The organism is Comamonas humi (assembly GCF_054782535.1).
Map to the genome: position 1 here is coordinate 335,600 of NZ_BAAGSH010000002.1, position 90,472 is coordinate 426,071.

Genomic DNA, 90,472 nt, shown 5'->3' on the forward strand with positions numbered 1-90,472 from the left:
AAGTACGCAGCCTCGAAGGCCACGAAGGTGATGATGGCCGAGGCCTCCGCGCCGATGGGCTTGCCGATCAACAGCGGCACCAGCAGGAAGAACCACAGGATCACCATGACCAGCGGAACCGAGCGCATGCCGTTCACGTAGATGGTCGCGGGCACCACAAGCGCCTTCTTGCCCGACAGGCGCATCAGCGCCAGCAGGGTACCGAAGAAGACACCGCCCAGCGTCGCGATCACCGTCAGCATCAGGCTGAAGCCCAGGCCCTTGATGATGAAGTTCTGGATCAGGTCCCAGTTGTAGAACGAGAAATCAAGATTGAGGTTCATCTCAGTGGCCTCCCGTTCCGCCCGAGGCGATGAAGCCCGGCACGCGGCTCTTCTTCTCGATGAAGGCCATGATGCGGTTGATCGCGAAGGCCGAGATCACGTACAGCCCCGTCACCGCCAGATAGACCTCGATGCCGCGCGAGGTTTCCTCCTGCGCCTGCATGGCGAACAGCGTCAGCTCGGCCACCGACACGGCGAACGCCACCGACGAGTTCTTGAAGATGTTCATCGCCTCGCTGGTCAGCGGCGGAATGATGATGCGGTAGGCCATGGGCAGCAGCACATAGCGGTAGTACTGGAAGGTCGTGAAGCCCAGTGCCATGCCGGCATAGCGCTGGCCGCGCGGCAGCGCCTGGATGCCCGAGCGCAGCTGCTCGGCGATACGCGCCGACGTGAAGAAGCCCAGCGCCAGCACCACCAGCACGAAGCCGGGCACGGACTTCATCGCCGGGAAGATCGCCGGCACCACGTGGTACCACAGGAAGATCTGCACCAGCAGCGGAATATTGCGGAACAGCTCCACCCAGGCATTGCCGAAGCGCACCACCCACGGCCGGTCCGGCAGGGTGCGCAGGGTACCGATGAAAGAGCCCACGATCAGCGCGATGAGCAGCGCCAACAGCGATACGGAAACCGTCCAGCCCCAGGCGGACAGGAGCCAGTCCAGGTAGGTGACGTCGCCGTTCTTGCCGAAACAGCCCTGTACCACCTGGCGCTCGATGGTGTCCTCGCAGAACACCTGCCAATCCCAACTCATAGGATTACCTCATTATTGTTGTCTTGGTCCCAGGCACTCTACACGACAACGCGTGAGAGCACCAACGAAAACGCCTCTTCAAACGCCGTTTGAAGAGGCGCCGCAACCCGGTCGATTACTTCTGTGCGTAATCTTCCATGGGCTTGTCGTTGGGGTGTGCCCAGGCTTCCTTGGTGGCTTCGGACAGCGGCAGGCCCACCTTCACGTTGTTCGGCGGAATGGGCTGCATGAACCACTTGTCGTACAGCTTGGCCAGCGAGCCGTCCTTGATCTGGCGCACGATGCTCTCATCCACGGCCTTCTTGAAGGCGGCGTCGTCCTTGCGCAGCATGCAGGCGATGGGCTCGACCGACAGCACTTCGCCGACGATCTTGAAGTCCTGCGGGCTCTTGGCCTTGGAGATGTTGGCGGCCAGGATGGAGCCGTCCATGATGAAGGCGTCGGCACGGCCGGACTCCAGCATCAGGAAGCTGTCGGCGTGGTCCTTGCCCATGACTTCCTTGAAGGTCAGGCCATCGGCGCGCTTGTTGCGGCGCAGCGTCTGCACCGAGGTGGTGCCGGTCGTGGTCACGATGCTCTTGCCGTTCAGGTCCTTGATGCCGGTGATGCCCGAGTTGGCCTTCACGGCGATGCGCACTTCTTCCACGTAGGTGGTGAAGGCAAAGGCTGCATCCTTGGCGCGCGCCTGGTTGTTGGTGGTGGAGCCGCACTCCAGGTCCACCGTGCCGTTCTGCACCAGCGGCACGCGGTTCTGCGAGGTCACCGGCTGGTAGTTGACGTTCAGCTTGGCCAGGCCCAGCTTCTTCTGCAGGTCACCGACGATGTTCTCGGCCATCTCGGTGTGGAAGCCCACGTACTTGCCGTTGCCCAGGGTGTAGCCCAGGCCGGAGGACTCGCGCACGCCCAGGGTGATGGAGCCTGAAGACTTGATCTTCGCCAAGGTATCGCCGGCCTGCGCCATGGCGCTGCCTGCGGCCAAAACGGTAACGGCCAGAGCAAGCAAGTGTTTCTTCATCTTCAGTTCCTCCTGTGCAAAAAAAGTGCATGACACCAAGGGTCCATGGCATCGCCACGGGGTCATGCAGGCTGTAAGCAAGTTTGACACCAAACCGCATGGGTGTGCGGTAATTGTCCGATCTTTTCACCGCAAACCATCAAAAAACGCAGCCAGGGATAGTGGTTGCGCCCTGCGGTGGGCCGCGAGCATCGCATATCTTTGCGGCCGCATCATTAGAAATTACCCTGCAAACCCCTCGGGTGGATAGCCTGCGCCCAGCGCGTCGTCAGGCGCGGTCGGGGTTGCGCGCCAGCAGGTATTCCCACAGGGCCTGCGCCGTGCGCTTGACCGCGTCCTTGGATGCCGGCTTCTCGCGGTAGGCACGCACATCCATCTCCACTTCCCAGGCGCTGGAGACGGGCTCGTCGGCGCGCACCAGCTTCTTGGCCTTGAACTCCTTGCGGATCGCGCTCTGCGGCAGGAAGGCCAGGCCATGCCCCTCCATCGCCATGGCCTTCAGGCCCTCGGCCATGTCGGTCTCGTAGACCCGGTCGAGGTGGGCGGGCTCGTCGGCTTGTTTCAGCGCCAGGTCGGTGACGCGGCTGAGGTAGGCACCCGGCGCATAGCCCAGGAAGGGCAGCGGCACCTCGGCCGTGCCCGGCAGCGGGAACAGCGGCTGCCCGTCCAGCCCCGGCTTGCAGTAGGGCGCCAGGACCTCACGTCCCAGGCTCACCATCTCGTAGCGCGCGGGATCGAGCTGTATGGGCTGCGAGGCATGGTGGTAGGCGATCAGCAGGTCGCAGCCGCCCTCCACCAGGCGGATCACCGCGTCATGCACGTTCAGCGCCATCAGCCGGCTCTTGAACAGGCCGAAGTCGTTGCGCAGGCCGGAAACCCAGGTCGGGAAGAACGTGAACGCCAGCGTGTGCGGCACGGCGAAGTCCACCAGGTCCTTGCCGGACGAGGCATGCACCCGCAGCATGGCGCGCGTGCTCTGCACCGCCTGCAGGATCTCGATGGCCTGGGTGTACAAGGTCTTGCCCGCGGGTGTGAGCCGCGTGGGGTAGGAGCTGCGGTCCACCAGGTCGGCGCCGGCCCACGACTCCAGCGCCTGGATGCGGCGCGAGAAGGCAGGCTGCGTCACATGGCGCAGCTGCGCCGAGCGGCTAAAGCTGCGCGTCTCCGCCAAGCTCACAAAATCTTCAAGCCATTTGGTTTCCATCCGAGCATTATCGGCAAAGCTAGAGTGCTCGACAGCGATAATGCACGGGCGCTATCGATTACCAATCCGATAGCCGCTGCGCAGGCGCCCACAAGGCAGCCCTTCCCTTGCCACTTCGCTGAGATTCCGTGGACACGCACCGGCGCCGGTGGCGTGTTCGTTTTTCGTCCGGTGCCTGCCATGCCATCACAACAAGACCTACCTGCGGCCAACACGCCCTCCACCCCCCCGCCCGCGCGCGGCCTCTGGCTCGAAGACTGGCTCACCGTCGTCGTCATGGCGCTGCTGGCCCTGATTACCTTTGCCAACGTGCTGGTGCGCTACTTCACCAACAGCTCGTTCGCCTGGACGGAGGAGATCTCGGTCTTCCTGATGATCGTGCTCGCGCTGGTGGCCGGCTCGGGTGCCGTGGCGCGCGACCTGCACATCCGCATCGAATACTTCGCTCAGGGCGGCGATGCGCGCCGGCGCAAGGCCCTGGCCCGCTTCGGCTCGCTGATGGTGGCGCTGCTGTTCGGTGTGATCGCGGTGCTCAGCGTGCGCGTGGTCTACGACGACTTCCGCTTCGAGGAGACCTCGCCCGGCATCGGCGTGCCGCAGTGGTGGTATTCGGTGTGGCTGCCGGTGTTCTCGGCGCTGATCACGCTGCGCGCGCTGGGCCTGTACCTGCGCCAGGGCCAGGCCAGCTATGCCGCCGTCGATGAAGGGGAGGCCGCATGATCGCCACGCTGCTCTTCGTCGTCTTCCTGCTCATGATGTTCGTGGGCGTGCCCATTGGCGCCGCGCTGGGCCTGGCCGGGGCCGCCGCCATCGCGCTGGCCAATGCCGATGCGCAGTGGTTCGGCCTGCTGGCCGTGCCGCAGAACTTCTATGCCGGCCTGGGCAAGTACCCGCTGCTGGCCATCCCCATGTTCGTGCTCGTGGGATCGATCTTCGACCGCTCGGGCGTGGCGCTGCGCCTGGTCAACTTCGCCATCGCCATCGTGGGCCGCGGCCCGGGCATGCTGCCGCTGGTGGCCATCGTCGTGGCCATGTTCCTCGGCGGCATCTCGGGCTCGGGCCCGGCCAACGCGGCCGCCGTGGGCGGCGTGATGATCGCGGCCATGAGCCGCGCCGGCTACCCCGGCAGCTTCTCGGCCAGCGTGGTCGGGGCCGCCGCGGCCACCGACATCCTGATCCCGCCGTCGGTGGCCTTCATCATCTACTCGGTGCTGGTGCCGGGCGCCTCGGTGCCGGCGCTGTTCGCCGCCGGCATGGTGCCGGGCGTGCTGGCCGGCATCGCGCTGATCGTGCCCGCCGTGTGGATGGCGCGCAAGCACAAGATGGGCGCGCTCGAGGCCACGCTGCCGCGCCCGCCGTTCTGGCAGAGCCTGCGCGAGGCCGCCTGGGGCCTGGCGGCGCCGGTGGTGATCCTCGGCGGCATGCGCGCCGGCTGGTTCACGCCCACCGAGGCCGCCGTGGTGGCGGTGTTCTACGGCCTCTTCGTGGGCATGTTCGTGCACCGCACCATCACGCTGCGCGACCTGTTTCCCATCCTGCGCGAGGCGGGCGAGCTGTCGGCAGTGATCCTGATCGTGGTGTCGCTGGCCGGCATCTTCGCGTTCTCGCTGTCCACGCTGGGCGTGATCGATCCGGTCACCAATGCCATCGTGAACTCGGGCCTGGGCGAATACGGCGTGCTGGCGCTGCTGATCCTGCTGCTGATCACCGTGGGCATGTTCCTCGATGGCGTGTCGATCTTCCTGATCTTCGTGCCGCTGCTCGCGCCCATCATGAACCACTACCACTGGAACCCCGTGTGGTTCGGCGTCATCCTCACGCTCAAGGTGGCGCTGGGCCAGTTCACGCCGCCGCTGGCGGTGAACCTGATGGTGTCGTGCCGCATCGCCGGCGTGCGCATGGAGTCCACCGTGCGCTGGGTCGGCCCCATGCTGCTGGCCATGTTCCTGGTGATGGTGGCGGTGATCGCCTGGCCCCAGCTGGCGCTGTGGCTGCCTGAGTACCTGGGTTATTAACTAACATTGATCTTTTTATAAGGAGACACTATCCATGAAACTTCGCAGCTTCCTCGCCTCGTCCCTCGCGGCCGCGCTGGCCTTCAGCGCCACGCCGGCCCTGGCCCAGGGCAACTACAAGAGCGAATACCGCATGTCGCTGGTGCTGGGCACGGCCTTCCCCTGGGGCAAGGGCGGCGAGATCTGGGCCAACAAGGTGCGCGAGCGCACCCAGGGCCGCATCAACATCAAGCTGTACCCCGGCGTGTCGCTGATCCAGGGCGACCAGACGCGTGAGTTCAGCGCGCTGCGCCAGGGCGTGATCGACATGGCCATCGGCTCGACGCTGAACTGGTCGCCGCAGATCAAGGAGCTGAACCTGTTCGCGCTGCCCTTCCTGATGCCCGACTACGCCGCCGCCGACGCGCTCACCCAGGGCGAGCCCGGCAAGCGCCTGTTCGCGCGCCTGGAGAAGGCCGGCGTGGTGCCGCTGGCCTGGGGCGAGAACGGCTACCGCGAGATCTCGAACTCCAAGCACGCCATCAAGAGCCCGGCGGATCTGAAGGGCCTGAAGATCCGCGTCGTGGGCTCGCCGCTGTTCGTCGACACCTTCACCGCACTGGGCGCCAACCCCACGCAGATGAGCTGGGCCGATGCCCAGCCCGCCATGGCCAGCGGCGCCGTGGATGGCCAGGAAAACCCCGTGGCCGTCTACCAGGCCGCCAAGCTGCAGACCGTGGGCCAGAAGCACCTGACGCTGTGGGGCTACATCAACGATCCGCTGATCTTCGTGGTCAACAAGGACATCTGGAACAGCTGGACCAAGGCCGACCAGGACATCGTGCGCCAGGCCGCCATCGAGGCCGGCAAGGAAGAGATCGCCATCGCCCGCAAGGGCATGATCGAGGCCGACAAGCCGCTGGCCAAGGAATTGGCGGCCGGCGGCGTCACCGTCACCCAGCTCAGTCCGACCGAGCGCGAAGCCTTCGTGAAGGCCACCCGCCCGGTGTACGACAAGTGGAAACAGCAGGTCGGCACCGACCTGGTAGACATTGCAGAAAAAGCGATTGCAGCCCGCAAGCAGTAAGCGCTAATAGCTATTGTTTTTGAAAGCCACCGCGCCCTCGGGCCGGTGGCTTTTTTACTGCGTCCTACAAGCGCAATGGACGTTGTCCTACAGGCAACTCCCCCGCGGCCGGCGCCCCGAGTTTGGTGGCCGGGTCGGCTGCCCGTATCATCAAGTCACATCGCGTTGAGAATCTGTTAACGATTTGCGCCGGCTTTCCCGCGGAAAGCCACTCCCTCCGTCGGACGGCTCGCCCCCTGCGCCGCTCCCGTCCCCTCCCCCCACAACCAGAACGGCACCAGCCGTCATCCTTTGGAGATCTGCATGAGCACAGCCACCGCGCCTCCCGCTCTATCCTCCCTCTGGGCCAGCCTGGCCGACAGCCCCGCCCTGCTGAACTGGGCCATGCTGGTGGCCAGCGCCGCGCTGGTGGGCCATGCCGTGCACCGCTACACCGGCCTGCCGCGCATGCTGGGCTACACCGTGGTGGGCCTGGCGGCCGGCTGGATCGGCTTCGGCGACCTGCCCTGGCCCGTGCAGGGCCTGGGCATGCTGCTGCTGCAGATGGCGCTGGCCGCCACCTTGCTGATGGCGGGCACCCAGCTCTCGCTGCGCTGGCTGCTGCGCCAGCCGGGCGTGCTGGTGCAGAGCCTGCTCGAATCGCTGCTGGGCTTTGCCGCCGTGGCGGCGCTGCTGTGGTGGATCGGCCAGCCCCTGCCCGTGGCGCTGGGCCTGGGCGTGGTGGCCATGGCGGCCTCGCCGTCGGTGGTGCTGCGCGTCGCGCTCGACCTGCAGGCCAAGGGCCCGATCACCGACCGCAGCCTGACGCTGGCGACGCTCTCGGCCTTCTACGCGCTGCTGATGGGCGGGCTGCTCGCCGCCGTGGGCCACCTGGCGCCGGCCGAGGCCCACTGGCTGGCCGCGATCGCCCAGCTCGGCGGCGACCTGCTGCTCACGCTGCTGTGGACGGCGCTGGCCGCCGGCCTGCTGTGGCCCGTGCTGCGCTGGCGCCCCTCGGGCAGCGACAACACGGCGCTGTACATGCTGGCCGTGCTGGCCGCCGTGGCCACCATGTCGCAGCGCTGGGGCGGCTCGGCGGCGCTGGCGCTGCTGCTGGCCGGCGTGCTGCTGCGCAACCTGAGCCCGCGCCCGCTGGTGTGGCCGCCGGCCTTCGTGTCGGCCAATTCCATGCTCAACCTGCTGATGTTCGTGCTGATCGCCAGCATGGTGGCGCGCGTGGGCGTCACGCCGCACCTGCTGGCCTGGGCGCTGGCGGCGGCGCTGGCGCGCGGCGTGGCCAAGTGGCTGGGCGTGGCGCTGGGCGGCTGGGCCAGCGGCCTCAAATGGCGCCGGCAGTGGGCCGTGGGCTGCGCGCAGCTGCCGCAGTCGGGCGTGGCGCTGCTGCTGGCCTCCACCCTGGCGGCGCAGTGGGCCGCCACGCCGGGCGCCGATGGCAGCTACGCCGCCACCTTCGCCGCGCTGGCACTGCCGATGGTGGTGGCCAGCGAGCTGGTCGGCGCGCTGCTGATGTCGCTGGCCTGGTGGCAATCGGGCGAGGCGCATCGCGGCATCGGCCCCTCCGCCCTGCTGCGCAAAGGACAACGCCATGACGCTTGAAGCCTTCCACCATTCCGATCCGCTGACGCTGGGCGTGGAGCTGGAGCTGCAGCTCGTGAGCACGCACGACTACGACCTCGCGCCCTACGCGCAGGACATGCTGGCGCTGCTGGCCAAGGCCAAGGTGCCGGGCAGCATCGTGCCCGAGGTCACGTCCAGCATGATCGAGATATCCACCGGCATCTGCACCGACGCCGAGGACGCCCTGAACCAGCTGCGCGTGACCCGCGACGTGCTGGTCAAGGCGGCCGACCGGCTGAACATCGCGCTGGTGGGCGGCGGCACGCACCCGTTCCAGCAGTGGCACCAGCAGCGCATCTACGACAAGCCGCGCTTCAAGGAGCTGACGGCGCTGTATGGCTACCTGACCAAGCAGTTCACCATCTTCGGCCAGCACGTGCACGTGGGCTGCCCCGACGCCGATGCGGCGCTCTTGATGCTGCACCGGCTGTCGCGCTACATCCCGCACTTCATCGCGCTGTCGTCGTCCAGCCCCTTCGTGCAGGGGCAGGACACGGCCTTCGACTCGGCGCGGCTGAACTCGGTGTTCGCCTTCCCGCTGTCGGGCCGCGCGCCGTTCGCGCTGCACTGGGAGGATTTCGAGCGCTACTTCGACAAGATGACCGCCACCGGCGTCATCACCAGCATGAAGGACTTCTACTGGGACATCCGCCCCAAGCCCGAGTTCGGCACCGTCGAGGTGCGGGTGTTCGACACGCCGCTGTCTATCGAGCGCGCGGCGTCGCTGGCGGCCTACGTGCAGGCGCTGGGCGCGTGGTTCCTGGCGGACAACCCGTTCACGCCGCAGGAGGACGACTACCTCGTCTACACCTACAACCGCTTCCAGGCCTGCCGCTTCGGGCTGGAGGGCGTGTACGTCGACCCGGTCAGCGGCGAGCACATGGCGCTGCGCGAGCACATCCTGCACACGCTGCAGCGCATCACCGCGCACGCGCCGCCGTCCAGCCAGGAGGCGCTGAAGGCGCTGCGCCAGGACGTGAACGCCGGCCAGAACGACGCCCGCTGGCTGCGCGAGGTGCTGGCGCGCGAGCACCTGCTGCCCGAGGTGGTGCGCCAGGCGGCGCTGCGCTTCCGCGGTTAAGGCTTACTCGCAAAAAAAGAGCTGCCAGTGCTTACCATCATTTGGTTTCAGGTATTTTTCGACCTGAAATCCAATAGTGGCGAGCGCTGGCAGCTCTTTTTTTTGAGTTGCTTACTCGATCTTGAAGCCCGTGTCCTTCACCACCTGCTTCCAGCGGTCGTTCTCGGCCTGGAGCTGCTTGCCGAAGGCCTCGGGCGTGATGCGCGTGGGCACGTAGTCGTAGGTCTTGAGCTTGGCCAGCACGTCGGGCATCTGCATGACCTGGTCCACGCCCTTGGCCAGCGCCTGCACGATCTCCTTGGGCGTGCCCTTGGGCGCCAGCATGCCGGCCCACGAGCTGAAGTCCATGTCCTTGATGCCCAGCTCCTTGAACGTGGGCACCTGCGGGAAGCTCTCGGCGCGGTGCGGCAGCATCACGCCCAGCGCCTTGACGCGGCCGGCGCGGATCATCTCCACCGACGCGAACGAGTCGAACGAGAAATCCACCTCGCCCGCCACCACCGCCTGCATCTGCGGGCTGGTGCCCTTGTACTGCGCGTTGATCAGGTGCGGCGCGCCGATCACGCGCTTGAACTGCTCGGTGATCAGCGTGATCATGCTGCTGCCCGACGAGATGGTCAGCGGCTTGTCGGTGGACTTCTTGGCCAGCGCGATCAGCTCCTGCATCGAGTTCACCGGCAGATCCTTGCGGGCGATCACCACGAAGCCCACGTCGCACACCTTGGCGATGGGCTCGAAGCTGGCCGCCGCCTCGTAGCCCGCCTTGTAGATCACCGGGCTCAGCGTCTGCGCGCCGCCGGTGTTGAACAGCAGCGTGTAGCCGTCGGCCGGCGCGCGCGCCACCTGCTCGGTGCCGATGATGCCGTTGGCGCCGCCCTTGTTCTCGACCACGAACGAAGCCTTCATCAGCTCGCCGAGCTTTTGCAGCACCAGGCGCGCCACCACGTCGGTCGTGCCGCCCGCCGGGAAGGGCACGATCACCCGCACCGGCTTGTTCGGGTAGGCCGACTGCGCCAGCGCCCAGTGCGGCGCGCCGAAAGCGGCAGCCGCCGTGGCCGTGGTGCTCAGAAAATGGCGACGGGTGCTGCCCGCCCGGATGGTTCCAGCCATGGATCTTGTCTCCTTGTATGAATGCGTCCTGGACCGGCCATTCTGAAAGCCCGGCTCCCTGCTGTCCACTATTGATCAACTATGGGTTGATATTTTTTGCGAATTAACAATCGACCGTGTATCCGCATAATGGCGGCCGCGGGGAACCTTCGCGCGCCCACCGGACTCCCACCGAGGCCACCCGGTCACACCTATGCAGACAACCACCACACGCCGCACCCGCTGGGCGCTTTTTTTTGCTTCGCTTTTCATAGCTATCAGCGCTTGGTCCAACAGCGCTGAAGCGCAAATCAAGCTCGGCATCGGCGGCGCAAGCCCAGCCGCCGCTAGTCCTGCCAGCCCGGTGGTCACCACGCCGCGCGTGCGCGCCGAGCTGGTCGCCCAGGCGCCCGACGGCATCGCGCCCGGCAAGCCGCTGCAGCTCGGCCTGCTGCTGGAGCACCAGCCCGAGTGGCACACCTACTGGAAGAACCCCGGCGACTCGGGCCTGCCCACGCAGCTCGACTGGCAGCTGCCCGCCGGCTGGGACGCCGGCGAGATCGCCTGGCCCACGCCCCACCCGATCCGCATCGGCAGCTTGGTCAACTACGGCTACGAAGGCAAGGTGCTGCTGCCCGTGCCCGTGCAGGTCTCGACCATGTTCGCGCCGGCCGCCGGCCAGCGCGAGGTGACCGTGCAGCTGCACGCGCAATGGCTGGTCTGCCGCGTCGAATGCATTCCCGAGCAGGGCGACTTCAGCCTGACGCTGCCGCTGGCCGGCACCACCGCCCTGTTCGCAGCCGATTTTGCCGCCGCCGCCAAGCAGGCACCGGTGGCGCTCAAAGGCGAAAGCCGCGCCACGGTGGACGGCGACTTCCTGCAGCTCAGCGCCAGCGGCCTGCCCGCGGCCTTGCAGGGCCAGCCCCTGACCATATTGCCCGAGCAAGGCGAGGCCCTGCACCACGCCATGCAGGACGGCAAGGACCTGCAGCAATCCTGGAGCGGCGCCACCTGGCAGGCCCGCGTGCCGCTGTCGGCCTCGCGCGGCCCGGCGCCCGAGGCGCTGCCGCTGGTGCTGACCACGGCCGACCACCGCAACGCCGACGGCGCCATCGCCTGGCGCACCGAGGCCGCGCTCGACCAGCCCTGGACCGCCGCCGCGCGCGCCGAGGTCTCGCCCGCGCTGCAGGCGGCGCTGGCGGCCAATGCGGCGGGCGCCGCGCCTGCCGCGCCCGCCGGCTCCTCCCCCTCGCTGTGGCTGGCCCTGCTGGGCGGGCTGCTCGGCGGCCTGATCCTGAACCTGATGCCCTGCGTCTTCCCCATCCTGGCGATCAAGGTGCTGGGCTTTGCCTCGCACGGCAGCGACCTGGGCCGCCAGCGCGCCAGCGGCCTGGCCTACACCGCCGGCGTGGTGCTGTCCTTCCTGGCGCTGGGCGCGCTGCTGCTGGCGCTGCGCGCCGCGGGGCAGCAGCTGGGCTGGGGCTTCCAGCTGCAGTCGCCGCTGACGGTGGCGGTGCTGGCGGCGCTGTTCACGGTGATCGGCCTCAACCTCGCGGGCGTCTTCGAGTTCGGCCATTTCCTGCCCAGCAGCCTGGCCGGCCACCAGGCCCGGCACCCAGTGGTCAACGCCTTCCTGTCGGGCGTGCTGGCCGTGGCCGTGGCCTCGCCCTGCACCGCGCCCTTCATGGGCGCCTCGATGGGCCTGGCGGTGAGCCTGCCCACCGCGCAGGCGCTGCTGGTCTTTGCCGCGCTGGGCGTAGGCATGGCCCTGCCCTACCTGCTGGCCAGCTGGGTGCCGGCCGTGGCGCGCTGGCTGCCGCGCCCCGGCGCGTGGATGGACACCTTCCGCCGCGCCATGGCCTTCCCCATGTTCGCCACCGTGGTCTGGCTGGTGTGGGTGCTGGGCCAGCAATCGGGCATCGACGGCGCGGCTACGCTGCTGGCCCTGCTGGTGGCGCTGGCCGCCGTGGTCTGGGCGCTGACGCTGGCCGGGCGCACGCGCTGGGTGCTTGCTACCGCATTCATAGCTGTCAGCGCAGCCCTGGTGGGCGCCAGTGGCAAAAACATCCTGCAAGCCGCCGTGGCGCCCGCACAGGCCCAGGCCGGCGGCGATGCCGCGCAGCCGTGGCAGCCCTGGTCCGCCGACCGCGTGGCCCAGGCGCTGGCCCAGCAGCAACCGGTGTTCGTGGACTTCACCGCCGCCTGGTGCGTGACCTGCCAGTACAACAAGCGCACCACGCTCTCCCATCCGGACGTGCTGGCCGGCTTCGCCGAGCGCAAGGTCGAGCTGCTGCGCGCCGACTGGACGCGCCAGGACCCGGCCATCACCGCCGCGCTGAGCCAGCTGGGCCGCAGCGGTGTGCCGGTCTATGTGCTGTACGCCCCCGGCAAGCCGCCGGTGGTGCTGTCCGAGATCCTCAGCACTGGCGAGGTGCTGGAGGCGCTGCGGACGCTCTAGTTCACTCGGGGCCGCTCAGGCCACCGCCCGGACCCTGTCCCAGACGCGGCCGGGCTCGGGAACGTCGAGCTGGAAAACCGTCTGGAGCGTGTCCGCGAAATGGTCCGCGCCCGTGATGCGCTGTTCGCTCACGCCGTCCGCCGTCACACGGCACAGGCCGTCGTTTTTCAGGGCGACATAGCCATCCGCGGTATGCCGCAGGATCGCCAGCGCATGGGTGAACGGCGAGCCCGGGTCCTGCGTCAGCCAGCATCGGGTGGCCTCCATGGCGGTTTCGTCGCTGTGGTCGGGCCGGAAGTCGAAGCTGGGCGCCATGCCGCGCGCATGGTTCCTGAAGCGCAGCCAGCCGCCGTCCGCCGGCACGATCGAAAAGTCAAAACCGCGCTGGCGGATCGGCCCCACGGCCAGCGGCACCGGCTCGACGATGGCGTCCGCCAGGCCGACCTCGGCCAGGTACGGCCGGTCGAGATCGACCCGCAGCGTCAGATGGTTGCCGACGACGTTGTTGCCCAGCGTTTCGCGGTGGACGCCGCCGCACAGGCGCGTCACGCGGAAGCCGAGCGCGGCGAGCGCCGCGCCGAACAGGCCGTTCATCTCGTAGCACCAGCCGCCGCGCCGGCCTTCCACCATCTTGGCGTAGGCCGCAGCCGGAGCGATCGAGGTCGGCCATCCCATGAAGGCATCCAGCGCCTCCCAGGTGAAGGCCATGAGGTGGGCCCGGTGCAGCGTCGACAGGCTGGCTGCGTCCAGAGCCGTTGGCCGAGCAGCACCGATCCTCGCGAGATAGGCATCCAGCTGGCCGGGCGCCAGGGCCATTCCACTGGGGCTTGCAGCAAGGTTCGTCATGATCCGGTTTCCTTTCGATGGACGGTTGTCTATTCCAGGGCGAATTCCTCGATGGCGGCGACGAGCCGCGCAGGCCCCGGGCCTTCCGCGGCGATGGCACGCCCCAGTGCCCTCGCCCGCTGGGCGAAGCCCGGCTCGGACAGCACGCGCCGCACGGCCTCGCCGAGCAGGAGCGGGGATGCGGAAGGATCGAGGCGCAGGCCCGCGCCGTGGTAGGCGACGCGCGCGGCGTTGTCGTTCTGGTCGCGCCCCATCGGGAGTACGACCAGCGGGACGCCATGGCGCAGCGCGCGCAGGACCGTGCCATGTCCGCCGTGGGTGACGACCACGCGGGCCTGGCCCAGCAGATCGTCATGCGCGGCATGGGCCAGAACGGTGGCGTTTGCCGACGCCTCGAGGCGTAGCCCCTCAAGCGCCTTGCCGAGCGTGACGACCACCTCGACCGGCTCGCCGGCCAAGCCCGACACCACCCGCTGGAGCACATCGGCCTGCCCCTGGTTGGTGGTGCTGAACGACACGAGCACGAGGGGCCGCATTCCGCGCTCGGGCAGGCCAGCCCAGCGTTCGCTGGCCCAGCTCGGCAGCTCCAGCAGCGGCCCCACGTAGCGCACCTGCCGGGGCAGGCGCTCGGTCGGAAAATCGAAGCTGCGGCAGGTGGCCAGCAATTGGCGCCCGGCGCGCAAGGGCTGTTCGTGGACATGGGCCAGCGGCGCAAGGCCGAAATGGGCACGGGCGGCGTTGAGACCGGGCAGGAAACTATCCCAGAGCTGCTCGATGCTCACCGACACCTCGGCGTCGCGCACCCGCTCCGCCGCCGACCGGGCCGGCAGCAGGCCCGGGCCGAACGGCGGATGCCCGGGCAGGGGCCAGAGCGAGATATTGCTGGCGAGCAGAGCCGTGGGAATCCTCGCCACTTCGCCCGCGAGCATGCTGCCGAACAGCAGGTCGGTGCCGAGCAGCAGGTCGGCCGGCTCCTCGGCCAGCGCTTCGAGAATGTCCTCGGCGTAGGCCTGCGCGGGGCCGACGAAGATGCACTCGCACCCTCGCCGGAAACCCGCCAGGCCATCGGCGGCCTCCCAATCGCGCACGAAGCAGCTGTCGGGTGAGCGGTCCGGGCGGTTCGGCGCGCGCTTCCAGGGCAGGAAGCGGGCTCCAGCCTCGACCGCCTCCACGCGCATCGTGTCGTCGGCGATAAGGCGCACCTGGTGGCCCCGCGCGGCGAGGGCGCGCACGGCCGCCAGCGTCGGCGGCACATTGCCGCCGCCTTCCCAGCAGACCGCCAGGATGCGCAGCTGCGGCCCTGCCGCTGTCGTCTTGGTCATCGCCTTGGTCCTTGGGTCAGCGTTGTCCATCCTCGCGCAGCAGGCGCTCTATCGCCTGCGTCATGAGCCGGCCGGTCTGCGCCGCCGAATGCCCCTGCGCCCGGCGCAGCAGGTGCCAGACCCAGACATCGGTCTGGACCAGCAACTGCGCATGCCTGTCTTTGCGGGCCTGGCCGTCGAGCTTGCCTAGCCAGGCGCCGAACATGTCCCCGATCCATTCGCGATGGCCCTGGCGCCCCCGGTCGAGGACGGCGGCGAATTCGGGAATGCGGGCTTCCTGCCCCAGCGTCCGCACGAGGATGTCGCCGGTGCGCTCGTAGTCGTCCATCAGCAGCGCGACGATGTCGGCCACGCTTTCGGGGGGAGCACTCCAGCGCTGCTCCCGGATCGCGGCATCCATCCGCATCGCCATGGCGCTGAGCACGCCGGCCTTGCTGCCGAAGCGGCGGATCACGGTCTGGCGGGTGGTGCCGGCGGCAGCAGCAATGTCGTCGAGCGTGATTTCATCGAACCAGCGCGCCTCAAGCAGCGCGAACAGCGAGTCAACGATCTGCCGCTCGGTATCCTGAACCGCGTCGGCACGCGCCGACTGGCGATAGGCTCGCGGAGACATGGGGGCACCTCTTATTTCGGATTACTCAATGTAATCCCAAATAGAGAAGGTGTCCATGGGGATGGGCCCACCGGCCCCGGCGCCACAGGGGCCAGCAGGCCCCAAGCCACCACCCCAGTCGCATGCATGCCTGGCCCGGCTAGCCAGGGGCTGGCCATCGGCCTATAGTGGGAGCCATGGTGCCGTGGCGGTCTGGCTGCGAATCCGTCTCCCGCCCGCCATGGCTGTATGAACCGCGCCGCCGGTTTGCCCCTTGGCGGCGCTCACCCAGGAGATGCACCATGGCCTCGACTGTTCATACCCCGCCGCCCGTCGGCGTCCACCGGCACCACTCGCCGAAGCTGGTGTGCTTCGGCATCCTGCTGGCCAGCCTGGCCATTGCCGGGATCGTCGTCCCCATGGAGTGGAATCTGCTGGCGGTGCTGTCCGATCTGCCCAAATGGAGCGGGCTGCAGCAACTGCTCGCCGTCGTGCCGCTGGCCAGTTGGCTGCTGATGCTGGTCTGGGGTACGGCCGTGCCGGTCTCGCTGCTGCTGGCGCTGCGCTACCACCGCAATGCCACCGGCGCCGCCCTGGCCCTGGGCTTTGCCGCGCTCGCGCTGCTGTGGTACGTGCACATGCCCGCGCTCAACCAGTGCGACAACCTCTACCCGAATCCCTCGCTGTGCACCGGGCTGCAGTGGAGCTACAGCCTGAGCCTGGCCGTGGCCAACGCGGTCTACCTGTTCGCGATCATCGTCGGCCTGCTGTCGGGCATCGGGCTGATCGCCACCAAGGTGGACGACGGCGAAAAGCCGGGCCTCTGGCGCTGACCGCCGCTCAGCGCTGCGGCATGTCCTGCTCGGTGTAGCACAGGCTCACCGTCGCATCGCCGGGGATGGCGGGCATGCTGGCGTTCCAGGCCTCCCAGGCGGCGACCATGGCCTGCAGCCGCTCGGGCTGCACCGGCGCGAGGTTGGCGCGCTCACGTTCGTCGGCAGCCAGGTTGAAGAGGTAGTCGATACCGTCCACGCGCAGGTATTTCCAGTCGCCGTCGCGCATGGCGCGCTGGCCGCGGTGGTTCATGCGCCAGAACAGCGGCCGGTCCTGCAGCGTGCGCGCATTGCGCAGCAGCGGCTGCAGCGAGGCGCCGTCCCACGGGTAGCCTTCGGCGGCCGTGGCGCCGCCCAGCTCCAGCATGGTGGCGGACCAGTCCATGGTCAGGCAGGTCTGCCGGCTGACGCCGCCGGGCGCGATGCCCGCCGGCCAGTGCGCGATCCATGGCACGCGGATGCCGCCCTCGGTCAGGTCCATCTTGCCGCCGACCAGCGGCCAGCTGTCCGAGAAGCGCTCACCGCCGTTGTCGCTGGTGAAGACCACCAGCGTGTTGTGCGCCAGGCCATGCATGTCCAGCGCCTGCATGATGCGGCCTATGCCCTCGTCCATGTGGTGGACCATGCGGCGGTAGCTTTCCACGTTGCCGCCATGCAGATGGTAGATGGCCTGCTGGCTGTCCCGCAGCTCGCGCGACAGGGCCTCGTCGTCGCGCGTCTCCCACGGCCAGTGCGGCGCGGTGTAGTGCACGCTCAAAAAGAATGGCGTGCCGGCCAGCGCCTCGTCGGCGCGGCGGTGGATGTAGTCCACCGAATAGTCGGTGATCAGGTCGGTGAGGTAGCCCTCCTCGGCCTTCTCGGCATCGCCGAACCACAGGTCGTGCTGGCCGTTGGCACCGCAGTGGCTGAAGTAGTCCACCCCGCCCGACATGGGGCCGAAGAACTCCTCGTAGCCCGAGCGCAGCGGACCGAAATGCGGCGGGTAGCCCAGGTGCCACTTGCCCATCAGCGCGGTGCGGTAGCCCGCGTCCTTGAGCAGCGAGGGCAGCGTGGGATGGCTGGGCGGCAGGCCGAGCTGGTCGTTGCCGCGCGTGGCGGTGCGGATGGGCTCCTCGGCCGCGCCGCGCAGGCGGTACTGGTAGCGCGCCGTCATCAGCGCAAAGCGCGTGGGCGAGCACACGGGCGAGTTCGAGTAGCCCTGCGTGAGCCTGAGGCCGTTGGCCGCCAGGCCGTCGAGCACCGGCGAGACGGGGCCAAAGCCCGCGTCGCGCCCGCCGTAGCAGCCCAGGTCGGCATAGCCCAGGTCGTCGGCGACGATGAAGATGATATTGGGGCGTGTCATGAAAATTCAGGCCAAATTGGCATCCAGGGCTTTACCATCAAGCGCAAACAGCTATTAAATAAATAGCAATCAAGGGCGATAGTCCGAGGCGCGGATCACCGGCTCCCACTGCTGGCGGTAGGCGGCCAGGCGCTGGCGCGTCTGCGCGGCCGTGGCCACCACCGGGTCAAGGTTGGACGACTTGAACTGCCGCGCCGTTTCCGGGTCCTGCATGACGCGGTGGATGGCCTCCTCGTAGCGCGCCAGCTGGGCTGCCGGCATGCTGCGCGGCGCAAAGAAGGTGTTCCAGCCCGCGGCGGCCAGGTTCACGCCAGCCTCCTTCAGCGTGGGCACCTGCGGCGCGAGCGGGTGGCGCTGCTCGCTCGACACGGCCAGCAGCCGCAGCTTGCCGGCCTCGTGCTGGGGCAGCAGCACGTCCAGCGTGTCCACCGCCGCCGGGATCTGCCCGCCGATCAGGTCGGTGACCAGCGGCGCCGAGCCCTTGTAGCCCACGGCCTCGGCCGCTACCTGGGCCTGCTGGCCCAGCATCAGCGCAAAGAAATGCGGCAAGCTGCCGGTGGCGGGCACGCCGATGTTGGCCTGGCTGGGGTTGGCCTTGAGCCAGGCCAGCAGGTGCTTCAATTCCTTGACCGGCACGGCCGACGACACGGCCACGCCGAAGACATAGCTGTTGACCTCGCTGACCGGCACGAAATCCTTGGCCGCGTCGTAGCCCACGTCGCTCATCACCTGCGGCGCCACCACCATCACGGCGGGGTTGGCCAGCATCAGCATGGGCTGCGAGGCAGGGGCGTTCTTCACGTACTGCGCGGCCACGCGGCCGCCGGCGCCCACCTTGTTCTCGACGATCACCGTCTGGCGCAGCGCGGCCTGCAGCTTGTCGGCCACGATGCGCGCGACCCGGTCGCTGGAGCCGCCGGCGGGGTAGCCCACGACCACGCGCAGGGTCTGCTCCTGCGCCCAGGCGGGCAGCGCGGCGGTGCCGGCAAGCAGGGCGGAATGGGTCAGGAACTGGCGGCGCTGGATCATGCTGTTGCTCTCCACAAATCAAAAACCGGACATGGTGCCCCATGGCTTCATCGCCCAGGCCATAAGCTATGCACCCGATGATCTATCTGGCCATCGGCCCGGCTGTGGCCACAATGGTGCCAGCGCCAAAACGATTGTTGAAATCAACTGTTGTGAGGAATTTCCCGCATGCCCGCCCCCGCAGCCACCCATCCGCTCACCGATCCGCAGCAGGCCTCGGACCTGCTGCTGTACCGGCTGGCCAAGCTCACGGCGGTGTCGGCGCGGCTGGTCACGCGGCTGTGCGAGGGGCAGTACGGCATCACCCGCCGCGAATGGGGCGTGCTGATGTGGCTGGCGCAGCAGCCAGGCCTGCCTCCGTCGGCGCTGGCCGAGCGGCTGGAGCTGGACCGCGCCCGCACCTCGCGCGCCATCGCCTCGCTGCTGGCCAAGGGGCTGGTGCAGCGCCATGCCCAGCCCGGCAACCGCCGCCAGGCCGTGCTGCAACTCACCGAGGCCGGCCAGCAACTGCACCAGACGCTGTTCCCGCAGATCCGCGAGATCAACCTGCGCATGCTCGCGCCGCTGGCGCCCGCGGACGCCGCCCAGCTCGACGCCACGCTGGCCCAGCTGCAGCAGCAGGCCGAGCATTGGCTGCAGCAGCCGGCCGAGCCGCGCGTCTACCCGCCGCGCAGCGCCCGCCCGAACTATCAAAACAAGAGCAGCTCACGCTCACCCTGATTGGGCCGGACCCGATTCATGCCCATAAAGGGTGGCTGCTGCTCCTTTTTTGGGCCATGGGCGGTGTGGCGGTGAACGACAATGCGGGGATGAGCACGACTTTCGCCCCGCTTTCGAACGACACCTTTCTGCGCGCCTGCCGCCGCCAGGCCACCGACTACACCCCGCTGTGGCTGATGCGCCAGGCCGGCCGCTACCTGCCCGAGTACAAGGCCACGCGCGCCCAGGCCGGCAGCTTCATGGGCCTGGCCACCAATGTGGACTACGCCACCGAGGTCACGCTGCAGCCCTTGGAGCGCTTCCCGCTCGACGCGGCCATCCTGTTCTCCGACATCCTGACCGTGCCCGACGCCATGGGCCTGGGCCTGTCGTTCGCCGAGGGCGAAGGCCCGCGCTTTGCCAAGGTGGTGCGCGACGAGGCCGCCGTGGCGGAACTCGCCGTGCCCGACCTGGACAAGCTGCGCTATGTGTTCGACGCCGTCACCAGCATCCGCAAGGCTCTCAACGGCCGCGTGCCGCTGATCGGCTTCTCGGGCAGCCCCTGGACGCTCGCCTGCTACATGGTCGAGGGCAAGGGCAGCGACGACTACCGCCTGGTCAAGAGCCTGATGTATGGCCGCCCCGACCTGATGCACCGCATCCTCGCCATCAACGCCGACAGCGTGGCCGCGTACCTGAATGCGCAGATCGACGCCGGCGCCCAGGCGGTCATGGTCTTCGACAGCTGGGGCGGCGTGCTGGCCGACGGCGCCTTCCAACAGTTCAGCCTGGCCTACACCAAGCGCGTGCTGGCGCAGCTCAAGCGCACCGGCGTGGATGGCACCGATGTGCCGCGCATCGTCTTCACCAAGGGCGGCGGCATCTGGCTGCCCGACATGAAGGAGCTGGACTGCGAGGTGCTGGGCCTGGACTGGACGGCCAACCTGGGCCACGCCCGCGCCATCGTCGGCGGCACGGCCGGCGGCCCCGGCAAGGCGCTGCAGGGCAATATCGACCCGAACGTGCTGTTCGCGCCGCCCGAGCGCATCGCCGAACAGGTGCGCTCGGTGCTGGAGAGCTTTGGCACGCCACACACCGACAAGACCACCACCGGCCCCACGCACATCTTCAACCTGGGCCACGGCATCAGCCAGTTCACGCCGCCCGAGCACGTGGCGGCGCTGGTCGAGGCGGTGCACTCGCAGTCGCGGGCGATGCGCCGCTAGGCGCTAGGCCGCGGCCGGCGCGGCGCAATCGTGCGTCTCGTCCACCAGGGCGGTCACGCAGTCCAACAAGGTAGGAAAGGCCGGTATCCCGGCCTGCGGCAGATCGGGCAGTTCCACGCCGGTCAGCGCGGCGGCCCCCACCCGGTACAGGCGGGCACCCACGGCCGCGCCGGCCTGCAGGTGATCGCCGCGGCTGCCGATGACGGCGACCTTCGAGGCCTCGACGCCAAAGCGCTCCAGCACCTGGCGCAGCAGCTGGGCCTGGGGGGCCAGGCAGTCGCACTGCTCCTCGCGGGCGTGCGGGCAGAAGAACACCGCATCCAGCTTGGCGCCGGCGGCGGCCATCTGCTTGTACATCTGGCGGTTGTATTCGTTGAGCGCGGCGCAGTCGTAAAGCCCGCGGCCCAGGCCAGGCTGCGCGGTCATCAGCACCGCATGCCAGCCCGCCTGGTTGAGCCGGGCCACGGCCTCCAGCGCGCCTGGCAGGGCATTCCATTCACCCAGGCGCGGGGTGTGGGGTGGAGGCTCGGCGCACAGCGTGCCGTAGCGGTCCAGGACTGCCAATTTCATTGCTGCTCCCTCTTCGCTGCATACATGGGGGCAGCATATCGGCGGGCGGTGATCCGCGCCACGGGGCAAGCCCCGAGGCGCGGTGTTTTCGTCAAGCCGCGGCCAGGCGCGAGAGGTCGGCCACGCGGTTCATGGCCTCGTGCAGCGTGGCCAGCAGGCCCAGGCGGTTGGCCTTGAGCGCCGGGTCGTCGGCATTGACCATCACGTGCTCGAAGAAGGCGTCCACCGGCGCGCGCAGCGCGGCCAGGGTCTGCAGGCTGGCGGTGTAGTCGCCGGCGGCGAACTGCTGCTGGGCCTGCGGCGCCACCGATTGCAGCGCGGCGTACAGGTCTTTCTCGGCGGCCTCGGCCAGCACGGCGGCATCCACCTTCGGCGCCACCGCGCCGTCGGCCTTCTTGAGGATGTTGCCCACGCGCTTGTTGGCGGCAGCCAAAGCTTGCGCCTCGGGCAGCGCGGCGAAGGCGCGCACGGCGTCGAGGCGCTTTTGCACGTCCGACAGGCGCTGCGGGCGCAGTGCCAGCACGGCGTCCACTTCCTGGGCGCTGAAGCCCTGCTCGCGCAGGCTGCCGGCCAGGCGGTCGTAGATGAAGTCGAGCAGCTGCGCGGTGGCGTCCTGCACCTTGTCGCCGAAGGCGGGCAGGCTGCCGGCCAGCAGCGGCTGCAGGTCGAGCGGCAGGTCTTTCTCGACCAGCATGCGGATCACGCCCAGCGCATGGCGGCGCAGCGCGAACGGGTCGCGGTCGCCCGTGGGCAGGTTGCCGATGCCGAACATGCCCACCAGGGTTTCGAGCTTGTCGGCCAGCGCCACGGCCACGCCGACGTCGCCGCGCGGCAGCTCGTCGCCGGCAAAGCGGGGCTTGTAGTGGTCTTCGATGGCGTCGGCCACGGCCACGTCCAGGCCATCGTTCAGCGCGTAGTAGCGGCCCATGGTGCCCTGCAACTCGGGGAACTCGCCCACCATGTCGGTCACCAGGTCGGTCTTGGCCAGCATCGCGGCCTGGTCGACCTGGGCGGCGTTCGCACCCATCTGGCCGGCGATCAGCCTGGCGATGGCGCGCACGCGCTCGACGCGCTCGCCCTGGGTGCCGAGCTTGTTGTGGTAGACCACCTTGCCGAGCGAATCGACGCGCGAGGCCAGGGTCTTCTTGCGGTCCTGGTCGAAGAAGAACTTGGCATCGGCCAGGCGCGGGCGCACCACGCGCTCGTTGCCACCGGTGACGGCGCTCGCGTCCTGCGGGCTGATGTTGCTGACCACCAGGAAGCGGTTGGTCAGCTTGCCGGCGGCGTCGAGCAGCGGGAAGTACTTCTGGTTGGCCTTCATGGTCAGGATCAGGCATTCCTGCGGTACGCCAAGGAATTCCTTCTCGAACTCGCAGACCAGCACGTTCGGGCGCTCGACCAGGGCCGTCACCTCATCCAGCAGAGCGTCATCTTTGATAGCTGTCAGCGATTGACCAGCTTGGTCTGCAGCCGTTTTCAGCTGTGAAGCAATGGCCGCACGGCGCTCGTCGAAGCTGGCGATCACCGCGCCCTGCTCCGCCAGCACGGCGGCGTAGCGGTCGGCATCGGGGATCTGCACCGGATCGACCAGGGCCTCGAAGCGGTGGCCGTGCGTGGTGCTGCCGGCCGTGAGGCCCAGTGCCGTCACCGGCACCACGGTGCTGCCGTGCAGCGCCACCAGGCCGTGGGCCGGGCGCACGAACTGCACGCTGTCCCAGCCCGGCAGCGGCGTGCCGCTTTCGAGCTGGTAGGTCATGACCTTGGGGATGGGCAGCTTGGCGATAGCTTCGGCCAGCGCCTTCTGCAGGCCGTCGGAAAGCAGGGCGCCGGGCGCGGTGCTGTCGTAGAACAGCGCCTCGGCCTTGCCGTCGGGGGCACGCTTGAGACTGGCGACCGCCGAGGAATCGGCACCCAACGCGGCCAGCTTCTTGAGCAGGGCCGGCGTGGGCTGGCCGTCGGCGGAAAGGCCCACGCTCACCGGCATGAGCTTTTGCGATACCTGCTTGTCGGCGGCCTTGGACAGCACGGCCGTGATGTGCGCGGCCAGGCGGCGCGGCGATGCGTAGGCGGTGAGCTGCGAGGCCTCCGACGCCAGACCCTGTGCGCGCAGCTGCGCCAGCAGCACCTGCGCAAAGGCATCGCCGAGCTTTTTCAGCGCCTTGGGCGGCAGCTCTTCAACGAACAGTTCAACGAGTAGATTCTGGGAGGAAGTCATCAGGATTTCCGGGTATGGCGCAGCGCGAAGATCGACAGGCCGATGGTCAGCAAGGGAAACCATACGGTGAACAGCTCATTGCTCACCACCTGCAGGCCGCGCTGCGAGAAAAAGCGGGATGCCGCGATCGGCGATACCTCGATCGGCCGCCAGGGACTGAAAAAACGCTCGGACGCGAAGGGCCACAGCGCCGCGATGCCGCTGCCGCCGCTGGTCAGCATGTCCAGCAGCGGGTGCGAGAAGCAGCACAGCGCCATCCAGGCATAGCCGGCCAGGCGCGGCACGCCCCAGCGCCGCGCCAGCAGCAGGCCGACCAGCCCGAAGGCCAGCGCAAAGCCCAGCGTGTGCGTGTAGCCGCGGTGGCCCCACATGCCGCCCAGGTTCACACCGAGGTTGATGCCGAACTGGTGCGGGATGCCGTCGAAATCGGGCACGATCGCCGCCAGCATGCCGGCGAGCAGCATGCTGGTTGGCACGCGGCCGCTGCCCAGCGCGAGCGCGGCAGCCACGGGCACGGCGACATGCGAGAAGATCGTGGGCATGGACGGAAGGCGTGCGGAGGGTCAGGCGGCCTTGGGGGCCATCTGCGCCACCCACTCACGCGGCGCCATCGGGAAGCCCAGGCGCTCGCGGCTCTCGTAGTAGCTCTGCGCCACGGCGCGGGCCAGGTTGCGGATGCGGCCGATGTAGGCCGCGCGCTCGGTCACGCTGATCGCACCGCGCGCATCCAGCAGGTTGAAGGTGTGCGCGGCCTTGAGCACCTGCTCGTAGGCCGGCAGCGCCAGCTGCTGCTCCATCAGGTACTTGGCCTGCTTTTCGTGCGCGTTGAACGCCGTAAAGAGGAAATCGGTATCCGAATGCTCGAAGTTGTAGGTGGACTGCTCCACCTCGTTCTGGTGGTAGACGTCGCCATAGCTCAGCGTGTCGGTCCACTTCAGGTTGTAGACATTGTCCACGCCCTGCAGGTACATGGCCAGGCGCTCCAGGCCGTAGGTGATCTCGCCGGTGGCGGGCTTGCAGTCGATGCCGCCCACCTGCTGGAAGTAGGTGAACTGCGTCACCTCCATGCCGTTGAGCCAGACTTCCCAGCCCAGGCCCCAGGCGCCCAGCGTGGGATTCTCCCAGTCGTCCTCGACGAAGCGGATGTCGTTCTTCTTCAGATCGAAGCCCAGGGCCTCCAGCGAACCTAGGTACAACTCCAGGATGTTGGCCGGCGCGGGCTTGAGCACCACCTGGTACTGGTAGTAGTGCTGCAGGCGGTTGGGATTCTCGCCGTAGCGACCGTCCTTGGGCCGGCGGCTCGGCTGCACGTAGGCGGCCTTCCAGGGCTCGGGGCCGATAGCTCTCAAAAACGTAGCGGTATGCGACGTACCGGCGCCCACTTCCATGTCATAGGGTTGCAACAGCGCACAGCCCTGGGCGTCCCAGTATTGCTGCAGCGTGAGGATGATTTGTTGGAAGGTGCGCATGTTCTCAAAGACCGTCGGCGCAGGCACGGTGCCTGCTTGATCGAAGCAGCTGATTTTAGGGGCTTGGCACCGCATGCCAAGCACAGCCGCAAAAAAGCGCCCGAAGGCGCTTTGTTTTTAGGGGAAAGGCCCTTTTACTGCCCTTCCCAGCGCCGCAGCACCAGGCAGGCATTGGTGCCGCCGAAGCCGAAGCTGTTGGACATCACCTGGCGCAGGTCGGCGTCGCGCGACTCGGTGGCCAGCGGCATGCCGCCCAGCGCCGGATCGGGCGTCTCCACATTGACGGAACCGGCGATGAAGCCCTTGTTCAGCATGATCAGGCAGTAGATGGCCTCTTGCGCGCCGGTGGCGCCCTGCGAGTGGCCGGTCAGCGACTTGGTGGACGAGAATGGCGGCACCTTGTCGCCAAAAACCGCCTTCAGGGCGCCAACTTCCTGCATGTCGCCGACAGGCGTCGAAGTGCCGTGGGTATTGACGTAGTCGATGGCGCCATCGAGCCCGTCAATGGCCTGCCGCATGGCAGCCGCGGCGCCTTCGCCGGAGGGGGCCACCATGTCCTCGCCGTCCGACGAGATGCCGAAGCCCACGATCTCGGCCAGGATGGTCGCGCCGCGGGCCTGGGCGTGCTCCAGGCTCTCGAGCACCACCGCGCCGCCGCCGCCGGCGATCACGAAACCGTCGCGGCCCGCATCGTAGGCGCGCGAGGCCTTCTCGGGCTGCTCGTTGTACTTGCTGGACATGGCACCCATGCCGTCGAACAGCATGGCCAGGCCCCAGGACAGCTCCTCGCCGCCGCCGGCGAACATCACGTCCTGCGTGCCCCAGGCGATCTGCTGTGCGGCCGCGCCGATGCAGTGTGCCGACGTGGAGCAGGCCGAGGTGATGGAGTAGTTGATGCCCTTGATCTTGAAATTGGTGGCCAAGTTGGCCGACACGGTCGAGCCCATGCAGCGCGTGACCTGGTAGGGGCCGACGCGGCGGATGCCCTTGCTGCGCAGCGTGTCGGCAGCCTCAATCTGGTTGGCCGGCGAGCCGCCGCCCGAACCCATGATGAGGCCGGTGCGCGGATGGCTGATGTGCTCGGGCGCCAGGCCCGCCTGCTGGATCGCGTCTTCGAGCGCAATCTGGGCGTAAGCCGCGGCATCGCCCATGAAGCGCAGCTGCCGGCGGTCGATGCGGGCCTCGAGGTCGATCTCGGGCTTGCCGGCCACCTGGCTGCGCAGGCCCAGCTCCTTGAATTCAGGCATGGCGCGAATGCCCGAACGGCCTTCGCGCAGCGAGGCCTCGACCGAGGCCCAATCGTTACCGATACAGGAGACGATGCCCGCCCCCGTGATAACTACCCGACGCTTCATGCGGCTTCCTTCGCATCGCCCTCACGCAGGAACAGTCCCACACGCAGATCGCTGGCGACGTAGATTTCCTTGCCATCGGCCAGCAGGCGCGCATCGCCGATGGCCATGTTCAGTTTGCGCTTGATCACGCGCTTGATGTCGATTTCGTAGGTTACCAGCTTCACGTCCGGGCCGACCTCGCCGGTGAATTTCACCTCGCCGGCACCCAGGGCACGGCCCCGGCCGGGTAGGCGCAGCCACGTCAGGTAGAAGCCGATCAGCTGCCACATGGCGTCCAGGCCCAGGCAGCCGGGCATGACCGGATCTCCCTGGAAATGGCACGCAAAAAACCACAAATCAGGGCGAACATCGAGTTCCGCGACGATCTTGCCCAGACCGAACTCCCCACCCTTCTCGTCGATATGGGTGATGCGATCGAACATCAGCATCGGCGGCAGCGGCAGGCGGCCGCTATCGGGACCAAACAGCTTGCCCTCTCCCGAGGCTATCAGTTGTTCGTAGGAAAAAGAATCGGCCATTATGGTTCGTGCTCCAGGGGGCAGGCAGCGCCGCCACTTCTTATCTTGCAGGGCGAAGCTCTATAGATATACCCCACCATTATCCAGCCTAACCAATGCCGTATCACATGACAAAGCCATGAATTTCACTGTGCTTTGCGCAAAAAACGTAGCTTTGGTCAGATTCTGCAAATGGGCAGAGGCCGCAGGGCAATCGCGCAAAAAGCATGCATTACCCGCCAAATAGAGCAATATTCCGCCGATCCAGTCGGCATCTACTTTATGGCGCTGGCGAGCCCTGGCGCCGCCGGCCCCAGGCGAGAACCGCCGCCAGGCCGAATCCCAGCAGCCACAGCGGCCACAACCCCAGGCGGGCGGCCCACCAGGCGTAGGGTGTCACGGTGGCGTCGCGGCCCTCGACCTGTGCGGTGAGCACGCCGCGGCTCTGGTGCGGCAGCTGCTGCTGCACCTCGCCCTGGTAGTCGATGACGGCCGTGGCCCCGGTGTTGGTGGCGCGCAGCATGGGGCGCTCCAGCTCCAGCGCACGCATGCGGCTGATCGCCAGGTGCTGGTCGATGGCGATGGAGTCGCCGAACCAGGCGATGTTGCTGGCGTTCACCAGCACGGTCGGCGCCTGCGCCGGATCGACGAAGCGGGCCGCCAGCTCTTCGCCGAACAGATCCTCGTAGCAGATGTTGGGCGCCCAGCGCTCGCCCGCCCAGGCGAACGATGCCTGGCCCACGCCGCCGCGGTTGAAGTCGCCCAGCGGGATGTTCATCAGGTCGGTGAACCAGCGGAACATCGGCGGGATGAACTCGCCGAAAGGCACCAGATGGTGCTTGTCGTAGCGGTAGCCTCCGCCGGCCGGCGACAGCGCCACCATGGAATTGGTGTAGCCCTCGGTGAAGTTGCCCAGCGGCACGCCTATCAGGGCCGCCTGCTCCCCACTGGCAAACCGCTGCTCCAACGCCTGCCAGTAGTTGGGCGGCACATCCTTGAGCAGCACCGGGATCGCCGTCTCGGGCGCCACCACCAGGCGGGCCTGCGTGGATGCCAACTGCTGTCCGTACCACTCCAGCGCCAGGGGCACGCCCGAGCCGGGTTGGAACTTCTCATCCTGCGGGATATTGCCCTGCAGCAGCGCCACCTCTACGGTCTTGCGCACCGAGGTGCCGCCGCCAGCCTGCAGCAAGGCAAGGTCGCGCTGCCAGCTCAGCGTGAGCAACACGGCGCCGGCCACCGCCAGCGCCAGGTACAGCGCCGAGCGCTTGAACCACTCGCCGCGCCACAGCGCCAGCAGCATGGCCCCGGCCGCCGCCACAGCGCCCATGCCGTACACGCCTACCCAGCGCGCCAGCGGCACCAGCGGCCCCTCGACGTGAGCGTAGCCGCCCGCACCCCAGGGGAAACCGGTCCACAGCACGCCCCGGGCCAGCTCCGCCAGCAGCCAGAGCGCAGCAAAGAGCAGCACGCGGCCCACGGTGCCCTGCGGCAGCCAGCGGCGGTACAGGCCGCAGGCCAGGGCGTAGTAGAGGGCGAGGAAGGCGGCCAGCGCCAGCACCGCCAGCGCGGCCAGCGGCGCGGGCAGGCCGCCGTAGGTGTGCATGCTGATGTACAGCCACCAGAAGGTGGCGCTCAGCCAGGCGGTGCCGAAGATCCAGCCCAACCCGGCCGCGGGACGCGCGCCCGGGGCGCGCTGCACCTGCGCCGCCAGCACCGCCAGCGACAGCAGCTGCAGCCACCACAGCGGCTGTCCGTAGGGCAGCGGGCTCTCGGCGGCATGCCAGGGCCAGGCCAGCGACCAGGCCTGCAGCACGCCGGCCAGCGCGCAAAGCATGGCGGGCACAAGCCAGCGCCAGCGGGATTCAGCAGCCACGCCCATCAGAACCGCTTAGGCGCCGGCACCGTTGATCGCCACGGCGGCGCTGCGCTGCACGCGGAACCAGCGCACCGCGCCGCCCTTGGTGAGCAGCACCTCGAAATGCAGCCCGCCCAGCATGATCTGCTCGCCGCGCTTGGGCACGTGGCCCAGCTCGTGCGAGATCAGGCCGCCGATGGTCTCGAAGGATTCGTCCGGGTCGCTGCTCTCAAGCTGCACGCCGAAGCTCTCGGCCACCCGCTCGACCGGGGTGTCGCCCGAGATGCGGTAGGTGTCGTCGGCCAGCGCGAAGATGTCGCCCTCTTCTTCGGGGATGTCGAATTCGTCCTCGATCTCGCCGACGATCTGCTCGAGCACGTCCTCGATGGTGATCAGCCCCGCCACACGGCCGAACTCATCAATCACGATGGCCAGGTGGTTGCGGTTGCCGCGGAATTCGCGCAGCAGGTCGTTCAGGCCCTTGCTCTCGGGAACGAAGACCGCCGGGCGCAGCAGCGCACGGATGTTCAGCTGCGGCGAGCGCTGCAGCTTGAGCAAGTCCTTGGCGAGCAGGATGCCGATGATGTTCTCGCGCTCGCCCTGGTAGACCGGGAAGCGCGAATGCGCCGTGCTGATCACGCTGCGCAGCACGTCGTCGTAGTCGGCGTCGATATTGACCAGGTCCATGCGCGGCGCGGCCACCATGGCGTCGCCGGCCGTCATGCCCTCCATCCGGATCACCCGCTCCAGCATGACGCGGGAGTCGGCATTGATCACATCGTTGTCCTCGGCCTCGGCCAGTGTCTCGATCAGCTCGTCGGGAGAGTCGGGGCCGGGGTGGATGAATTCAACAACCTTTTGCAGGAAGCTGCGCTTGTCTTCTTTTTCGGGAAAGCGCGAAGGATGGGGGTCGGACACTGTCTTGGAATGCAGGACGTGCGGTAGTGAAAGAGGCCCCTAGGATAGCGGATTCTGCGAGACCCGCGCAGAGCATTCCCCCTTGGGGCCGTGCCGGCCTCACTGGCCGGAGCGGTGGCGCCCTTCCTGCACGCTGCGGCGCACTTCCTGCACCGCGGCCAGGAAGTCCCAGAACTGGCGCGCCTGCTTCTTGAACTGGTAGTCCATCTCGCCCATCTGGTTCTCCACAAGGTCGGCCACGCGCGTGTCGAAACCGGCCTTCGGCAGCGTCAGGTAGGCCTCGGACTCGGAGCCGTCGCGCTCCACCTTGGCGCCGGCATTGCGGGCGATGCGCAGCATGGCGGTGTTTTCCGACAGCGCGTGGATGAAAAGCATGCGCACGCCGTGGGCACGCGCATCCATCACCGCGCGGTCGAACAGGCGCGCGCCCAGCCCCTTGCCGCGGGCCGTCTTCAGCACCGAGACGCCGAACTCGGCGCAGCTTTCCATGCCCGGCGCATCGGCAAAGGCCACGTGCGCCATGGCGATCAGCTTGAGGCGGCGGTTGTAGATGCCATAGATATCGTCACGCTTGAAGTCGAGCTGCTCCACATAGCGCTCGATCTGCGTGTCGCTGGCGCTGTAGCCGAAGCGCAGGTAGCGATCGGTCTCGTCCAGGCTGAGCAGGTGGGCCGCGATGCGCGGGCGGTGGCGCTCGCTCAGGGCGCGGATGGGCACCAGCGATGCGCTGCCGCGCCGCTTCTTGCCGCCCTCGGGGGCTCCGCCGGGTTGTCCGCCGGAGCGTCCCAAGAACGGGCCGAGTGCCTGCAGGCCGGCGCCCATCGTGTCTTGAAACCATTCCTTCGTCATCATCATGCCCTCAATATAAGGGTTTTCCCCAGGCAACACAAGAATGCTGCAATGCAACATTGTGAACGACTATGCTATTCCCTGCTGGCACGATGCCCTTCGCGGCGCCAGTGGGCGCTCACCACTCCAGCGGCAGCGCGGTGGTGTTCTTCACGCGTTCGAGCACGAAGCTGGTCTTGCAATCCTGCACGCTGGGGTGGCGCAGCAGAGTGTCCATCACGAAGCGGCTGTAGTGCGCCATGTCGGCCACCACCACGCGCAGCAGGTAGTCCATCTCGCCGGTCAGTGCCACGCATTCCACCACCTCGGGCCAGGCCGCCACGCTGGTGCGGAACAGGTCCATGGGGCTGCGCTTGTGCGCGTCGGTGAACTTCTCGAGCCGCACGTTCAGGTAGGCCGTCATGCCCAGGCCCACCGCCTCGGGGCGCACCAGGGCGACGTAGTGGTCGATGACGCCGGCTTCCTCCAGTCGCTTGACGCGGCGCAGCACCGCGCTGGGCGACAGGCCCACCTGCTCGCCGATCACGTCGTAGGTTTCGCGGCCGTTGCCTTGCAGGCAGTGGAGGATGGCGCGGTCAAGCTTGTCGAGTGCGTGGGCAGGGCTGGTGGTCATGCAGTGATTGTAGAAGCGATGCTTCTCCGCCCGGCACGGCCATGCACGTTTGCTGCGCTGCAATAACCACTCGCACACAAAAGCTGCGCCGCCTGTCCAGACCTGTCACAGGGTATATGCGGAGAAACCTAGCGTAACCCCTATACTCCCGCCACTTCAATCGTCAACAAAGCTCAACACCGTGCGACGCCTATTTCTCACCGGAGCCCTGCTCTATGGCATGGCCGCCTGCGCGCTGGCGCAGAACGCCAGCCAGCCCCTGACCTTTGTCGTTCCCTACCCGGCAGGCGGCCCGCTGGACGCCTCGGCCAAGCTGCTGGCCGAGGGCGCGAAATCCGCGCTGGGCAGCATCACCGTGGCCAACAAGCCCGGCGCGGGCGGCGCCACCGGCGCGGCGCTGATCGCCCAAGCCAAGCCCGGCGAGAACCTGGTGGTGATGGGCGCCGTGGCCACGCACGCCATCCTTCCCTGGCTGTCCAAGCTGCCGTATGACGCGCAGAAGGATTTCAAGCCGCTGATCCTGGTGGCGCGGGTGCCCAACGTGCTGGTGATGACCAAGGCCCGCGCCCAGGCGCTGAACCTCAAGTCCACCGCCGACGTGGTGGCCTACCTCAAGGCCCACCCCAACGGCCTGAGCATGGGATCGGGCGGCCACGGCAGCATCGGCCACATCGCGGGCGAGATGCTCAAGACCCTGGCCAACCTGCAGATGAACAACCGCCCCTACGCCGGCGCCGCGCCCGCGCAGAAGGCGCTGCTCGGCGGCGAGGTCGACCTGGTGTTCGACAACCTGGCCTCGGCGCTGCCGCTGATCAAGTCGGGCGAGCTGGTCGCGCTGTCGGTGACCACGCCGGACCGCAACATCGCGCTGCCCAATGTGCGCAGCGTGAACGAGGAGGTGCCGGGCTTCGACGTGGCGACCTGGTTCGGCGTGTTCGCGCCGGCCTCGCTGCCCGATGCCGATGCCAAGCGCTATGCGCTGGCCTTCCAGGACGCGCTGACCGATCCGCGCTTCAAGGGCGAATACCAGAAGATGGGCATCGCGCCCGAAGACATGCGGCTGCAGGAACTGGCGCAGTACGTCAAGCAGGAAGGCCGCAAGTACCAGTTCCTCATCAAGGCCACGCGCATACAGGCCCAGGCGAACTGATACGCTCGGGCGCATGAACACTGCTGCTGCCTACGAACTTCCCCCCGGCGTCCAGGTGCTGGAGCGGGGCTGGCTGTCCGCCAACAACATCGTGCTGGCGGTGCGCCCGGGGCAGGCGGGCGTGGCCACCGTGGTCGATACCGGCTACCACACCCACGCCGCGCAGACCGTGGCCCTGGTCGAGGCCGCGCTGGCCGGCGCGCCGCTCGCGCGCATCGCCAACACCCATCTGCACAGCGACCACTGCGGCGGCAACGCCGCGCTCAAGGCCCGCTGGCCCGCGGCGCGCATCGCCATTGCGCCCGGCGAGGCCAGCGCCATCGCGGCGTGGGACGAGGCCCGGCTCAGCTATGCGCCCACCGGCCAGCACTGCCCGCGCTTTGCGTTCGATGAGCTGCTTGAGCCCGGCACCGAAACGCAACTCGGCGAGCTGCCCTGGCAGGTGCACGCGGCGCCGGGGCACGACACGCATTCGGTCATCCTGTTCGAGCCGCACAGCCGCACGCTGATCTCGGCCGATGCGCTGTGGGAGAACGGCTTCGGCGTGGTCTTCCCCGAGATCGACGGCCTCGCCGCCTTCGACGCGGTGGCCGCCACGCTGGACGTGATCGAGCGGCTGCAGCCGCGCACCGTCATCCCTGGCCATGGCGCGGTGTTCACCGACGTGGCCACGGCGCTGGCCAACGCGCGCCGCCGGCTCGACAGCTTTGTCGCCAGCCCCGGGCGCCATGCGATGCACGCCGCCAAGGTGCTGCTCAAGTACAAGCTGCTCGAATGGCAGAGCCTGCCGCTGGCCGAGGTACACGCCTGGCTGAGGGCCACGCTGGTCTTCCAGCTGCTGCACGAGCGCCACTTCGCCGGCACCGCGCCTGATGCCTGGCATGCGCAGCTCATCGACGAACTGGTGCGCTCGGGCGTGGCGCTGCGCGAGCAGGGCCGGCTGGTGAATCAGTAATCGGCCACTCTCAAAAAGAGAGCTGCTGGCGCTTGGTATACAAGGATTTCAGAAAGAAAAATATCTGGATCGATTGCAAATCAAGCGCTAGCAGCTCTCTTTTTGATATCAGGGCAGGTCCTTGGCGATCTCGATTTCGCCCAGCGGCTTGGGCCCCACGGTGCCCAGGTGGGCGCGCAGCGACTGCGGCTGGCCGCTGATGAGCGCCGCGTAGCTCGTGGTGTTGGACAGCACCTTCTTCACATAGTCGCGGGTTTCGCCGAAGGGCACGTTCTCGGCCCAGATCGCGGCGTCCAGCACCGGGCCGTTGCGCCACGAGCGCGGGCGGCCCGGTCCAGCGTTGTAGCCCGCGGCGGCCAGCGCCATCGAGCCGTCGAAATCATCCAGCGCCAGCTTCAGGTAGGCCGTGCCCAGCGTGATGTTGGTGTCGCGGTCGTTGATGGACGACGGCGTGAAATCCGCCATGCCGATCTTGCGCGCCGTCCAGCGCGCCGTGGCCGGCATGATCTGCATCAGCCCCGAGGCGCCCACGCCCGAGCGCGCATCCATGATGAAGCGGCTCTCCTGCCGGATCAGGCCGTAGACATAGGCCGGGTCAAGCCCGATCTCGCGGGCGCGCGCCACCACCGCGTCCTTGTACGGCATCGGAAAGCGCTGCTGCACGTCCACCACCGCCTTGGTGCGCTCGCTGGTGTTGATGCAGCGGTCCCACACCTGGCGCTGGCAGGCCCAGTCGGCCGCGGCCAGCAGCTCGGCGTCGGTCAGGCCGCCGGGCGTGTGCAGGTTGGTGCCGTAGTTCCACTCGCGCACGCCCTCGCTGCGCAGGCCCATGTTGATGGCGTAGAGCCCGCGCACCAGGCTCGGGTCGGCGCGCACCTTGGCCTTGGCCTGCTCGTCGATGCTGTAGGCACTGCTCTGCACCGTGATCTTCTGGCCCAATTCCTCGAGCGCCAGCTGCTCGTAGAAGCCCTGCGTCCCGGCGATCTTCTGGAACAGTTCGCGCGCCTGGCTGGCCTCGGCCTCGCTCACCTTGCCCTGCTGCAGCGCCTTGGCGCGCCAGTAGACCCAGGTGCTGTCGGCGCGGGCTTCTTCGCCCATGGCCTCGATGCTCTTGCGCACCGCCTGCCAGTTGCCGGCGCGCAAGGCGGCGCGCGCCTTCCAGGCCAGCATGTCGTCGGTCAGCCGGCTGTCCTTGCCCACGCGGGCATAGGCGGCCAGCGCATCGGACGAGAGCTTGAGCGCCTGCTCCTTGCCGATCACGCCCCAGACCCAGTCGCGCTGCTCGGCCGGCAGCGCATCGGCCCAGCGCGTGGCCATCAGCGTGGCGGCGCCGTCGGGGTTGTCGGCCGCCACGCGCACCAGCGCCAGCGTGGCCAGCTCCTGCTGGTCCTTGCCCTGCGCCTTGGCCTTGGTGAGGAACTTGGTGGGCGAATTGAGCAGCTCGCGCAGCGCCGGCAACTGCATGGGCGCGACGATCTCGACCGCCGCGCGGGCGGCGCGCGGGCGGCTCGCCTCCATCGCGATGCGCGCGCGGCGCCACACGTCGTCGGCGCCCAGCTTGCCGGCGGTGAACAGCTCGCCGGCCGCGTAGTTGCAGCCGTCCTCGTAGTCGCGCTGGGCGAACCAGTTCACCTTGACGGTGCGCGCGATCTCGTCGGCCTTGCCGCTCGACAGCATCTCCACCACGCCCGCGTAGCACTGCACCTCGCGGTCGTCGCCCATGCGGAAGGCCGGGTGCAGCGCCGCGAAATTGCTCCAGTCGCGCCGCTGGCCCAAAAGGCGCAGCCAGTCGTTGCGCAGGCGGTCCTCCTGATAGGTGCCGGCCCAGCGCGCGAGAAAGGCCTGCACCTCGTCGGCCGTGGCCTCGTTCAGCCGCGCGCGCAGCTCCCAGTAGGCGGCCCAGGGCTCCAGCACATGGCCCTGGGCGGCGGGCAATAGCTGTGTGAGCCGCAGCTTGTCGCGCTTGCGGAAGGCCTGCTGCATGTCGAGCAGCACCTCGTCGCCCGCATTCTGGGCGTGCACGGCGGGCCACAGGCTGGCACCGATCAGCGCCGCCAGCAGCGGCTTTAGCAAAATTTTCCAACGCATGGGCTGCATCACCTCGTCATTCACTGCGCAAAATGATAGCCATTCGGTGTTTGCACGAAGCCGTGCAAGGCCAATCACCGCGCTGCTTGCTGTCACAATAACAGCCACCACGAACGTGTTCATGGCCTTTTCATGGGGCCCGTTGCCACGCAAAGCCGGTGGATGCAAGGCGCAGTACCGCAGCAATAGCCCCGCTATTGCGAGGATCTGCAACGCCGCAGACGCCGGCTTTGCGTGGCAACCCCATGGGCAAGGCAGCCAAAAAGCCGCACTCGTCGTTGCCCGCCTTGCCCAGGCCACCGGCCTGGGCAGCAGCAGGCGCCTAGATTGCTGCCTTTTGCTGCCTTGCGGGCCCCATGAAAAGGCCATGAACACGTTCCAACCGCTGGAGGAGCCCTGGATGGATAAAGCAGCCCTGCGCAAAACCCTGGTGCAGCAGCGCCTGAACATGCCCGACCGGCTGCGCAAGTCGGAACAGCTGATGCAGGTGCTGCGCTTCTGGCTGACGGAGCGCACGGACACGGTGATCGGGGCCTACTGGCCCATCAAGGGCGAGTTCGATCCACTGCCCGCGCTGCACCGCTGGAAGGAAGACGGCGCGCTGATGGACGAGCCGCTCTTGCGCCGCATCGGCCTGCCGGTGGTCAATAAGCAGCACAAGACGCTCACCTTCCACGCCTGGCACCCCGGCTGCCCCATGGAGGAAGACGCCTACGGCATCCCCAAGCCCAAGGACACCGAGCTGATCGTGCCCACCCTGCTCTTCGTGCCCTGCGTGGGCTACGGCCCCGGCGGCTACCGCCTGGGCTACGGCGGCGGCTTCTACGACCGCACCCTCGCCGCGCTGGAGCCCCGCCCCTACACCGTGGGCCTGGGCTACACCAGCGGCTTCATCGATGACCTGGAACCCGAGCCGCACGACGTGCCGCTCGACGCCATCCTCAACGACAACGGCGTGGTGTGGCCGGTATAGGCTCCTGAAAAAAGAGCTGCTAGCGCTTGATACATCGGAATTTCAGATACAAAACTATCTGAAATCCATTCAAATCAAGCGCCAGCAGCTATTTTTTTGGTAGCTTGGCCGCCATCAGCGCGGCCACCTGCCCCTGCGCTATCGCATGGCCATGGGCCGCAGCCTTGGCCATCCACATCAACGATCCGGCCTGCCCTGTGCCCTCGCCGGGCTCGGCCGGCTCGCCCAGTCCCGCGGCATGCAGGATGGCCAGCCAGTGCATCGCATCGGCCTCGCCCTGCTGCGCGGCCTGCGCGAGAAAGTGCAGCGCCGCTGGCGCACAGCTGCGGCGGCGCGTGGCAGCCGCGCCCCGCGATTCGCGCAATGCCGCCAGCGCAAACAGCGCACCCAGTTCGGCCTGTGCCTGGGCATCGCCTTGGTCGGCCCGCACTAGCATCTGCACCTCGTCCTCGGCCAGGTCCAGCACCAGCAGCGGCTGCACCGCCGCATACGGCAGCATCGCCCGCCCGTTCGCCGCGCCCAGCCGCGGCACCCCGCCATCCTCGATGCGGCGCTGCCAGGTGCGAACGCTGCGCCCCGTGAGTACGGCGGCGGCATTCAGGCTGAGGGGATGCAAGGGTGGCGAGACAGCGGTCATGCGGCGATTCTATGAACGCTTATTCAACTTCTGTCATCGATTTATTTTGACAATCATTCAACTTGTCGTAATACCCCCAGCGACAGCCATCCGCTGTCGCACCCTGGGCAGCGACAAATCTTGGTTTCTTTGTAAATTCAATTACTTTCCGCACATGGCACGCGGCTTGCGCTGAATTCCTCCGCTTGGGCACCACGCCCGAACCAGGCCCCCGGGCCTGCTTTTTCACACGGAGGAGTTCAATATGAGAGTGAATCGACAACTGCAAAAGGGTTTCACCCTGATCGAACTGATGATCGTCGTGGCGATCATCGGCATCCTGGCGGCTATCGCGCTGCCGGCCTACCAGGACTACACGGCCCGCTCCAAAGTCTCGGAACTCCTCATTGCCGCCACGTCGCCGAAGTCGCTGGTGAGCGAAGCATTCCAGAGCGACGGCTTAGCAGGCGTGAAGGCTGTGGCGGCAGAGTACAACAAACGCGACGTCAAGGAGATCGAGTCCAAGTATGTGGGGAAGATCGAGATCGCCGACACCGGCGAAATCACCGTGACGTCTGCAGCAGCCGCCACCTCTGGCCTGCCGGCTGCGGCCGCAGAAGTGACGTTGGTGTTCTCGCCCAACGTACAGAAAGTAGCTCTGGCCGACAAGACGGGCGCTATCGACTGGGCCTGTGCCTCTGATGCCGCTACCACCGCCAAAACCCGTGATCTGGGCAATGCAGGTCTGGGCACCATGCCAGCCAAGTACGCGCCATCTGAGTGCCGTTAAGTACAGGCAGCAGATCTGCAAAAAAGAGCGCCTTGGCGCTCTTTTTCTTTGCGACTTACTGCTGATGGCTATCAGAGCCCTCGCCCACGCCGCTCCTGCCAGCCACCCACCAACCGATTCCACGCCGCCATGCGATCGCCGGTCGGCGTGCCGGCCGCCCCCGAGTTGCTGGCCACCAGCCGGTCGATCGCGGCATCCTGCTCCCGGCTGAATTCCTCCGGAAACATCGGCACGACGGTGACGATGCAGTCCGCAGCCTCTGCCTCGCTCATCCACGGCAGGCCCGCATTCTTGATGCGGTAGCTCAGGGAGCCCCGCCGCAGCCTCATCTGCTGCAGCCCACGGGGTGTCGGAATCTCGATCCAGCGGTTGGCCATCCAGGCAAAGCCATCGACGGGCAGTTCGCACTTCAAGGTGCCATCGGTTTCGGCCGTGAAGAACTCGTGCGGCTGCAGCTCCACGCGCAGGCGCAGTGCCAGCCCATGCTGGCGCCGCCGGCCTTGCACGCGGGCCGTGACATGGAGCAGGTCGCCAGCGCGCGCGCCGGGCGCGACCTGCACTCGGCAGCGGTACTTGCTCGCGGGGGCCTTGCCGCTGGCCGCGCAGGCGGTGCAGCCCTGGCGTGTCTTGCCATGCCCCTGGCAGGCGGTGCATTCGGCCGTAGACGCGACCCAGGCGAACCAGTGGTGCTGCCGGATATGGCCGGCGCCCTTGCATTCGCTGCACTCGGTGGTGTGCAGTTGCAGGCCACTGCCTTCGCAGTCAGCGCAGTCTTCGACCACCTCGCCCCGCACTTCCCTGACGCAGCCGGCCGCCACTTCTTCGAGCGTGAGGCTCACGGTGTGCTCGACGGTGGACTCCTCCGCAGCGGGGGCGGGCTCCTCGGCTGTAGCCTCCGGCTCGTCCCGGGCCCGGCGGATCACTTCCAGCGCCCGGTTGATACGCTGGATCTTTTGCAGCGCCTGCGGGCTGTCGTTGCGATCCGGGTGCCAGCGCGCGGACAGGCGGCGCCACGCCGCCTTCACCTCGGCATCGCTGGAGCCCGGTGCCAGGCCAAGTTCGTGGTAAGGGTCGTCGAGGTGCATGGTCTCTCTGGCGCAATCTATGTTGCAGTGCAACATGGTAGCAGGTGCAGCTTGCCGCTGCGGCCTTTTGCAAGACATCTTGCGCTCATTTTGCTTCAAACGATATAATTACAAATGAAATTAAATCAACATCACCCACCATGAGCATCGAATCCCGCCGCAACCGCCTGCTTGCAGGCAAGCCCCCGCTGCTGCGCGACGCCATTGCCGCGTCGCGCGAGCTGCTGCATGCCGCGCATCTGCTGGAGCAGCGCATAGACGCGGCGCTGGCGCCGTGCGGGCTGCACATGCGCGAGTACCTGGCGCTGCGCCTGCTGGCCGACAGCGTGCACGAGCCGCTGCGGCCCACATCGCTGTCTGTTGCGCTGGATGCCACGCGCACGCAGATCACGCGGCTGCTCGACGGGCTGGAGAAGAAGGCGCTGGTGGCGCGTTCGGCGCACGAGAGCGACCGGCGCAGCCAGCAGCTGGCGCTGACGGATGCCGGCGCCGAGGCGCTGGCCGTGGCCGTGCCGCTGGTGGAGGCGGTGTATGCCGGCACCTGGGCGCTGCTGGACGAGCAGCAGGTGCAGGCGATGGCGCGGCAGCTCGGCCAGGTGCATGTGCAGTTGCGCGCAGGCCAAGCATGACTGCCCGGCCCCTGCAGCAGCTGCTGCACCAGCAGAAGCAGCGCCTGCTGATCGCGGTGGTCTGCGCCATGGTGGGCATGGAGTTCCTCGAGAACGGGATGTTCGTGTTTGCCTCGTCGCACATCCTGGGCGCCATCGGCGCGGCGCCGCAGGAGTTTGCGCTGGTGCAGATGGCCTATGCCGTGGGCAATATGCTGATGGTGGCGCTGCAGCAGTGGCTGACGCGGCATTTCGGCTACCGCCATTACCTGCTGCTGGCGCTGGCGCTGTTCGGGCTGGGCGACATCGGCTGCGCTCTGGCCACCAACCTGCCCGAGCTGATCGCCGCGCGCATGCTCGAGGGCATGGGCGGCGGGGCGTTCTTCCTCAGCACGCGGGTGCTGATCCCGCTGCTGTTCTCGCCGTCGCTCAGGCCGCTGGCGTCGCGCTGCTTCATGCTCAGCATCTTTGGCGTGGGCGTGGTGGCGCCGGTGCTGTCGGCCACGCTGGTGGACGGCTGGGGCTGGCAGTGGGTGTTCTGGATCGTGCTGCCCATCGCGGCGGCGGCGGCCCTGGGCGTACGCTGGCTGATGCCGCGCCACCTGGGCAAGAGCGCACAGCCGGTGCGCTGGTCGCTCGTTCCCATCGTGATGTTCGTGCTGGCCGTGGGCTCGGTGCAGTGGGCGTTCTCGGAGGCGCGCTACGAGCTGTTCGACCGGCCCGAGCAGCTGGCGCTGGCCGTCCTGGCGGGCATCACGCTGCTGGGGCTGTTCAGCATCCACCAGTGGCGGCACGACGAGCCGCTGCTGCACCTGCGCGACCTGGCCAACACGGGCTTCCTGGCCGGGCTGGCGCTGTATGCGATGTACTACTTCATCGTCAATTTCAGCAACTACCTGTTTCCGCAGTTCGCGCAGCAGGGGCTGGGCATTCCGGTGGTGACCACGGGTTGGCTCAACAGCTTTGCGGGCGCGGTGTCGTTCGTGGCGGTGGTGCTGTACATCCGCTATTCGGCCCGCGTGGCCAACAAGCGGGCGATGATGATGGCCGGCTGCCTGTGCATGGCGGCGGCCGCGTGGTGGATGGCCTCGCTGCCACCGGATGCACCCATCACCGCCCTCTATGGCGCGCTGGCCGTCAAGGGGCTGTTCGGCGTGCTGATGATCCTGCCCGTGGCGGCGCTGACCTGGCGCGCGCTGGGCGACCAGCACTTCGCCAAGGGCTACCAGACCAAGAACGTGATGCGGCAGATGACGGTATCGCTGGCCTCGGCCGTGGCCGCGGTGGCGCTGCAGAACGGCCACCTGGCGCAGTACAGCAGCCTGGCCGGCCGCATCAGCCCCGCCAACCCTGCCGCCGTGCAGTGGCTGGATCAGGCGCAGCACCGCTTCGAGCAACTGGGCTACAGCGCCGGCCAGGCCCACGGCGCGGCGCTCGCGCAACTGAGCGCGCAGGTGGACAGGCAGGCCGTCTTCATCGCCTGCCAGCACCTGTACCAGGGGGTGGCGGCGATTGCCGTGGCGGCAGCGGTAATCGTCATGGTGCAGAAGCGGTTGAAATAGCTTGGGTAAACTGGGCCGTTCCTGGAGAACCCCTATGCTGCAACTCTATATCGGCAACAAGAACTACTCGTCCTGGTCCATGCGCGCCTGGGTGCTGCTGCGCCAGGCCGGCATCGTCTTCGAGGAAAAATACGTGCGCTTCGACGACTTCGGCGCCGACTCGCAATTCAAGCGCACCATGCTCGCCGTGAGCCCCACGGGCACGGTGCCGGTGCTGGTCGATGGCGACACCACCGTGTGGGACAGCCTGGCCATCGCCGAGTACGTGGCCGAGCGCTTTCCCGACAAGCAGCTGTGGCCGCAGGATGCCGCCGCCCGCGCCACGGCGCGCAGCGTGGTGGCCGAGATGCACAGCGGCTTCACCGCGCTGCGCAGCGCCTGCGGCATGAACATCGAGGCCGACCTGGCCGCGGTGGGCCGCGTGGTCTGGCGCGACAACACCGGCGTGCGCAAGAACGTGGAGCGCCTCGCGGCCATGTGGAGTGCCCTGCTCGCGCGCCACGGCGGCCCGATGCTGTTTGGCGAGTTCAGCGTGGCCGATGCCTACTACGCGCCGATATGCATGCGCCTCACAACCTACGGGCTGCCGGTGCCGGCCGAGATCGCCGCGTATGTGGAGCGGGTGCAGCAGCTGCCCGCCGTGCGCGAATGGGTGCAGGCCGCGCTGGCCGAGCACGACTTCGTGCCCGTGGACGAGCCCTACCGGGCCGAACGCTGATGCAGATCTACCTGGTGGGCGGCGCGGTGCGCGACCAGTTGCTGGGCCGCCCCGTGCACGACCACGACTGGGTGGTGGTGGGCGCCACGCCCGAGCAGATGAGCGCCCAGGGCTTCATGCCGGTGGGCAAGGACTTCCCGGTCTTTTTGCACCCCGAGACGCGCGAGGAATACGCGCTGGCCCGCACCGAGCGCAAGAGCGGGCGCGGCTACCACGGCTTCGTGGTGCACACCGCGCCCGACGTGACGCTGGAAGAAGACCTGGCGCGGCGCGACCTCACTATCAATGCAATAGCTGCCCCCGCAGACTGGACGAGCGCTAGCGAGCTATTTGACCCCTATAACGGCCAGCAGGATCTGCAGCACAAGGTGCTGCGCCATGTGACCGACGCCTTCCGCGAAGACCCGGTGCGCATCCTGCGGCTGGCGCGCTTTGCGGCGCGCTTTCACGACTTTGCCGTCGCGCCCGAGACCCTGGCGCTGATGCGCGCCATGGTGGCCGACGGCGAGGCCGACCACCTGGTGCCCGAGCGCGTGTGGCAGGAGCTGGCGCGCGGCCTGATGGAGCCGCGCCCCTCGCGCATGTTCGAGGTGCTGCGCGAGTGCGGCGCGCTGGCCGTGCTGCTGCCCGAGCTGGACCGCCTGTGGGGCGTGCCGCAGCGCGCCGACTACCACCCCGAGATCGACACCGGCGTACACGCGATGATGGTGATCGACCGCGCTGCCGCGCTGCAGGCCCCGCTGCCGGTGCGCTGGGCCTGCCTGGGCCACGACCTGGGCAAGGGCACCACGCCCGCCGACATGCTGCCGCGCCACATCGGCCACGATGCGCGCAGCGTGGAGCTGCTCAAGCCCTTGCACCAGCGCCTGCGTGTGCCCAATGACTGCGCCGAGCTGGCCCTGGCCGTGGCCGCCGAGCACGGCAACATCCATGGCAGCGGCCAGTTCTCGCCCGGCGCCATCGTGCGGCTGCTGGAGCGCTGCGACGCCTTCCGCAAGCCCGCGCGCTTTGCCGATGCGCTGCTGGCCTGCCAGTGCGATGCGCAGGGCCGCCTGGGCCTGGAAGCGCAGCCCTACCCGCAGCGCGCCGCGTTGCTGGCGCACCTGGCGGCCGCGCAGGCGGTGGACACGGCCGAGGTGGCCGCGCAGGCCGCCCGGCAGGGCAGGAAGGGCGCGGAGATCGGCGCCCAGGTGCATGACGCGCGCATCCGCGCGGTGGCCCAGGCCATGCAGCACTGAGTCATACAACAGTCATCAATACGTCACACCCGCCACAGATACTCGGCGCGCAAGCGAGCAACGGCGGAGAAGCAGACCAGCAAGCATCACCGAGTGCGTTCACCCCGTTGTCGCGCAACCAACAACGACTGACCCACGGAGTGAATTTGCCATGTCTGAAGTTATGACCTCGCGCCGCCGCCTCTTGCAACTGCTGGGCGGCGCGCCGCTGCTGCCGCTGTCGTCCGCCCTGTCTGCCGCCGGCGTGCTGTCCGCCTGCGGCGGCGGCGACGATACGCAAGCCGCCTTCAAGTCGGTGAGCTTCTCGAACATGCCGGCCCCCACCCTGGCCAAGCCCACCGAGATGGCAACCACCACCACCAGCGCGGTGATGAGCATCCTGTACGCCGACAACAGCACCCGCGACGTGAAGCTGGCCTATGAGCCCTTCTTCGTGAGCGGCGACCTGGTGTCCGACGGCAAGGGCGGCAAGATCCTGGCCGGCGGCTATGTGGACATCAACCACCAGCCCATCATCGACACCACCGTGCCCGGCAGCGAGCGCCAGTTCTTCTCGGATGCACCGGACGGCACCTCGCTGCTGACCGTGGCCGACGCCAAGGTCGACGGCGTGAAGGGCAAGCCGGTGTTCGCCGTGGTGCAGTTCGAATACACCACCTGGGCGCAGGACGGCAAGACCGACATGTACGGCAAGCTGCCCTCGCCGATCGCCGTGCTCACGCTGGACCAGGACCAGACCACCGGCAAGCTCAGCCTCGTCAAGTACCACAACGTGGACACCTCGAAGGTGCACGGCCTGTGGATCACCTGCGGCGCCAGCCTGTCGCCCTGGGGCACGCACCTGTCCAGCGAAGAGTACGAGCCCGATGCCTTCACCGCCGCCAGCAATTCGCAGTTCAAGGCCTACAGCAAGAACCTGTACGGCAGCGAGACGGCGGCCAACCCCTACCACTACGGCCACATGCCCGAGGTCACCGTCAACAAGGACGGCACGGCCAGCATCAAGAAGCACTTCTGCATGGGCCGCATCTCGCACGAGCTGGTGCAGGTGATGCCCGACCAGCGCACCGCGCTGATGGGCGACGACGCCACCAACAGCGCCTATTTCGTGTTCGTGGCCGACCGGGAGAAGGACCTGTCCTCGGGCACGCTGTATGCCGCCAAGGTGGGCGCGGGCTTCTCCATCACCCCCGGCGCCGCCGGCGCGCCGCTGACCTGGATCAAGCTCGGCTCGGCCAGCAGCAGCGAGATCGAGAACCTGGCCAACACGCTCAAGCCCACCGACATCATGGCCGTGGCGAGCAAGGACCCCGAGGACGCCAGCTTCACCAAGATCGTGGCCAACGGCAAGACCGAGTGGATCAAGCTGAACCCCGGCATGGAGAAGGCCGCCGCCTTCCTCGAAACCCACCGCTACGCCGCCTACCTGGGCGCCAGCATGGGCTTCACCAAGATGGAAGGCACGACCGTCAATGCCAAGGACAAGATCGCCTACTCTGCGCTGCAGAACTGCGAGAAATCGATGGTGGCGGGCGACGCGGCCAACGTGCCAGGCAACGGCGTCTCCATCCCCAAGACCTTGAAGGCCGGCGCCGTGATGGCGCTGAACCTGCGTGGCGGCCAGAAGGACTCCGGCGGCGCCACCATCAACAGCGAGTGGATGCCGGTGGACACCAAGGCCCTGCTCGCGGGCGAGGATATTGCCGCCGACGCGCTGGGCAACACCGGCAACCCGAACAAGATCTGCAACCCCGACAACCTCAAGTTCTCGGAGAAGCTGCGTACCCTCTTCATCGGCGAGGACAGCGGCCAGCACGTGAACAACTTCCTATGGGCCTACAACGTCGACACCAAGCAGCTGTCGCGCATCCTGTCGATCCCGGCGGGTGGCGAATCGACCGGCCTGCACGCGGTGGACGAGATCAACGGCTGGACCTACATCATGAGCAACTTCCAGCACGCGGGCGACTGGGGCAGCATCCACAGCGTGGTCAAGGACCAGCTCGACCCGCTGATCAAGGCCAACTACAAGAACAAGTTCGGCGCCGCCGTGGGCTACCTCACCGGCTCGCCGCAGGCCATCAAGCTCTGAGCCACACGCACTCCAGCCCCAAGGCCATCTTCGGATGGCCTTTTTTTGTGAGCGCCGAGCTACTGCACCCGCACGTCAAAGCCCAGGGCTTCGGCGATGGTGATGGTCTGCTCGATGGTGATGATCGCGTTCTTGAGCTGCGCGTTGCCCGGCTCCAGCGCGCTCAGGTCGCTGCCCCGCAGGTCGCAGCCGGAGAAGTCGGCGCTGTGCAGCCAGGCGCCCGACAGATCGGCGTCCCGGATCGAGCCGCCCTGGCAGCGCGCGCCCGTCAGGTCGGCCTCCCGCAGCCGGGTGCGCGAGAAAGCCGCGCGGCGCAGGTCCGCCCCCGGCAGGCCGACGAAGGCCCAGTCGCCGTCCGCCACCTGCAGGTGGTGGAACTGGCAGTCGTCGAACATGCTCCCCAGCAGCTTGCACCCGGTGAACCTGGCATCGAAGAAATTGCAGGACACGAAGGTGCAGTTCACAAAGGCGCTGGACTGGTGCACGGAGGCGTTGAAGCGCGCCCGCCGGAAGGTGCACTCCTGGAAGACGCAGCCGCTGCTCTGCGCCTCGGTCATGTCCAGGTCGAGAAACAGCGTCTGGCCGTACTCCTCGCGCTCGAGTTCGCGGCGGTACCAGTCGGCGCCGGTGACCGTGTGGTTCGTGGGCGGTGCCGGCTCTCCGTACTTTCTGTCTGCCATGGCTTGCTTTCTGTGGGCGGCTCAACACAGCGAATGGGCCAGGCCGCGGCAGACGCTGCTCACGAGGAGCGCGAATGCCAGCGCGGCCATGGCCGCCACGGCCGCGATCACGATGGGTGCCTTGCGCATGCGAGCCTTCTTCGCCGTTGGATGGGCCGCCATCATGGCACAGCGCTCCTGCATGCCCTGCGCGAAACATCCTACGGCGCTGCCCGGGCGATGACTACCCCCAACGCGCAGCGGCGTGCGTAGCATGGTTATCAAGGCAGGCGAGGTTCTCACCACCACGGAATGGGTGCATCGCAGCCTTTTTTCTTTGGCTCAACATTTCCATCCTCAGGAGGACAACATGGACACCACCAACACCGTCTCCAGCGTCATTTCTTCGGACAAGGTCAACGGCACGAACGTGTACAACCCCGCCGGCGACAAGCTCGGCTCGATCGACTCGCTGATGATCGACAAGCTCTCGGGCAAGGTCCGCTACGCCGTCATGGAATTCGGCGGCTTCCTGGGCATGGGCACCGATGTCTATCCGCTGCCGTGGGAAACCCTCAAGTACGACCCCGACATGGGCGGCTACGTGGTCTCGCTGGCCAAGGAGCAGCTGGAACAGGCGCCCCGCTACGAGCGCGCCACCACGCCCGAATACGACGAGGCCTACGGCCGCAAGGTGAACGACTACTACGGCGTACCGTGGATCTACTGACGGCGCGCGGCGGCTTGCACGTCCCTGGCCGCACCCGCACGGGTGAGGCCTCTCCCAGACCGGAGTAGCATCCCGCTATCCAGCACAAGGAGAGACCATGGGGCGAGCAATGACCATCCTGGCGGCCATCGGTATCGTGGCCGCCGCGTATTTCGCGTACCGGTACGGGGTGTTCTAAGCGCCGGGCGCCCAGCTCTCGCATGAGGGCGGGGTGTTGTATGGGCGGCGATAGACCAACGGATTAAAAGTCCGTTGCTCATGCTCGCTTTTTGAGCTGCCTATGCGGCAGCGAACGGACAACTGATGGTGAGCGGCGATGCTGGCCATTTCTAAGCTGCCTATGCGGCAGTGAACCCCGCGCGAGCCGATCACGCCCCTGCCTGCTGTTTCTAAGCTGCCTATGCGGCAGTGAACATCGTGGCGTCCATCGCATTCGTCTTGCTGCATTTCTAAGCTGCCTATGCGGCAGTGAACCTTGATGGAGAAGCGGGCCAGCTTGTGCTTGATTTCTAAGCTGCCTATGCGGCAGTGAACACCAGCTTTGCCTTGAGCATCTGCCATGCATTTTTCTAAGCTGCCTATGCGGCAGTGAACCTGACGGCTCAGGCTCTGGCGGTGGCAGTAACTTTCTAAGCTGCCTATGCGGCAGTGAACGGCCCAAGGGCAGCAAGGCCATCATCGCCGTTTTTCTAAGCTGCCTATGCGGCAGTGAACGCTGAAATGCATGTCATGGTTGAGCAGCACGATTTCTAAGCTGCCTATGCGGCAGTGAACTCGGTGGGCAGCGTCACCTTGGCGCGCAGGAATTTCTAAGCTGCCTATGCGGCAGTGAACTGCCCCGTGCCGTCGCCGCCGGCATTGTGGATTTTCTAAGCTGCCTATGCGGCAGTGAACCGCCCTTGCCGTGGTGTTTGTCGGGCTCGGCCTTTCTAAGCTGCCTATGCGGCAGTGAACCGGTGGCGCCCAGTTGTCTGAGCAATATCGTATTTCTAAGCTGCCTATGCGGCAGTGAACAGGTGCGATACGGTCGTTGAGGCCTTCACCGTTTTCTAAGCTGCCTATGCGGCAGTGAACCCTTGCCGTCGTACTGGGCCATCAGCAGGAATTTTCTAAGCTGCCTATGCGGCAGTGAACTTTCATGCCCTCCCCCAGGCGGGGCACCAGGCTTTCTAAGCTGCCTATGCGGCAGTGAACGCCTCGGCGCTGACCTGGTTGTCCAGGCGTGTTTTCTAAGCTGCCTATGCGGCAGTGAACGGTGCCGACGCCAAGGCCAAGCTGCGCAAGATTTTCTAAGCTGCCTATGCGGCAGTGAACAACATCCGGCGGCTGATCGAGTCGCCCAGCTGTTTCTAAGCTGCCTATGCGGCAGTGAACCCGATGCGGCCGATGTCCCGGCCCTTGGGCCATTTCTAAGCTGCCTATGCGGCAGTGAACGTCATTGCTCAGTACGATGCCGGAGGCGCCATGTTTCTAAGCTGCCTATGCGGCAGTGAACTCGTCGGGCAGCGCCCATTTCAGGGTGGCCTTTTTCTAAGCTGCCTATGCGGCAGTGAACATACGGAAGCAGCTCGCGACGGTGCCTGTAGATTTCTAAGCTGCCTATGCGGCAGTGAACATTTCCATCGGTAGTTTTGAGCGTTCGGATCATTTCTAAGCTGCCTATGCGGCAGTGAACGACTTCCACGACTTCAACGTCCTGCGCCCCATTTTCTAAGCTGCCTATGCGGCAGTGAACGCTGCATAGCTGGCTGCGGCCTCCGGTTCGTGTTTCTAAGCTGCCTATGCGGCAGTGAACACAGCAGCGGCATTGGCTTGGGCAGCGGCCAGTTTCTAAGCTGCCTATGCGGCAGTGAACCGCCTTCCTCATGCGTATCAGGCCCACAACTATTTCTAAGCTGCCTATGCGGCAGTGAACGCGCTCCGCCTGCTGGTAGCGCGGCAGCTCCATTTCTAAGCTGCCTATGCGGCAGTGAACTTCCCAAAGCATCGGTTCCGGTGCTTCGGAGATTTCTAAGCTGCCTATGCGGCAGTGAACATGCCATCGCTGGGGCGAGATTCGGGCCGACTTTTCTAAGCTGCCTATGCGGCAGTGAACTTGGCTGCCCCGCTAACTCGAACTCTGGCCCATTTCTAAGCTGCCTATGCGGCAGTGAACTGGTCCTTCATCCAGTTCATGCTGCTGGACAGTTTCTAAGCTGCCTATGCGGCAGTGAACGGCGATGAACAGCCACACGATGGGCGCGGTCATTTCTAAGCTGCCTATGCGGCAGTGAACCCGAACCGCGTCACGTTCTACCTGCGAGTGAATTTCTAAGCTGCCTATGCGGCAGTGAACCAGCGCCACGGCCGCGTCAGACGAGGTGAACATTTCTAAGCTGCCTATGCGGCAGTGAACTCCGAGAAGATCCGAAACGGCTTCGCGCGGGCTTTCTAAGCTGCCTATGCGGCAGTGAACCTGCTGCGCGTAGCCCGCAGGCCGGTGGGCAATTTCTAAGCTGCCTATGCGGCAGTGAACGCGCGCTGGATCGCCAGATGATCGGCTTTCATTTTCTAAGCTGCCTATGCGGCAGTGAACACCTCTGCAGGCAAGCCACCGATGGCCGAGACTTTCTAAGCTGCCTATGCGGCAGTGAACGTCAAGCTGACCCTGCTCGGCATCAAGCCAGCTTTCTAAGCTGCCTATGCGGCAGTGAACGGAGGGATACCCACACTGGTTCACCGCCATGCTTTCTAAGCTGCCTATGCGGCAGTGAACGACGTTCGTGGCCGCAGGCCCGATGCCAACACTTTCTAAGCTGCCTATGCGGCAGTGAACAGCTGATCTACCGGCTCAACGCTGGCCGCAATTTTCTAAGCTGCCTATGCGGCAGTGAACTTCACGCCAGTCATGGTCATGCGCATGACGATTTTCTAAGCTGCCTATGCGGCAGTGAACCGGTGTTCGGCTATCTCCTGTGGCAGTTCCATTTTCTAAGCTGCCTATGCGGCAGTGAACGTACTGGCGGCACCGGTGGCGGCTCATCAGGTTTTCTAAGCTGCCTATGCGGCAGTGAACGCAGTAACGGTGGCGGTAATACGGGGGGCGGTTTTCTAAGCTGCCTATGCGGCAGTGAACGAGCGCGGCCGGCAACTGCTGGAAATCGGGCTTTTCTAAGCTGCCTATGCGGCAGTGAACGCTGCGGCGCTGGGCGTGGTAGCTGGTGACGTTTTCTAAGCTGCCTATGCGGCAGTGAACGCGTTCACACTGACCACCCAGATGATCCGAACTTTCTAAGCTGCCTATGCGGCAGTGAACTGGATTGTAGATTCTCCAGACCCTTGATTTTGAAAGAGCTTTGCGTGCCAGGGCGCGATCACCCCTTTTTGCAGGCGGCATTGCAAGCCCTTGTTTTATATAGCAGTTGCAACAGCGCCAGAAAAAGGGTTGGCGCCGCTCCCGGAGCGCTGCGCCAGCAGGACGGCCATGGAGCGCGGCTGTGCCCGCCCCAGCTCAGTCCAGCAGATCCGAATAATCCCCGCGGTCAAATCCCTGGCTCGCCTCCCAGGGAGCAGGATTCGGCGCGGCGATGCGCTCGACCTTGACGCGGGTCAGTGCGGTGCCGTGGCTGTCGCTGCGCTCGATCAGGCGCGGGTACTGGCCGCGCACGTCCCAGTCCACTACGGTGGTCTGCTCGCCCGTGGCCTGGCGGTAGCGCTGCACGCCGCCCTTGGCGGCGCCCACGGGCTGCATGGCCTGCAGCGTGGCGGGCGGCACCAGCCAGTACTGCGCGTCCCACGATCCGCCGTAGCCCACGTTACCGTGGTGCGCTCGCTCGACCTCGATCACGCGGCGGGTCTGGTTGAGGATGACCTCGACCTTCTCCTGCCCGTCGTCGCCGCGGCTCACGCGCAGCGGCGCGCCGTTGGCCTCGTCGTGCGCATGGCCGGCGTGCGGGCCGTGGCGATGCTCGTGGCCGTGGCCCTCGCTCTGGCGCAGCGCCGCGGGCAGCTCGCGCTCGGTCCACACCGATCCGACCCTGCGGTAGACGCGGTTGGTGTGCGTGGTCTCGCGCAGCACGCCGTCGTGCCCGATGGTGCGGGTGTAGTAGGTGACGCGCAGGTCCGCCGGCGGCGTGGCCTTCACGGCGGTGGTGGTGGCCTGCGCCGCTGCGGGCGCGGATACGGCGCCCTGCGCCAGGGCCATGTTCGGCAGCCACATCACTGCCACCAGCGCAGCAGCCTTCAGAACAGATAATTGCATGATTGGTATAAAAACAATAGCTGCTGGCGCTTGATACACAAGCGCCAGCAGCCGATTTGACTCAAAAACCAGCAACCAGGCCCATCACAGGCCGGCGGCCTCCTTGACCTTGCTGAACACCTTGGTGTTGTCCATGGTGCCCTTGAAGATCTTCGCGCCGGCGCCGCCGGCAAACAGCATCACGTCGCCGCCGCCATGGGTTTCGGCGCCGGGCGCGCCGAGGTTGATGCCGACTTCCTGCAGGAAGTTGTCCTGCGTGGTGTCCACGTTGCTCAGGTCTTCGCGGCTGGCGGCGCGGGCCGGGGCGACCCAGGGCTTCTTGCCGTCTTCCTCGTTGACCTGGGTGGCGGCGGTGGCATTGGGGCGGCCGCCGTTGCCGAAGACCAGCGTGGTGTAGGGCTTGCCGTCGTCGGCCTTGGAGAGCTTGCCGCTCTGGTAGTCCACCACCTTGCCGAGGATCGGGTTGCCGATCTTGCTGTAGCCGTTGAAGGCCATCGAGTGGTCGTGGTCGGCCGTGACCACGATGAGGGTGTTCTTCAGGCCCGGGTCTTTCTTTTCCATGAAGGCCAGCGCGGTGTCGATGGCCTTGTCCATGGCCAGCGCGTCTTCGAGTGCGCGCTTGGCGTTGCTGCCGTGCAGCGCGTGGTCGATGCGGCCGCCCTCCACCATCAGGAAGAAGCCGTTCGCATTGCGCGACAGCACCTGCAGCGACTTCTCGGTCATCTGCGCCAGGCTGGGCTGGTCGAGCTGCTGGTTCACGCGGTCGAGCTCGTAGGCCATCTCGCTCTGCGAGAACAGGCCCAGCAGCTTGCCGGCCTGCGTGGCGTCGATGCCGGCGAGCGTGCTGCCGCTGTTGGCATAGGTGTAGCCCTTGGCCTTCATCATCTCGACGAGGTTGGCGTCGTCGGTCCGCTTGCTGCTGGGGTTGACGGACTTGGGCAGGTAGTTGCGCTGGCCGCCGCCCATCAGCACGTCGAGGCCGTCGGCCAAGCGGGCGTTGTAGTTGGCATGGCCGGGCACCGACTGCTCGGCGATGGTGTTGTAGCCGTTGCGGTTGCAGATGTGCGCATAGGTGGCGGCCGGCGTGGCGTGGCCCACGCGGGTGGTCGAGATGGCGCCCACCGCGCGGCCCTTGGCCTTGGACAGCTCCAGCAGCGTGACCGCCGGCGTGCCGTTGCCGGCGGGGCAGGTCGAGTCCTCGCCGTTGATGTACTGCTTGCCGCCGTCGGCGTAGGCCATGGTCTCGGCCGACATGGAGATGACCTCGTTGTTCATCTTCACGCCGGTCATGTACGCGGCCATAGACGGCGCGCTGTCGGTGGTCTGGCCGTCGCGCGAGAAGGTCTTGACGCGCGCCGCATAGGGCAGCGACTGCATGGTGAGCTTGGCGCGCTCGCTGCTGGCGTAGGCCTGCGGGTTGGCGGCCAGTTCCTTCTCGCCCTTGTAGATGCGCGCGGCAGTGACGGTGACCGGGCCCATGCCGTCGCCGAGGAAGAAGATGACGTTCCTGGCCTCGCCCGCGGCCTGGGCCGCACCCGATGCCAGCGCGGCGCCCACGGTCAGGGCCAGCGCGGTCTTGCTGATTGCGAATTTCATGGTGGATTCCTTGGGTATCTCGGGAGAGCGGGGCTTACAGGCCGATGGCCTTCTTGATCAGGCCGTATACCTCGTTGTTGGTGAGCACGCCCGAGAAGCCCTCGGCGCCCAGGCCGGTGGCGCCCAGGAAGACGTCCGCGCCGCCGTGCGTCTCGGACGACAGCGGAACCACCGCCTCCTGCAGGTAGCCGGGGTTTTCGAGATCGGCATTGCTGATCGGGCCGCGCGTGGCCTTGCGGCCCGGGCCGTTGCCGAAGCCAAGGATGGTGTAGGGGTTGCCGTCCACGTCGGTCGAGGGCTTGCCGTCCACGTAGCTGGCCACCAGGCCCAGCACGCCGGGCTTGCCGGGCTCGGTCTTGCCGGTGCGGGCGGCATAGCCGTTCATCTGCAGCGTGTGGTCGTGGTCGGCGGTGACAACCACCAGCGTGTTCTTCAGGCCGGGGTCGATGGCCTGCATCTTGGTGAGCGCCGCCTTGATGGCGCCGTCGAACGCGACCGTGTCCTGCAGTGCGCGGCGGGCGTTAGTGGCGTGCAGCGCGTGGTCGATGCGGCCGCCCTCCACCATCAGGAAGAAGCCCTTCTTGCGCGCGGCCAGCGCGTCGATGGCCTTGCCGGTCATCTCGGCCAGGCTCGGCTCCTTGGCCGGGTCGCGGTCCAGGTCGTAGGCCATATGGTCCTTGGTGAACAGGCCGGCGATCTTGGTGCTGCCGTCGGTGGGCAGCTTGTCGAACTCGCCCTTGTTGGCGGCAAAGCCGTACTTGGCCTTCTTCAGCTCGGCGACGAGGTCGCGGCTGTCGTTGCGCTTGCCACCGGCGGAGGCCGGCGTGAAGTAGCTGGTGCCGCCGCCGAAGACCACGTCCACGCCGTCACCCAGGGCGGCGTTGTAGCCCGCGCCGCCGGGCACCAGGGCCGCGGCGATGGTGTTCTCGGCATCGCGGTGGCACACGTGCGAATACGTGGCCGCCGGCGTGGCATGGGTGATGCGCGTGGTGCTGACCACGCCGGTGCCGTAGCCCGCGGCCTTCATCTGCTCGAGCAGCGTGGGCACGGACTTGCCGTTGCCGCTGGGGCAGGTGCTGTCGAACTTGGCGTGGTAGGGCTTGCCGTCGGCATCGACGGCCTTGGTGTCGGCCGACATGGAGATGACCTCGTTGTTCATCTTCACACCGGTCATGTAGGCGGCCATCGACGGCGCGCTGTCGGTCACCTGGCCGTCGTTGGAATAGGTGTGCACGAAGGCGGTCTCGGGCAACTGGTCGATGGTCAGCTCGCCGTCCTCGCCCACGCTGTAGATGCGCGCGGCCGTCAGCGTGGTGATGCCCATGCCGTCGCCCAGGAAGAACAGCACGTTCTTGGTCGGTGCCTGCGGGCCGGGGTTGCTGCCGCTGCCACTGCCTCCGCTGCCGCAGGCCGTGAGCATGAGCGAAGCGCCGGCCAGTGCGGCGCTCAACAATTTGAGCTTCATTGTGACTTCCTCAAAAGAGCCGCGCCGCCAGAGGGCGCGGTTTTCAGGACAGCACTGTAGAAAGCCAGCGTGGCAGCTTGATGACAATCGCGTGTCGGTTGTCCGTCACAACCAGCGCGCGATCCCCGCCGCCAGCAGGCTGAGCACGACGGTGGAGGCGAACGGCAGCCACAGCGTGCGGCCGAAGACGGTGACCTGGAAATCGCCCGGCAGCCGGCCCAGCCCGATCTTGCGCAGCCAGGCCGACAAGCCGTTGAGCAGCAGCAGCGAGAGGAAGATGACAATCAGCCAGCGGATCATGCCGCCAGTGTATCGCCAGCCGGCCCACGGCGGGCCGGCTTCCCTCAGGCGATCGGGTCGGTGTGCCCCGGCGCGCAGTTGAGCAGCTGCGTGCGGCGGTCCGCGCTCAGCGACAGGTAGCGCTCGTAGTGGCGCAGGATGTCGGCGATCAGCTCCTCGGCGCGCAGGTACTGCACGTCGTAGCCCAGGCGCCCGTCCTCGAAGAAGGTCAGCGGCTCGTAGGCATGGCGGCGCTCCTCCTCGCCGGAGGCCTCGCCCACCGCGAACGTGGGCGCCACGCGCCGGGTGTTGCGCACGCCGTAGACGAAGTCGCGCATGCCGTCGACGGGCACCGTCAGGCGCGCCTCGCCGTCGCCCGCCATGTCGTCGGCCACCAGGGCCTGTACGCCGCGCCGCTGCATCTCGGCCTGCACCTCGCGCATGGCCGGCAGCACGGTGGCCGCGAGGAAGCCGCGCACGTCGTCGCGCGAGGGCTGGTGCACGATCTGCTCCAGCCGCTTGCGCCAGTGCTGGCCGCTCCAGAAGCTGGTGGCGGGCGCCAGCTCCTGCGTGAAGTGCGCGCGGTCCGCCTGCAGGCCCGCCCACAGCCCATAGCACAGCGCCAGCATGATGAGCGCCACCGGCAGCGCCGCCACCAGCGTCACGGCCTGCAGCGCGCCCAGGCCGCCCGCCAGCAGCAGCACCGCGGCCGTCACCCCCAGCACCCCGGCCCAGAACAGGCGTTGCCACACGGGCGAGTGGGCATGGCCGCGCGACGCGATGCTGTCGACCACGAAGGCGCCCGAGTCGGCCGAGGTCACGAAGAACACCGCGATCAGCACGATCGCCAGCCACGACACGGCCTTGGCCCAGGGCAGGTATTCGAAGAAGCGGAACAGCAGCGCGTCCACATTGCCAGCGGTCTGCGCCAGCGCGCCCTGGGCCACGTGCGTGTCGATCCAGATCGCGCTGTTGCCGAAGGCGGTCATCCACAGCAGGTTGAAAGCCGACGGCACCAGCAGCACGCCGATGATGAACTGGCGGATGGTGCGCCCGCGCGAGATGCGGGCGATGAACATGCCCACGAAGGGCGCCCAGGAGATCCACCAAGCCCAGTACAGGATGGTCCAGCCGCCGAACCAGGACGCCTCGCGGGCCGGCTCGTAGGCAAAGGTGCGGAACGACAGGCTCACCAGGTTCGACAGGTACAGGCCGATGTTCTCGCTCAGCACCCGCGCCAGAAACAGCGTGGGCCCGGCGATGACGACGAAGGCCAGCAGCACGAAGGACAGCGACAGGTTGAGCTCGCTCAGCCGCCGCACGCCCTTGTCCAGGCCCGAGACGGCGGACAGCCCGGCCAGCCCCACGACGACCACGATCACGCCCAGGCGGAAGCCCGCGGTCGAGGTGTCCATGCCGGTGACGGACTGGATGCCCGCCGCGAGCTGCAGCGCGCCGTAGCCCAGCGTGGTGGCAATGCCGGCGATGGTGCCGACCAGCGCGAAGGCATCGACGCCATGGCCGATCGGCCCGTTGATGCGGTGCTTGAGCAGCGGGTACAGGCCCGAGCGCATGGTCAGCGGCAGGTTGTAGCGGAAGCCGAAATACGCCAGCACCAGGCCCATGGTGCCGTACACCGCCCAGGCGTGGAAGCCCCAGTGGAAGAAGGTGGACTCCATCGCCTCGCGGGCCGCGGCCGGCGTGCCGGGCAGCTGCGTGGGGGGCTTGAGGAAGTGCTGCATGGGCTCGCCCACGCCGAAGTACATCAGCCCGATGCCCATGCCGGCCGCAAAGAGCATGGCCGTCCACGAGACAAAGCTGAACTCGGGCTTCGCGTCGTCCGCGCCCAGGCGGATATCGCCGAACCGGCTGGCCGCGATGAACACCAGGAACAGCAGGAAGGCCGTCACCGCCAGCGCATACAGCCAGTCGAAGTGGCCCACCACCCATTTCTGGGCGCCCGAAAAAAGCGTGTCGGCCCGCTGGGGCGCCAGGCCGCAGAACACCAGCAGCAGCGCCAGTACCAGCAGCGCCGGCACCACCACCGGCGCCGTCATGGTGATGCGCGGACGCGCCGCGGCGTCGGCCGCGGCGGCGTCAGTTGGTAGGTCGCTGGGCGGGGCGTTCGCCTCGTCCGGGGCAGTTGGTGTCATGGTCCTCTCCTCCTCGATGACTGCAGGAAGGCCATGCGCACCAAGCGTCCATGGCCATATACCGTGCCTATTGTCGAGGAAAGGCGGACAGCCGGCGACCATCGCACCCGACTTAGCGCTGCGCCCCCCAGCGCCGCACCGTCAGCCGCTCCAGCGTGTGGAAGCCCAGCGTCTCGACCAGCAGGCCGATGATGATGACCAGGGCCAGCCCGGCGAAGACCTTGTCGGTGTACAGCTCGTTGCGGCTCTGGAAGATGTACCAGCCCAGGCCACCCTTGCCCGACGAGGCGCCGAACACCAGCTCGGCCGCGATCAGCGTGCGCCAGGCGAAGGCCCAGCCGATCTTCAACCCCGACAGGATGGACGGCAGCGCCGCCGGCACCAGGATCTGCACCACGTAGCGCACGCCGCGCAGCCCGTAGTTGCGCCCGGCCATGCGCAGCGTCTCGGGCACGGCCTGGAAGCCCGCGTAGGTATTGAGCGCCAGCGGCCACAGCACCGAATGCACCAGCACCAGGATCAGGCTGCCCTGCCCCAGGCCCAGCCACAGCAGCGCCAGCGGCAGCAGCGCGATCGCCGGCAGCGGGTTGAACATGGCGGTCAGCGTGGACAGCAGGTCGCGCCCCCAGCTGCTGGCCACGGCCAGCACCGTGAAGGCCAGCGCCAGCACCACGCCCAGCGCATAGCCCTTGAGCAGCACGGCCAGCGAGATCGCGGTCTTGGCCAGCAGCTCGCCGCTGGCCAGGTCCTGCACCAGCGCTTTCGCCGTCTGGCCGAAGGTGGGCAGCAGCAGGTCGTTGTCCTGCCAGCGGGCGACGATCTCCCACAGCACGGCGAGCAGCAGCAGGACCAGCGCCCGGCGCAGGCCGGTGTGCTGCGCGAGGCGCCCCGCCAGCGGCACCGGGCGCGCCTGCAGCTGCGCGGGCGCGGGGGCGATGGCGTATTCGGCCTCGGGGCGGATGGGCGGCGTTTTCAGCGCGAGGGAGGTCATGCTCAGGCCGCCTTTCTCAGTTTCAAGCCATTTTGGCCTCCAGCGCTTGCTGAATGAGCGCCATTAGCTATTATTTCAGGAGCATCAATCTCTGACTGCGGCTCGTCGAACAGAAGCGCATGGATGCGCTGGTGCGCGGCCTGGAAGGCGGGGCTGCCGCTGCTGGCCAGGTCGAAGGCATGGGCGTTGACCTCGGCGCGCAGGCGGCCGGGGTGCGGCGAGAGAATGGCGACGCGGCTGCCCACCACCAGCGCCTCCTCGATGGAGTGGGTGACGAAGACCAGCGTGAAGCGCAGCTCGTCCCACAGCGCCAACAGCTCCTCCTGCATGCGGCGGCGGGTGAGCGCATCGAGCGCGGCGAAGGGCTCGTCCATCAGCAGCACCTGCGGGTGCATGGCCAGCGCGCGGGCAATGGCCACGCGCTGCTTCATGCCGCCCGAGAGCTGGTGCGGGTAGGCATCGGCAAAGCGCGCCAGCCCCACCTTGGCGAGGTAGAGCTCGGCCCGCTCGCGCGCCTCGGCGCGGCCCGCGCTGCGCGATGCGAGCAGCGGGAACATCACGTTCTCGCGCACCGTCTTCCACGGCGGCAGCTGGTCGAACTCCTGGAACACCATCACCCGGTCGGGCCCCGGCTGGCGCACCGGCCGGCCGTGCAGGCGGATCTCGCCGCCGGCCAGCGGCACCAGGCCGGCCATGGCCTTGAGCAGGCTGGACTTGCCGCAGCCCGACGCACCCAGCAGCACCAGGCGCTCGGCCTCGTGCACCTGCAGGTTCACCTCGTGCGTGGCGCGCACCACGCGGTCGGGCAGCGCGTAGTCGATGCTGGCACCGGCCACCTCCAGCAGCGGCGCCTCATGCGCAGCCGGGCGCGGCGCGGTTGGGGCCTGCGGCGCCTTGCGCTGGAACCGATTCAGCAAAGGCTGGGCCAGGGACTCGAACGCCAGCGGGCTGCCGGCCGTGTCCCAGATCGCGGCATCCCAGTCGTTGCCCAAGGGTACGAAACGCATGTCAACTCCCCGAGATGACGCGCGCGTCGTCGAAGAAATAGTCCTTCACCGCCTCGGGCCGGTTCTTGATCACGCCCACGCGCTGCAGGAACTGCCCCAGGCCCACGGTGTTCTGCGGCTGGATGGTGAACTGCACCTGCGGGTTCTTCACGATCTTGAGCAGCAGCTCGCGGTCGACCTTGCTGTTGTTGGCCTTGATAAAGATGTCCACCGCCTTCTCGGGCTGGGCCTGGATGAACTGCGCCGACTCGGCCAGCGCATCGACGAAGGCGCGGTAGGTCTTGGGGCTTTCGTGGCGGAATTTCTCGGTGGTGTAGAGCACGGTGGACGAGGCCGGGCCGCCCAGCACGTCGTACGAGTTGAGCACGATGCGCGAGTTGGGGTTGCCGGCCAGCTCCAGCTCCTGGTACGGCGGGTTGCCGAAGTGCGCCGACACCTCGGTGCCGCCCTTGACGATGGCCGCCGCCGCATCGGGGTGCGGCAGCGCCACCTGCAGCTTGTCGAGGCGCTGGTAGTCCTTGTCGCCCCAGAGCTTGGCCGAGGCGTACTGCAGCACCCGCGACTGCACCGACACGCCGACGGCGGGCGTGGCGATGCGGTCCTGCTCGCTGAAGTCGACAATCGACTTCACCTTCGGGTTGTTGCTGACCAGGTAGTACGGGAAGTTGCCCAGCGACGCCACGCCCCGCACGTTCTGGCGGCCGCGCGTGCGGTCCCACAGCGTGAACAGCGGCGCCACGCCGGCACCGGCGATGTCCACGTTGCCCGACAGCAGCGCGTCGTTCACCGCCGGGCCGCCGGAGAACTGCAGGAAGTCGACCTTGATGTCCACGCCCTGGGCCTTGCCGTGTTTCTCGATCAGTTGCTGGTCCTGCGCCACATTGAGCAGCAGGTAGACGATGCCGTACTGCTGCGCGATGCGCAGCTGCCCTTCGGCGGCCTGGGCCGCGCCGGCGGACAGGCCCCACAGCGCGGCGGTGGCACTGAGGACGATGGCCGCGCGGCGGCTCAGGGGCCGGCGGGCGGGCTCTGCGGGGCGGATGGAAGCGATGGTGGTGCGGTAGAGAGTGGTCATGGTGAAGATCCTGGAAAAAAAGCGCCCCCGGCGGGAATGACCCCACCGGGGGCCGTAAAGGGCAAGGAGACAGATGAATGCCCTATCGACACCAACAACGCGCCAACCAGATGCGTACCAACAATTGCTGCATGCTTGCTCCTCGCGCCGGTCACGCCGGCACGTCGCCTTCGATGGTCGTGCGGTAGAGCTTGCGGCGCTGTCCCTCGGGCACATTGCTGGCCAGGTGCAGCACCGAGCGGTTGTCCCAGAACAGCAGGTCGTGCGCCTGCCAGCGGTGGCGGTAGACAAAGCGCGGCAGCGTGCTGTGCGCGAACAGATAGGCCAGCAGGTCGGCGCTGTCGCGCTCGCTCAGGCCCAGGATGCGGGTGGTGAAATGCTCGCTCACGAACAAGGCCTTGCGCCCGGTCTCGGGGTGGGTGCGCACCACCGGGTGCACGGCCGGCGGCACCTCGGCGACCTGCTCGGCGCTGAGCTGCGGGCGGAAGGGGTTGCGCTGGCGCAGCTCCTCGTAGCGCAGCAGGTAGCTGTGCTCGGCCTGCAGGCCCGACAGCCGCGCCTTCACCTCGGCGGGCAGCGCCTCGTAGGCGGCGTGCTGGTCGGCGAACAGGGTGTCGCCGCCCTCCTCGGGCAGCTCCTGCGCATGCAGCAGCGAGCCGAGCGCGGGGCGCTCCTTGTACGACAGGTCGGAGTGCCAGAAATGCCCGGCATCGCCGAGGCCGATGGGCTGGCCGTTCTCGCGGATGTTGGAGACGATCAGCACCTCGTCGTGCCCGGGCAGCTTGAAGTTGCGCAGCACATGGCGCTGCAGCGGCCCGAAGCGGCGGCTGAAGGCCACGTGCTCGGCGGGCGTGATGCGCTGGTCGCGGTACACGACCACGCTGTGCGCAAGGTGGGCGCGGTGCAGCTGCGCGAAGTCTTCGGGCGCCAGCGGGCGACCCAGGTCGGCGCCCAGCACCTCGGCGCCCAGGCGCTGCGCGCCGGCGGGTGTGCGCAGCTCGAAGGACTGGGCCGTGTCCTCGCTCCAGTCCTGCACCGCCCGCGCGGCCGGCAGCCAGGGCTTGTGCGCCAGGGCACGCGAGGCCAGCGTGGCTGCCCGGGCGCCGGCGATAGCGGTGGAGAACAGTGCGGACATGGTGCTTTCCTTTCGGCGGTGTCAAACCATGGCTGCACTGTAGAAACCGCCGCCGTTCCTGCCAACGAACGAAAACAGCCTTGCTTATGCAAAAAGCGATGATGGGCCTTGGCCTACAAGGCGCGCGCCACGCAGCGGCTATGGTGTTCCCATGCAAATCGTGCCTTCGCTGACAGCGCGCCACGCGCTGTTCCTGGATTTCGATGGCACCCTGGCCGACATTGCCGCGCAGCCCGATGCGGTACAAGTCCTGCCCGAGGTCGCCCCCCTGTTGCGCAGCCTGCACCAGCACCTGGACGGCGCGCTGGCCATCGTCACCGGCCGCACCGCGGCCGCCATCGACGGCTTTCTCGCGCCGCTACGCCTGCCGCTGGCCAGCGAGCATGGCGCCTGGTACCGCCTGGGCGCGGACAGCGGCGCCAGCGCGCCCGTTGCCGAGCCCGACCTGGCGCCGGTGCTCGCCGCGCTGCGCCCGCTGCTGGCGCAGCACCCGGCCCTGGTGCTGGAGACCAAGCCCCGCAGCCTGGCGCTGCACTACCGCCAGGCGCCACAGCTCGAAGCCTGGTGCCACCGCACGCTCACGCAGCTGCAGCCGCTGGCGCCGGGCACCGAGCTGATGCAGGGCCGCTGCGTGCTGGAGCTGAAGCCCGCCTGGGCCAGCAAGGGCCGCGCGATCGGCGACTTCATGCGCCGCGCGCCGTTCGCGGGCCGCGTGCCGGTCTTCATCGGCGACGACGTGACCGACGAGACCGGCTTTGCCGCGGTGCAGGAATACGGCGGCCTGGGCGTGAAGGTCGGTGCGGGCCCGACGCTCGCGCTGGCGCGGCTCGACGGCCCCGCCCAGGTGCGCGCCTGGCTGCGCCAGGCCGTGGAGGAGATGGCATGAATGACGCATTCGGCAGCCCGGCCGCGCCCTCGCTGGATCTGGGCATCATCGGCAACTGCTCCATCAGCGCGCTGGTGGACGCGCAGGCGCGCATCGTCTGGTGCTGCCTGCCGCGCTTCGACGGCGACCCGGTCTTCAACGCACTGGTCCAGCCCGGCCCCGAAGGCAGCAGCTTCGCCATCGAGATCGAGAACCTGGCCTCGACCCGCCAGTGGTACGAGCCCAATACCGCCGTGCTGCGCACGCTGCTCACCGACACCGACGGCAACAGCCTCGAGATCACCGACTTCGCGCCGCGCTTCTACTCGCGCTCGCGCTACTTCCGCCCAATGACGCTGGTGCGCCGCCTGCGGCCCGTGCAGGGCTCGCCGCGCATCCGCGTGCGGCTCGATGTGCGCTACGAATGGGGCAGCGCCACGCCCACCATCACCCGGGGCAGCAACCACATCCGCTACGTGGGCGAGCACCTGACGCTGCGGCTGAACACCGATGTGCCGGTGGCCTATGTGCTGTCGGGCCAGCCCTTCGTGGTGGGGCGCGAGCACAACCTGCTGCTGGGCGCCGACGAGACCCTGCTCGCCGGCATCGCCGACACGGCGCGGCTGTTCGAGCAGGAGACGCTGTCGTACTGGCGGCACTGGACGCAGCGCCTGGCCATACCGCTGGAGTGGCAGAGCGCGGTGATCCGCGCGGCCATCACGCTCAAGCTCTCGCTGTTCGAGGACACCGGCGCCATCGTCGCCGCGATGACCACGAGCATCCCCGAGTCTCCCGACAGCGGCCGCAACTGGGACTACCGCTTCTGCTGGCTGCGCGACGCCTTCTTCGTCGTGCGCGCGCTCAACAGCCTGTCCGAGACCGCCACCATGGAGGACTACCTGCGCTGGCTGACCAACGTGGTGGTGGAGACCGGCAGCGGCCACATCCAGCCGCTGTACGGCATAGGGCTGGAGCGCGAGCTGCCCGAGGCGCTGGTGCCGCAGCTCGCCGGCTACCGCGGCATGGGGCCGGTGCGCGTGGGCAACCAGGCGGCAGAGCATTTCCAGCACGACGTGTACGGCAACATCATCCTGGGCGCGGCGCAGGCCTTCCACGACCGGCGCCTGCTGCACCCGGCGGGCAGCGCCGAGTTCGCGCGGTTGGAGCAGATCGGCGAGCTGGCGGTGCGCGTGTACGGCCAGCCCGACGCCGGCATGTGGGAGCTGCGCACACGCGCACGCATCCACACCTCGTCGGCGCTGATGAGCTGGGCCGCCTGCGACCGACTGTCCAAGATTGCCATCGCGCTGCGCCTGCCCGAGCGTGCCGTGTACTGGCACGCCCACGCCGAGCGCATGCAGGCCGAGATCCTCGCCAAATCATGGAACGCGCAGCGCCAGGCCTTCGCCGAGAGCTTCGGCGGCAGCGAGCTGGACGCTAGCGTGCTGCTGATGGCCGAGGTGGGCCTGGTCGACCCGATGGACCCGCGCTTCGTCAGCACCGTGGATGCGCTGGAGGCCACGCTGTGCGATGGCCACTTCATGCGCCGCTACGAGGCCGCCGACGACTTCGGCAAGCCCGAGACCAGCTTCAACATCTGCACCTTCTGGCGCGTCAACGCACTCGCGGCCATCGGCCGCAAGGACGAGGCACGCGAGATCTTCGAGGCCATGCTGGCCGCGCGCAACCCGCTGGGCCTGCTGTCGGAGGACACGCATGCGCAGACCGGCGAGATGTGGGGCAACTTTCCGCAGACCTATTCGATGGTCGGCATCATCAACGCCGCGATGCGCCTGTCCGGCCCCTGGGAACAGGTGATCTGACATGGGCCGTCTGGTCGTTGTATCGAACCGGCTGGCCGATCCGCGCAAGAGCGCGGCGGGCGGCCTGGCCGTGGCGCTGGGCGATGCGCTGCAGCGCACCGGCGGCCTGTGGTTCGGCTGGAGCGGCACCGTCACCGAGGGCGGCGCCAGCGGCGAAGGCGCGCTGCGCACGCGCCAGGCCGGCAACGTGACGCTGGCCACCGTCGACCTGTGCCGCGAAGACCACGAGAGCTACTACCTCGGCTACGCCAACAGCGTGCTGTGGCCGGTGTTCCACTACCGGCTCGACCTGGCGGATTTCAACGCCAGCTACATCGCCGGCTACCGGCGCGTGAACCAGATGTTCGCGCGCAAGCTGATGCCGCTGCTGCGCGACGACGACATCCTCTGGGTGCACGACTACCACCTGATCCCGCTGGCGGCCGAGCTGCGCGCGCTGGGCTGCCGCCAGCGCATGGGTTTCTTCCTGCACATCCCCGTGCCGCCGCCGCTCATCATGGCCGCCATTCCGCAGCACGACTGGCTGATGCGCTCGTTCTTCGCCTACGACCTGGTGGGCCTGCAGAGCGAGGCCGATGTGTCGCACTTCACGCGCTACCTGGGCAACGAGGCCGGGGCGCAGGAGCTGGGCGCGCCGGAGCCCGGCGGGCAGCGCCTGCGCGCCTTCGGCGCCACGGTGCAGGTGCAGGCCTTTCCCATCGGCATCGACGTGGACGAATTCACGCGCCTGACGCACGCCGCCGAGGCGGTGGAAACCTGCGAGAGCATGCGCAGCGAATACTCGCGCCGCCGCCTGCTGCTGGGCATAGACCGGCTGGATTACTCCAAGGGCATTCCGCAGCGCGTGCGCGCCTTCCGCGAACTGCTGCAGCGCTACCCCGAGAACGAGCGCAGCGCCACGCTGGTGATGATCGCCTCGCCGTCGCGCGACAGCGTGCACGCCTATGCCGACCTGCGCCAGGAGCTGGAAGGCCTGTGCGGCGCCATCAACGGCGACTACGGCGAGCTGGACTGGATGCCTCTGCGCTACATCCACCGCACGGTGGCGCGCAAGCGCGTGCCGGGCCTGTGCCGCGCCGCGGCCGTGGGCCTGGTGACGCCGCTGCGCGACGGCATGAACCTGGTGGCCAAGGAGTTCGTGGTGGCGCAGGACCCGGAGGACCCCGGCGTGCTGGTGCTGTCGCGCTTTGCGGGCGCGGCCGAGCAGCTCAAGGAGGCGCTGCTGGTCAATCCCTACGACACCCAGGGCATGGCCGACAGCATCCAGACCGCGCTGCAGATGCCGCTGGCCGAGCGCCAGCGCCGCCACCAGAAGCTGCTCGCACGCATCCGCGAGCAGGATGTGCACTGGTGGCGCCAGGCGTTCCTGCAGGCGCTGGAACAGGCGGGGGATGATGCGGATCGGGCGCACCTGGCTGGCATTTGAGCCAAATTGGCATTTAGCGCTTATGCAGCAAGCGCAGCTAGCTATCCTTTTTGATAGAAGCCGAGCGCAGCGATGGCCCGGATAGTCTCCCCACCCCTTCTGGCTGCGCCTGTGGCGTGGCGTTTGCGGGGTGGGCATGCGCGTCGGAGCGCGCATGCTTCGTCATCTGACTCGCCGGGGATGTCCGAGCGCAGCGCCTTCGGCGCGGAGTCGAGTTCCACGGCGCACCCCGCAAACGTCACGCCACAGGTTGCCCCAACGCCTTGGCGTTGGGGTCGCAGACAGCAGGGCGCGCTTCTTTTGCCTACTTTTCTTGCGCGAGCAAGAAAAGTAGGTCGGCCGCCGGGCCGAAACCCCGGCCTCTGCCAACCAACACGCCAAAGCGTTGGAAGAGATCCTTTATCCGTGCACCAAGGCCATCGCGGCATAGTCGCCTACCGCCAAACCCAGGCCGGCCGGAACCAGTTGCACGCCGTCGGTCAACGCGGGTAGGTGCCGGGAAACCTCACCCTGCAACCGCGGCAGCAGCAGCCCACGGTTGTGCAGGAAGACCGCCCCACCCAGGCTGATGCGCTGCAGATCAAGCAGCGCCACCAGGTTGTAGAGCATGCGGCCCAGCACGCGGCACAGCTCGTCCACCACGGCCAATGCAGCCTTGTCGCCGCCGCTCGCGGCCTGCATCAGCGCCGCCGCGTCGGCCCAGCCTCGCTCGGCAAAGCGCCGCTGCACCGCGTTGCCGGCCACCAGCGCCTCCACGTCGCCCCAGTTGCCGCAGCCGCACAGCAGGCCCACCGGGTCATCGCTGGCGAAGGTGTGGCCGGCATGGCCGGCGTTGCCGTTCTTGCCGCGCAGGATGCGCCCGTCCACGCACAGGCCCGCGCCCACGCCGGTGCTCCAGGTCACGTAGGCGCAGTGCGGCACGCCCTGCAGCGCGCCCCACAGGCGCTCGGCCTCCAGCGCGGCGACGGCGTCGTTCTCGATACGCAGCTGTGCAAAGCGCTCGGCCAGCGGCGCTTCGAGCGGCACCGAGGTCCAGTCGTTCGGCAGCCCGCGCGCGGGGCCCGCCAGGCCGCCGCAGATGTTGGGGTTGGCCACCTCGATGCGGCCGGCCACATGGAGGAAGGGCCCGCAGGACGACACGCCCGCCTGCGTGACCTGCTCCTCGGCCACGCCCTGGGCAGCGCAGACTTCCTGCACCAGCCGCAGCACCTGCCGGACCAGCGCTCCCCGGTCGCCCGTGGTGGCCGTGGGCTCGGCGCGGCGGCCGATGGGCTGGCCGCCCGCTCCATCCGCCAGGCTGACCGCCACCTTGGTGCCGCCGATATCGATGCATGCCTTCATCCAGTCTCCTGTGCCACCGCGCTAGAGGCGGTGCGTGCGATCTCCCCGTTCGAAACCCAGCGCGGCCCATGGCGCTACGCCCTTGGCGAGCAGGATGGCCTTGAACAGCTCGCCCATCTCCTGCTCCATCATCAGTTTGGCGGCAGCGGCGCGCTCTGTCTGTGGGAGCAGTTCCAGTTTTTGCAACAAGCCGCAATTGATCAGCAGGTGCGCCTGCGTGGTGTAGCCCAGCACGTCGAGGCCCGCATCCTGCGCCGCGACGGCGATGCCGGTGAAGTTGACGTGGGCGGTGATGTCCTTGTGGCCCACCAGCGCCAGCGGGTCGGCGTCCACCTGGTGCAGGTGGTGGCAGACCAGGGTGCCCATGTGGCGCTGCGGGTGGTAGTACTCGGCCTCGCCGAAGCCGTAGTCGACCAGCAGCAGCGCCCCGCGCGCAAGGCGCTCGCCCAGCGTGGCGACGAAGGCCTCGGCCTGCGGGTGGATCTCGGTCAGGTACTCGGCTTCGGGCGGCAGCTCGGGCTCGGCCGGCGGGCGCAGCGCGCTGGGCCGGTCGCTCCAGGCAAAGCCCTCGCCCTGCACCACCACGCCACGCTCGTGCCATTCGCCCGCTTTGCGCACCAGCAGCTTGACCGGCATGGCATCGAGCACCTCGTTGCCCACGACCACGCCCTGCATCTGCGCCGGCAGCTCGGCCACCCAGCGCACCCGGTCGCCAAACGCGGCCAGCCGTGCCTGCTGGCGCGCGCGCAGCGTGCCCGACAGGTCGACGATGGTGTAGCGGCGGCAGGCGTCGCCCAGCGTGGACAGCAGCTGCTCGGCCAGCGCGCCGGAGCCGGCGCCAAACTCCCAGACCTCGTCGGTCTGGGTGCGCTGCAGCGCCTCGGCCACCTGGGCGGCCAGCAGCTGCCCGAAGACGGGCGACAGCTCGGGCGCGGTGACGAAATCGCTGCCCGACGAGGGCATGGCGCCGAATTTGGCGCGCTCGTTGGCGTAGTAGCCCAGGCCCGGCTCGTACAGCGCCAGGCGCATGAACTCGTCGAAGGGCAGCCAGCCGCCGTTGGCGTCAATGGCCTTGGCGATGCGCGCGGCGAGCGCGGTCGTTAAACTATCGGGTTCGGTATTCACCCCCCTATTGTCGCTTTCTCCCGCATTGCCGATGGCTTCCACCACCGCATCTCCCCGCACCGTGCTCGTCACGGGCGCCGCACGGCGCCTGGGCCGGGCCATCGCGCTCGAGCTGGCCCGCCAGGGCTGGCAGGTGGCGGTGCACTACCGGGGTTCTGCGGCGGATGCTATGCAAACCGCAGCTGAATGCGCAGCCCTGTCGGGCGTGAGCGGCCATTTCGATGCCGACTTCCAGGACGAGGCGGCGACGCGCGCGCTGCTGCCCCGGGTGGCGGCGCATTTCGGCGCGGTGGACGCGGTGGTCAACAGCGCCTCGCTGTTCGAGCACGACGGCGTGGCCGACTTCGGCTACGACGCGCTCGCGCGCCACCTGCGCAGCAACACCGGCGCGCCCATCGTGCTGGCGCAGGCCCTGCACCAGCACCTGGAGTCGCGCAACGCCACGGGCGCGGTGGTGAACCTGCTGGACCAGAAGCTGTGGAACATGAACCCGGACTTCGTGAGCTACACGCTCAGCAAGGCCGCGCTCGAGGCCGCGAACACCCTGCTGGCGCAGGCGCTGGCGCCGCGCCTGCGCGTGGTGGGCGTGGCCCCGGGGCTGACGCTGACCAGCGAGTTCCTGAGCGAGGACAAGTTCGCGCAGCTGCACCGCATGAGCCCGCTGGGCCGCTCGTCCACGCCCGAGGACGTGGCATCGGCCGTGCGCTTCGCGCTGGAGAACCCGGCCATCACCGGCACCACGCTGCTGGTGGACGGGGGCCAGCACCTGATGCGGTTCGACCGCGATTTTTCGATGATGTAAGCCCCCTGGGCACAAGAGTACGGCGATGACGACTTTCGACACCGGGTTGCAAACCCTGACGCTGAACGGCCTGCGCTTTGACGCCAACCTCGGCATACTCGCGCACGAGAAGCAGCGGCCCCAGCCCATCCAGGTGGATGCCGAACTGAGCCTGGGCCAGCAGCCGCTGGCCCCGCACGACGATGACATCACGCACGTGCTGGACTACCGCAAGGTGCGCCAGATCATCATCGACGAATGCACGGCCGAACACGTGAACCTGCTCGAGAGCCTGATCGGCAAGCTGGCCCAGCGCCTGCTGCAGCTGCCGGGCGTGCGCGGCGTGCGCGTGAAAATTGCCAAATTAGAAATCTTTGACGACTGCGAAGTGGCCATTCGCATCGAAACCGGACAATGGTGACCCTATGAGCGCCGTACTCAACAACCTGACCCCCAACGCCTGGAACCTGGGCGACGACGAACCCGCGGAAACCGCAGCCGACTCGGGCGCCAAGCGCCTGAAGATCCAGCGCGAGAACCACAAGCTCGAAAAGCGCCTGTGCCGCGAGGTGGCCCGCGCCATCGGCGACTACAACATGATCGAGGACGGCGACAAGGTCATGGTCTGCATGTCGGGCGGCAAGGACAGCTACACCCTGCTCGACATATTGATCAAGCTGCGCCAGCGCGCGCCGATCAAGTTCGACCTGGTGGCCGTCAACCTCGACCAGAAGCAGCCCGGCTTCCCCGAGCACGTGCTGCCCGAGTACCTGCGCAGCACCGGCGTGCCCTTCCACATCGAGAACCAGGACACCTACAGCGTCGTCAAGCGCGTGGTGCCCGAGGGCAAGACCACCTGCGGACTGTGCTCGCGCCTGCGCCGCGCCATCCTCTACCGCGTGGCCGACGAGTTGGGCTGCAACAAGGTGGCGCTGGGCCACCACCGCGACGACATCGTGCAGACGCTGATGCTGAACATGTTCTTCGGCGGCATCATGAAGGCCATGCCGCCCAAGCTGGTCAGCGACGACGGCAAGCACGTGGTGATCCGCCCGCTGGCCTACATCGCCGAGAAGGACACCGAGCGCTGGGCGCAGTACCGCGACTTCCCCATCATCCCCTGCAACCTCTGCGGCAGCCAGGAGAACCTGCAGCGCCAGCAGGTGGGCGAGATGCTGCGCGAGTGGGACCGCAAGTACCCCGGCCGCGTGAACAACATGTTCCACGCGCTGCAGAATGTCATTCCCACCCACCTGGCGGACAACCAGCTGTACGATTTCCAGAACGCCCGCGCCACCGGCATCCCCGACGAGAACGGCGACAAGGCCTTCGACGCCGAGGAGTTCCCCGTCGCGCCCAGCCTGCCGGGCATGCAGATCATCCAGCTGGATTGATCAAAAAACGTAGCTGCTGGCGCTTGCCACACAAGCATTTCAATATCAAAATGATTTGAAATCCTTACACAACAAGCGCCAACAGCTCCTTTAAAAGGAGCATCCCATGCGATCCACCCACCGTACCGCCACCGCGTTGCTGGTCGCGTGCGCCGCCCTGCTGGCCGGCTGCTCCAGCGTGCACACCGTCGAAAGCCGGGTGCAGAGCTACTCCACGCTGCAAGCCCTGCCCGCGCCCGCCACCTACCGGCTGCAGATGCTGCCGTCGCAGCAGGAGCAAGCGGCCGCCTTCGCGCCCATCGAGCGCCAAGCCGAGCAGTCGCTCGCCGGCGTGGGCCTCACGCGCGACGACGCCGCCGGCGCGCTGGTGATGCAGATCGGCGCCCAGGCCCGCTACATTCCCGACAGCTGGCGCTACTACAACTCGCCCTACGCCGGGCCCGGCTGGGGCTGGGGGCTGGGCTACGGCCGCGGCTGGGGCGGCGGCTTCATGATGCGCGACATGGGCCCGTCGCTGCACTACCGCGCCGTGCAGCTCACCATGCGCGACTTCAAGACCCAGCAGGTGGTCTACGAAACCTCGGCCGTCTACGAGGACATCTGGGCGGACGACAACGTCATCTACCGCATGCTGTTCGACTCGGCGCTCAACGGCTTCCCGCAGCCGCCGCAGGGCCCGCGCACCGTGCGCGCCGCCACGCAGGAACCCGCGCCGGCGCCCGCCGCGCCTGCTCCTGCCAAGTGACGCGGCCCCCGCGCGGGGTTTGCAATCGTATACAGTCGCGCGCCCCCTGGCGTGCTAACGTCCCCCGACCTGGACGACGACAAAGGAAGATGCCATGAAGAAACTTGCCCTCTCGCTGCTGCTGGGCGCCACCGTGCTCGGCGCGCAGGCCTCGGGCCTGAGCGACACCCTGCGCGACAAGGCCTCGCAATTCGGCGGTAGCTCGGGCAGCGCCGAAGGCTCGTCGGTGCTCGGCAGCCTCGGCGGCGGCGCCTCCGCGCTGGGCCTGGGTGGCCTCACCGGCTCCGGCACGGCCAGCAACGCCGCCGGCGTGCTCAGCTACTGCATGAAGAACAACTACCTGAACCCCGACAAGGCCGCGCAGATGAAGGACCAGCTGCTCGGCAAGATCGGCATGGGCCCCAAGGAAGAGCCCAAGGACGCCGGCTACCAGAACGGCCTGGGCGGCCTGGTCACCGGCTCGAACGGGCAGAGCTTCAGCCTCGACAAGGTCAAGAGCAGCCTCAAGGAAAAGGCCTGCGACCTGGTGCTCGACAACGCCAAGTCCCTGCTCTGAACCTGCGCCTCAGCGCCATGCAGTCGCCCACCCGCATCATCGCCATACGGCATGGCGAAACCGCCTGGAACGTCGATGGCCGCATCCAGGGCCACACCGACATTCCGCTGAACGCCAAAGGCGAATGGCAGGCCGGCCAGGTGGCCGCGGCCCTGGCCGATGAGCCGTTGGCCGCCATCTACAGCAGTGACCTGAGCCGCGCCTGGGTGACGGCCCAGGCCATCGCCGCCAGCAACCGGGCGCCGCTCACCGCCGAGCCCGCGCTGCGCGAACGCAGCTTCGGCATCTTCGAGGGCCGCAGCTTTGCCGACATCGCGGTCAGCCACCCCGACGACGCCACGCGCTGGCGCCAGCGCGACCCGGACTACACGCCGCCCGAAGGCGAATCGCTGCAGACATTGCAACAACGTGCATCGGCCGCCGTCGACCGCCTGGCCGTACGCCATCCGGGCCAGCAGATCGCGCTGGTGGCCCATGGCGGCCTGCTCGACATGCTCTACCGGCTGGCCACGCGCCAGCCGCTGCAGGCCCCGCGCACCTGGGCCTTGGGCAATGCCGCCATCAACCGCCTGTTGTGGACGCCCGACACCGGATTGACCCTGGTGGGCTGGGCGGATGCCCGCCACCTCGAAGCGCCCGGCCTCGACGAACAGGCCGCCTGAAGCGGCCCTTTTTCGACCATCAAGAATTGTCAGAGGCCCTGAAATCTCTCATCAATAGCTTTACACAATTAGCTATTCAACTATGATGATAAAAATACATATCACGTAACCTCCGTGGCTCGCCCATGAAAAAGCAAGCGCCCTCCGACATCACACCCCCAACCGCGTCCGCACAGCAGCCACCCACGCCCACCTTGCGGCAACTGGCCTGCTTCAAGGAAGTCGCGGCGCATCGCAGCTTCAGCCGTGCAGCGGTGGCCCTGGCCATGAGCCAGCCGGCGCTGTCCTCGGCGATCCGGGAGCTGGAATCGGTGATGGGCGCGACGCTGTTCGACCGCAGCACCCACCATGTGCGTCTGAGCCCCGCCGGCGAAGCCATCCGCACTCAAGTAGAGTGGATGCTGAACAACTACCAGCAGGGCGTGCAGGACCTGCAGCAGCTGCTGAAGTACCAGACCGACACGCTGCGCATCGCTTGCATTCCCTCGTCAGCCCACCTGGCCGCCCCCTGGATCGCCCAATGGCAGGAAGAGCACCCCATGGTGCTGCTGCACTGGAGCGACATGAACAACGAGGCCATGGTCGCCGCCACGCAAAGCGGCGAGATCGACATCGGCCTGGGCCTGGACTTCACCGTGCCCTCGTCGCTGGAAACGCATTTCGTGGCCGAGGACGACATCATCGCCGTGGTGCCCGCCGGCCACCCGCTGGCGCAGCGCAGCGCGCTGCAGTGGTCCGACCTGCGCAGCGAGCCGCTGGCCATGCTGTCGCACGGCAGCACCCACCAGATGATCTCGCACATGCTCGAGCAACAGGGCGTGGGCCTGATGCAGATGGAAACCGTGGCGTACACCGAGTCGCTCTACGCCATGGTGCGCAGCGGCCTGCGCATTGGCCTGCTCTCGCGCCTGTATGCCCAGAGCCACCGCCCGGAAGGCGTGGTCACGCTGGCGCTGCGCTCGCCGCAGCTGTCACGGCGCATCTGCCTGATGACGCGCAAGTCCACCGGGCGCCGCGCCGTCATCCAGGACGGCTGGGACTACCTCTGCGCCCACATGGGCGCCACGGCGCTGAAGCACTGATCGGCTACAGCAACTCTGGCTGGCCAGCGCCCCCATTGCCACCGCGTTCACCGACCGTCAGCCCCAGGTGGCGATAAGCGGCCTGCGTGGCCACCCGCCCGCGCGGCGTGCGCTGCAGGAAGCCCTGCTGGATCAGATAAGGCTCGATCACGTCCTCGATCGTGCCCGGCTCCTCGCCGATGCTGGCGGCGATGTTGTCCAGTCCCACCGGCCCGCCGTCGAAGCGGTGCACCACCGCCTCCAGAAGCTTGCGGTCCATCACGTCGAAGCCCTGCGGGTCCACGTCCAGCATCGCCAACGCGCGGCTGGCCATGTCCAGCGTGATGCGCCCGTTTCCCTTGACGTCGGCATAGTCGCGCACGCGCCGCAGCAGCCGGTTGGCGATGCGCGGCGTGCCGCGCGAGCGGCGCGCGATCTCGAAGCCGCCTTCCTCGTCGATGGGCGTGTTCAGCAGGCCGGCGCTGCGCATCACGATGCGCGCCAGCTCCTGGGGCGTGTAGAACTCCAGCCGCGCGACGATGCCGAAGCGGTCGCGCAGCGGGTTGGTGAGCATGCCCGCGCGGGTCGTCGCGCCCACCAGCGTGAAGGGCTGCAGGTCGAGCTTGATGCTGCGCGCCGCGGGGCCCTCGCCGATCATGATGTCGATCTGGTAGTCCTCCAGCGCCGGGTAGAGGATCTCTTCGACCACCGGCGACAGGCGGTGGATCTCGTCGATGAAGAGCACATCGTTGCGCTCCAGGTTGGTCAGCAGCGCCGCTAGGTCCTTGGGTTTCTCGAGCACCGGCCCGCTGGTCTGGCGCAGGTTCACGCCCAACTCGGCGGCGATGATGTGGCTCAGCGTGGTCTTGCCCAGGCCCGGCGGGCCGAACAGCAGCACATGGTCCAGCGCCTCGCCGCGCTTCTTCGCCGCGCCGATGAAGATCTCGAGCTGCTCGCGCGCCTTGGCCTGACCCACGTATTCATCGAGCAGCTTGGGGCGCAGCGCGCGCTCCAGCGCCTCCTCCTGCGCGGACATGGGATTCGGGGCGATGACGCGTTGGTCGGAGGGGCGGGGAGCAGCAGGAACGTCGAAGTGGTCGGTGTGGATCGTCATGGCGGGAAGGCAGGCGCAGGCCACACATAATACGCGACGCCGTTGTACTCGAAACCGCCCCCCGGCCTCTGCAGCCAGTCGCGCTCGGTGGCATTGAGCGTGTAGTAACTCACGCCTTTGCCGTGGTCATACAGGCGGAATACCTCGGCCGTGTCAGCGAGCGCCGAAGCCGGCACATACCAGGCAATGCGCTCATAGCGCCAGCCGGCGCCCGCACTCTCCAGAGAGGCCTTCTCGTCCGCACTGGCCGTGTAGAAGTGAGCCACCTTGTCGGGATGGAAAAAGCGGTACACCGGCACCAGCCCGCTGGCCGGAACCGCACTGGCATAGAACGCTACCCCCTGGTACTCCAGCACACCTTGCAGCACCTCGATCACGAAATCGCGCTCGCTGGATTCGATGGTGAAGAAATTGGCGCCCGACATCGGCAGGTAGAACTGGTACACCGGCATCCGCGTCGGCACCGCCAGGCTCACGGCCGTGCTTGCCAGGGCCACCGTCTCGCCCTCCAGCCACGCGGCAAAGGTGGTCTGCAGCGCGCGGTCCAGCCGGCCGTAGAGGACGCGCACCCCCCCCATGGGGCAGAAGAAGTCGCCTCCGGTCAAGGTCCCTACCACGCTGTCGCCATGGAACACGGGAGAGCCGCTGCTCCCCGGCTCGATGCTTCCGCTCTCCATCTCGGCCCGGTAGAACCCACCGTCCGCCGCGCCCGGCTGGCAGGCAACGCCGCTGGGAGGTCCATAGGACACCGAGCATTGCGCCGTCTCCAGCAAGGCCATGGTATTGACCTTGAGCAAGGTCCCGCGCGGATGGTGCAGGCCCACCAGCTCCGAGCCGGCCGGCACCGCCGCGCGCTCCCAGCCGGCAAACACGGCACCGACGGGGGGGGCGTCATGCAGCCGCAGCAGCGTCATGTCGCTTTCAGCGCTCGTGGCCAGCCAGTCTGCGCCGTTGTAGGTCGAGGTGCTGGCTGGATTCAGCACCATGCTGTCGCAGGACTGTGCCTGGTAGAACCAGGACATCTGCAAGGTGGAGGCCACCGCCTGGTCATGGACGCAGTGTCCCGCCGTCAGCACATAGGGTGTCCAGTCCTGCCGGGCGTTGTTGACCAGCACACCCGTGCACCCATAGGTATTGCCATCGATCACAAAGGCCATCCGCACCACGGCGTTGCGCACCCGGGGAACCCGGTCGGAGCACATGGCGTCCTGTACGCATTCGGTGGATTGCGATTTCGCCAGGCCCCAGGTCGTGTCCGATGCCGCGGGGTCTGGAGAGGCATCGCGGACGATGTGCGAGAGGCTGGGAACGGCCATGCGCAGTGCCTCGGGCGGCACGCCCGGCGGCAGCACCCATTGCAGCTCGACCGCATCGCCCCCGGCATCCGGGCTCCACCAGACTCCGGTACCGGCGGCTGCGGCCAACACCGTGGCGCCGTCAGCCTCGTAAGTCGGCTCCTGCGCCTGGGCAGCAAACACGCGCACCAGCGCCTTGGCCGGCATGGCCTCGATGCGCACCCCCAGACGGAGGCCATGGGCCTGCGCCGAAGCGAACCGCAAGGCCGCGGACCAGCGCCCGTCCGGCAGCCGGACCCACGGCAACAGCGCTTGCGTGCGCGCCACATCGGCCGTTTCCGGCACGCCCCGCGCCACGCCCAACAGCTCCACGCCAGCAGGTGCATCTGCTGGCCCGGCTGCTTCCTGCTGCTTCAGGGACCACAGCGAAACCGAAGCCGGCGGCACCCGCTGCACCGCGGTAGACGGCGGCACGCCAGCGCCGTCCGCACCCGGCATGGTGAGCGCGCCCAATCGCGAAGCCGCTCCGGCTGGGGCTGCCCACAGGGTCAGCGCCAGTGCGAGCCAGACCAGGCCGCACCAAGAGAACCCGGCGTCGCGAACGACACCGCCCCTTGCCCTTCGAGGTATCCATGGAACATATCGCATCGTCGTCTCCTTTGCGATATGCCGACTCCCGGCCCCCTCCCCTGTCTGTCTGCAGGTCGTCAGCGCTACGAACACAAGCAGAAACCACGAGCCGCGCCACGCGCAGCGGCACAGGCTCGTCGATAGGGTAGTCCCATCGCAGCCGCCGTGCAAGTGCGCAAAACCAATGGCAGCTGACCATGAAAAAAAGCCCGGGGCATCCGCCCCGGGCTTTTGGCCGATAGGTGTCTGGGCGTGTTACTGCGCCAACCAGTCCTTCAGCTTGTTGTTGAAGGCATGGTCGAAGCGGCCATAGGCATCGATGCCGCCGTTCGCCACGCCGCCCGCCGTGCAAGCGCTGCTGCCACCCGTCAAGGTGCCGACCACGCGGCCGCCGGTGAAGATGGCCGAGCCGCTGCTGCCGCCCTCGGTCACGCCCTTGCTCCACTTCACCACATAGAAGTCGCTCTGGGAATCGCCCGCGCTGCAGGAGATGCCTTCGCCGCCCACGTTGCACTTGGCATAGCTCTGGATCGGGCCTTCGCTGTACTTCAGCAGATCGCCCACCGGATGGTGCAGGCCGTAGGTGCCCGTGCCCTGGCCGGTGGAACTGCGGGCATCCCAGCCGGCCAGCGTCACGCCGACAGGAGGCATTTCATTCAGGCGCATCAGCGTGGTGTCGGTCACCGAGGTGGCATACAGCAGCGTGGCGCCCTGCTGGCGCGTGGCGGCCAGGGGATTGCGCGCAGCGCTGTTGCAGCTGGCCGAACGGAAGAACCAGTCCGTGCGCAGCGACGTGGCCGAGGCCTGCGTCGAGATGCAGTGGTTGGCCGACAGGAAGTACGGCGCGTAGTCCTTCTTGGTGTTGTTCAGCAGCGTGCCGGTGCAGTAGAACGAGCCACCGTTCGCGCCCACGAAGGTCATGCGCGCCACGGCATTGCGCTCGGTGTTGTACTGGTCGGCGCAGCTGGCGTCCAGCTCGCACCTGCCGGAATCGCCCACGTTCTTGGCGGCGAAGCCGTCCTGCAGGTCGGACTCGAGCGGCAGCGCCAGGTTCACATAGGTGTGCGACAGCGTCGGGATGGCGATCTGCACCTGCGCCGGCGACACGCCCGCGGGCAGGGCGATCTCCAACGTCACCTCGTCGGCCTCCAGGTCGGGCGACCACCAGGTGCGGGCCGCCTGGCTGTCGCCATCGGCGGCCACGTTGCGAGCCAGGGCCTCGTTGATGGCCTGGCCCGTGGTCTGGAAGCCGGTCTGGCTGCGGTCCTGGCGGTACAGGCGGATCTGCGCCGCATCGGGCAGGCTGGTCACTACCACGCCCAGGCGCACGCCGTAGGCGCCGGACGAGGTGATGCTGAGCGCCGCCACCTGGCCGCCGCCGGGCGCCTGGGTCCACTGCAGGGTCTGCGAGGTGCCGCCCGCCGTCTGCGTGGCGGGCACCGAGCGCGGCGCGCCGATCTGCATCGGCATGCCTGGCAGCGAGACCGGTGCCTGCTTGGCCTCGCTCCACTCCGGCAGCACCAGCGTGGCGGCCGCGGGCCGGACGGCCTCGGACAGCGCTGCAGTGCTCTTGATGGCCGACGCGGGCAAGACCACCGAATCCAGCACATAGGTCGTCGGGCCGACAGGGGGAGTGCCGTTGTCCCCATCGTCGGAGCCGCCGCCGCAGGCTGCCAGCACGGCCGCCGCTGCCGCCACCGCGCACCAGGTGCCGAGGCGCTTGTTCTGTGTCCACCAGTTCATGTCTTGCTCTCCATCAAGGTTACTGCTGAGATAGCCGCTCGTTATTTTGCCAGTGCTTTCAGGGCTTGCTTGATGCCGTCGGCCACGCCGATGTCGGCCGGCAGCGCCTTCAGCGCCGCGCCGGCGTCCTTGTCGCTATAGCCCAGGGCCACCAGCGCCTGCAGGATATCCGCCTGCGCGTCGCTCACCGCCACGGCCTTGGCCCCCATGTCGGCGCCGAGCTTGCCCTTGAGCTCCAGCAGCAGGCGCTCGGCCGTCTTCTTGCCGATGCCGGGCACCTTCACCAGGCGGCCGGCCTCCTGCAGCGACACGGCCTGTGCCAGATCACCCACGCCCATGCCGCTCAGGATGGACAGCGCCGTGCGCGGCCCCACCCCGGAAATCTTGATCAGCTCGCGGAAAGTCTGCCGCTCCGACGCCGAGCCAAAGCCATACAGCAGCTGCGCATCCTCGCGCACGATGAACTGGGTGAGCAGCGTCACCGGGTCGCCCACCGACGGCAGGTTATAGAAAGTGCTCATCGGCACCTGAACTTCATAGCCCACGCCCTGGCAATCCACCAGCACTTCGGGGGGATTTTTCTCGACCAGGGTTCCGCTCAAACGGCCTATCATTGTTGACTTTCCTGTAAATTCGTCGCCCCCGCAACGGAGGCATCCGCCGCACAGCATACCGATTTTTGGATGAAACCCGCGTGATTCTGCGCCATACCTTCACTCCGCACGACAACAACCGCCTGAGCCATCTGTGCGGCCCGGCCGATGCCCACCTGCGGCAGATCGAATCCCATCTCGAGGTCAAGATCGCCCATCGCCACGAGCAGTTCAAGATCGACGGCCCCAAGGCCAAGGCGAACGAGGCGCTGGAACTGCTGCAGGCGCTGTACGAGATGGCGGACGATCCGGTCAGCGACGAACACATCCAGCTCATGCTGGCCGGCGACAGCGCCATGCTGGAGGCGGCCGGCGAGGCCGTGGTGCTCAACACCCGCCGCGGCGACCTGCGCGCACGCACGCCCAACCAGGCGCTGTACCTGGACAACATCGCCACGCACGACATCACCTTCGGCATCGGCCCGGCCGGCACCGGCAAGACCTACCTCGCCGTGGCCTGCGCGGTGGACGCGCTCGAGCGCGGCAGCGTGCAGCGCATCGTGCTCACGCGCCCGGCAGTGGAAGCCGGCGAGCGCCTGGGCTTCCTGCCCGGCGACCTGTCGCAAAAGGTGGACCCGTACCTGCGCCCGCTGTACGACGCGCTCTACGACCTGATGGGCTTCGACAAGGTGCAGAAGGCCTTCGAACGCAACGCCATCGAGATCGCGCCGCTGGCCTTCATGCGCGGGCGCACGCTGAACAACGCCTTCATCATCCTCGACGAGGCGCAGAACACCACGCCCGAGCAGATGAAGATGTTCCTCACCCGCATCGGCTTCGGCGCCAAGGCCGTGGTCACCGGCGACGTGAGCCAGATCGACCTGCCCAAGGGCGCGATGAGCGGCCTGATCGATGCCGAGCACGTCCTGAAGCGCGTCAACGGCATCGCCGTGAGCCGCTTTGCCAGCGTCGACGTGGTGCGCCACCCGCTGGTCGCGCGCATCGTCGATGCCTACGACGCGCAGCGGCGCAGCGGCAACGGCCGCTGACCCGCCCACCACCGCGCCTTCGCACTTTCCATAAATATCCATAACCCACTCCCATGCGATCGCACGATTTCGACGTTCTCATCGTGGGCAGCGGCCTCGCGGGCCTGTCCGCGGCGCTGCAGCTCGCCCCCACGCACCGCGTGGCTGTCCTCACCAAACGCGGCGTAGGCGACGGCGCCAGCGGCTGGGCCCAGGGCGGCATCGCCGCCGTGCTGGCCGAGGGCGACAGCTTCGACGACCATGTGCAAGACACCCTGGTCGCCGGCGCCGGCCTGTGCGACCTGGCCGCCACGCGCTTCGTGGTCGAGAACGCGCCCGACGCCATCCGCTGGCTGCAGGGCCTGGGCGTGCCGTTCTCGCTGGAAGACGGCGAGCTGCACCTCACGCGCGAAGGCGGCCACAGCGCCCGGCGCATCGTGCATGCCACCGACGCCACCGGCGCGGCCGTGCAGCGCACGCTGATAGACACCGTGCGCGCCACGCCCGGCATCACCCTCTTCGAGCAGCACACACTGGTGGACCTGATCACCGCGCGCAAGATCGGCAGCGGCCCGCAGCGCTGCCTGGGCCTGTATGCGCTGGACGAAGCCACGGACGAGGTCATCACGCTGCGTGCGCCGCACACCATCCTGGCCACCGGCGGCGCGGGCAAGGTCTACCTCTACACCACCAACCCCGACACCGCCACCGGCGACGGCATCGCCGCCGCGTGGCGCGCGGGCTGCCGCGTGGCGAACCTGGAGTTCATCCAGTTCCACCCCACCTGCCTGTACCACCCCGAGGCCAAGAGCTTCCTCATCAGCGAGGCCGTGCGCGGCGAGGGCGGGCAGCTCAAGCTGCCCGACAGCACGCGCTTCATGCCCCGGCACGACGAGCGCGCCGAGCTGGCGCCGCGCGACGTGGTGGCCCGCGCCATCGACTTCGAGATGAAGAAGCACGGCCTGGACTGCGTGCACCTCGACATCTCGCACCAGAGCCCCGAGTTCCTGCGCGAGCACTTCCCCAACATCCTGGCGCGCTGCGCAGACCTCGGCATCGACATCACCCGCGAGCCCATTCCCGTGGTGCCGGCCGCGCACTACACCTGCGGCGGCGTGCTGACCGACCTGGCCGGCCGCACCGACGTGCCCGGCCTCTACGCCATCGGCGAGACCGCCTGCACCGGCCTGCACGGCGCCAACCGCCTGGCCAGCAACTCGCTGCTCGAATGCATGGTGTTCGCGCGCGCCGCGGCCGCCCACATCGCGGCGGACCAGCCGGCCGCCCTGCCCGAGCTGCCGCGCTGGGACGACAGCCGCGTGACCGATGCCGACGAGTGCGTCGTCATCTCGCACAACTGGGACGAGCTGCGCCGCTTCATGTGGGACTACGTGGGCATCGTGCGCACCGACAAGCGGCTGGAGCGCGCCGCGCACCGCATCGCGCTGCTGCAAAGCGAGATCGCCGAGTTCTACGCCCACTTCCAGGTCAGCCGCGACCTGCTGGAGCTGCGCAACCTGGTGCAGGTGGCCGAGCTGATCGTGAAGAGCGCGCAGCTGCGCCGCGAAAGCCGCGGCCTGCACTACAGCCGCGACTGGCCCGCGCTGGCCGCGCCCGCCGCGCCCACCATCCTGGTGCCGCCGGCCCGCTGACCGACTGGGGGACCGCCGCCATGTACAGCGTCAAGGAAATCTTCTACACCCTGCAGGGCGAAGGCGGCCAGGCGGGCATGCCGGCGGTGTTCTGCCGCTTTGCCGGCTGCAACCTCTGGAGCGGCCGCGAGCAGGACCGCGCCAGCGCCATCTGCCAGTTCTGCGACACCGACTTCGTCGGCACCGACGGCACGCTGGGCGGCAAGTTCGCCCAGGCCGCCGCGCTGGCCGACCGCATCGCCGCGCAGTGGCCCGCCGAAGACCCGGCCGATGCCGGCCGCCGCCTCGTCGTCATCACCGGCGGCGAGCCGCTGCTGCAGCTCGACGGGCCGCTGATCGACGCGCTGCACGCGCGGCATTTCCGCATCGCCGTCGAGACCAACGGCAGCCTGGCCGCGCCGCCGGGCATCGACTGGCTGTGCGTCAGCCCCAAGGCCGGCGCGCCCTGGGTGCAGCAGCGCGGCCAGGAGTTGAAGCTGGTCTGGCCCCAGCCCGGCTTCGACCTGGCCACCATGGCCGCCACCGGCGAGTTCACGCACCGCTTCCTGCAGCCCATGGACGGGCCGCGGCAGGCCGAGAACATCGCCACCTGCATCGAGGCCTGCATGCGCCACCCCGCCTGGCGATTGAGCCTGCAGACCCACAAGATCAGCGGCATCCGCTGACCGCCCGCCCCTTCGATACGACCATGCTGTTCACCATCTCCCAACGCTTCTTCTTCGACGCCGCCCACACCCTGCGCCGCGAGATCGAGGCGGAAGGCAGCCGCCGCGTGCACGGCCACACCTACCACGCCGAAGTGTTCCTCGCCGGCCCGCGCGACCCGGCCACCGGCATGGTGCTCGACCTGGGCCTGCTGCGCCAGGCGCTGGCCGAGGTGCGCGAGCGCCTGGACCACCACATGCTCGACGAGGTGCCCGGCCTGGGCGTGCCCACGCTGGAGAACCTGTGCCTGTTCATCGCCGAGGCCCTGCCCGCGCCGCTGCGCGAGCGCGCCACGCGCGTGCATGTCTGGCGCGAGGCGCTGGGCGACTCCTGCATGCTCGACTGCGCGCCGGCCCCCTGATTTCCTTTTTTTCAATCTCCAACCAAGCTCTCCACCACCATGTTCCGCACCCTGCTCAAATCCAAGATCCACCGCGTCAAGACCACGCAATGCGAGCTGCACTACGAAGGCTCGTGCGCCATCGACGAAGACCTGCTGGATGCCGCCAACATCGCCGAGAACGAACAAGTCCACATCTGGAACATCGACAACGGCGAGCGCTTTGTCACCTACGCCATCAAGGGCCAGCGCGGCAGCGGCATGATCTCGGTCAACGGCTCGGCCGCGCGCCGCGCCGCCGTGGGCGACCTGCTCATCATCGCGGCCTTCGCCCAGGTGCATGAAGAGCATGTGGCCGGCCACCAGCCGCAGCTGGTGTTCGTCGACGACAACAACCGCCAGACCGAGCTGCGCCACAAGGTGCCGACGCAGCAGCTGTGACCGCCATGAACATGGATTTCGTTGCCCAAGATGTGGCCCGCGCGCTGCAGGAAGACGTGGGCGCCGGCGACCTGACCGCCGGCCTGATTGACCCCGCCCGCCGCGCCCGCGCGCGCGTGCTGGCCCGCGAAGCCGCCGTCATCTGCGGCGCCCCCTGGGCCGAAGCCGCGCTGCGCGCGCTCGACCCCGAGGTGCAGATCACCTGGCGCGTGGCCGAGGGCCAGCGCTGCGCACCCGACCAGGTGGTGCTCGAGATGGAAGGCAATGCCCGCGCGCTGCTGTCCGCCGAGCGCACCGCCATCAACTTTCTGCAGCTGCTGTCGGCCGTGGCGACCAAGACGCGCACCTACGTCGATGCGATCGAGGGCACCCAGGCGCGCATCGTCGACACGCGCAAGACCCTGCCCGGCCTGCGCCTGGCGCAGAAATACGCCGTGGCCACCGGCGGCGGCACCAACCACCGCATCGGCCTGCACGACGCCGTGCTCATCAAGGAGAACCACATCGCCGCGGCCGGCGGCGTGACGGCCGTGCTGCGCACCGCGCAGGCCGTGGCCGCGCAAGCCGCCTTCATCGAGATCGAGGTGGAGACGCTGGCGCAGCTGGCCGAGGCGCTGGACGCCGGCGCCAAGATGGTGCTGCTCGACAACATGCCACTGCCCATGCTGCGCGAGGCCGTGGCCATCAACGCCGCGCATGCGGGCGGCGGCGCGATCCTGGAGATCTCCGGCGGCGTCACGCTCGAAGGCCTGCGCGCGCTGGCTGAGACCGGCGTGGACCGCATCTCCATCGGCACGCTGACCAAGGACGTGAAGGCCACCGACTTCTCGATGCGCCTGCAGGAAATCGCCTAGAGAGACAACAAAACCATAGCTGCTGACGCTTATCACCAGCCGATTTCAGCATCAAAGATATTTGAAATCCTTTGGCAACAAGCGCTAGCAGCTCTCATTTTTGCAAGAACCACGATGACCACCGCCACCCTCAAGGACGTGGAATACGAGCAGCCCCTGCTCTATGCCACCGACGCCGCCGGCACCGACAACGCCGTCTGCTCCACCAAGCACGCCTGGGCCCGCGTGCCGCCCGAGCCCTCGGCCACCGAGCGCGCCGCGCTCAAGGACCGCATCCGCCGGCTGCTGAAGGAAAAGAACGCCGTGCTGGTGTCGCACTACTACGTGCACCCCGACCTGCAGGACCTGGCAGAAGAAACCGGCGGCCTGGTCAGCGACTCGCTGGAGATGGCGCGCTTCGGCCGCGACCACGCGGCGCAGACCCTGGTGGTCTCGGGCGTGCGCTTCATGGGCGAGACGGCCAAGATCCTCAGCCCCGAGAAGACCGTGCTCATGCCCGACCTGGACGCCACCTGCTCGCTCGACCTGGGCTGCCCGGTGGACGAGTTCAGCGCCTTCTGCGACCAGCACCCGGACCGCACCGTCGTCGTCTACGCCAACACCAGCGCGCCGGTCAAGGCCCGCGCCGACTGGCTCGTCACCTCGGGCTGCGCACTCGACGTGGTGCAGGCGCTGAAGGACGCGGGCCAGAAGATCCTCTGGGCGCCCGACCGGCACCTGGGCCACTACATCCAGCAGCAGACCGGCGCCGACATGGTGTTCTGGAACGGCGCCTGCATCGTGCACGACGAGTTCAAGGCCGTGGAGCTGGAGCTGCTCAAGGCCCAGCACCCGCAGGCCAAGATCCTGGTCCACCCCGAGAGCCCGCCCGAAGTGGTGGCGCTGGCCGATGCCGTGGGCTCGACCTCGGCCATCCTCAAGGCCGCGCGCGAGATGGACGCGCAGGAATTCATCGTCGCCACCGACAACGGCATGATGCACAAGCTGCGCACGCTCAACCCCGGCAAGATCTTTTACGAGGCGCCCACCGCCGGCAACAGCGCCACCTGCAAGAGCTGCGCGCACTGCCCCTGGATGGCGATGAACGGCCTGGCCGACGTGGCCCGCGTGCTGGAGACCGGCGCCAACGCCATCCACGTGGACCCGGCGCTGATCCCGCGCGCGCGCCTGCCCATCGACCGCATGCTCGCCTTCACCGCCGCGCTCAAGAACGGCCAACCCACCGGCGCCCTGGTGCCGCACCTCGGAGCAGCCTGACATGGCCCTGAACCAACTCACGCTGTCCCTGCAGTTCGGCCGCTTCGACGAGGCGGCCGAGCACCGCGCCGTGCTACCCCGCAGCAAGGTCACGCGCTGGATCCGCCACGCGCTGGCCGTCGATGGCGAAATCACCGTGCGCATCGTCGACGCCGCCGAAGGCCAGCAGCTCAACCGCGAGTACCGGCACAAGGACTACGCCACCAACGTGCTCACCTTCGACTACCAGCAGGAACCCACCGTGCTGGCCGACCTGGTGCTGTGCGCGCCGGTGGTGGCACGCGAGGCGCAGGAGCAGAACAAGTCGCTCGAAGAGCACTACGCCCACCTGCTGGTGCACGGCACGCTGCACGCCCAGGGCTGGGACCACGAGACCAGCGAGCAGGACGCCGAGGAGATGGAGGAATACGAGACCGCCATCATGCAGGAGCTGGGCTTCGAAGACCCCTACGCCAAGTAGCAGGCCCGGGCCGCCATCACGGCAGCTGTGACTTCTGTGCGACCAATCCAGGCTTGCGCAAAAGAATTGCAGCACTAAGATCGGTTGACTCCTTCCACCCATCACTGCACACCACGACAAGACCATGGGAGACCTCGCCCACACCAGCCTGCTGCTGGCCGCCGCCTTCGTGGCCGGCGCCCTCAATGCCGTCGCCGGCGGCGGCAGCTTCCTGACCCTGCCCGCGCTGGTGCTCACCGGCGTGCCGCCGGTGTCGGCCAACGCCACCGGCACCGTGGCGCTGCTGCCCGGCTACATGGCCGGCGCCTGGGGTTTCAAGGACGACATGCGCTCGCCGCCCGGCCTGTCGATGAAGAGCGTGGTGCTGCTGGCGCTGGTGGGCGGCGCGGCCGGCGCGGCGCTGCTGCTGTTCACGCCCGACGCCACCTTCCGCAGGATCGTGCCCTGGCTGCTGCTGGCGGCCACCGCCATGTTTGCCTTCGGCCCGCAGCTGCGCCAGTGGGCCATGGGTGGCAAGCACGACCAGGCGCCAAACACCGCCGGGGCCGCCAAGGCCGCGTTGGGCATGCTGGCCGTGGCCATCTATGGCGGCTACTTCAACGGTGGCCTGGGCATCCTGCTGCTGGCGCTGCTCGGCCTGCTGGGCCAGACCAACCTGAACGCCATGAACGGCATCAAGAACCTGGTGTCGGCGCTGCTCACGGCCATTGCCGTGGCCATCTACGCCGCGGGCGGCGTGGTGCAGTGGAAGCAGGCGCTGGTGATGATGATCGCCGCCACGCTGGGCGGCTACCTGGGCGCGCGCGTGGCGCGCAAGATTCCGCCGAACTGGCTGCGCGGCGGCATCGTGCTCACCGGCCTGGTGATGGCCGGGCTGTTTTTCTGGCGCCAGTAGCCGTGCCCGGGCCAGCGTCGGGGGCTGGCGCCGCCTGCGGCTCGCCGCCGGCATCGCCATGCACCCTGGCAAAGGTCAGGATCACCTCGCGCACCACCTTGCGCTGCGGCGCGGGCAGCCGCAGGAAGGCATCGAAGGCCTCGCGCTCCAGATAGCCCACGCCCTCGTCCCAGCGCTGGCGGTGCTCCTGCACCGAGCGGCGCACCGAGTCGCCGAAGCGCAGCACCTCGGGCTCGACCTTCAACAGGCCCGCCAGCACCACCAGCTTGTCCTGCGCAGGGATGGCCTCGCCCTTCAACCAGCGCGACACCGCCTGGAAGGTGACCGAGCGCCCCCAGTAGTTCGCATTGAACAGGCCCAACAGCACGCCCGGGCGCGCCTCCAGGCCGGCAGCCACCATGGCGCTGCGCAGCCGCTGAGCGAATTCGAGCTTGTTGTCCATGCCCGAACGTTAAACTCATGTACAGCGTTTTATTTGACTTTGTGCTCCACCAAGCGATGAATTATTTGTTGGTTTTAAAATTAAACAATAATTCTTAACTATGAGCGCAGGCCTCAGCGCTCGCGCACCACGCTGATCAGCGCCTGCAACGAGGCGCTGGCCGCCGGCGCCCGCCAGACGAAGGCGCCGGCCGTGAGCGCGGGCCGCCCGCCGTCGCGCTGCAGCGGCAGCCAGCGCACGCCGGCCATGCCCGCGCGCTGCATGCAGGCCGGCACCAGCGCCACGCCCTGGCCCATGGCCACCAGCGCGATCACGCTGAACCACTGGCGCACCGCGTGGTGGATGCGGGGATGGATGCCGGCGCTGTGCAGGCAGGCGATCACGTCGTCGTAGTGCGCCGGGCTGACCTCGCGCACGAACATCACGAAGCGCTCGTGCGCCAGCGCGCGCAGGTCGATCTCGGCCTCGCCCGCCAGCGGGTGCGCCTCGGGCAGGCAGCAGACCAGCGGCTCGGGCGCGATCGGGCAACTGTCCAGCCCCGGCGCCGGGGTGACGATGTTGACGAAGCCGCCCTGCAGCTGCCCGCGGGCCACGGCCTGCTGCTGCTCGGCGGTGGACATCTCGTGCAGCGTGATCTCGATGTCGGGCCGCTGGCGCGCAAAGGCCTGCAGCACGCGCGGCACGTCGCGGTAGATCATCGAGGCCGCCACGCCGATGGCGAGCTGCCCCTGGCGCCCCTCGGCCACCTGGCGCGCCACGTCGGCCGCGTGCTGCAGCTGGCCGAGCACGCGCCGCGCCTCGACCAGGAAGGCCGCCCCGGCCTCGGTGAGCTGCACCTGCTTGGCGTTGCGCTCGAACAGGCGCACGCCCAGCTCGTCCTCCAGCGCCTTGATGGCCACGGACAGCGGCGGCTGCGTGATGGACAGCTTGGCCGCGGCGCGGCCATAGTGCAGCTCTTCGGCCAGCACGACGAAATAGCGCAGCAGATGGGTCTTCATGCCCCCATCATCGCGCGAAAACCGGCGCGCCCAACCCGGGCGTCAGTACGACTTGGGCAGGCCCAGCACCTTTTCGGCGATGAAGCACAGGATGAGCTGCGGGCTCACCGGCGCCAGGCGCGGGATCCAGCTCTCGCGCATGTAGCGCTCGACGTGGAATTCCTTGGCATAGCCCATGCCGCCGTGCGTGAAGATCGCCGTCTCGCAGGCGCGAAAGCCCGCCTCGGCGCCGAAGAACTTGGCCGCGTTGGCCTCGGCGCCGCAGGGCTTGTGCTGGTCGTACAGCCACGCGGCCTTCATGGCCAGCAGGTAGGCCGCCTCCAGCTCGATCCAGCGCTCGGCCAGCGGGTGCTGGATGCCCTGGTTCTTGCCGATGGGGCGGTTGAACACCTCGCGCTCGCCGGCGTACTTGGCGGCGCGCGACAGCGCGGCGCGGCCCAGGCCGATGGCCTCGCAGGCGATCAGGATGCGCTCGGGGTTCATGCCGTGCAGGATGTACTCGAAGCCGCGGCCTTCCTCGCCGATGCGGTCCTCCACCGGAATGCGCAGGCCGTCGATGAAGAGCTGGTTCGTGTCCACGCACTTGCGGCCCATCTTCGGGATCTCGTGCACCTCGATCTTGCTGCGGTCGAAGTCGGTATAGAACAGCGACAGGCCCTCGGTGCCCTTGCATTCCTCGACCGGCTTGGTGCGCGCCAGCAGCAGGATCTTGCTCGCCTCCTGCGCGGTGGAGATGAACACCTTCTGGCCGTGCACCACGTAGTGGTCACCATCGCGCACTGCGCGGGTCTTGAGCTTGAGCGTGTTCAGGCCCGTGTTCGGCTCGGTCACGCCGAAGCAGGCCTTGTCCTTGCCGGCGATCAGCGGCGGCAGCATGCGCGCCTTCTGCTCGGGCGTGCCGTAGACCACGACCGGGTGCAGGCCGAAGATGTTCATGTGCACGGCCGACGCGCCCGACAGGCCCGCGCCGGTGGCGGAGATGGTGTGCATCATCAACGCCGCCTCGGTGATCCCCAGGCCCGCGCCGCCGAACTCCTCGGGCATCGCGATGCCCAGCCAGCCCGCATCGGCCAGCGCGCGGTAGAAGGCCTCGGGGAACTCGCCGTCGTCGTCGCGCGCATGCCAGTAGTCGGCGTCAAACGGGGCGCAGACCTTCTCGATAGCGTCGACGATCTGCTGCTGTTCTTCGGTCAGTGCGAAATCCATGGTGTGTTCCTCAAACTCAAATCAGTGGCTGGCGCCGTCAGGCCGGCGCACGCGCGCCGGGTTCTCGCCATACGGCGGGCTGTAGATCACCAGCAGCTTCGCGGGCGTGTCGCTGGTGGTCTGGAAGATGTGCATCGTGTCGGCCGGAAAGAAGCAGGCATCGCCCGCCACCATCTCGAACGACTCGCCCTCGACCTCGACATGCGCCGTGCCTTCGAGCAGGTAGCAGGCCTGCTCCATGCCCGGGTGCGCGTGCGGCAGCGCGCCGCCGCCCTTGGCGATCTCGCCCAGCACCACCTCCATGTGCTGCGCGCCCACGTTGGCGTTGCTGATGAGGCGGCGGTTGAAGGTGCCGGTGTGGTTGGCCGGGCTGTAGGCGGCCACGTCGGCCGAGCGGATCAGATATCGCGAAGCCATGGGGCCTCCTGAAACTATGGTTTTGATAGCTGCTAGCGCTTATCCATCAAGCGCCAGAGTCCGATTTCATTCAAATATCACTGCGCGGGAATATCGGCCTGCTTGACCAGCTTGCCCCAGTACTGCAGCTGGTCGGCCACGTACTTGGCGAACTCCTGCGGCGTCTTGGTGGGCCAGACCTCGAAGCCGATCACCGCGAGCTGCTTCTGCACCTCGGGGTCGGCCAGCACGGCCTGCAGCTCGGTGTTGATCCGGTTCACCACCGCGGGCGGCGTGCCCGCCGGCGCGAAGATGCCGTTCCACGAGGTGATGTCGAAGCCCGGCAGCGTCTTGGCGATGGCCGGCACGCCCGGCAGCTGCGACGAGCCCTTGGCCGCCGTCACGCCCAGCGCGCGCACCTTGCCCGCCTTGAGCATGCTCCCGCCCGAGCCCAGGTCCACCACGTACATCTGCACCTGGTTGCCCATCAGGTCGGTCAGCGCCTGCGGGCTCGACTTGTAGGGCACGCCCACGATGTCGGTCTTGGTGAGGAAGCGCAGCGTCTCGGACGCCACTAGCGAGGTGCTGTTGGGCGTGGCGTACGAAAGCTTGCCCGGATGCGCCTTGGCGTAGTCGATCAGCTCCTGCACCGACTTGATCGTCGACTCGGCGTTCACCGCCAGCGCGAATGGCAGCTCGCCCACGCGGGCGATGGGCGTGAAATCCTTGATCGGGTCGTACTTGAGGCTTTTGACCAGCCAGGGATTGGCCGAGTGCGAGGTGTTGGTGGTCATGAACAGCGTCTGCCCGTCCGGCTTGGCCTTGAGCACCGCCGCCACCGCGATCTGCGCATTGGCGCCAGCGCGGTTGTCCACCACCACCGGCTGCTTGAGCCGCTCGCCCAGCTTCTGCCCCACGGCGCGCGCCACCGCATCGGTGCCGCTGCCCGCCGCGAACGGCACGATCAGCGTGACCGGCCCGCTAGGATACCCCGCCTGCGCCCAAGCGCCCCCGGCCACCGCCAGCGACGCCACCACACCTGCCAACCATTGCTTCAGCTTCATGCCTGTCTCCTGAAGGGCTGCGCCCCTGTTATGGCGGCTCGCCCACGCCGCCAGGGTATCTTCAGCGAATCAATGATTCGAGTCCAATGTTTTGTGTGGATGGTTTGATATTGGTTTTGTATCGATCTAGTGCTCGCAGGGATCGGTTGAGAAGCATCCGGCTGCCGAAGCTGCTCTTTTTCTAAGCTGCCTATGCGGCAGCGAACCAGGCGGCGGCGGATGCGCAGCAGGTTCCACATTTCTAAGCTGCCTATGCGGCAGCGAACCTCCTCCGCAATCTGCTCAGCGGTCTTGAGCTTTTCTAAGCTGCCTATGCGGCAGCGAACCTCGGCACCGTCCCCAACAACAACATGGACGATTTCTAAGCTGCCTATGCGGCAGCGAACCCGGCACTCGCATGGGCCGTTGGCGGCTGGGGTTTTCTAAGCTGCCTATGCGGCAGCGAACGGCTTGTTGTGCCGCTGGTCCATCTTGACGCGTTTCTAAGCTGCCTATGCGGCAGCGAACCCGAAGGCGATGCTGGTCCGCCCGTTCAGCCTTTTCTAAGCTGCCTATGCGGCAGCGAACGTGGATGCGTTCATGCAGTTCCAGTCCGAGGTTTTCTAAGCCGCCTATGCGGCAGCGAACGGGCCTTGGCTGGGCTCACAGGCTTGCTCTGTTTTCTAAGCTGCCTATGCGGCAGCGAACAAGTTCAGCGCCGTCATGAACCCCGCCTGGAATTTCTAAGCTGCCTATGCGGCAGCGAACAACGACCACCCGGCCATCCGGGAGTGCTTCAATTTCTAAGCTGCCTATGCGGCAGCGAACTCCTTCCGCCGTTGCAGTTGAGCACCGACGATTTTCTAAGCTGCCTATGCGGCAGCGAACTACTGAGGTAGGCATGAGCTATGTCCTCACATTTTCTAAGCTGCCTATGCGGCAGCGAGCACGGAACCCGTATCCGACCGCCCACACCGCGCTTTCTAAGCTGCCTATGCGGCAGCGAACGCGATCACGCCCTGGCGGTCCATGGAGTCGATTTTCTAAGCTGCCTATGCGGCAGCGAACACGCAAAGCGGCCGTGTTGCGGAGCATGCGGCTTTTCTAAGCTGCCTATGCGGCAGCGAACCCATCGTCAAGCGCATCATCAGCAAGATCTAATTTCTAAGCTGCCTATACGGCAGCGAACCTGAACGATGTTGCCGTGGCATCGTTCGGCGTTTTCTAAGCTGCCTATGCGGCAGCGAACTCCAAATGTCCTGCCTGGACGGCGATTGAAAATTTCTAAGCTGCCTATGCGGCAGCGAACCACGTCCTGATCATCGAGGAGGCCCACGACCTTTTCTAAGCTGCCTATGCGGCAGCGAACGCACCCAGGGAGGCACTGAGTTCGGCGCGGAGTTTCTAAGCTGCCTATGCGGCAGCGAACCGGATACGGCGGTGATGCCCAGCGTGGCACATTTTCTAAGCTGCCTGTTGATTTCCACGCAAACCTGACCCACTATTTCCATCGAATCTTGACCCACCCTTGTTCGTGA

At 67.7% G+C, this 90,472-nt stretch carries 82 protein-coding genes and 2 CRISPR repeat arrays (1 of these 84 only partly in view); of the genes, 38 read left to right on the forward strand and 44 right to left on the reverse strand.

The features are described from left to right. The 4 genes from ACYVKR_RS01930 to ACYVKR_RS01945 form a co-directional block, all read right to left on the reverse strand. Positions 1-323: the 5' portion of an amino acid ABC transporter permease gene (locus tag ACYVKR_RS01930; protein WP_460479026.1), read on the reverse strand. The gene continues 349 nt to the left of window position 1, outside the view; only the first 323 of its 672 coding nucleotides appear in the window; its start codon is at positions 321-323; its stop codon lies off the left edge, out of view. Between the two features lies 1 nt (position 324). Next, positions 325-1,080: an amino acid ABC transporter permease gene (locus ACYVKR_RS01935; RefSeq protein ID WP_460479027.1), complete on the reverse strand. Its 756-nt coding sequence runs from the start codon at positions 1,078-1,080 to the stop codon at positions 325-327. Between the two features lie 115 nt (positions 1,081-1,195). Continuing rightward, positions 1,196-2,095 carry a transporter substrate-binding domain-containing protein gene (locus ACYVKR_RS01940; protein WP_460479028.1) on the reverse strand — a complete coding sequence of 300 codons (900 nt, stop codon included), beginning with the start codon at positions 2,093-2,095 and terminating at the stop codon, positions 1,196-1,198. Between the two features lie 268 nt (positions 2,096-2,363). Further along, positions 2,364-3,299: a LysR family transcriptional regulator gene (locus ACYVKR_RS01945; protein WP_460479029.1), complete on the reverse strand. Its 936-nt coding sequence runs from the start codon at positions 3,297-3,299 to the stop codon at positions 2,364-2,366. 180 nt (positions 3,300-3,479) lie between these two features. Between ACYVKR_RS01945 and ACYVKR_RS01950 the strand changes: the two genes are divergently transcribed. The 5 genes from ACYVKR_RS01950 (at position 3,480) to ACYVKR_RS01970 (ending at position 9,078) form a co-directional block, all read left to right on the forward strand. Next, positions 3,480-4,019: a TRAP transporter small permease gene (locus ACYVKR_RS01950; protein WP_460479030.1), complete on the forward strand. Its 540-nt coding sequence runs from the start codon at positions 3,480-3,482 to the stop codon at positions 4,017-4,019. Further along, on the forward strand, positions 4,016-5,314 hold the full coding sequence (locus ACYVKR_RS01955; protein ID WP_460479031.1) for a TRAP transporter large permease: 1,299 nt from the start codon (positions 4,016-4,018) through the stop codon (positions 5,312-5,314). The genes ACYVKR_RS01950 and ACYVKR_RS01955 overlap by 4 nt, the downstream gene beginning before the upstream one ends. A 34-nt stretch (positions 5,315-5,348) precedes the next feature. Continuing rightward, a complete protein-coding gene (locus tag ACYVKR_RS01960; protein ID WP_460479032.1) occupies positions 5,349-6,380 on the forward strand; it encodes a DctP family TRAP transporter solute-binding subunit in 1,032 nt (343 codons plus the stop codon). A 303-nt stretch (positions 6,381-6,683) separates the two neighbouring features. After that, positions 6,684-7,976, forward strand: coding sequence for a cation:proton antiporter (locus tag ACYVKR_RS01965; protein WP_460479033.1), 1,293 nt, complete (start codon positions 6,684-6,686; stop codon positions 7,974-7,976). After that, positions 7,966-9,078, forward strand: a complete 1,113-nt coding sequence (locus ACYVKR_RS01970; protein WP_460479034.1) for a glutamate--cysteine ligase 2 — start codon at positions 7,966-7,968, stop codon at positions 9,076-9,078. The genes ACYVKR_RS01965 and ACYVKR_RS01970 overlap by 11 nt, the downstream gene beginning before the upstream one ends. A 111-nt stretch (positions 9,079-9,189) precedes the next feature. Here the strand turns inward: ACYVKR_RS01970 and ACYVKR_RS01975 are convergent, their stop codons facing one another. Beyond that, positions 9,190-10,188, reverse strand: coding sequence for a Bug family tripartite tricarboxylate transporter substrate binding protein (locus ACYVKR_RS01975; protein ID WP_460479035.1), 999 nt, complete (start codon positions 10,186-10,188; stop codon positions 9,190-9,192). Between the two features lie 193 nt (positions 10,189-10,381). On the opposite strand from ACYVKR_RS01975, the gene ACYVKR_RS01980 reads away from it, so the two are divergent. Further along, entirely contained in the window at positions 10,382-12,625 is a 2,244-nt protein-coding gene (locus ACYVKR_RS01980; RefSeq protein WP_460479036.1) for a protein-disulfide reductase DsbD family protein, read from the forward strand. Positions 12,626-12,640: 15 nt separating this feature from the next. Here ACYVKR_RS01980 and ACYVKR_RS01985 read toward each other — a convergent pair whose 3' ends face one another. The 3 genes from ACYVKR_RS01985 to ACYVKR_RS01995 are packed head-to-tail and all read right to left on the reverse strand — an operon-like array spanning position 12,641 to position 15,406. Continuing rightward, positions 12,641-13,471, reverse strand: coding sequence for an arylamine N-acetyltransferase family protein (locus ACYVKR_RS01985; RefSeq protein WP_460479037.1), 831 nt, complete (start codon positions 13,469-13,471; stop codon positions 12,641-12,643). 29 nt (positions 13,472-13,500) lie between these two features. After that, positions 13,501-14,793 carry a nucleotide disphospho-sugar-binding domain-containing protein gene (locus ACYVKR_RS01990; protein ID WP_460479038.1) on the reverse strand — a complete coding sequence of 431 codons (1,293 nt, stop codon included), beginning with the start codon at positions 14,791-14,793 and terminating at the stop codon, positions 13,501-13,503. Positions 14,794-14,809: 16 nt separating this feature from the next. After that, the gene (locus ACYVKR_RS01995; RefSeq protein ID WP_460479039.1) at positions 14,810-15,406 is read right to left on the reverse strand and encodes a TetR/AcrR family transcriptional regulator; all 597 of its coding nucleotides are present in this window, start codon (positions 15,404-15,406) and stop codon (positions 14,810-14,812) included. Positions 15,407-15,687: 281 nt separating this feature from the next. On the opposite strand from ACYVKR_RS01995, the gene ACYVKR_RS02000 reads away from it, so the two are divergent. Continuing rightward, the gene (locus ACYVKR_RS02000) at positions 15,688-16,218 is read left to right on the forward strand and encodes a hypothetical protein (protein WP_460479040.1); all 531 of its coding nucleotides are present in this window, start codon (positions 15,688-15,690) and stop codon (positions 16,216-16,218) included. Positions 16,219-16,225: 7 nt separating this feature from the next. Here the strand turns inward: ACYVKR_RS02000 and ACYVKR_RS02005 are convergent, their stop codons facing one another. Together ACYVKR_RS02005 and ACYVKR_RS02010 are read right to left on the reverse strand one after the other, a co-directional pair. Further along, positions 16,226-17,560 carry a sulfatase family protein gene (locus ACYVKR_RS02005; protein ID WP_460479041.1) on the reverse strand — a complete coding sequence of 445 codons (1,335 nt, stop codon included), beginning with the start codon at positions 17,558-17,560 and terminating at the stop codon, positions 16,226-16,228. Between the two features lie 69 nt (positions 17,561-17,629). Further along, positions 17,630-18,589, reverse strand: coding sequence for a Bug family tripartite tricarboxylate transporter substrate binding protein (locus ACYVKR_RS02010; protein ID WP_460479042.1), 960 nt, complete (start codon positions 18,587-18,589; stop codon positions 17,630-17,632). Positions 18,590-18,757: 168 nt separating this feature from the next. Between ACYVKR_RS02010 and ACYVKR_RS02015 the strand changes: the two genes are divergently transcribed. Both ACYVKR_RS02015 and hemE read left to right on the forward strand, forming a co-directional pair. Further along, positions 18,758-19,309: a MarR family winged helix-turn-helix transcriptional regulator gene (locus ACYVKR_RS02015; protein ID WP_460479043.1), complete on the forward strand. Its 552-nt coding sequence runs from the start codon at positions 18,758-18,760 to the stop codon at positions 19,307-19,309. Between the two features lie 89 nt (positions 19,310-19,398). Beyond that, positions 19,399-20,514 carry a uroporphyrinogen decarboxylase gene (hemE, locus tag ACYVKR_RS02020; protein WP_460479044.1) on the forward strand — a complete coding sequence of 372 codons (1,116 nt, stop codon included), beginning with the start codon at positions 19,399-19,401 and terminating at the stop codon, positions 20,512-20,514. A 3-nt stretch (positions 20,515-20,517) separates the two neighbouring features. Here the strand turns inward: hemE and ACYVKR_RS02025 are convergent, their stop codons facing one another. The 10 genes from ACYVKR_RS02025 to ACYVKR_RS02070 all read right to left on the reverse strand — a co-directional run bounded on the left by ACYVKR_RS02025 (position 20,518) and on the right by ACYVKR_RS02070 (position 30,858). Continuing rightward, positions 20,518-21,084 (reverse strand): D-glycero-alpha-D-manno-heptose-1,7-bisphosphate 7-phosphatase, encoded by a 567-nt coding sequence (locus tag ACYVKR_RS02025; protein ID WP_460479045.1) that lies wholly within the window; start codon positions 21,082-21,084, stop codon positions 20,518-20,520. 91 nt (positions 21,085-21,175) lie between these two features. Continuing rightward, positions 21,176-23,299, reverse strand: coding sequence for a glycine--tRNA ligase subunit beta (gene glyS / locus ACYVKR_RS02030; RefSeq protein ID WP_460479046.1), 2,124 nt, complete (start codon positions 23,297-23,299; stop codon positions 21,176-21,178). Then, complete coding sequence (locus ACYVKR_RS02035; protein WP_460479047.1) at positions 23,299-23,841, reverse strand: metal-dependent hydrolase; 543 nt, start codon at positions 23,839-23,841, stop codon at positions 23,299-23,301. The genes glyS and ACYVKR_RS02035 overlap by 1 nt, the downstream gene beginning before the upstream one ends. Positions 23,842-23,862: 21 nt before the next feature. Continuing rightward, entirely contained in the window at positions 23,863-24,768 is a 906-nt protein-coding gene (glyQ, locus tag ACYVKR_RS02040; RefSeq protein ID WP_460479048.1) for a glycine--tRNA ligase subunit alpha, read from the reverse strand. 134 nt (positions 24,769-24,902) lie between these two features. After that, a complete protein-coding gene (gene fabB / locus ACYVKR_RS02045; RefSeq protein WP_460479049.1) occupies positions 24,903-26,123 on the reverse strand; it encodes a beta-ketoacyl-[acyl-carrier-protein] synthase family protein in 1,221 nt (406 codons plus the stop codon). After that, entirely contained in the window at positions 26,120-26,641 is a 522-nt protein-coding gene (gene fabA / locus ACYVKR_RS02050) for a bifunctional 3-hydroxydecanoyl-ACP dehydratase/trans-2-decenoyl-ACP isomerase (protein ID WP_460479050.1), read from the reverse strand. The genes fabB and fabA overlap by 4 nt, the downstream gene beginning before the upstream one ends. A 259-nt stretch (positions 26,642-26,900) precedes the next feature. Then, complete coding sequence (gene lnt, locus ACYVKR_RS02055) at positions 26,901-28,502, reverse strand: apolipoprotein N-acyltransferase (protein WP_460479051.1); 1,602 nt, start codon at positions 28,500-28,502, stop codon at positions 26,901-26,903. 9 nt (positions 28,503-28,511) lie between these two features. Beyond that, positions 28,512-29,396 (reverse strand): HlyC/CorC family transporter, encoded by an 885-nt coding sequence (locus ACYVKR_RS02060; protein ID WP_460479052.1) that lies wholly within the window; start codon positions 29,394-29,396, stop codon positions 28,512-28,514. Between the two features lie 99 nt (positions 29,397-29,495). Beyond that, complete coding sequence (locus ACYVKR_RS02065) at positions 29,496-30,251, reverse strand: GNAT family N-acetyltransferase (RefSeq protein WP_460479053.1); 756 nt, start codon at positions 30,249-30,251, stop codon at positions 29,496-29,498. A gap of 112 nt (positions 30,252-30,363) precedes the next feature. Then, complete coding sequence (locus ACYVKR_RS02070) at positions 30,364-30,858, reverse strand: Lrp/AsnC family transcriptional regulator (RefSeq protein WP_460479054.1); 495 nt, start codon at positions 30,856-30,858, stop codon at positions 30,364-30,366. Between the two features lie 181 nt (positions 30,859-31,039). Between ACYVKR_RS02070 and ACYVKR_RS02075 the strand changes: the two genes are divergently transcribed. Further along, complete coding sequence (locus tag ACYVKR_RS02075; RefSeq protein WP_460479055.1) at positions 31,040-32,008, forward strand: Bug family tripartite tricarboxylate transporter substrate binding protein; 969 nt, start codon at positions 31,040-31,042, stop codon at positions 32,006-32,008. Between the two features lie 13 nt (positions 32,009-32,021). Next, a complete protein-coding gene (locus tag ACYVKR_RS02080) occupies positions 32,022-32,963 on the forward strand; it encodes an MBL fold metallo-hydrolase (RefSeq protein ID WP_460479056.1) in 942 nt (313 codons plus the stop codon). A 108-nt stretch (positions 32,964-33,071) separates the two neighbouring features. Here the strand turns inward: ACYVKR_RS02080 and ACYVKR_RS02085 are convergent, their stop codons facing one another. Beyond that, positions 33,072-35,051, reverse strand: a complete 1,980-nt coding sequence (locus ACYVKR_RS02085) for a lytic transglycosylase domain-containing protein (RefSeq protein WP_460479057.1) — start codon at positions 35,049-35,051, stop codon at positions 33,072-33,074. Positions 35,052-35,451: 400 nt separating this feature from the next. Between ACYVKR_RS02085 and ACYVKR_RS02090 the strand changes: the two genes are divergently transcribed. Beyond that, a complete protein-coding gene (locus ACYVKR_RS02090) occupies positions 35,452-36,024 on the forward strand; it encodes a 5-formyltetrahydrofolate cyclo-ligase (protein WP_460479121.1) in 573 nt (190 codons plus the stop codon). 88 nt (positions 36,025-36,112) lie between these two features. Here the strand turns inward: ACYVKR_RS02090 and ACYVKR_RS02095 are convergent, their stop codons facing one another. Next, positions 36,113-36,661: an SEL1-like repeat protein gene (locus ACYVKR_RS02095; protein WP_460479058.1), complete on the reverse strand. Its 549-nt coding sequence runs from the start codon at positions 36,659-36,661 to the stop codon at positions 36,113-36,115. A gap of 244 nt (positions 36,662-36,905) precedes the next feature. On the opposite strand from ACYVKR_RS02095, the gene ACYVKR_RS02100 reads away from it, so the two are divergent. Further along, on the forward strand, positions 36,906-37,430 hold the full coding sequence (locus tag ACYVKR_RS02100; RefSeq protein WP_460479059.1) for a pilin: 525 nt from the start codon (positions 36,906-36,908) through the stop codon (positions 37,428-37,430). Positions 37,431-37,501: 71 nt separating this feature from the next. Here the strand turns inward: ACYVKR_RS02100 and ACYVKR_RS02105 are convergent, their stop codons facing one another. Further along, positions 37,502-38,548, reverse strand: a complete 1,047-nt coding sequence (locus ACYVKR_RS02105; RefSeq protein ID WP_460479060.1) for a DnaJ domain-containing protein — start codon at positions 38,546-38,548, stop codon at positions 37,502-37,504. Between the two features lie 107 nt (positions 38,549-38,655). On the opposite strand from ACYVKR_RS02105, the gene ACYVKR_RS02110 reads away from it, so the two are divergent. The 5 genes from ACYVKR_RS02110 (at position 38,656) to ACYVKR_RS02130 (ending at position 44,733) form a co-directional block, all read left to right on the forward strand. Then, positions 38,656-39,144, forward strand: coding sequence for a MarR family winged helix-turn-helix transcriptional regulator (locus ACYVKR_RS02110; protein WP_460479061.1), 489 nt, complete (start codon positions 38,656-38,658; stop codon positions 39,142-39,144). Then, positions 39,141-40,685 carry an MFS transporter gene (locus ACYVKR_RS02115; protein ID WP_460479062.1) on the forward strand — a complete coding sequence of 515 codons (1,545 nt, stop codon included), beginning with the start codon at positions 39,141-39,143 and terminating at the stop codon, positions 40,683-40,685. Before ACYVKR_RS02110 ends, ACYVKR_RS02115 begins: the two co-directional genes overlap by 4 nt. Positions 40,686-40,719: 34 nt before the next feature. Next, complete coding sequence (locus ACYVKR_RS02120; protein WP_460479063.1) at positions 40,720-41,403, forward strand: glutathione S-transferase family protein; 684 nt, start codon at positions 40,720-40,722, stop codon at positions 41,401-41,403. Next, entirely contained in the window at positions 41,403-42,641 is a 1,239-nt protein-coding gene (locus ACYVKR_RS02125; RefSeq protein WP_460479064.1) for a multifunctional CCA addition/repair protein, read from the forward strand. The genes ACYVKR_RS02120 and ACYVKR_RS02125 overlap by 1 nt, the downstream gene beginning before the upstream one ends. A gap of 151 nt (positions 42,642-42,792) precedes the next feature. Then, positions 42,793-44,733: a PhoX family protein gene (locus ACYVKR_RS02130; protein ID WP_460479065.1), complete on the forward strand. Its 1,941-nt coding sequence runs from the start codon at positions 42,793-42,795 to the stop codon at positions 44,731-44,733. 59 nt (positions 44,734-44,792) lie between these two features. Here ACYVKR_RS02130 and ACYVKR_RS02135 read toward each other — a convergent pair whose 3' ends face one another. Next, a complete protein-coding gene (locus ACYVKR_RS02135) occupies positions 44,793-45,413 on the reverse strand; it encodes a pentapeptide repeat-containing protein (RefSeq protein ID WP_460479066.1) in 621 nt (206 codons plus the stop codon). 349 nt (positions 45,414-45,762) lie between these two features. Here ACYVKR_RS02135 and ACYVKR_RS02140 point away from each other — a divergent pair, with 349 nt between their 5' ends. After that, entirely contained in the window at positions 45,763-46,122 is a 360-nt protein-coding gene (locus ACYVKR_RS02140; protein ID WP_460479067.1) for a PRC-barrel domain-containing protein, read from the forward strand. A gap of 266 nt (positions 46,123-46,388) precedes the next feature. Next, positions 46,389-49,417: a CRISPR direct-repeat array (repeat unit 28 nt; unit sequence TTTCTAAGCTGCCTATGCGGCAGTGAAC). Between the two features lie 195 nt (positions 49,418-49,612). On the opposite strand, the gene ACYVKR_RS02145 is transcribed toward ACYVKR_RS02140, so the two are convergent. The 9 genes from ACYVKR_RS02145 to ACYVKR_RS02185 form a co-directional block, all read right to left on the reverse strand. Then, complete coding sequence (locus tag ACYVKR_RS02145) at positions 49,613-50,362, reverse strand: hypothetical protein (RefSeq protein WP_460479068.1); 750 nt, start codon at positions 50,360-50,362, stop codon at positions 49,613-49,615. Positions 50,363-50,446: 84 nt separating this feature from the next. Continuing rightward, positions 50,447-51,958, reverse strand: a complete 1,512-nt coding sequence (locus ACYVKR_RS02150) for an alkaline phosphatase (protein WP_460479069.1) — start codon at positions 51,956-51,958, stop codon at positions 50,447-50,449. Between the two features lie 34 nt (positions 51,959-51,992). Next, a complete protein-coding gene (locus tag ACYVKR_RS02155) occupies positions 51,993-53,423 on the reverse strand; it encodes an alkaline phosphatase (protein WP_460479070.1) in 1,431 nt (476 codons plus the stop codon). Positions 53,424-53,528: 105 nt separating this feature from the next. Next, positions 53,529-53,723, reverse strand: coding sequence for a DUF2905 domain-containing protein (locus ACYVKR_RS02160; protein WP_460479071.1), 195 nt, complete (start codon positions 53,721-53,723; stop codon positions 53,529-53,531). Positions 53,724-53,767: 44 nt separating this feature from the next. Beyond that, positions 53,768-55,759 (reverse strand): BCCT family transporter, encoded by a 1,992-nt coding sequence (locus tag ACYVKR_RS02165; RefSeq protein WP_460479122.1) that lies wholly within the window; start codon positions 55,757-55,759, stop codon positions 53,768-53,770. Between the two features lie 208 nt (positions 55,760-55,967). After that, a complete protein-coding gene (locus tag ACYVKR_RS02170; protein ID WP_460479072.1) occupies positions 55,968-56,846 on the reverse strand; it encodes an ABC transporter permease in 879 nt (292 codons plus the stop codon). A gap of 2 nt (positions 56,847-56,848) precedes the next feature. Continuing rightward, positions 56,849-57,853 (reverse strand): ABC transporter ATP-binding protein, encoded by a 1,005-nt coding sequence (locus ACYVKR_RS02175; RefSeq protein WP_460479073.1) that lies wholly within the window; start codon positions 57,851-57,853, stop codon positions 56,849-56,851. A gap of 1 nt (position 57,854) precedes the next feature. Beyond that, positions 57,855-58,928: an ABC transporter substrate-binding protein gene (locus ACYVKR_RS02180; RefSeq protein ID WP_460479074.1), complete on the reverse strand. Its 1,074-nt coding sequence runs from the start codon at positions 58,926-58,928 to the stop codon at positions 57,855-57,857. Between the two features lie 151 nt (positions 58,929-59,079). Then, positions 59,080-60,063, reverse strand: a complete 984-nt coding sequence (locus tag ACYVKR_RS02185) for a TauD/TfdA dioxygenase family protein (protein WP_460479075.1) — start codon at positions 60,061-60,063, stop codon at positions 59,080-59,082. Positions 60,064-60,214: 151 nt separating this feature from the next. On the opposite strand from ACYVKR_RS02185, the gene otsB reads away from it, so the two are divergent. Genes otsB through otsA form a run of 3 tightly spaced genes read left to right on the forward strand, consistent with a single transcriptional unit; the run spans position 60,215 to position 64,177 of the window. Continuing rightward, on the forward strand, positions 60,215-60,949 hold the full coding sequence (otsB, locus tag ACYVKR_RS02190; RefSeq protein ID WP_460479076.1) for a trehalose-phosphatase: 735 nt from the start codon (positions 60,215-60,217) through the stop codon (positions 60,947-60,949). Further along, positions 60,946-62,751 (forward strand): glycoside hydrolase family 15 protein, encoded by a 1,806-nt coding sequence (locus ACYVKR_RS02195; RefSeq protein ID WP_460479077.1) that lies wholly within the window; start codon positions 60,946-60,948, stop codon positions 62,749-62,751. Before otsB ends, ACYVKR_RS02195 begins: the two co-directional genes overlap by 4 nt. A gap of 1 nt (position 62,752) precedes the next feature. Then, positions 62,753-64,177 carry an alpha,alpha-trehalose-phosphate synthase (UDP-forming) gene (gene otsA, locus ACYVKR_RS02200; protein WP_460479079.1) on the forward strand — a complete coding sequence of 475 codons (1,425 nt, stop codon included), beginning with the start codon at positions 62,753-62,755 and terminating at the stop codon, positions 64,175-64,177. 399 nt (positions 64,178-64,576) lie between these two features. Here the strand turns inward: otsA and ACYVKR_RS02205 are convergent, their stop codons facing one another. Together ACYVKR_RS02205 and ACYVKR_RS02210 are read right to left on the reverse strand one after the other, a co-directional pair. Further along, positions 64,577-65,518, reverse strand: coding sequence for an ROK family protein (locus ACYVKR_RS02205; RefSeq protein ID WP_460479080.1), 942 nt, complete (start codon positions 65,516-65,518; stop codon positions 64,577-64,579). A gap of 21 nt (positions 65,519-65,539) precedes the next feature. Then, a complete protein-coding gene (locus ACYVKR_RS02210) occupies positions 65,540-66,643 on the reverse strand; it encodes a class I SAM-dependent methyltransferase (RefSeq protein ID WP_460479081.1) in 1,104 nt (367 codons plus the stop codon). A 31-nt stretch (positions 66,644-66,674) separates the two neighbouring features. On the opposite strand from ACYVKR_RS02210, the gene ACYVKR_RS02215 reads away from it, so the two are divergent. The 7 genes from ACYVKR_RS02215 to ACYVKR_RS02245 all read left to right on the forward strand — a co-directional run bounded on the left by ACYVKR_RS02215 (position 66,675) and on the right by ACYVKR_RS02245 (position 71,863). After that, positions 66,675-67,445: an SDR family oxidoreductase gene (locus ACYVKR_RS02215; RefSeq protein ID WP_460479082.1), complete on the forward strand. Its 771-nt coding sequence runs from the start codon at positions 66,675-66,677 to the stop codon at positions 67,443-67,445. A gap of 25 nt (positions 67,446-67,470) precedes the next feature. After that, positions 67,471-67,845 (forward strand): dihydroneopterin aldolase, encoded by a 375-nt coding sequence (locus tag ACYVKR_RS02220; RefSeq protein ID WP_460479083.1) that lies wholly within the window; start codon positions 67,471-67,473, stop codon positions 67,843-67,845. Between the two features lie 4 nt (positions 67,846-67,849). After that, positions 67,850-68,818, forward strand: coding sequence for a tRNA 2-thiocytidine(32) synthetase TtcA (ttcA, locus tag ACYVKR_RS02225; RefSeq protein ID WP_460479084.1), 969 nt, complete (start codon positions 67,850-67,852; stop codon positions 68,816-68,818). Between the two features lie 106 nt (positions 68,819-68,924). Next, positions 68,925-69,563, forward strand: a complete 639-nt coding sequence (locus tag ACYVKR_RS02230) for a DUF4136 domain-containing protein (protein WP_460479085.1) — start codon at positions 68,925-68,927, stop codon at positions 69,561-69,563. Between the two features lie 94 nt (positions 69,564-69,657). Further along, a complete protein-coding gene (locus tag ACYVKR_RS02235; RefSeq protein ID WP_460479087.1) occupies positions 69,658-70,119 on the forward strand; it encodes a YjjA family protein in 462 nt (153 codons plus the stop codon). A gap of 17 nt (positions 70,120-70,136) precedes the next feature. Next, positions 70,137-70,781, forward strand: coding sequence for a histidine phosphatase family protein (locus tag ACYVKR_RS02240; protein ID WP_460479088.1), 645 nt, complete (start codon positions 70,137-70,139; stop codon positions 70,779-70,781). Positions 70,782-70,906: 125 nt separating this feature from the next. Continuing rightward, positions 70,907-71,863, forward strand: coding sequence for a LysR family transcriptional regulator (locus tag ACYVKR_RS02245; protein ID WP_460479090.1), 957 nt, complete (start codon positions 70,907-70,909; stop codon positions 71,861-71,863). A 4-nt stretch (positions 71,864-71,867) separates the two neighbouring features. Here the strand turns inward: ACYVKR_RS02245 and ruvB are convergent, their stop codons facing one another. The 4 genes from ruvB to ruvA form a co-directional block, all read right to left on the reverse strand. Beyond that, the gene (ruvB, locus tag ACYVKR_RS02250) at positions 71,868-72,956 is read right to left on the reverse strand and encodes a Holliday junction branch migration DNA helicase RuvB (protein ID WP_460479091.1); all 1,089 of its coding nucleotides are present in this window, start codon (positions 72,954-72,956) and stop codon (positions 71,868-71,870) included. Then, positions 72,953-74,764 carry a trypsin-like peptidase domain-containing protein gene (locus ACYVKR_RS02255; RefSeq protein WP_460479093.1) on the reverse strand — a complete coding sequence of 604 codons (1,812 nt, stop codon included), beginning with the start codon at positions 74,762-74,764 and terminating at the stop codon, positions 72,953-72,955. The genes ruvB and ACYVKR_RS02255 overlap by 4 nt, the downstream gene beginning before the upstream one ends. Positions 74,765-75,136: 372 nt before the next feature. Next, positions 75,137-76,624: a trypsin-like serine peptidase gene (locus tag ACYVKR_RS02260; protein WP_460479094.1), complete on the reverse strand. Its 1,488-nt coding sequence runs from the start codon at positions 76,622-76,624 to the stop codon at positions 75,137-75,139. 41 nt (positions 76,625-76,665) lie between these two features. Next, positions 76,666-77,238 carry a Holliday junction ATP-dependent DNA helicase RuvA gene (gene ruvA / locus ACYVKR_RS02265; protein WP_460479095.1) on the reverse strand — a complete coding sequence of 191 codons (573 nt, stop codon included), beginning with the start codon at positions 77,236-77,238 and terminating at the stop codon, positions 76,666-76,668. 80 nt (positions 77,239-77,318) lie between these two features. On the opposite strand from ruvA, the gene ACYVKR_RS02270 reads away from it, so the two are divergent. The 9 genes from ACYVKR_RS02270 to ACYVKR_RS02310 all read left to right on the forward strand — a co-directional run bounded on the left by ACYVKR_RS02270 (position 77,319) and on the right by ACYVKR_RS02310 (position 84,849). Continuing rightward, positions 77,319-78,266 carry a PhoH family protein gene (locus tag ACYVKR_RS02270; protein ID WP_460479097.1) on the forward strand — a complete coding sequence of 316 codons (948 nt, stop codon included), beginning with the start codon at positions 77,319-77,321 and terminating at the stop codon, positions 78,264-78,266. A 53-nt stretch (positions 78,267-78,319) separates the two neighbouring features. Beyond that, complete coding sequence (gene nadB, locus ACYVKR_RS02275) at positions 78,320-79,897, forward strand: L-aspartate oxidase (protein ID WP_460479098.1); 1,578 nt, start codon at positions 78,320-78,322, stop codon at positions 79,895-79,897. A gap of 20 nt (positions 79,898-79,917) precedes the next feature. Next, positions 79,918-80,562, forward strand: a complete 645-nt coding sequence (queE, locus tag ACYVKR_RS02280) for a radical SAM family protein (protein WP_460479099.1) — start codon at positions 79,918-79,920, stop codon at positions 80,560-80,562. A gap of 23 nt (positions 80,563-80,585) precedes the next feature. Next, positions 80,586-80,963, forward strand: a complete 378-nt coding sequence (locus tag ACYVKR_RS02285; RefSeq protein WP_460479100.1) for a 6-pyruvoyl trahydropterin synthase family protein — start codon at positions 80,586-80,588, stop codon at positions 80,961-80,963. A gap of 39 nt (positions 80,964-81,002) precedes the next feature. Then, positions 81,003-81,383 (forward strand): aspartate 1-decarboxylase, encoded by a 381-nt coding sequence (panD, locus tag ACYVKR_RS02290; RefSeq protein WP_460479102.1) that lies wholly within the window; start codon positions 81,003-81,005, stop codon positions 81,381-81,383. Between the two features lie 5 nt (positions 81,384-81,388). Then, on the forward strand, positions 81,389-82,237 hold the full coding sequence (gene nadC, locus ACYVKR_RS02295; RefSeq protein ID WP_460479103.1) for a nicotinate-nucleotide diphosphorylase: 849 nt from the start codon (positions 81,389-81,391) through the stop codon (positions 82,235-82,237). 114 nt (positions 82,238-82,351) lie between these two features. Further along, positions 82,352-83,494, forward strand: a complete 1,143-nt coding sequence (gene nadA, locus ACYVKR_RS02300; protein WP_460479104.1) for a quinolinate synthase — start codon at positions 82,352-82,354, stop codon at positions 83,492-83,494. Position 83,495: 1 nt separating this feature from the next. Beyond that, positions 83,496-83,954 carry an rRNA maturation RNase YbeY gene (ybeY, locus tag ACYVKR_RS02305; RefSeq protein WP_460479105.1) on the forward strand — a complete coding sequence of 153 codons (459 nt, stop codon included), beginning with the start codon at positions 83,496-83,498 and terminating at the stop codon, positions 83,952-83,954. Between the two features lie 124 nt (positions 83,955-84,078). Further along, positions 84,079-84,849 carry a sulfite exporter TauE/SafE family protein gene (locus ACYVKR_RS02310; RefSeq protein ID WP_460479106.1) on the forward strand — a complete coding sequence of 257 codons (771 nt, stop codon included), beginning with the start codon at positions 84,079-84,081 and terminating at the stop codon, positions 84,847-84,849. Here the strand turns inward: ACYVKR_RS02310 and ACYVKR_RS02315 are convergent. From ACYVKR_RS02315 to ACYVKR_RS02335, 5 genes are all read right to left on the reverse strand, one after another. Next, on the reverse strand, positions 84,806-85,291 hold the full coding sequence (locus ACYVKR_RS02315) for a transcriptional regulator (RefSeq protein WP_460479108.1): 486 nt from the start codon (positions 85,289-85,291) through the stop codon (positions 84,806-84,808). The genes ACYVKR_RS02310 and ACYVKR_RS02315 overlap by 44 nt on opposite strands. 113 nt (positions 85,292-85,404) lie before the next feature. Further along, positions 85,405-86,289 (reverse strand): LysR family transcriptional regulator, encoded by an 885-nt coding sequence (locus tag ACYVKR_RS02320; protein WP_460479109.1) that lies wholly within the window; start codon positions 86,287-86,289, stop codon positions 85,405-85,407. 42 nt (positions 86,290-86,331) lie between these two features. Continuing rightward, complete coding sequence (locus tag ACYVKR_RS02325) at positions 86,332-87,495, reverse strand: acyl-CoA dehydrogenase family protein (RefSeq protein ID WP_460479110.1); 1,164 nt, start codon at positions 87,493-87,495, stop codon at positions 86,332-86,334. Positions 87,496-87,516: 21 nt separating this feature from the next. Then, entirely contained in the window at positions 87,517-87,912 is a 396-nt protein-coding gene (locus ACYVKR_RS02330) for a cupin domain-containing protein (RefSeq protein ID WP_460479111.1), read from the reverse strand. 77 nt (positions 87,913-87,989) lie between these two features. Then, positions 87,990-88,955 carry a Bug family tripartite tricarboxylate transporter substrate binding protein gene (locus ACYVKR_RS02335; protein WP_460479112.1) on the reverse strand — a complete coding sequence of 322 codons (966 nt, stop codon included), beginning with the start codon at positions 88,953-88,955 and terminating at the stop codon, positions 87,990-87,992. Between the two features lie 178 nt (positions 88,956-89,133). Then, positions 89,134-90,363: a CRISPR direct-repeat array (repeat unit 28 nt; unit sequence TTTCTAAGCTGCCTATGCGGCAGCGAAC). Positions 90,364-90,472: the final 109 nt, after the last annotated feature.

Coding starts and splice junctions, on each gene's coding strand:
- ACYVKR_RS02220 (WP_460479083.1), top strand. CDS start 67,471: ATGACGACTTTCGACACCGGGTTGCAAACCCTGACGCTGAACGGCCTG.
- ACYVKR_RS02080 (WP_460479056.1), top strand. CDS start 32,022: ATGAACACTGCTGCTGCCTACGAACTTCCCCCCGGCGTCCAGGTGCTG.
- ACYVKR_RS01960 (WP_460479032.1), top strand. CDS start 5,349: ATGAAACTTCGCAGCTTCCTCGCCTCGTCCCTCGCGGCCGCGCTGGCC.
- nadA (WP_460479104.1), top strand. CDS start 82,352: ATGACCACCGCCACCCTCAAGGACGTGGAATACGAGCAGCCCCTGCTC.
- ACYVKR_RS02010 (WP_460479042.1), bottom strand. CDS start 18,589: ATGATCCAGCGCCGCCAGTTCCTGACCCATTCCGCCCTGCTTGCCGGC.
- lnt (WP_460479051.1), bottom strand. CDS start 28,502: ATGGGCGTGGCTGCTGAATCCCGCTGGCGCTGGCTTGTGCCCGCCATG.
- ACYVKR_RS01965 (WP_460479033.1), top strand. CDS start 6,684: ATGAGCACAGCCACCGCGCCTCCCGCTCTATCCTCCCTCTGGGCCAGC.
- ACYVKR_RS02005 (WP_460479041.1), bottom strand. CDS start 17,560: ATGACACGCCCCAATATCATCTTCATCGTCGCCGACGACCTGGGCTAT.
- ACYVKR_RS02320 (WP_460479109.1), bottom strand. CDS start 86,289: ATGAAGACCCATCTGCTGCGCTATTTCGTCGTGCTGGCCGAAGAGCTG.
- ACYVKR_RS02025 (WP_460479045.1), bottom strand. CDS start 21,084: ATGAAATTGGCAGTCCTGGACCGCTACGGCACGCTGTGCGCCGAGCCT.
- ttcA (WP_460479084.1), top strand. CDS start 67,850: ATGAGCGCCGTACTCAACAACCTGACCCCCAACGCCTGGAACCTGGGC.
- ACYVKR_RS02245 (WP_460479090.1), top strand. CDS start 70,907: ATGAAAAAGCAAGCGCCCTCCGACATCACACCCCCAACCGCGTCCGCA.
- ACYVKR_RS02140 (WP_460479067.1), top strand. CDS start 45,763: ATGGACACCACCAACACCGTCTCCAGCGTCATTTCTTCGGACAAGGTC.
- ruvA (WP_460479095.1), bottom strand. CDS start 77,238: ATGATAGGCCGTTTGAGCGGAACCCTGGTCGAGAAAAATCCCCCCGAA.
- ACYVKR_RS02285 (WP_460479100.1), top strand. CDS start 80,586: ATGCTGTTCACCATCTCCCAACGCTTCTTCTTCGACGCCGCCCACACC.
- ACYVKR_RS01990 (WP_460479038.1), bottom strand. CDS start 14,793: ATGACCAAGACGACAGCGGCAGGGCCGCAGCTGCGCATCCTGGCGGTC.
- ACYVKR_RS02065 (WP_460479053.1), bottom strand. CDS start 30,251: ATGATGATGACGAAGGAATGGTTTCAAGACACGATGGGCGCCGGCCTG.
- ACYVKR_RS02070 (WP_460479054.1), bottom strand. CDS start 30,858: ATGACCACCAGCCCTGCCCACGCACTCGACAAGCTTGACCGCGCCATC.
- ACYVKR_RS02155 (WP_460479070.1), bottom strand. CDS start 53,423: ATGAAGCTCAAATTGTTGAGCGCCGCACTGGCCGGCGCTTCGCTCATG.
- queE (WP_460479099.1), top strand. CDS start 79,918: ATGTACAGCGTCAAGGAAATCTTCTACACCCTGCAGGGCGAAGGCGGC.
- ACYVKR_RS02090 (WP_460479121.1), top strand. CDS start 35,452: ATGGATAAAGCAGCCCTGCGCAAAACCCTGGTGCAGCAGCGCCTGAAC.
- ACYVKR_RS02215 (WP_460479082.1), top strand. CDS start 66,675: ATGGCTTCCACCACCGCATCTCCCCGCACCGTGCTCGTCACGGGCGCC.
- fabA (WP_460479050.1), bottom strand. CDS start 26,641: ATGGCCGATTCTTTTTCCTACGAACAACTGATAGCCTCGGGAGAGGGC.
- ACYVKR_RS02115 (WP_460479062.1), top strand. CDS start 39,141: ATGACTGCCCGGCCCCTGCAGCAGCTGCTGCACCAGCAGAAGCAGCGC.
- ACYVKR_RS01980 (WP_460479036.1), top strand. CDS start 10,382: ATGCAGACAACCACCACACGCCGCACCCGCTGGGCGCTTTTTTTTGCT.
- ACYVKR_RS02175 (WP_460479073.1), bottom strand. CDS start 57,853: ATGCGTTTCGTACCCTTGGGCAACGACTGGGATGCCGCGATCTGGGAC.
- ACYVKR_RS02235 (WP_460479087.1), top strand. CDS start 69,658: ATGAAGAAACTTGCCCTCTCGCTGCTGCTGGGCGCCACCGTGCTCGGC.
- ACYVKR_RS02035 (WP_460479047.1), bottom strand. CDS start 23,841: ATGCCCACGATCTTCTCGCATGTCGCCGTGCCCGTGGCTGCCGCGCTC.
- glyQ (WP_460479048.1), bottom strand. CDS start 24,768: ATGCGCACCTTCCAACAAATCATCCTCACGCTGCAGCAATACTGGGAC.
- otsB (WP_460479076.1), top strand. CDS start 60,215: ATGCAAATCGTGCCTTCGCTGACAGCGCGCCACGCGCTGTTCCTGGAT.
- ACYVKR_RS01995 (WP_460479039.1), bottom strand. CDS start 15,406: ATGTCTCCGCGAGCCTATCGCCAGTCGGCGCGTGCCGACGCGGTTCAG.
- ACYVKR_RS02110 (WP_460479061.1), top strand. CDS start 38,656: ATGAGCATCGAATCCCGCCGCAACCGCCTGCTTGCAGGCAAGCCCCCG.
- panD (WP_460479102.1), top strand. CDS start 81,003: ATGTTCCGCACCCTGCTCAAATCCAAGATCCACCGCGTCAAGACCACG.
- fabB (WP_460479049.1), bottom strand. CDS start 26,123: ATGAAGCGTCGGGTAGTTATCACGGGGGCGGGCATCGTCTCCTGTATC.
- ACYVKR_RS02230 (WP_460479085.1), top strand. CDS start 68,925: ATGCGATCCACCCACCGTACCGCCACCGCGTTGCTGGTCGCGTGCGCC.
- ACYVKR_RS02165 (WP_460479122.1), bottom strand. CDS start 55,759: ATGACGGCGCCGGTGGTGGTGCCGGCGCTGCTGGTACTGGCGCTGCTG.
- ACYVKR_RS02170 (WP_460479072.1), bottom strand. CDS start 56,846: ATGACCTCCCTCGCGCTGAAAACGCCGCCCATCCGCCCCGAGGCCGAA.
- ACYVKR_RS01955 (WP_460479031.1), top strand. CDS start 4,016: ATGATCGCCACGCTGCTCTTCGTCGTCTTCCTGCTCATGATGTTCGTG.
- ACYVKR_RS02130 (WP_460479065.1), top strand. CDS start 42,793: ATGTCTGAAGTTATGACCTCGCGCCGCCGCCTCTTGCAACTGCTGGGC.
- ACYVKR_RS02180 (WP_460479074.1), bottom strand. CDS start 58,928: ATGACCACTCTCTACCGCACCACCATCGCTTCCATCCGCCCCGCAGAG.
- ACYVKR_RS02145 (WP_460479068.1), bottom strand. CDS start 50,362: ATGCAATTATCTGTTCTGAAGGCTGCTGCGCTGGTGGCAGTGATGTGG.
- ACYVKR_RS01985 (WP_460479037.1), bottom strand. CDS start 13,471: ATGACGAACCTTGCTGCAAGCCCCAGTGGAATGGCCCTGGCGCCCGGC.
- ACYVKR_RS02135 (WP_460479066.1), bottom strand. CDS start 45,413: ATGGCAGACAGAAAGTACGGAGAGCCGGCACCGCCCACGAACCACACG.
- ACYVKR_RS02310 (WP_460479106.1), top strand. CDS start 84,079: ATGGGAGACCTCGCCCACACCAGCCTGCTGCTGGCCGCCGCCTTCGTG.
- ACYVKR_RS01940 (WP_460479028.1), bottom strand. CDS start 2,095: ATGAAGAAACACTTGCTTGCTCTGGCCGTTACCGTTTTGGCCGCAGGC.
- ACYVKR_RS02330 (WP_460479111.1), bottom strand. CDS start 87,912: ATGGCTTCGCGATATCTGATCCGCTCGGCCGACGTGGCCGCCTACAGC.
- nadB (WP_460479098.1), top strand. CDS start 78,320: ATGCGATCGCACGATTTCGACGTTCTCATCGTGGGCAGCGGCCTCGCG.
- ACYVKR_RS01950 (WP_460479030.1), top strand. CDS start 3,480: ATGCCATCACAACAAGACCTACCTGCGGCCAACACGCCCTCCACCCCC.
- glyS (WP_460479046.1), bottom strand. CDS start 23,299: ATGACTTCCTCCCAGAATCTACTCGTTGAACTGTTCGTTGAAGAGCTG.
- ACYVKR_RS01975 (WP_460479035.1), bottom strand. CDS start 10,188: ATGGCTGGAACCATCCGGGCGGGCAGCACCCGTCGCCATTTTCTGAGC.
- ACYVKR_RS02125 (WP_460479064.1), top strand. CDS start 41,403: ATGCAGATCTACCTGGTGGGCGGCGCGGTGCGCGACCAGTTGCTGGGC.
- otsA (WP_460479079.1), top strand. CDS start 62,753: ATGGGCCGTCTGGTCGTTGTATCGAACCGGCTGGCCGATCCGCGCAAG.
- ACYVKR_RS02195 (WP_460479077.1), top strand. CDS start 60,946: ATGAATGACGCATTCGGCAGCCCGGCCGCGCCCTCGCTGGATCTGGGC.
- ACYVKR_RS02160 (WP_460479071.1), bottom strand. CDS start 53,723: ATGATCCGCTGGCTGATTGTCATCTTCCTCTCGCTGCTGCTGCTCAAC.
- ruvB (WP_460479091.1), bottom strand. CDS start 72,956: ATGACGATCCACACCGACCACTTCGACGTTCCTGCTGCTCCCCGCCCC.
- ACYVKR_RS02205 (WP_460479080.1), bottom strand. CDS start 65,518: ATGAAGGCATGCATCGATATCGGCGGCACCAAGGTGGCGGTCAGCCTG.
- ACYVKR_RS02095 (WP_460479058.1), bottom strand. CDS start 36,661: ATGACCGCTGTCTCGCCACCCTTGCATCCCCTCAGCCTGAATGCCGCC.
- ACYVKR_RS02015 (WP_460479043.1), top strand. CDS start 18,758: ATGCCCGCCCCCGCAGCCACCCATCCGCTCACCGATCCGCAGCAGGCC.
- ACYVKR_RS01935 (WP_460479027.1), bottom strand. CDS start 1,080: ATGAGTTGGGATTGGCAGGTGTTCTGCGAGGACACCATCGAGCGCCAG.
- ACYVKR_RS02335 (WP_460479112.1), bottom strand. CDS start 88,955: ATGAAGCTGAAGCAATGGTTGGCAGGTGTGGTGGCGTCGCTGGCGGTG.
- ACYVKR_RS02000 (WP_460479040.1), top strand. CDS start 15,688: ATGGCCTCGACTGTTCATACCCCGCCGCCCGTCGGCGTCCACCGGCAC.
- ybeY (WP_460479105.1), top strand. CDS start 83,496: ATGGCCCTGAACCAACTCACGCTGTCCCTGCAGTTCGGCCGCTTCGAC.
- ACYVKR_RS02315 (WP_460479108.1), bottom strand. CDS start 85,291: ATGGACAACAAGCTCGAATTCGCTCAGCGGCTGCGCAGCGCCATGGTG.
- ACYVKR_RS02260 (WP_460479094.1), bottom strand. CDS start 76,624: ATGAACTGGTGGACACAGAACAAGCGCCTCGGCACCTGGTGCGCGGTG.
- ACYVKR_RS02240 (WP_460479088.1), top strand. CDS start 70,137: ATGCAGTCGCCCACCCGCATCATCGCCATACGGCATGGCGAAACCGCC.
- nadC (WP_460479103.1), top strand. CDS start 81,389: ATGAACATGGATTTCGTTGCCCAAGATGTGGCCCGCGCGCTGCAGGAA.
- ACYVKR_RS02085 (WP_460479057.1), bottom strand. CDS start 35,051: ATGCGTTGGAAAATTTTGCTAAAGCCGCTGCTGGCGGCGCTGATCGGT.
- ACYVKR_RS02325 (WP_460479110.1), bottom strand. CDS start 87,495: ATGGATTTCGCACTGACCGAAGAACAGCAGCAGATCGTCGACGCTATC.
- ACYVKR_RS02185 (WP_460479075.1), bottom strand. CDS start 60,063: ATGTCCGCACTGTTCTCCACCGCTATCGCCGGCGCCCGGGCAGCCACG.
- ACYVKR_RS02120 (WP_460479063.1), top strand. CDS start 40,720: ATGCTGCAACTCTATATCGGCAACAAGAACTACTCGTCCTGGTCCATG.
- ACYVKR_RS01945 (WP_460479029.1), bottom strand. CDS start 3,299: ATGGAAACCAAATGGCTTGAAGATTTTGTGAGCTTGGCGGAGACGCGC.
- hemE (WP_460479044.1), top strand. CDS start 19,399: ATGAGCACGACTTTCGCCCCGCTTTCGAACGACACCTTTCTGCGCGCC.
- ACYVKR_RS02100 (WP_460479059.1), top strand. CDS start 36,906: ATGAGAGTGAATCGACAACTGCAAAAGGGTTTCACCCTGATCGAACTG.
- ACYVKR_RS02150 (WP_460479069.1), bottom strand. CDS start 51,958: ATGAAATTCGCAATCAGCAAGACCGCGCTGGCCCTGACCGTGGGCGCC.
- ACYVKR_RS01970 (WP_460479034.1), top strand. CDS start 7,966: ATGACGCTTGAAGCCTTCCACCATTCCGATCCGCTGACGCTGGGCGTG.